102 protein-coding genes and 1 pseudogene (2 of these 103 running past the window's edge) are annotated in these 115,343 nt (G+C 52.5%); 50 read left to right on the top strand and 53 right to left on the bottom strand.

Features of this window, described 5'->3' with window-relative positions; all coding sequences use genetic code 11:
* Window positions 1-88, bottom strand: partial view of an ATP-dependent helicase HrpB gene (hrpB, locus tag OGX95_RS20555; protein WP_286630789.1) — the 5' portion only. It extends 2,342 nt beyond the left edge of the window; the window shows 88 of its 2,430 coding nt (coding positions 1-88); the start codon lies at window positions 86-88; the stop codon falls past the left edge of the window.
* A 73-nt stretch (window positions 89-161) separates the two neighbouring features.
* On the opposite strand from hrpB, the gene thpR reads away from it, so the two are divergent.
* From thpR to OGX95_RS20475, 16 genes are all read left to right on the top strand, one after another.
* On the top strand, window positions 162-692 hold the full coding sequence (gene thpR / locus OGX95_RS20550; RefSeq protein WP_286630788.1) for an RNA 2',3'-cyclic phosphodiesterase: 531 nt from the start codon (window positions 162-164) through the stop codon (window positions 690-692).
* A gap of 15 nt (window positions 693-707) precedes the next feature.
* Window positions 708-1,412 carry a DNA/RNA nuclease SfsA gene (gene sfsA / locus OGX95_RS20545; protein WP_286630787.1) on the top strand — a complete coding sequence of 235 codons (705 nt, stop codon included), beginning with the start codon at window positions 708-710 and terminating at the stop codon, window positions 1,410-1,412.
* 177 nt (window positions 1,413-1,589) lie between these two features.
* A complete protein-coding gene (dksA, locus tag OGX95_RS20540) occupies window positions 1,590-2,045 on the top strand; it encodes an RNA polymerase-binding protein DksA (protein WP_003829221.1) in 456 nt (151 codons plus the stop codon).
* 72 nt (window positions 2,046-2,117) lie between these two features.
* Window positions 2,118-3,014 (top strand): tRNA glutamyl-Q(34) synthetase GluQRS, encoded by an 897-nt coding sequence (gene gluQRS, locus OGX95_RS20535; protein WP_286630786.1) that lies wholly within the window; start codon window positions 2,118-2,120, stop codon window positions 3,012-3,014.
* 71 nt (window positions 3,015-3,085) lie between these two features.
* Window positions 3,086-4,480, top strand: a complete 1,395-nt coding sequence (gene pcnB, locus OGX95_RS20530) for a polynucleotide adenylyltransferase PcnB (protein WP_212734722.1) — start codon at window positions 3,086-3,088, stop codon at window positions 4,478-4,480.
* Between the two features lie 110 nt (window positions 4,481-4,590).
* Window positions 4,591-5,082 carry a 2-amino-4-hydroxy-6-hydroxymethyldihydropteridine diphosphokinase gene (folK, locus tag OGX95_RS20525; protein WP_286630837.1) on the top strand — a complete coding sequence of 164 codons (492 nt, stop codon included), beginning with the start codon at window positions 4,591-4,593 and terminating at the stop codon, window positions 5,080-5,082.
* A gap of 120 nt (window positions 5,083-5,202) precedes the next feature.
* Window positions 5,203-5,994, top strand: coding sequence for a 3-methyl-2-oxobutanoate hydroxymethyltransferase (panB, locus tag OGX95_RS20520; RefSeq protein ID WP_286630785.1), 792 nt, complete (start codon window positions 5,203-5,205; stop codon window positions 5,992-5,994).
* A 125-nt stretch (window positions 5,995-6,119) separates the two neighbouring features.
* Window positions 6,120-6,974, top strand: a complete 855-nt coding sequence (panC, locus tag OGX95_RS20515) for a pantoate--beta-alanine ligase (protein ID WP_286630784.1) — start codon at window positions 6,120-6,122, stop codon at window positions 6,972-6,974.
* Window positions 6,975-7,070: 96 nt separating this feature from the next.
* On the top strand, window positions 7,071-7,451 hold the full coding sequence (panD, locus tag OGX95_RS20510; RefSeq protein WP_286630783.1) for an aspartate 1-decarboxylase: 381 nt from the start codon (window positions 7,071-7,073) through the stop codon (window positions 7,449-7,451).
* 355 nt (window positions 7,452-7,806) lie between these two features.
* Window positions 7,807-8,391 carry a fimbrial protein gene (locus OGX95_RS20505; protein WP_502872788.1) on the top strand — a complete coding sequence of 195 codons (585 nt, stop codon included), beginning with the start codon at window positions 7,807-7,809 and terminating at the stop codon, window positions 8,389-8,391.
* Window positions 8,392-8,452: 61 nt separating this feature from the next.
* Window positions 8,453-9,187 carry a fimbrial chaperone gene (locus OGX95_RS20500; RefSeq protein WP_502872787.1) on the top strand — a complete coding sequence of 245 codons (735 nt, stop codon included), beginning with the start codon at window positions 8,453-8,455 and terminating at the stop codon, window positions 9,185-9,187.
* 57 nt (window positions 9,188-9,244) lie between these two features.
* The gene (locus tag OGX95_RS20495) at window positions 9,245-11,821 is read left to right on the top strand and encodes an outer membrane usher protein (RefSeq protein ID WP_502872789.1); all 2,577 of its coding nucleotides are present in this window, start codon (window positions 9,245-9,247) and stop codon (window positions 11,819-11,821) included.
* Between the two features lie 19 nt (window positions 11,822-11,840).
* Window positions 11,841-12,416, top strand: coding sequence for a fimbrial protein (locus OGX95_RS20490; protein WP_286630780.1), 576 nt, complete (start codon window positions 11,841-11,843; stop codon window positions 12,414-12,416).
* 17 nt (window positions 12,417-12,433) lie between these two features.
* Complete coding sequence (locus tag OGX95_RS20485; protein WP_286630779.1) at window positions 12,434-13,000, top strand: fimbrial protein; 567 nt, start codon at window positions 12,434-12,436, stop codon at window positions 12,998-13,000.
* Between the two features lie 18 nt (window positions 13,001-13,018).
* Window positions 13,019-13,615, top strand: coding sequence for a fimbrial-like protein (locus tag OGX95_RS20480; RefSeq protein ID WP_286630778.1), 597 nt, complete (start codon window positions 13,019-13,021; stop codon window positions 13,613-13,615).
* Between the two features lie 23 nt (window positions 13,616-13,638).
* Entirely contained in the window at window positions 13,639-14,748 is a 1,110-nt protein-coding gene (locus OGX95_RS20475) for a fimbrial protein (protein ID WP_286630777.1), read from the top strand.
* A 1-nt stretch (window position 14,749) separates the two neighbouring features.
* On the opposite strand, the gene OGX95_RS20470 is transcribed toward OGX95_RS20475, so the two are convergent.
* The 4 genes from OGX95_RS20470 to OGX95_RS20455 form a co-directional block, all read right to left on the bottom strand.
* Window positions 14,750-15,979 carry a polysaccharide deacetylase family protein gene (locus OGX95_RS20470; RefSeq protein ID WP_286630776.1) on the bottom strand — a complete coding sequence of 410 codons (1,230 nt, stop codon included), beginning with the start codon at window positions 15,977-15,979 and terminating at the stop codon, window positions 14,750-14,752.
* A gap of 61 nt (window positions 15,980-16,040) precedes the next feature.
* The gene (locus OGX95_RS20465; protein WP_286630775.1) at window positions 16,041-16,481 is read right to left on the bottom strand and encodes a PTS sugar transporter subunit IIA; all 441 of its coding nucleotides are present in this window, start codon (window positions 16,479-16,481) and stop codon (window positions 16,041-16,043) included.
* A 101-nt stretch (window positions 16,482-16,582) separates the two neighbouring features.
* Window positions 16,583-17,353: an ABC transporter permease gene (locus tag OGX95_RS20460; protein WP_003829467.1), complete on the bottom strand. Its 771-nt coding sequence runs from the start codon at window positions 17,351-17,353 to the stop codon at window positions 16,583-16,585.
* Entirely contained in the window at window positions 17,350-18,276 is a 927-nt protein-coding gene (locus OGX95_RS20455; protein ID WP_286630774.1) for an ABC transporter ATP-binding protein, read from the bottom strand. Before OGX95_RS20455 ends, OGX95_RS20460 begins: the two co-directional genes overlap by 4 nt.
* Before the next feature lie 108 nt (window positions 18,277-18,384).
* Between OGX95_RS20455 and can the strand changes: the two genes are divergently transcribed.
* Window positions 18,385-19,047, top strand: coding sequence for a carbonate dehydratase (can, locus tag OGX95_RS20450; RefSeq protein ID WP_003018654.1), 663 nt, complete (start codon window positions 18,385-18,387; stop codon window positions 19,045-19,047).
* A gap of 93 nt (window positions 19,048-19,140) precedes the next feature.
* On the opposite strand, the gene hpt is transcribed toward can, so the two are convergent.
* The 3 genes from hpt to cueO form a co-directional block, all read right to left on the bottom strand.
* Complete coding sequence (hpt, locus tag OGX95_RS20445) at window positions 19,141-19,677, bottom strand: hypoxanthine phosphoribosyltransferase (RefSeq protein ID WP_003018658.1); 537 nt, start codon at window positions 19,675-19,677, stop codon at window positions 19,141-19,143.
* A gap of 278 nt (window positions 19,678-19,955) precedes the next feature.
* Window positions 19,956-21,611: a methyl-accepting chemotaxis citrate transducer gene (gene tcp / locus OGX95_RS20440; protein ID WP_286630773.1), complete on the bottom strand. Its 1,656-nt coding sequence runs from the start codon at window positions 21,609-21,611 to the stop codon at window positions 19,956-19,958.
* A gap of 153 nt (window positions 21,612-21,764) precedes the next feature.
* Window positions 21,765-23,369, bottom strand: a complete 1,605-nt coding sequence (gene cueO, locus OGX95_RS20435; protein ID WP_286630772.1) for a multicopper oxidase CueO — start codon at window positions 23,367-23,369, stop codon at window positions 21,765-21,767.
* A 153-nt stretch (window positions 23,370-23,522) separates the two neighbouring features.
* On the opposite strand from cueO, the gene OGX95_RS20430 reads away from it, so the two are divergent.
* Window positions 23,523-23,870, top strand: coding sequence for a YacC family pilotin-like protein (locus OGX95_RS20430; protein WP_001295568.1), 348 nt, complete (start codon window positions 23,523-23,525; stop codon window positions 23,868-23,870).
* 59 nt (window positions 23,871-23,929) lie between these two features.
* On the opposite strand, the gene yacL is transcribed toward OGX95_RS20430, so the two are convergent.
* Both yacL and acnB read right to left on the bottom strand, forming a co-directional pair.
* Entirely contained in the window at window positions 23,930-24,292 is a 363-nt protein-coding gene (gene yacL, locus OGX95_RS20425; protein ID WP_286630771.1) for a protein YacL, read from the bottom strand.
* A gap of 174 nt (window positions 24,293-24,466) precedes the next feature.
* Entirely contained in the window at window positions 24,467-27,064 is a 2,598-nt protein-coding gene (acnB, locus tag OGX95_RS20420) for a bifunctional aconitate hydratase 2/2-methylisocitrate dehydratase (RefSeq protein WP_286630770.1), read from the bottom strand.
* A 405-nt stretch (window positions 27,065-27,469) separates the two neighbouring features.
* Between acnB and OGX95_RS20415 the strand changes: the two genes are divergently transcribed.
* Both OGX95_RS20415 and OGX95_RS20410 read left to right on the top strand, forming a co-directional pair.
* Window positions 27,470-29,107 (top strand): DUF3300 domain-containing protein, encoded by a 1,638-nt coding sequence (locus OGX95_RS20415; protein WP_286630769.1) that lies wholly within the window; start codon window positions 27,470-27,472, stop codon window positions 29,105-29,107.
* Window positions 29,108-29,116: 9 nt separating this feature from the next.
* Window positions 29,117-29,911, top strand: coding sequence for a DUF2950 family protein (locus tag OGX95_RS20410; protein ID WP_286630768.1), 795 nt, complete (start codon window positions 29,117-29,119; stop codon window positions 29,909-29,911).
* 111 nt (window positions 29,912-30,022) lie between these two features.
* On the opposite strand, the gene lpdA is transcribed toward OGX95_RS20410, so the two are convergent.
* The 4 genes from lpdA to pdhR all read right to left on the bottom strand — a co-directional run bounded on the left by lpdA (window position 30,023) and on the right by pdhR (window position 37,116).
* A complete protein-coding gene (gene lpdA, locus OGX95_RS20405; RefSeq protein ID WP_286630835.1) occupies window positions 30,023-31,447 on the bottom strand; it encodes a dihydrolipoyl dehydrogenase in 1,425 nt (474 codons plus the stop codon).
* 175 nt (window positions 31,448-31,622) lie between these two features.
* Window positions 31,623-33,509, bottom strand: a complete 1,887-nt coding sequence (aceF, locus tag OGX95_RS20400; protein ID WP_286630767.1) for a pyruvate dehydrogenase complex dihydrolipoyllysine-residue acetyltransferase — start codon at window positions 33,507-33,509, stop codon at window positions 31,623-31,625.
* Between the two features lie 14 nt (window positions 33,510-33,523).
* Window positions 33,524-36,187, bottom strand: coding sequence for a pyruvate dehydrogenase (acetyl-transferring), homodimeric type (gene aceE, locus OGX95_RS20395; protein ID WP_286630766.1), 2,664 nt, complete (start codon window positions 36,185-36,187; stop codon window positions 33,524-33,526).
* Window positions 36,188-36,351: 164 nt separating this feature from the next.
* Window positions 36,352-37,116: a pyruvate dehydrogenase complex transcriptional repressor PdhR gene (pdhR, locus tag OGX95_RS20390; RefSeq protein WP_137383704.1), complete on the bottom strand. Its 765-nt coding sequence runs from the start codon at window positions 37,114-37,116 to the stop codon at window positions 36,352-36,354.
* 564 nt (window positions 37,117-37,680) lie between these two features.
* On the opposite strand from pdhR, the gene aroP reads away from it, so the two are divergent.
* Complete coding sequence (aroP, locus tag OGX95_RS20385; protein ID WP_286630765.1) at window positions 37,681-39,054, top strand: aromatic amino acid transporter AroP; 1,374 nt, start codon at window positions 37,681-37,683, stop codon at window positions 39,052-39,054.
* Between the two features lie 138 nt (window positions 39,055-39,192).
* Window positions 39,193-39,276: pseudogene (locus OGX95_RS20380) on the top strand (glycosyl hydrolase); the annotation flags it as partial.
* Between the two features lie 75 nt (window positions 39,277-39,351).
* Here OGX95_RS20380 and ampE read toward each other — a convergent pair.
* Both ampE and ampD read right to left on the bottom strand, forming a co-directional pair.
* Entirely contained in the window at window positions 39,352-40,206 is an 855-nt protein-coding gene (gene ampE / locus OGX95_RS20375; protein ID WP_286630764.1) for a beta-lactamase regulator AmpE, read from the bottom strand.
* On the bottom strand, window positions 40,203-40,766 hold the full coding sequence (ampD, locus tag OGX95_RS20370; protein ID WP_286630763.1) for a 1,6-anhydro-N-acetylmuramyl-L-alanine amidase AmpD: 564 nt from the start codon (window positions 40,764-40,766) through the stop codon (window positions 40,203-40,205). Before ampD ends, ampE begins: the two co-directional genes overlap by 4 nt.
* An 87-nt stretch (window positions 40,767-40,853) precedes the next feature.
* Here ampD and nadC point away from each other — a divergent pair, with 87 nt between their 5' ends.
* The 4 genes from nadC to hofC all read left to right on the top strand — a co-directional run bounded on the left by nadC (window position 40,854) and on the right by hofC (window position 45,013).
* Window positions 40,854-41,747, top strand: a complete 894-nt coding sequence (gene nadC / locus OGX95_RS20365) for a carboxylating nicotinate-nucleotide diphosphorylase (protein ID WP_286630762.1) — start codon at window positions 40,854-40,856, stop codon at window positions 41,745-41,747.
* A gap of 241 nt (window positions 41,748-41,988) precedes the next feature.
* Window positions 41,989-42,426 (top strand): prepilin peptidase-dependent pilin, encoded by a 438-nt coding sequence (ppdD, locus tag OGX95_RS20360; protein ID WP_286630761.1) that lies wholly within the window; start codon window positions 41,989-41,991, stop codon window positions 42,424-42,426.
* 9 nt (window positions 42,427-42,435) lie between these two features.
* On the top strand, window positions 42,436-43,821 hold the full coding sequence (gene gspE / locus OGX95_RS20355; protein ID WP_286630760.1) for a type II secretion system protein GspE: 1,386 nt from the start codon (window positions 42,436-42,438) through the stop codon (window positions 43,819-43,821).
* Window positions 43,811-45,013, top strand: coding sequence for a protein transport protein HofC (gene hofC / locus OGX95_RS20350; protein ID WP_286630759.1), 1,203 nt, complete (start codon window positions 43,811-43,813; stop codon window positions 45,011-45,013). The genes gspE and hofC overlap by 11 nt, the downstream gene beginning before the upstream one ends.
* 107 nt (window positions 45,014-45,120) lie before the next feature.
* Here the strand turns inward: hofC and OGX95_RS20345 are convergent, their stop codons facing one another.
* On the bottom strand, window positions 45,121-46,164 hold the full coding sequence (locus OGX95_RS20345; RefSeq protein WP_286630758.1) for a GMP reductase: 1,044 nt from the start codon (window positions 46,162-46,164) through the stop codon (window positions 45,121-45,123).
* Between the two features lie 225 nt (window positions 46,165-46,389).
* On the opposite strand from OGX95_RS20345, the gene coaE reads away from it, so the two are divergent.
* Genes coaE through yacG form a run of 3 tightly spaced genes read left to right on the top strand, consistent with a single transcriptional unit; the run spans window position 46,390 to window position 47,957 of the window.
* On the top strand, window positions 46,390-47,010 hold the full coding sequence (gene coaE / locus OGX95_RS20340) for a dephospho-CoA kinase (RefSeq protein WP_286630757.1): 621 nt from the start codon (window positions 46,390-46,392) through the stop codon (window positions 47,008-47,010).
* Window positions 47,010-47,753 (top strand): cell division protein ZapD, encoded by a 744-nt coding sequence (gene zapD, locus OGX95_RS20335; protein WP_271454457.1) that lies wholly within the window; start codon window positions 47,010-47,012, stop codon window positions 47,751-47,753. The genes coaE and zapD overlap by 1 nt, the downstream gene beginning before the upstream one ends.
* A gap of 9 nt (window positions 47,754-47,762) precedes the next feature.
* On the top strand, window positions 47,763-47,957 hold the full coding sequence (gene yacG, locus OGX95_RS20330; protein WP_005124648.1) for a DNA gyrase inhibitor YacG: 195 nt from the start codon (window positions 47,763-47,765) through the stop codon (window positions 47,955-47,957).
* An 88-nt stretch (window positions 47,958-48,045) separates the two neighbouring features.
* Here the strand turns inward: yacG and mutT are convergent, their stop codons facing one another.
* From mutT to leuO, 23 genes are all read right to left on the bottom strand, one after another.
* Window positions 48,046-48,435 carry an 8-oxo-dGTP diphosphatase MutT gene (gene mutT / locus OGX95_RS20325; protein WP_286630756.1) on the bottom strand — a complete coding sequence of 130 codons (390 nt, stop codon included), beginning with the start codon at window positions 48,433-48,435 and terminating at the stop codon, window positions 48,046-48,048.
* 56 nt (window positions 48,436-48,491) lie between these two features.
* Entirely contained in the window at window positions 48,492-51,197 is a 2,706-nt protein-coding gene (secA, locus tag OGX95_RS20320) for a preprotein translocase subunit SecA (protein WP_286630755.1), read from the bottom strand.
* A 60-nt stretch (window positions 51,198-51,257) separates the two neighbouring features.
* A complete protein-coding gene (secM, locus tag OGX95_RS20315) occupies window positions 51,258-51,764 on the bottom strand; it encodes a secA translation cis-regulator SecM (protein ID WP_271440503.1) in 507 nt (168 codons plus the stop codon).
* A 283-nt stretch (window positions 51,765-52,047) separates the two neighbouring features.
* Window positions 52,048-52,965 carry a UDP-3-O-acyl-N-acetylglucosamine deacetylase gene (gene lpxC / locus OGX95_RS20310; protein WP_286630754.1) on the bottom strand — a complete coding sequence of 306 codons (918 nt, stop codon included), beginning with the start codon at window positions 52,963-52,965 and terminating at the stop codon, window positions 52,048-52,050.
* A gap of 100 nt (window positions 52,966-53,065) precedes the next feature.
* Window positions 53,066-54,217: a cell division protein FtsZ gene (gene ftsZ, locus OGX95_RS20305; RefSeq protein WP_003018753.1), complete on the bottom strand. Its 1,152-nt coding sequence runs from the start codon at window positions 54,215-54,217 to the stop codon at window positions 53,066-53,068.
* A 60-nt stretch (window positions 54,218-54,277) separates the two neighbouring features.
* Window positions 54,278-55,540 carry a cell division protein FtsA gene (gene ftsA, locus OGX95_RS20300; protein ID WP_003018755.1) on the bottom strand — a complete coding sequence of 421 codons (1,263 nt, stop codon included), beginning with the start codon at window positions 55,538-55,540 and terminating at the stop codon, window positions 54,278-54,280.
* Complete coding sequence (gene ftsQ / locus OGX95_RS20295) at window positions 55,537-56,370, bottom strand: cell division protein FtsQ (RefSeq protein ID WP_271440502.1); 834 nt, start codon at window positions 56,368-56,370, stop codon at window positions 55,537-55,539. The genes ftsA and ftsQ overlap by 4 nt, the downstream gene beginning before the upstream one ends.
* Window position 56,371: 1 nt before the next feature.
* A complete protein-coding gene (locus OGX95_RS20290) occupies window positions 56,372-57,292 on the bottom strand; it encodes a D-alanine--D-alanine ligase (RefSeq protein ID WP_286630753.1) in 921 nt (306 codons plus the stop codon).
* Window positions 57,285-58,760, bottom strand: a complete 1,476-nt coding sequence (gene murC, locus OGX95_RS20285; RefSeq protein WP_202039499.1) for a UDP-N-acetylmuramate--L-alanine ligase — start codon at window positions 58,758-58,760, stop codon at window positions 57,285-57,287. The genes OGX95_RS20290 and murC overlap by 8 nt, the downstream gene beginning before the upstream one ends.
* 51 nt (window positions 58,761-58,811) lie before the next feature.
* Window positions 58,812-59,879, bottom strand: coding sequence for an undecaprenyldiphospho-muramoylpentapeptide beta-N-acetylglucosaminyltransferase (gene murG / locus OGX95_RS20280; RefSeq protein ID WP_286630752.1), 1,068 nt, complete (start codon window positions 59,877-59,879; stop codon window positions 58,812-58,814).
* Complete coding sequence (gene ftsW / locus OGX95_RS20275; RefSeq protein WP_271440499.1) at window positions 59,876-61,120, bottom strand: cell division protein FtsW; 1,245 nt, start codon at window positions 61,118-61,120, stop codon at window positions 59,876-59,878. Before ftsW ends, murG begins: the two co-directional genes overlap by 4 nt.
* Complete coding sequence (gene murD / locus OGX95_RS20270) at window positions 61,120-62,436, bottom strand: UDP-N-acetylmuramoyl-L-alanine--D-glutamate ligase (RefSeq protein WP_286630751.1); 1,317 nt, start codon at window positions 62,434-62,436, stop codon at window positions 61,120-61,122. The genes ftsW and murD overlap by 1 nt, the downstream gene beginning before the upstream one ends.
* Window positions 62,437-62,438: 2 nt before the next feature.
* A complete protein-coding gene (mraY, locus tag OGX95_RS20265; RefSeq protein WP_286630750.1) occupies window positions 62,439-63,521 on the bottom strand; it encodes a phospho-N-acetylmuramoyl-pentapeptide-transferase in 1,083 nt (360 codons plus the stop codon).
* Window positions 63,515-64,873: a UDP-N-acetylmuramoyl-tripeptide--D-alanyl-D-alanine ligase gene (murF, locus tag OGX95_RS20260; RefSeq protein WP_286630749.1), complete on the bottom strand. Its 1,359-nt coding sequence runs from the start codon at window positions 64,871-64,873 to the stop codon at window positions 63,515-63,517. The genes mraY and murF overlap by 7 nt, the downstream gene beginning before the upstream one ends.
* Entirely contained in the window at window positions 64,870-66,357 is a 1,488-nt protein-coding gene (gene murE / locus OGX95_RS20255) for a UDP-N-acetylmuramoyl-L-alanyl-D-glutamate--2,6-diaminopimelate ligase (protein WP_286630748.1), read from the bottom strand. Before murE ends, murF begins: the two co-directional genes overlap by 4 nt.
* On the bottom strand, window positions 66,344-68,110 hold the full coding sequence (gene ftsI, locus OGX95_RS20250; RefSeq protein WP_286630747.1) for a peptidoglycan glycosyltransferase FtsI: 1,767 nt from the start codon (window positions 68,108-68,110) through the stop codon (window positions 66,344-66,346). Before ftsI ends, murE begins: the two co-directional genes overlap by 14 nt.
* Window positions 68,111-68,125: 15 nt before the next feature.
* Window positions 68,126-68,491, bottom strand: a complete 366-nt coding sequence (gene ftsL, locus OGX95_RS20245; protein ID WP_000625651.1) for a cell division protein FtsL — start codon at window positions 68,489-68,491, stop codon at window positions 68,126-68,128.
* Window positions 68,488-69,429, bottom strand: coding sequence for a 16S rRNA (cytosine(1402)-N(4))-methyltransferase RsmH (gene rsmH, locus OGX95_RS20240; RefSeq protein WP_286630746.1), 942 nt, complete (start codon window positions 69,427-69,429; stop codon window positions 68,488-68,490). Before rsmH ends, ftsL begins: the two co-directional genes overlap by 4 nt.
* A gap of 1 nt (window position 69,430) precedes the next feature.
* Entirely contained in the window at window positions 69,431-69,889 is a 459-nt protein-coding gene (gene mraZ / locus OGX95_RS20235) for a division/cell wall cluster transcriptional repressor MraZ (RefSeq protein ID WP_271440493.1), read from the bottom strand.
* Window positions 69,890-70,499: 610 nt separating this feature from the next.
* Complete coding sequence (cra, locus tag OGX95_RS20230; RefSeq protein ID WP_286630745.1) at window positions 70,500-71,504, bottom strand: catabolite repressor/activator; 1,005 nt, start codon at window positions 71,502-71,504, stop codon at window positions 70,500-70,502.
* 252 nt (window positions 71,505-71,756) lie between these two features.
* Window positions 71,757-72,248 carry an acetolactate synthase small subunit gene (gene ilvN / locus OGX95_RS20225; RefSeq protein ID WP_286630744.1) on the bottom strand — a complete coding sequence of 164 codons (492 nt, stop codon included), beginning with the start codon at window positions 72,246-72,248 and terminating at the stop codon, window positions 71,757-71,759.
* A 2-nt stretch (window positions 72,249-72,250) separates the two neighbouring features.
* Complete coding sequence (gene ilvI, locus OGX95_RS20220) at window positions 72,251-73,975, bottom strand: acetolactate synthase 3 large subunit (protein WP_286630743.1); 1,725 nt, start codon at window positions 73,973-73,975, stop codon at window positions 72,251-72,253.
* A gap of 319 nt (window positions 73,976-74,294) precedes the next feature.
* Complete coding sequence (leuO, locus tag OGX95_RS20215; RefSeq protein WP_286630742.1) at window positions 74,295-75,242, bottom strand: transcriptional regulator LeuO; 948 nt, start codon at window positions 75,240-75,242, stop codon at window positions 74,295-74,297.
* A gap of 652 nt (window positions 75,243-75,894) precedes the next feature.
* Here leuO and leuL point away from each other — a divergent pair.
* From leuL to leuD, 5 genes are all read left to right on the top strand, one after another.
* Window positions 75,895-75,981, top strand: coding sequence for a leu operon leader peptide (gene leuL, locus OGX95_RS22960; RefSeq protein ID WP_075551415.1), 87 nt, complete (start codon window positions 75,895-75,897; stop codon window positions 75,979-75,981).
* Window positions 75,982-76,070: 89 nt separating this feature from the next.
* Window positions 76,071-77,642 carry a 2-isopropylmalate synthase gene (gene leuA, locus OGX95_RS20210; RefSeq protein ID WP_271440490.1) on the top strand — a complete coding sequence of 524 codons (1,572 nt, stop codon included), beginning with the start codon at window positions 76,071-76,073 and terminating at the stop codon, window positions 77,640-77,642.
* The gene (gene leuB / locus OGX95_RS20205; RefSeq protein ID WP_271440489.1) at window positions 77,642-78,733 is read left to right on the top strand and encodes a 3-isopropylmalate dehydrogenase; all 1,092 of its coding nucleotides are present in this window, start codon (window positions 77,642-77,644) and stop codon (window positions 78,731-78,733) included. The genes leuA and leuB overlap by 1 nt, the downstream gene beginning before the upstream one ends.
* Window positions 78,734-78,735: 2 nt before the next feature.
* Window positions 78,736-80,136, top strand: coding sequence for a 3-isopropylmalate dehydratase large subunit (gene leuC, locus OGX95_RS20200; RefSeq protein WP_286630741.1), 1,401 nt, complete (start codon window positions 78,736-78,738; stop codon window positions 80,134-80,136).
* Between the two features lie 10 nt (window positions 80,137-80,146).
* Window positions 80,147-80,752, top strand: coding sequence for a 3-isopropylmalate dehydratase small subunit (gene leuD, locus OGX95_RS20195; protein ID WP_286630740.1), 606 nt, complete (start codon window positions 80,147-80,149; stop codon window positions 80,750-80,752).
* A 90-nt stretch (window positions 80,753-80,842) separates the two neighbouring features.
* Here the strand turns inward: leuD and OGX95_RS20190 are convergent, their stop codons facing one another.
* Together OGX95_RS20190 and sgrT are read right to left on the bottom strand one after the other, a co-directional pair.
* Window positions 80,843-82,021 carry a sugar efflux transporter gene (locus OGX95_RS20190; protein WP_286630739.1) on the bottom strand — a complete coding sequence of 393 codons (1,179 nt, stop codon included), beginning with the start codon at window positions 82,019-82,021 and terminating at the stop codon, window positions 80,843-80,845.
* Between the two features lie 175 nt (window positions 82,022-82,196).
* Window positions 82,197-82,319: a glucose uptake inhibitor SgrT gene (gene sgrT, locus OGX95_RS20185; RefSeq protein ID WP_005124538.1), complete on the bottom strand. Its 123-nt coding sequence runs from the start codon at window positions 82,317-82,319 to the stop codon at window positions 82,197-82,199.
* Window positions 82,320-82,418: 99 nt separating this feature from the next.
* Here sgrT and sgrR point away from each other — a divergent pair, with 99 nt between their 5' ends.
* The 4 genes from sgrR to thiQ all read left to right on the top strand — a co-directional run bounded on the left by sgrR (window position 82,419) and on the right by thiQ (window position 87,616).
* The gene (gene sgrR, locus OGX95_RS20180) at window positions 82,419-84,074 is read left to right on the top strand and encodes an HTH-type transcriptional regulator SgrR (RefSeq protein WP_286630738.1); all 1,656 of its coding nucleotides are present in this window, start codon (window positions 82,419-82,421) and stop codon (window positions 84,072-84,074) included.
* Between the two features lie 287 nt (window positions 84,075-84,361).
* Window positions 84,362-85,345 (top strand): thiamine ABC transporter substrate binding subunit, encoded by a 984-nt coding sequence (gene thiB / locus OGX95_RS20175; RefSeq protein ID WP_286630737.1) that lies wholly within the window; start codon window positions 84,362-84,364, stop codon window positions 85,343-85,345.
* Window positions 85,321-86,931, top strand: coding sequence for a thiamine/thiamine pyrophosphate ABC transporter permease ThiP (gene thiP / locus OGX95_RS20170; protein WP_286630736.1), 1,611 nt, complete (start codon window positions 85,321-85,323; stop codon window positions 86,929-86,931). Before thiB ends, thiP begins: the two co-directional genes overlap by 25 nt.
* A complete protein-coding gene (thiQ, locus tag OGX95_RS20165; RefSeq protein ID WP_286630735.1) occupies window positions 86,915-87,616 on the top strand; it encodes a thiamine ABC transporter ATP-binding protein ThiQ in 702 nt (233 codons plus the stop codon). Before thiP ends, thiQ begins: the two co-directional genes overlap by 17 nt.
* 56 nt (window positions 87,617-87,672) lie before the next feature.
* Here thiQ and OGX95_RS20160 read toward each other — a convergent pair whose 3' ends face one another.
* Together OGX95_RS20160 and araC are read right to left on the bottom strand one after the other, a co-directional pair.
* On the bottom strand, window positions 87,673-88,440 hold the full coding sequence (locus tag OGX95_RS20160) for a DedA family protein (RefSeq protein ID WP_286630734.1): 768 nt from the start codon (window positions 88,438-88,440) through the stop codon (window positions 87,673-87,675).
* Between the two features lie 119 nt (window positions 88,441-88,559).
* A complete protein-coding gene (gene araC / locus OGX95_RS20155; protein WP_286630733.1) occupies window positions 88,560-89,405 on the bottom strand; it encodes an arabinose operon transcriptional regulator AraC in 846 nt (281 codons plus the stop codon).
* A gap of 339 nt (window positions 89,406-89,744) precedes the next feature.
* Between araC and araB the strand changes: the two genes are divergently transcribed.
* The 6 genes from araB (at window position 89,745) to rluA (ending at window position 99,911) form a co-directional block, all read left to right on the top strand.
* Window positions 89,745-91,454, top strand: coding sequence for a ribulokinase (araB, locus tag OGX95_RS20150; protein ID WP_286630732.1), 1,710 nt, complete (start codon window positions 89,745-89,747; stop codon window positions 91,452-91,454).
* A gap of 10 nt (window positions 91,455-91,464) precedes the next feature.
* Window positions 91,465-92,967 carry an L-arabinose isomerase gene (araA, locus tag OGX95_RS20145; protein ID WP_286630731.1) on the top strand — a complete coding sequence of 501 codons (1,503 nt, stop codon included), beginning with the start codon at window positions 91,465-91,467 and terminating at the stop codon, window positions 92,965-92,967.
* Window positions 92,968-93,019: 52 nt separating this feature from the next.
* Window positions 93,020-93,715: an L-ribulose-5-phosphate 4-epimerase gene (araD, locus tag OGX95_RS20140; protein WP_286630730.1), complete on the top strand. Its 696-nt coding sequence runs from the start codon at window positions 93,020-93,022 to the stop codon at window positions 93,713-93,715.
* 89 nt (window positions 93,716-93,804) lie between these two features.
* Window positions 93,805-96,156, top strand: a complete 2,352-nt coding sequence (gene polB / locus OGX95_RS20135) for a DNA polymerase II (RefSeq protein WP_286630729.1) — start codon at window positions 93,805-93,807, stop codon at window positions 96,154-96,156.
* A 177-nt stretch (window positions 96,157-96,333) separates the two neighbouring features.
* Entirely contained in the window at window positions 96,334-99,240 is a 2,907-nt protein-coding gene (gene rapA, locus OGX95_RS20130) for an RNA polymerase-associated protein RapA (protein ID WP_286630728.1), read from the top strand.
* An 11-nt stretch (window positions 99,241-99,251) separates the two neighbouring features.
* The gene (rluA, locus tag OGX95_RS20125; protein ID WP_137383748.1) at window positions 99,252-99,911 is read left to right on the top strand and encodes a bifunctional tRNA pseudouridine(32) synthase/23S rRNA pseudouridine(746) synthase RluA; all 660 of its coding nucleotides are present in this window, start codon (window positions 99,252-99,254) and stop codon (window positions 99,909-99,911) included.
* Window positions 99,912-100,052: 141 nt separating this feature from the next.
* Here the strand turns inward: rluA and djlA are convergent, their stop codons facing one another.
* Window positions 100,053-100,868, bottom strand: coding sequence for a co-chaperone DjlA (gene djlA / locus OGX95_RS20120; RefSeq protein ID WP_286630727.1), 816 nt, complete (start codon window positions 100,866-100,868; stop codon window positions 100,053-100,055).
* Window positions 100,869-101,318: 450 nt separating this feature from the next.
* Here djlA and lptD point away from each other — a divergent pair, with 450 nt between their 5' ends.
* The 6 genes from lptD (at window position 101,319) to apaH (ending at window position 108,190) form a co-directional block, all read left to right on the top strand.
* A complete protein-coding gene (gene lptD / locus OGX95_RS20115; RefSeq protein WP_286630726.1) occupies window positions 101,319-103,679 on the top strand; it encodes an LPS assembly protein LptD in 2,361 nt (786 codons plus the stop codon).
* A 179-nt stretch (window positions 103,680-103,858) separates the two neighbouring features.
* Window positions 103,859-105,145, top strand: coding sequence for a peptidylprolyl isomerase SurA (gene surA / locus OGX95_RS20110; RefSeq protein WP_286630725.1), 1,287 nt, complete (start codon window positions 103,859-103,861; stop codon window positions 105,143-105,145).
* Window positions 105,145-106,137 carry a 4-hydroxythreonine-4-phosphate dehydrogenase PdxA gene (pdxA, locus tag OGX95_RS20105; protein WP_286630724.1) on the top strand — a complete coding sequence of 331 codons (993 nt, stop codon included), beginning with the start codon at window positions 105,145-105,147 and terminating at the stop codon, window positions 106,135-106,137. The genes surA and pdxA overlap by 1 nt, the downstream gene beginning before the upstream one ends.
* Window positions 106,130-106,951: a 16S rRNA (adenine(1518)-N(6)/adenine(1519)-N(6))-dimethyltransferase RsmA gene (gene rsmA / locus OGX95_RS20100; protein ID WP_048212723.1), complete on the top strand. Its 822-nt coding sequence runs from the start codon at window positions 106,130-106,132 to the stop codon at window positions 106,949-106,951. Before pdxA ends, rsmA begins: the two co-directional genes overlap by 8 nt.
* Before the next feature lie 2 nt (window positions 106,952-106,953).
* Entirely contained in the window at window positions 106,954-107,331 is a 378-nt protein-coding gene (apaG, locus tag OGX95_RS20095; RefSeq protein WP_003018867.1) for a Co2+/Mg2+ efflux facilitator ApaG/CorD, read from the top strand.
* A gap of 10 nt (window positions 107,332-107,341) precedes the next feature.
* The gene (gene apaH, locus OGX95_RS20090; RefSeq protein WP_286630723.1) at window positions 107,342-108,190 is read left to right on the top strand and encodes a bis(5'-nucleosyl)-tetraphosphatase (symmetrical) ApaH; all 849 of its coding nucleotides are present in this window, start codon (window positions 107,342-107,344) and stop codon (window positions 108,188-108,190) included.
* Window positions 108,191-108,256: 66 nt separating this feature from the next.
* Here the strand turns inward: apaH and folA are convergent, their stop codons facing one another.
* The 8 genes from folA to OGX95_RS20050 form a co-directional block, all read right to left on the bottom strand.
* A complete protein-coding gene (gene folA / locus OGX95_RS20085; protein ID WP_003018873.1) occupies window positions 108,257-108,736 on the bottom strand; it encodes a type 3 dihydrofolate reductase in 480 nt (159 codons plus the stop codon).
* Between the two features lie 196 nt (window positions 108,737-108,932).
* Entirely contained in the window at window positions 108,933-110,795 is a 1,863-nt protein-coding gene (kefC, locus tag OGX95_RS20080; RefSeq protein ID WP_286630722.1) for a glutathione-regulated potassium-efflux system protein KefC, read from the bottom strand.
* The gene (gene kefF, locus OGX95_RS20075) at window positions 110,788-111,318 is read right to left on the bottom strand and encodes a glutathione-regulated potassium-efflux system oxidoreductase KefF (RefSeq protein ID WP_048212726.1); all 531 of its coding nucleotides are present in this window, start codon (window positions 111,316-111,318) and stop codon (window positions 110,788-110,790) included. Before kefF ends, kefC begins: the two co-directional genes overlap by 8 nt.
* A 103-nt stretch (window positions 111,319-111,421) precedes the next feature.
* The gene (locus tag OGX95_RS20070; RefSeq protein WP_271440470.1) at window positions 111,422-111,655 is read right to left on the bottom strand and encodes a YgdI/YgdR family lipoprotein; all 234 of its coding nucleotides are present in this window, start codon (window positions 111,653-111,655) and stop codon (window positions 111,422-111,424) included.
* A gap of 90 nt (window positions 111,656-111,745) precedes the next feature.
* The gene (locus tag OGX95_RS20065) at window positions 111,746-113,089 is read right to left on the bottom strand and encodes an MFS transporter (protein WP_286630721.1); all 1,344 of its coding nucleotides are present in this window, start codon (window positions 113,087-113,089) and stop codon (window positions 111,746-111,748) included.
* Between the two features lie 107 nt (window positions 113,090-113,196).
* Complete coding sequence (fixX, locus tag OGX95_RS20060) at window positions 113,197-113,484, bottom strand: ferredoxin-like protein FixX (RefSeq protein ID WP_096758345.1); 288 nt, start codon at window positions 113,482-113,484, stop codon at window positions 113,197-113,199.
* Complete coding sequence (locus tag OGX95_RS20055; protein ID WP_271449976.1) at window positions 113,481-114,767, bottom strand: FAD-dependent oxidoreductase; 1,287 nt, start codon at window positions 114,765-114,767, stop codon at window positions 113,481-113,483. Before OGX95_RS20055 ends, fixX begins: the two co-directional genes overlap by 4 nt.
* A gap of 51 nt (window positions 114,768-114,818) precedes the next feature.
* Window positions 114,819-115,343, bottom strand: the 3' portion of a protein-coding gene (locus tag OGX95_RS20050) for an electron transfer flavoprotein subunit alpha/FixB family protein (protein ID WP_286630720.1). 417 nt of this gene lie beyond the right edge of the window; only the last 525 of its 942 coding nucleotides appear in the window; the start codon falls outside the window, past its right edge; the stop codon is at window positions 114,819-114,821.

Below are 115,343 nucleotides of genomic sequence, written 5' to 3'. Positions count from 1 at the left end.
CCGTCGGCGCGGTCAGCAGGACCTGCGGTGAGGCATCAAGGGCAGTAAGCAGTTCAGGCACTATGGCGGCAACGGGCAATGACGTCACAAATGACTCCAGAGGGTTAACATTCTTCGCGCTGCATTGTAGCATCGCGTTAATTCATAACCGAGTATCCATCATGTCTGAGCCAAAACGGCTGTTCTTTGCCATTGAATTGCCTGCTGAGGTTCGGGAGCAGCTCATCCACTGGCGAGCCGCACAATTTCCACCGGAAGCGGGCCGCCCGGTCGCCGCGGACAATCTGCACCTGACGCTGGCTTTTTTAGGGGATGTTAGTACAGAGAAACAGCAAGCGCTATCACAGCTGGCCGGACGCATTCGCCAGCCGGCATTTACGCTCAGGCTGGACGATGCAGGGCAATGGCTGCGTTCGCGGGTCGTATGGCTGGGAATCCGCCAGCCGCCACGCGGGCTATTGCAACTGGCCAATATGCTGCGAGCACAGGCCGCACGCAGCGGGTGCTACCAAAGCCCACAGCCCTTTCACCCGCATATCACGCTCTTGCGCGATGCCAGCCATGCAGTCGCCATTCCGCCCCCCGGTTTTTGCTGGTCATTTCCGGTTACGGAGTTTGCGCTTTATGCCTCGTCATTTGAGCGAGGACGCACGCGCTATTCAACCTTGCAACGCTGGGTGCTGAGCAAATAATCAAGGGTATTATTCATGCAATTTTCTCCCCCTTTACAACGCGCTACGCTAATTCAGCGCTATAAACGTTTTTTAGCGGATGTGATCACACCTGATGGTACAACCTTGACGCTACACTGCCCAAATACCGGAGCAATGACCGGATGCGCAACCCCTGGTGATACCGTCTGGTATTCAACATCAGAAAATACTAAGCGGAAATATCCACATACCTGGGAATTAACGCAAACCGGATCCGATGCATTTATTTGTGTTAACACGCTATGGGCCAATCGCTTAACGAAAGAGGCTATTCAGAATGAGTTCATTGCGGAGCTTTCTGGCTACAGCGTGTTGAAAAGTGAAGTAAAATACGGCGCAGAAGGCAGCCGTATTGATTTTTTGTTACAGGCAGATTCCCGGACTGACTGCTATATTGAAGTAAAATCAGTCACGTTGGCGGAAAAAGAGTATGGTTATTTTCCCGATGCCATCACTGAACGAGGTCAGAAACATCTTCGGGAATTGATGAGCGTAGCGGCTGAAGGTAAACGTGCCGTCATATTTTTCGCGGTACTGCATTCAGCCATTACACGGTTTTCACCCGCGCGCCATATCGATGCAAAATATGCGCAGTTATTAGTCGAAGCACAGCTAAAGGGGGTAGAAATTCTGGTTTATAAAGCGGAACTTTCTGCCCATGGTATGACTCTTAAAGAGCCGTTGCCCATTGCCTTGTAATGGTGTAAACAACGGGTTAATTAGTATTCTGGCCGCGTGCGCAAATACGCTTTTCCTCACAGGGTTGTCAAGTGTTACGTTTAGATAATTGCTATCCGGAAAAGCATCTGCTATTTATAGCGACCTGATTTTTCCCCCGAACATGGGGATCGATAGTGCGTGTTAAGGAGAAGCAACATGCAAGAAGGGCAAAACCGTAAAACATCGTCCCTGAGTATTCTCGCCATCGCTGGGGTGGAGCCGTACCAGGAGAAACCGGGCGAAGAGTATATGAACGAAGCCCAGCTGTCGCACTTCAGGCGTATTCTTGAAGCATGGCGTAATCAACTCAGGGATGAAGTCGATCGCACTGTGACTCATATGCAGGACGAAGCGGCTAACTTCCCTGATCCGGTTGACCGTGCCGCACAGGAAGAAGAATTCAGCCTTGAGCTGCGTAACCGTGACCGTGAGCGCAAACTGATCAAAAAGATCGAGAAGACGCTGAAGAAAGTAGAAGATGAAGATTTCGGCTACTGCGAATCATGCGGCGTAGAAATTGGTATTCGTCGTCTGGAAGCCCGTCCGACAGCCGATCTGTGTATCGACTGCAAAACGCTGGCTGAGATTCGCGAAAAACAGATGGCGGGTTAATCCCGTCATTTGTACCACGTTTACTACAGGCGGGAGATTCTCCCGCCTTCTTCTTTTATGTTATCCACAGACATGACAGACAAACCCTACATTGGCCGTTTTGCCCCTTCACCTTCCGGTGAACTGCATTTTGGTTCCCTGGTAGCCGCCCTCGGCAGTTATCTACAGGCCCGTGCACAGCGAGGAATCTGGCGGGTACGCATTGAAGATATCGATCCTCCTCGTGAAGTTCCCGGTGCTGCAGAGACGATTCTGCGTCAGCTGGAACATTACGGGCTGCACTGGGATGGCGAAATCATGTGGCAATCGCAACGCCATGATGCCTACCGTGAGGCACTGGCCTGGTTACAACAACAAGATTTAAGCTACTACTGTACCTGTACACGCGCCCGTATTCAGCGTGTTGGCGGGATTTACGACGGTCACTGCCGCGCGTTACGCCACGGGCCGGAAAATGCAGCGGTACGCATCAAGCAACAGCATCCCGTTTTACACTTTAACGACCTGCTGCGCGGCAATATTCACGCCGACCCAGAGCTTGCTCGGGAAGACTTTATTATCCACCGACGCGACGGATTGTTTGCTTATAACCTTGCGGTGGTGGTTGATGACCACTTCCAGGGGGTAACTGAGATTGTACGCGGTGCCGATCTCATCGAACCTACTGTACGCCAAATTTCGTTGTATCAGCAGTTCGGCTGGCAAGTACCGGATTATATTCATCTGCCGTTGGCGCTCAACGAGCAAGGCGCTAAACTTTCTAAGCAGAATCATGCGCCTGCCCTGCCGCAAGGCGATCCACGCCCGATTCTCATCAAGGCGTTGCGCTTCCTCGGTCAGAACACTGCAATACCGTGGCAAGCGCTGAGTGTGGAAGAATTACTGCAAACTGCGGTGCAAAATTGGACGCTTACGACTGTACCGGGTTCAGTGAATGTAAATCCGGCATTCTCAAATGACTCATGCTGAGCTATGATTAGCCGCGATTTTTACACAGCAACACTTGTTCTGACTGAAGTTTGACACTACCGAGGTGCACTATTTTTACCCGAGTCGCTAATTTTTGCCGCAAGGTGCTAAGCCGCGAGGAGCGCGAGGCCGAGCTTGCCGTCGCCCGTCCGCATATGACGGTAATCCCGCGTGAGCAGCACTCTATCTCCCGCAAAGATATCAGTGAAAATGCCCTGAAGGTAATGTACAGGCTTAATAAGGCTGGATACGAGGCATGGCTGGTTGGCGGTGGCGTGCGCGACCTTTTGCTGGGCAAAAAACCGAAAGACTTTGATGTCACCACTAACGCTACGCCGGATCAGGTGCGGAAGTTGTTTCGCAACTGCCGTCTGGTTGGACGCCGTTTCCGTCTGGCTCACGTCATGTTTGGCCCGGAAATTATCGAAGTCGCTACTTTTCGTGGTCATCATGAAGGCAGCGAAGCCGATCGTGCAACGTCACAGCGTGGGCAAAACGGAATGCTGTTGCGCGACAACATCTTCGGTTCCATCGAAGAAGATGCCCAGCGCCGCGATTTCACCATCAACAGCCTCTACTATAGCGTGGCTGATTTCACCGTTCGTGATTACGTGGGTGGAATGCAGGATCTGGAAGACGGTATAATCCGCCTGATTGGCAATCCTGAAACGCGCTATCGTGAAGATCCCGTGCGTATGCTGCGCGCGGTACGCTTTGCAGCCAAGCTTGATATGCGTATCAGCCCGGAAACCGCAGAGCCGATCCCACGTCTGGCAACACTGCTGAACGATATTCCTCCTGCACGCCTGTTTGAAGAAGCGCTCAAGCTGTTACAGGCGGGCTACGGTTATGAAACCTATAAAAAATTGCGTGAGTACAGCCTGTTCCAGCCGCTGTTCCCAACCATCACCCGCTATTTCACCGAGGACGGTGACAGCGCGATGGAACGCATCATTGCCCAGGTACTAAAGAATACCGACACCCGCATCCACAATGATATGCGCGTGAACCCGGCATTCTTGTTTGCAGCGATGTTCTGGTATCCGTTGCTGGAAACCGCGCAGAAAATTGCCCAGGAAAGCGGTCTGGCCTACTACGACGCCTTCGCGCTGGCAATGAATGACGTGTTGGATGAAGCCTGTCGTTCACTGGCTATCCCGAAACGCCTGACATCGCTCACCCGTGATATCTGGCAGCTTCAGCTACGCATGTCCCGCCGCCAGGGCAAACGTGCCTGGAAGCTGATGGAGCATCCAAAATTCCGCGCGGCCTACGATTTGCTGGCGCTGCGTGCAGAAGTGGAAAACAATGCCGAACTGCAGCGTCTGGCGCAGTGGTGGGGCGAATTCCAGGTGTCGGCTCCGCCTGAACAAAAAGGCATGCTGAACGAACTGGATGAAGAGCCGGAACGTCGTCGGCACCGTCGTCCGCGTAAACGCGCGCCACGCCGTGAGGGAAGTGCGTGACCCATCGCGTATCCCCAATGGATTTCGGGTTGCATCAAGGCGGCGACACAGCAAATGCCCAGGAGCGTACATCAGTACGTGACTGGGATGAGCGAGGAAAGCCAACACAGATGCAGCTTGAAAGACGACGGGTATATATCGCACTCGGCAGTAATTTAGCCTCCCCGCTGGAGCAGGTTAATGCTGCCGTGCAGGCGCTGGGAGAAATCCCTGACAGCCGGGTCGTTGCCGTCTCCTCCTTCTACCGCACTCCGCCATTGGGCCCACAGGATCAACCCGATTACCTCAACGCCGCCGTCGCGCTGGAAACCACCCTTGCAGCGGAAGAGTTACTCAATCACACCCAACGCATTGAGTTGCAACAGGGCCGTGTGCGTAAAGCCGAACGCTGGGGCCCGCGTACGCTGGACCTTGACATCATGCTGTTTGGTGATGAAGTGATTAACACCGAACGTCTGACCGTACCGCACTACGATATGAAAAACCGCGGCTTTATGCTGTGGCCACTTTTTGAAATCGCACCTGAACTGACCTTCCCGGACGGAACCAGCCTGCATCAACACCTCTCCCAACTCGGTGCAGCGAAACCTGCACACTGGTAAAGTAATCCTTCCCCTTTAGCGTTTACTGCTTTCGCGCCAAACGATTGCTTAAATCAATTGCCCCCCTGAATGTGACTGCTAGAATGCCGTTAAATATGACTTTCACCATCAGGAAATGTTATGAAACCGACAACAATCTCATTGCTGCAAAAATACAAGCAAGAGAAGAAACACTTCGCGACGATTACGGCCTACGACTACAGCTTCGCGAAACTATTTGCCGACGAAGGTATCAATGTGATGCTGGTGGGGGATTCACTGGGGATGACGATTCAGGGTCATGACTCTACCCTGCCAGTCACTGTTGACGATATTGCCTACCATACTCGCACTGTGCGTCGCGGGGCACCCAACTGTCTGCTGCTTTCCGATCTCCCGTTTATGGCCTACGCTACGCCAGAACAAACCTTTGCAAACGCAGCGGTTGTGATGCGCGCGGGTGCCAATATGGTCAAGATTGAAGGCGGCGCATGGCTGGTCGATACAGTGAAAATGCTGACCGAACGCGCGGTCCCGGTTTGCGGTCATCTGGGGCTGACCCCGCAGTCCGTCAACATTTTTGGCGGCTATAAGGTACAAGGCCGTGGTGATGCAGGACAAACGCTACTCGATGACGCACTGGCACTGGAAGCGGCTGGCGCTCAATTGCTGGTACTGGAATGCGTTCCAGTTGAACTGGCAAAACGCATCACCGAAGCGCTATCTATTCCGGTGATCGGTATTGGCGCAGGTAATGTGACTGATGGTCAGATTTTAGTGATGCACGATGCGTTTGGCATTACCGGCGGACATATCCCGAAATTTGCGAAGAATTTCCTTGCCGAAGCAGGCGACATGCGTGCTGCTGTGCGGCAGTATATTGCTGAGGTGGAATCCGGCGTATACCCGGGCGAAGAACATAGCTTCCACTAAATTTTCTGACGAGATGCAGGCCTGATAAGCGTAGCGCCATCAGGCGGTTCGGCGCACGTTGCCGGATGGCGGCGCAAACGGCTTATCTGGCCTACAAACCTTCAGGCAACTAAAGGAGTCAAGGTGTGCTAATTATTGAAACCCTGCCGCTGCTGCGCCAGCATATTCGCCGTCTGCGCCAGGAAGGTAAACGTGTGGCGCTGGTTCCCACCATGGGCAATCTACACGACGGTCACATGAAGCTGGTCGATGAAGCAAAAGCTCAGGCTGATGTGGTGATCGTCAGTATTTTCGTCAACCCGATGCAGTTTGACCGACCGGACGATCTGGTGCGCTACCCGCGAACACTGCAGGAAGATTGTGAGAAGCTGAACAAGCGCAAAGTGGATTATGTCTTTGCGCCGGCAGCGCTTGAGATCTATCCGCAAGGGACCGATTCACAAACCTATGTCGAGGTTCCGGGGCTGTCTACTATGCTGGAAGGCGCTAGCCGTCCAGGGCACTTCCGTGGTGTCGCAACCATCGTCAGCAAACTGTTCAATCTGATCCAGCCGGATGTTGCTTGCTTTGGCGAAAAAGATTTCCAGCAGTTAGCATTGATCCGCAAAATGGTTGCGGATATGGGTTATGACATTGAGATCGTCGGTGTGCCTATTATTCGCGCCAAAGACGGCTTAGCCCTTAGCTCACGTAACGGATATCTGACGGCAGAGCAGCGTAAAATCGCCCCAGGCTTGTACAACGTGATGAGCCGCATTGGCGAAAAATTACAGGCCGGCGAGCGCGATCTGGAAGAGATTATTGCTATTGCCGCGCAGGAGCTGAATGAAAAAGGTTTCCGTGCCGACGATATTCAGATCCGCGATGCCGACACACTGCTGGAACTGACTGAAAGCAGCCAACGCGCAGTGATTCTGGTCGCCGCATGGCTGGGCCAGGCACGGCTGATCGATAATCAAAGCGTTACATTAGCCCAGTAGACAGGGGTTAAAAATCGGGCAATACTGCCTGAGAAATTTCTCAAAGCGGGCCAGTTGCGCCTGCTTAGCCAAGGTAAACGACAGGGTATAGAAGTTATGATTCGCACCATGCTGCAAGGCAAGCTCCACCGCGTAAAAGTCACGCAGGCGGACCTGCACTACGAAGGCTCCTGCGCCATCGACCAGGATTTCCTCGATGCCTCAGGTATTCTGGAAAACGAAGCTATTGATATCTGGAACGTGACGAATGGGAAACGTTTCTCAACCTATGCGATTGCGGCTGAACGCGGCTCCAAAATCATTTCGGTGAACGGTGCGGCTGCACACTGTGCTGATGTCGGTGACATTGTGATTATCGCCAGCTTTGTCACTATGTCTGATGAAGAAGCCCGTACATGGCGCCCGAAAGTGGCTTACTTTGAAGGCGACAACGAAATGAAGCGTACCGCGAAAGCCATTCCGATACAGGTTGCGTGATGCGAATTGCGGAGACCGCATGAGTCTGGTTGTCTCCGCACATTTATCTCCTATGTAATACGGCATCATAATATATTTAATGCAGCCGTATAATATCTCATTCCCTTATCTATTGCGCACTGCCGCTATTCCGTCGAATTAATCCTTTCCTCAAACAAGCCACAACCTGCATAGCATGGCCCGGAGGGGGCTACTCACGTAATCTATTAAGGTATACCCACCAAACTTCAAATAAAACTTAATAATCTTTTTAGAAAATATAACTAAACAGGATTATATTTCACAAACATAATATTAAGGCACATAGAAAATTAAATGAATTAATTTTATCACCACTCATAAATGGATATTATATATGATTTATAAAACAACTATTGCCACCGCCTTCGCGGTAGCCACAATGGGTTCTCTTTCAGCCCAGGCTGCCGATATGGGTCTTATTACTTTTGATGGCGCAGTCACGGATACGACCTGTACCATCACAACCAATAACGGCGTTGATGCAAACAATGTCACCATATCACTCCCTGTTGTAAAGAAAAGCGATGTTGAAGGCACAACCATCGATAAAGGTGTGGGTGAAAAAGAATTCGAATTGAAGCTCACGAATTGCCCGGACGGACAAGCGACCGCCTCCGCCACCTTTACCTCACAGCAGTTTGCCGATCTCACTAACGGTACGCTAAAAAGCGACCCCACCGTGGCAGGCCACGCTAACAACGTCAACCTGGCGCTCTACAACAATGCTAGCGCAGATAAAACTCGTATTAACATCGGGCTCGCTGGCAACAATACCCAAGCCGCCGATACCAGTACTGGTGAAGGCACTCTCTCCTATCGCGTGGCCTATGTTCCCAGCGCTGACTGGGTCAAAGACACAAACGATATCACTGCTGGTAGCGTAAGCAGCAACGTGACCTTCACAATGACATATCAATAATTACTTTGATAAACAGGCGCTTATCTATCAGGAAAAGCGCCTTAGATATTTATGGATGAATATGATGAGTCTCACTAAAACCGCCCAATCTGCGCTATTGTTTGGTGCAACCTTTCTCGCATCTCATGCCGCTCTCGCCGATATAGTGATTTCCGGCACCCGTGTTATTTATCCGGAATCAGCCAAAGACGTGACGGTAAATATGGAAAACCGAGGTGGAAAACCGCTATTAGTGCAAACCTGGCTGGACGATGGCCGCGATACCACGAACCCGCAGGAACTGAAGCTTCCCTTCGTCATCACACCGCCAGTATCGCGTATTGATGCCGGAAAAGGCCAGACGGTGCGCATCACCTGGCTTGGGCAGCCGCTCGCTCAGGACAGAGAAACCATGTACTGGTTTAACGTACTTGAAGTGCCGCCAAAAGCCAAAAACGCTGAAACCCAGAATATGCTGCAGTTGGCGTTCCGTACACGTATCAAAATGTTCTTCCGTCCAAATGGATTGAAAGGCACTCCTTCAACCGCGGCGACGCAGTTAACATGGTCTCAACAGCGACAAAACAGCAAACCTGTTTTGGTTGCACACAACGATTCACCCTATTACGTCTCGCTGGCAAAAGTCACCGCTCAGTTAGGTGGCGCACCCGAAGAGGTTGAGCCGCACACTGTCGCGCCATTCAGCAGTCAGGCTATGGCATTAACTCATACCCGTTCGGCTAAAGTCGCAAAAATTACTTATGCATCTATTAATGATTTCGGTGGAGTAGAACAACACCAAGCGGTCATTAAATAACATAACAACCTGCTAGCAGTACCTCTGCTGTTAGTAACTAATGGATTAGTGAAGAGATTGTTACTGCGTAGCCCGATTTGCTTTATTTTTATCTATTTTGCTGCCCAGGATCCATCCTTTGCGGCCGATACCTCTACGCCTCAACCTTCTAATGAAGAGGTCGAATTTAACGATCAATTCTTGTTTAACACCGGTAATAATATTGATATTAGCCGCTTCTCAAAAGGCAATCCCATTATTCCTGGGACGTTCAAAACCCAACTATCGCTAAACAAAAGAAAAAAGCTGCTGACCAATTTTACCTTTAAGGACAATAATACCCCGCGAGCCACCCCCTGCTTCACCGCCAAAATACTGATGCAGATAGGGGTTAAAGCGGATGCAGTTAAAGAAAAACTAAAAGATAACGACGAAGATACCTGCATTGATATCACCAGCGCCTTTCCCGGCATGAGTTGGGATTTTGACGCCGGTACCCAAGAGCTCAACCTCAATTCGCCGCAGATTTATATCGACAGGCACCCGAATGGCTATATTGATCCTTCGCTCTGGGATGAAGGGATAGCCGCAGCCATGGTTTCGTACGATCTCAACGCCTGGCGTAACCATAGCGCAAACAGCACAACAGAAACCGCCTATGCTGGACTAAAATATGGTCTGAATTTTGGGCCGTGGCGCCTGCGTTCGCGAGGCACCCTCAACTGGGATCAGGACAGCGGCGCCGACTACGCCAGTCAGGACATTTATCTACAGCGCGACCTTACAAGGCTACATTCACAGTTGTTGCTTGGCGACTCCTATACACGTGGCGATGTATTTAACTCTTTCAACCTGCGCGGTATGCGTATTTATAACGATGACCGCATGCTGCCGGGCGGGATCTCCACGTATGCGCCCACGATTCATGGTGTCGCCAACAGCAATGCTAAAGTCACCGTGACGCAAAGCGGCAATAAAATTTATGAAAGCACCGTCCCGCCGGGCGAATTCGAAATTAGCGACCTGAGCACCGTGGGCTACGGCAGCGATCTGGTGGTTACCGTCGAAGAGTCGGACGGCAGTCAGCGTACCTTTTCCGTACCCTACTCCTCCGTCAGCCAGCTTATTCGCCCCGGCAATGCCCGCTGGGATATTGGCCTGGGTGAGCTGAATGATAGCAATTTGAAAACACGACCCAAAGTGGGCTACCTCTCAGGCTTTTACGGCTTAACGGATCTAGCCACGGGATACGCTGGCGCACAGTATGCAGATAACCATTATTTCTCCGGCCTGCTGGGGTTGGCAATCAATACACGGCTGGGAGCATTCTCATTCGATGCGACCTATTCCGATGCTGATATCAGCGGCCCGGGCCCGCTAAGCGGACAAAGCTATCGCCTCTCCTGGAGCAAGCTGATTGAGCCGACACGCACCTCTTTCAACGTCGCCGCCTACCGTTTTTCAACGGCAAACTATCTGACACTAAGCGATGCGGCCACACTCGCCGACGAAATTCAAAACAACACTGACAACGATAGTAACAGCACCTATGACAGCTATCAGCGGATGAAAAACCAGATACAAATTAACGTGAGCCAACCGCTGGCAGCAGAAAAAAAGGATTATGGTTCGCTTTATCTGACAGGAAGCTGGCAAAACTACTGGAATAGCAGCAGAACAACCGCCCAGTATTCAGTAGGTTACAACAACTCATTCAGTCTTGGCAGCTACAGTATCTCATTGCAGCGCAGCTATAACGAGTACGGCGAAAAAGACGATCGACTGTATCTCAACCCCAGTATTCCGCTGGGGACGCTGTTTAACCACGGAGAATCCACGGGCAGGTTCTCCAGCATCAACACCAGCCTGAGTTCCGACTTCAAAAAGAATTCAACGCTGAATACCAGCGCTAACGGCAATACCGAAGATTACCGCTTTAGCTACAGCATCAACGCCAGCACGACTCATGCTGATGGTAGCGACACCAAGCAAATCGGTGGATACGGTAGCTACAACAGCGCTTATGGCCCCTTAAGCCTTTCTGCCTCCGCAGCAGACGGGAGTAACCGCCAGGCCTCCTTGAGCTACAGTGGCGGCATGCTGCTGCACGCCGGCGGGCTCACGCTCGCGCCCGGCAGCATCGGTGACACCGATACGCTGGCACTGGTCAGCGCTCCCGGTGCAGAAGGTGCGCACTTAACGACCGGCGATGGCGTTATCGACGGCTCTGGCTACGCCATCATGCCGTATTTGTCTGCTTATCGGGAAAACACGGTTGGTCTTGATATCTCCAGCCTGGAATCGGATGTAGAGGTTAAAAACACCAGTACCATTGCCGTACCGCGCAGCGGTGCCGTCATTCGGGTCGATTTTGAAACCGATCAGGGCCGTTCGCTGCTGCTCGATCTGCATCGTTCAGACCACGGTTTTATTCCGCTTGGTGCAGATGTACTCAATGAACAAGGTCTTTCAATAGGCGTAGTCGGCCAGGCGGGGCAGGCTTATGTCCGCGGCGTGCAGGACAATGGCACGCTACGCGTCGTATGGGGAAATACTGCTAACAGCAGCTGTACAGTGACATATCGCATTATGGAGTCTGCACAGAAAGTGGGATTAAGCATCCTGCTGAATAACCAAACTTGCCAGATGGAATAGTTTTTACAAGGAGTGTTTTATGCAATCATCACGGTTCTTTTTCCGTATTATCATCCTGCTAACGCTGTGCGTAAGCTCGCCGTCCATGGCCAACGGTACGCTCAATCTCGACCTGACGTTCACCGCAACGCTTCGCGAGACCACCTGCGATATGACCCTTGAAGGCGGTAGCGGCGACGGCACAAACAATGTTATCCCCATCGGCAGCGGCGGGATTACCCAACTGGATAAAATCATCAACGCCGACACCTCCGCGACCACCGCGTTTAAGCTCAAAATTGTCGACTGCCCGTCAAGCTTAACCAAACTGAAAACCACCATCACCGGTAGCGCCTCCAGCATCCAAACGGCCATTAGCAATTCGGCGACCAATAACGCAGCAAGCAACGTTGGTGTCAGCATCGCCCGAGCCATTACTCCCGATCAGCCTTTTGAAATTAATGCCACCGACGAGGCCAAAACCCTACTTTGGACATCAAGCGAAATCAACGCCCAGGAAGTGCCATTAGTCGCCCGGCTCATAGAAACGGCAACAGGCAAAGGAACAACCGGTATTTTCAGCGCCACCGCAACGTTCAATTTTGAGTATGAATAACGGCAAGGAGCCCAAAAATGAAAATGTATACCCTGGCATCTTTGATCGTTGCCACCTTCCTCACCGTCGGTTACTCCTCAGTGACGCTCGCAGACATTACCGGCACTACCAGTGTTCAGGCAACGTTCACATCAACTATTGAAGCCGGTACCTGCACGGCGCAAATCCAGAGCGCCGGCGGACAAGCTATCAGCACACTCGCTTTTGGCGACGTGTTTAAATCCGATCTGGTTGCACAGACCCGCAGCGAAGCCTTCAAAATTGCATTCAGCGATTGCGTAGGCGTTAAATCTGCCAGGATCCAGGCCATTTCCGGTAGCGGCGGCGGTTGTTCCGGCCCGGATTCTGACGGCGATTCTTTCTCGGCGGGCAACGCCACTGGTTTTGAAATCTGGAAGGGGGAAGCTGGCGCAGGTACGCTCCTGAGCTGCAATAGCAAACCTGCACAGAACATCACCATTAGCAATAGCAATGTTGATGTCGAGATGAATGCCAGAATCGTGATTGCGAAGACACGAACCATCAGCGATGTCACTGCAGGCAACGTCAGCGCCCCGGTCACGTTCCTGGTGACATATCAATAGTAGATGAGGTAGGGAATCATGTTATTCACGCTGAGTAAAAAAATACGTGCGATCTTCAGCCTATCGGCGTGCCTGGCAGTCGCATGTACCTGCCGGGCCGGTGACGCAAACCTGGAGATGACCCTCAGCGCAAATATTGTTGAAAACACCTGCCAGATATCGGTTTCTGACGGCGGGCAGGTCCACCTTCCCACCGTCGGAAAAGGTTGGTTTTATAACGCTGACGGCAGTTCACGTCTATCTCCCACTGATGCCGCTGCTGGCTCAGCCTTCTCAATAAAAGTGGAAAACTGCCCGGGAGATAATATTACGGTGAATTCGCTGAAATTGAGTTTCCAGCCACAAAGCGGACAGTGGCCAACGAGCAGCAGGCAGGTATTTATCAATGAGACGCCCGTGACAGCAAACGGCGCGGATAACGTCGGTATCGTTATTTTTTCTACCGCGCACCACACCAACGTGCTCAACAGCGATGGCACCTCTGACGTGACCATTGATATACAAAACAATGCCTGGGCCGCCGAGTATGAGTTCTATGCCCGGACGCAAAATACCGGCCCGGTGAGTACAGGGAAAATAACCAGCAACGTACTGGTCAGCACCATTTATAACTAATTCAGGATGAAAGAAGGTTACCCATGTTTATTACACGGCGAACACCAGTAAGGCATAGTTATTTTCTGCTCGCCACCCTGTTAATTGCGGCGGGTCCAGCGCAAGCCGCTATTGAGTGTCGGTTTGCTAGCGGCAGCGGTGGTACGACAACACTGGTAAATGGCATATCCTCAAATAATATCCGCTGGAGCCAATCCAGTGGACCTGGGTATTCGAATGATGAGGTTTTGCTCGCGACAGTTGATTTAACGCTAAGCCCATCGCTGCAATCAACCTGTAGCCTGGGTAACGATGGCGAGGTATTAAAAGAAAAAGCTGATACAGCTTATGCCCGCGCCGCTAGCTCATATGACGATAGCGCCATTTTGTATTACACCAATATTCCAGGTGTCTATTTTACCGCCAAAATTTATTCCGATGCGGGCGGTGGCTTTTTTAAAAATACGGGGGTAGCCGCCGATAGCTGGGAGACCCTGGAAGCTGACCACAATGACGAACGCTGGAAAAACAAAACCTGGAAAGCGCTCATTCATATTTATCAGTACAACTCCGAGTTTGCCGGGAATACCCGCGGTATCACCACATTAACACCAAAAGCCAGCTTCTCACTGGGGCAAATGGCGATTGGCGACAGAACCGATAGCAATAACAAGCCCTGGACATTCAACGTTACCCCAACCAGCTTTCAGATCCCCATTATTACCACCACCTGTCAGGCCGCAGCACTCAGCGATGGCTCAACCAATATCGATCTCGGTGACTATATGCTTGCCGGTTTTAACCAATCAACACGTACTCAGGACGTTGCCGTACAGCTTAAGGGCTGCAATAACCTGTTTGGCGTTGATGTGAAAATCACCGCAAATAAAACCACGGGAAGCAGTAACGATCTACTGGGGAATACGCTTACCACCAACGCCGCCTCCGGCGTGGGCGTCAAGCTGATGTTCGGGTCAAACACGTCATTTCAGTTTATCCCCAACTCATTCGCCGAGACGCACTATAGCTTCGATACAGGCTCAAGTACCACGGCCAACGTGATCGACTTTACCGCTCAGTTGGTCAAAGACGGCAATACGATGAAGGCTGGAGAGTTCAGAGCAGCCGCCACCATATTGATGACCTACTACTGACCTAACCCTGCGGCTGGTTACTGATCAGCCGCGACATCATCTCCAGTGAATCCGTACGTAAAATATACAGCCGCTTCAGCAGCATCGGATTATCCCCCGGTTTCACCTTCCCTTTCACCGTCGTGACCGCCAGATGGAAACCGGCGTCGTTCGCCGCCTTCACCGCCGTCGCGTTATAACCGCCAAATGGATACGAAAGATAAATAACATGGGGATTAAACTGAGCAAGTGCCCGCCGCGAACGCGCAAAATCAAACAGAATATTGTGATAGCTACGACTCAGCAGAATCGGCCGATGGTTGTCATCTACCCGGTGTAAAAAATGGGTATGAGACTGGAAGTCAAAAACATCCCTGATACCGTTCAATTCAGAGATGCTCATAAACTGCAGCGATTTCGGGTCCCACTTCTGGGGGTGGCGCTTGATACGTGACGAAATGATAAATGCTGTCGCTTTCATCCCGTACTGCCTGAGGACAGGATAAGCATAACGGCTGACTGACTTCAGGCCATCGTCGAACGTCAGCACAACAGCCCGTGCAGGCAGATTCATTTTATTCTGCACGTAGCCTTCCAGTTGATACATCGTCAATGTGGTGTAACCACGATCCCGTAGCCAGGCCATTTGATTACTGAACGCACGCAAAGAAGTGGTCGTGGAGGTGTGGCGAAAGCGAGTATTCTCTTCATCACGCAGAATATGATGGTAGGTCAATACGGGAATACCGTGGTCTTCCTGTGCATCCAGCGCGCTGATATAAGCCAGCCTGCCACCAATGCGGACCTGAAACCAGGTCTGATTGAGTCGGTCTTTGAGCTTACTAATGATGGGATAGCGCAGGTTGTCCGCCAATACGCCAAACGGAGCACTCCCAACATCCGGGGCATTATAAACGGGCGTGTCTTTCCAGGTTATCAGGCTTTGATTGCTGAGCGGTTTGTTGAGGTCACCTAAACCATCGCCAACCTTTTGCCGGCCCTGAACAGGCTCCAGGTGTCCCTTATCGATAAACCCGGTACCAAAGCCAAAGGGGAATTCATAGTAGTCAGCGGCCATCGGTTCTACTGAGAGGATTTGACCGGCGCGAATATTCCCCACTGTCACCATTTTATTACCGATCTGCGCCCAAACGGCAGCCGCTTCGGTCGTTTGCATATAACGAGCAGGCAACGCCGCAGAAACGCTACCGGAGAACAGGAGCAACAGAACCAACAGAGCGCGCATCACCATATACGATAACCGAGGCGAGAAACTCCGATTATTGTAGCAAAATCGCTATAAATACCAATGATTAACACGCATACAAATCATGCAGCAATACGAAAGGTGGATTTTTCTGTTGTTGATGCCAGAGACTCGAAACGTCAGGCCCACCAAGCGCCACAATACGGTCACGAAAGGCAGAACTGCTCAAAGATTCCCGCGACAATAGCATTTGATCCAGCAATACGTAGCTGATACCGGAAATAACTTCACACTGGGGATGCTTATGACTCATCAGCGACGCGACGCGGTATGGCGCAGCGCCAGCAATGTCCGTCAGAAAGATGACGCCCTCACCAGAGTCTGTGGCATGCAAAGCATCGCACATCATCCGGCTTAACATATTCGCACTTAGCCCACGCCAAAAACTCACCGCCTGGCATTGCGCCTGCGGGCCGAACTTTTTTTCCAGACGATGCAGCATATCCTGTGCCGTATCGTCATGACAGGTAATCACCCAACCTAGCATTGCCTACCTCCTTAGCAGGCAAGTAGTTTATCAGGGTGATCAATATGTAAGGGTGATAAACATCAAAAGTTTCCTCTCCCGTTCGGGGAGAGGAAAAGGAGTTAGCTGCGCAGCCCGCGACCGCGCTGAATCAGATACCAGCACAGTAAATAAAACGCGGCGATAAACACCACCAGCACACCAAACGTCGTCACCAGCGGCACATCGTGAATGCCGAGAAAGCCGTAACGGAACCCGCTAATCATGTAGACAATCGGGTTCAGGTGCGACAGTCCCTGCCAGAATGGCGGCAGCAGCGTTAACGAATAAAAAACGCCCCCCAGATAGGTCAGCGGCGTCAACACGAAGGTCGGGATCAGACTGATATCGTCAAAGGTTTTGGCGAAAACCGCGTTCAGTAAGCCCGCCAGCGAAAACAGTACCGCCGTTAGCACCAGCGTCAGCGCCACGAAGACCCAGGAATGCACCTGGAACGGAACAAAGAACAGTGAAATGGCCGTGACCAGAATGCCAACACACAGACCGCGTGCCACACCACCGCCGACAAAACCGGCGATGATAACGTGCGTCGGTACCGGTGCAACCAGCAGTTCTTCGATATTACGCTGAAACTTGGCACTAAAAAATGACGACGCCACATTGGCGTACGAGTTGGTAATCACCGCCATCATGATAAGCCCCGGTACGATAAACTGCATGTAGCTAAAGCCGTGCATTTCACCGATCCGTGAGCCAATCAAATTACCAAAGATAATAAAATAGAGCGTCATGGTGATAACGGGCGGTACCAGGGTTTGCACCCAGATACGCATAAAGCGGTGGATCTCTTTCGCCCAGATGCTTTTCAGCGCGACCCAGTAAAGCTGCATCATGCGCGCTCTCCTTGTTTTTCATGCACCAGAGAAACAAACAGCTCTTCCAGCCGGTTCGCCTTGTTCCGCATACTCAATACCTGAATACCCTGAGCGCTCAGCTGCGAGAACACACTGTTCACCCCCTGCTCGCGCAGCACTTCAACTTCCAGCGTTGAGGTATCAACCAGACGGTATTGATAGCCTTCCAGCTTAGGTAGCGGACTTTTCGCCGCCAGATCGAGAATAAACGTCTCAGATTTAAGCTTGGAGAGCAGATTCTTCATCGAGGTATTTTCTACCAGCTCACCATGCTGAATAATACCGATATTACGGCACAGCATTTCCGCTTCTTCGAGATAGTGGGTTGTCAGAATAATCGTCGTACCTTTATCGTTTAAATCCTTCAAAAAGCCCCACATTGAGCGGCGCAACTCAATATCTACACCGGCAGTGGGTTCATCGAGGATAAGCAACTTTGGCTCATGCATCAGCGCACGGGCAATCATCAGGCGGCGCTTCATTCCGCCGGAAAGCATACGAGCCCGCTCGTTGCGTTTTTCCCACAGGTCGAGCTGTTTTAGATAAATTTCACTACGTTTAACCGCCTCTTTATGCTCAACACCGTAATAACCCGCCTGGTTCACTACGATCTGCTGCACGGTTTCAAACGGGTTAAAGTTGAACTCCTGCGGCACCAGCCCAAGCTGACGCTTGGCGTTAACCGTATCTTTATCAAGATCGAACCCGAAGACGCTTACTCGCCCGGAGGTTTTATTCACCAGCGAGCTGATAATACCGATGGTGGTGGACTTCCCCGCGCCATTGGGACCTAGCAGCGCATAGAAATCACCCGCTTCGACTTGCAAATCTATGCCACGCAACGCCTGAACGCCACCGGGATAGGTTTTTTTAAGTTGTTGAAGTTCCAGAGCAATGGTCATGGTTTTTTACTTACCTTACGTTCTGACATTTTATATATAGTTTAAATAATGCTGGAGTTACCCTATATTAGCCCATCGAATTTATCTGGCTTCGGGTTGTACAACTCCATGAAAGACATAGATACACTTATCAGCAACAATGCACTATGGTCAAAGATGCTGGTAGAAGAGGATCCCGGATTTTTTGAAACGCTGACACATGCACAAAATCCGCGTTTTCTATGGATTGGATGTTCCGATAGCCGCGTTCCCGCTGAACGTTTAACCGGTCTCGAGCCGGGTGAATTATTTGTTCACCGTAATGTGGCCAATCTGGTTATTCACACCGACCTGAACTGTCTCTCAGTGGTTCAGTATGCGGTGGATGTGCTGGAAGTGGAACACATTATTATTTGTGGCCACTATGGATGCGGCGGCGTCCAGGCAGCCATTGAAAATAAAGAACAGGGGCTGATTGATAACTGGTTGCTGCATATCCGCGATATCTGGTTTAAACACAGTTCTCTACTGGGCGAAATGCCGCAGGAACGTCGCATGGACACCCTGTGCGAACTGAATGTCATGGAGCAGGTCTATAACCTGGGCCATTCGACAATCATGCGTTCAGCCTGGAAACGCGGTCAGAAAGTGACGATTCACGGATGGGCTTACGGTATTCATGATGGTCTGCTGCGCGATCTGGACGTCACGGCAACCAGCCGCGAAACACTGGAACAACGCTACCGACAGGGGTTGTCGAACCTCAGCCAGAAGCACAGCAACCATAAGTAATATGATATTGCCGGGTGGCGGTTACACCTTACCCGGCCTACAAATCAGCGCCGTAGGCCTGATAAGCGAAGCGCCATCAGGCGCTTCAGCCCATTACTCGTCCAGCAGCACAACTTTGCCAACATACGGCAGATGGCGATAACGTTGTGCATAGTCAATGCCGTAGCCAACAACGAACTCATCTGGAATGGAGAAACCGATAAACTCGACCGGTACATTCACTTCACGGCGAGAAGGTTTATCCAGCAACGTACAAATCGCCAGAGATTTAGGTTCACGCAGGCTCAGGATTTCACGCACTTTTGACAGCGTGTTGCCGGAGTCGATGATATCTTCAACAATCAGCACGTCTTTGCCACGAATGTCTTCATCCAGGTCTTTGAGGATTTTAACATCACGTGTGGTGGACATTCCGCTGCCGTAGCTGGAGGCGGTCATGAAATCGACTTCGTGGGAGACATGCACTTCACGGCACAGGTCAGCCATAAACATAAATGAACCGCGTAACAGGCCTACCAGCACCATATCACTGCCGCTGTCCTTGTAACGCTCGTTAATCTGGCGTCCCAATTCGGCAATACGCGCTTTGATCTCCGCTTCCGGGATCATGACTTCTACAGTATGTTTCATAAAAGAAATAACTCACTGATTTTTATCAGTTAACACATCATGCAAATCGAAAGAAAGCGCTTACCTTGATACACCGACAGAGAGGCGGTGGCTCGCACTAATCACAAAACTTGCGACAGCATACAAACAATTCAGTGGGTGAAGTATACCAGCAAAGAGACCGCATTCCTCTGATAGTTAGTAAGAGAACCTGCACACGCATTCTAACGTGCACTGAATACACGAAAGCCGGGCAACGAACCCGGCTTTTAGCGTGAACAAAATCGGATTTTTTCAGGTCAGAACGTTTCCCAATGTTGATCCTGGGTAGTAGAGACAATACGCTCCTGACGTGGAGACACCTGCGGTGGTTTTCGTGCCCCGCTTACCGCCTTCTCGCGGGTAATACGAAATACCGCAACGGCCTGCCGCAACTGCTCGGCCTGTTGTTCCAGTGAGGCAGCAGCAGCAGCAGACTCCTCCACCAGCGCGGCGTTTTGCTGGGTAACGCTGTCCATTTGCGAAACCGCGAGGCTAACCTGTTCAATCCCCCGACTCTGCTCTTCAGAAGCAGACGCAATTTCACCCATGATATCGGTCACACGGGTCACCGCCGCGACAATTTCAGCCATGGTTTTACCTGCATCCGAAACCTGCTGCGATCCCATGCCTACACAGTGGGTTGAATTATCAATCAGCGCTTTGATCTCTTTTGCGGCCTGGGCACTACGGCTAGCCAGAGTCCGGACTTCACCGGCGACAACCGCAAAGCCGCGCCCCTGTTCTCCTGCTCTGGCCGCTTCTACCGCGGCGTTCAGCGCCAGAATGTTGGTCTGGAATGCAATACTGTCGATAACGTTCGTGATCTGCGCGATTTGCTGCGAGCTGTCTGCTATTTCACTCATCGTATGAACAACGGTATCAACAACACGACCACCGCGAGCGGCAGTATCAGAGGCGTTTTTCGCCAATTGGGTCGCCTGTTTCGCATTGTCCGTATTCTGCTTCACTGTCGCAGTCAACTGCTCCATGCTGGCGGCTGTTTCCTCAAGCGAGGCCGCCTGCTGCTCGGTGCGCGAAGAAAGGTCGTTGTTGCCCGAGGAAATTTCAGCGGCCCCGGTATGAATTGATTCCGAGCTATTACGTACGGCAGTGACGGTCGAAATCAGCGACTGTTGCATCTCTTCCAACCCCATCGCCAGTCTGCCCATTTCGTTGCGACCTTCAACATTAAGCTTATGGGTTAAGTCTCCACCGGTAATGACGCGAATATGCGCCATAATCTGCGCCAGCGGCTTAAGCAGGATGTGTTGCAGCCCGCTCCAGATCATACCCAGTACGATCAGCACAACCAGAACGATACCTCCCAGCGTCCACTGCATACGGGAAAAACTGAGCTGATTTTCCGCAGAAGCGTGCTGCAGCAGCGTATTATTCTCGTTTCGCCAGTGGTCATAGCTCGCTTCCATTTCATCCTGCGCTTTCTGAGCATCAAGATCGCCATAGGCCTGATAGTTATTCGCTCGCAGATACTCAATCGATAATTTCATCACTTCGTGCATCTGGCGATACTGCTTTTCCATTTCACTGGCGATCTGCGGATCTTGCCCTGTAACCTGTGGTAATCCCTGATACTGGGCGAAATAGCCTTCAGCCTTCTTCATTGAATCACTGGCGGTATTGAGCAGCGTGTTGATCGCGGCTAAAGAGGCGGGATCGCGCTGATTTTTTAAAAAGCGGATGGCGACGCGCGTCACCGTAACACGGGTTTTAATCAACGTATTGACGCTGTCACTCAGGTTTTCTTGCTGAGCGTTGAGGGTGCCTGAGTTCTGGAAATTATGCCTGTCATTGTTTACCGCAGAATAAAACAGGCTTCCCGTAACAACCTGCAGTAAACAGAAAATGGCGAGAACCAGCAGGATACCGGTAATAACACGAATATTTTTAATCACGTTTTTTCATCCATTGAACTCACATTGGGTACATGATGATTATCGGCCCCAAAGGCGATTACTTTATGTTCAATGGCAGAATATGCAGGGGGGCGCCTTCACCGGCCTACGAGAAATACCCCGTAGGCCGGGTAAGCGAAGAGACTTTGTTGTTTAAACCGTAAAACCGAGCATCATGCCGGTGTCTTCATGCTCCAGCAGATGGCAGTGCGCCATATAGGCATGTTTTTTCGGCGCGTCGTGGTCAAACTTCACCAGCACCTCGCTGACGCCACCTTCGACACGCACGGTGTCCTTCCAGCCTGCGCGATGCGTGGCCGGTGCTTTGCCATTCTCAGACAGGATGCGGAACTGCGTGCCGTGAATATGGAACGGATGCAGCATCATGTCACCCTGACCGGAAATTACCCAGCGTTCATGCTGGCCTTTCGTCGCGGCAAACATCGGTTTATTCATATCAAAGGGCAGGCCATTAATCCGATTGGCGTTGTGGAAATCAAACGACCCGCCATGTTTCATATTGCTCATATCCCCCTGCTTCATGCTGCCCATATTGCCGTGATTCATATTGCCGTGGCTCATGTTGCTGCTGTTCATATGGCCCATCATTTGCCCGTGATCCATTCCGGCCATTGCCTGATCGCCATACTTTTGCATCAGCATCTGCATGCCCATCATGTCGAGCATCGGGTCCATCGACAGTTGCAGTTTACGCACCGTCAGTCCATCCAGAGAAGGCAGGGCCGGCAGGGTGGTCAGTGTATCCGGCAGTGTCCCGGAGGCGGTAATAAGCAGCGGTTGAATACGCATCACCGGATGTGGCTTATCAAATGGCGCGATCGCCATTCCCATCTGGCTCACCGGCAGAGTGACCAAATCAAAGGCTTTTCCGTCGCTCACATCCACCAATACCTCAAAACGCTCACCCATCAGCATCGGCAGTTCAGTCACTTTTACCGGCTCAGCTAACAATCCACCATCACTGGCAATCACATACAGGGGACGGTTATCGCTGGTCGCGATATTAAGCGAGCGTGCGTTACAGCCATTCAGCAGACGCAGGCGCAACCAGCCACGTGGTGCGGCATGTTGTGGGTAAATCGCCCCATTGGTTAGCAGCGTATCGCCAAACCAACCGACGGCGGCGGTCATCATATCCAACTGGTAATTAATTTGCCCGTCAGCTGAAAACTGTTTGTCCTGAATAATCACCGGCACATCGTCGATACCCCACTGCTTTGGTAGCAGTAGTTTGCGGATCTCGTCATCTTCAATCAGTACCAACCCAGCCAGGCCCATCGCAACCTGATGTCCGGTTTTCCCATGTTGATGCGGATGGAACCAACAGGTTGCTGCCCGTTGCGCAGGAGTGAAGGTCACTGAACGCTTCCCACCTGCCGGAATAACGCCTTGCGGCCCGCCATCGACTTCTCCAGGGATTTCCAGCCCATGCCAGTGCAACGTCGTCTCTTCAGCCAGTTGATTATGGATATCCACACTCACCGCCTGACCTTTATTCAGTTTTACCGCGGGTCCGAGCATGTTACCGTTATATCCCCAGGTGGTGGCTGTTTTCCCCGCAAACGTCGACTGCCCAGCGTTCACAATCAGCTGTATGCGATTAGAAGCATCCGCAGTTAACAGGTCAGGAATGGGTAACGCAGGACGGTCAGCCGCAAAAACAGTGCGGCTCCACAAAGGTAAAGCTGACGCGACGCCCAGCGCCACGGAGTACTTTAAAAAGTCACGACGTTGCATATTCATTTCCTTATATTCAGCAGCTTAAGCAGGCTATCTTTTAAGCATAAGCCCTCCCCCTACGGGAAGGTCAAGTGAACGGCTGATAATAAAGGTCGTCGCTTCGCTCGCAGTGTGCTAACGTTTAATTTCCGTGATGCAGTGGTAGAAGCAATGAAGACGTTTTTCAGAACAGTTTTGTTCGGCAGCCTGATGGCAGTATGCGCAAATAGCTACGCGCTGAGTGAATCCGAAGCCGAAGATATGGCCGATTTAACGGCAGTTTTTGTTTTTCTGAAAAATGACTGTGGCTACCAGAATTTGCCCAACGGGCAGATACGTCGCGCACTGGTCTTTTTTGCTCAACAGAACCAGTGGGACCTCAGTAATTACGATACCTTCGATATGAAAGCACTCGGTGAAGACAGCTATCGCGATTTGAGCGGTATTGGTATTCCGGTCGCGAAAAAATGCAAAGCGCTGGCGCGCGATTCCCTGAGCCTGTTGGCTTACGTTAAATAATGTTATGCCGGATGGCACTGACGCTTATCCGGCTTATAAAGACGCATCCGGTGGTATAATTATCTCTGCTGGACGAATTCGCGGTATGCCGCCACCACCTGCAGGAAATCCTCGACGCCGCACAAAGATAAACTCTCTTCGTCGTAGTAATTCATTCCTTCTTCCATTTCATCGCCCGTGAACTCCAGTTGATTGGCGCGAACCATAACCTCTTCGCCATCCAGCCAGAGCGTATACTCATGCCCTGCCCGCTGCCAGGAACGTTCACTGCCTTTTACCGCACGCGCCGCCTGTTCCACTTCATCAAGCAAGGCCAGGTTCTCTTTCACTTCTTCATTAAACCAGTGCCCTACGACTTCATGGCCCATGGACATACGCACTAAAACCCGCCCGGTAACATCGCGCAGAAATTCGTAATCCATAATGTCTTCCTCTGCTCCCGGCAATGCGCCAATACCGCATTGCACCTTGCTGTAATTATCGCAGCAGCGCGGCAGAAAAAAAGTGTAGCGGGTATAAGGAATAGAAATAAAAATGCCCGGAGAAGTCAGCTTCTTCGGGCATTGATGCGTTTTTACGCTAAATGTGGTCGCGAATTAAACCGCAGTCTGGAAAATCACGCTATCTGCTTTCTCGGTATACTGAGAGAGCTGGTCGAAGTTCAGATACCGGTAAGTATCCACGGCCGTTTTATCTACCTGCGCCACATAGGTCTGATACTCTTCCGCTGTCGGCAGTTTACCGATCAGCGCAGCAACCGCCGCCAGCTCTGCAGAAGCCAGGTAGACGTTCGCCCCTGTACCTAAACGGTTCGGGAAGTTACGGGTTGAGGTAGAAACGACTGTCGCACCGTCTGCCACACGCGCCTGGTTACCCATGCACAGTGAACAGCCAGGAATCTCGATACGCGCCCCACTCTTACCAAAGACGCTGTAATAGCCTTCCTCGGTAAGCTGTGCCGCATCCATACGCGTTGGTGGAGCAACCCACAGACGCGTCGGCAACTGGCCTTTATGCGCATCCAGCAGTTTACCAGCGGCACGGAAGTGACCAATGTTTGTCATGCAGGAACCGATGAACACTTCGTCAATCTTCTCGCCCTGCACGTCAGACAGCAGACGCGCGTCGTCCGGATCGTTCGGTGCACACAGGATCGGCTCTTTGATATCCGCCAGATCGATGTCGATCACTGCCGCGTATTCGGCGTCAGCATCGGCTTCCAGCAGCTGCGGATCCGCCAACCATTTTTCCATACCCTGAATGCGACGCTCCAGCGTACGGCGATCGCCGTAACCTTCTGCAATCATCCATTTCAGCAGAACGATGTTAGAGCTGAGGTATTCAACGATCGGCTCTTTGTTCAGCTTGATGGTACAACCGGCAGCGGAACGCTCAGCGGACGCATCGGTCAGTTCGAATGCCTGCTCAACTTTCAGATCCGGCAGACCTTCAATTTCCAGAATGCGGCCAGAGAAGATGTTTTTCTTGCCTTTCTTCTCAACGGTCAGCAGACCTTGTTTGATCGCGTACAGCGGGATGGCATGAACCAGGTCACGCAGGGTGATACCCGGCTGCATTTTGCCTTTGAAACGCACCAGAACAGATTCCGGCATATCCAGCGGCATCACACCCGTCGCAGCCGCGAACGCCACCAGACCAGAACCCGCCGGGAAAGAGATACCGATTGGGAAACGGGTATGGGAGTCACCACCGGTACCTACGGTATCCGGCAGCAGCATACGGTTCAGCCAGGAGTGGATTACGCCATCACCCGGACGCAGCGACACGCCGCCACGGTTCATGATGAAGTCAGGCAAAGTATGGTGGGTGGTCACGTCAACGGGTTTCGGATACGCAGCGGTATGGCAGAACGACTGCATCACCAGGTCAGAAGAGAAGCCCAGGCACGCCAGGTCTTTCAGTTCATCACGGGTCATTGGGCCAGTGGTATCCTGAGAGCCCACAGAGGTCATTTTCGGTTCGCAGTACGCGCCCGGACGAATACCCTTCACGCCGCATGCGCGACCCACCATTTTCTGTGCCAGAGAGTAACCACGGTTGCTTTCCGCCACATCTTTTGCCTGACGGAATACATCACTGTGCGGCAGGCCCAGCGCTTCGCGCGCTTTGGTAGTCAAACCACGACCGATGATCAGCGGAATACGGCCACCAGCGCGCACTTCGTCAACCAGTACATCAGTTTTCAGTTCGAAGGAAGCCAGCAGTTCGTCGGTTTCATGGTTACGCACTTCGCCCTTGAACGGGTAAACGTCAATCACGTCGCCCATGTTCAGGTTGCTTACGTCCACTTCAATTGGCAGCGCGCCCGCATCTTCCATAGTGTTGAAGAAAATGGGGGCAATTTTGCCACCCAGACACAAACCACCGCCACGCTTGTTCGGTACATGAGGGATATCATCACCCATAAACCACAGCACGGAGTTGGTCGCAGATTTACGCGAAGAACCGGTACCGACAACGTCCCCCACATAGGCCAGCGGGTAACCTTTTTTCTGTAATGCTTCGATCTGTTTGATCGGGCCAACAACACCCGGCTGATCCGGCTCGATACCTTCACGGGCGTTTTTCAGCATCGCCAGGGCGTGCAGCGGAATATCAGGGCGAGACCACGCGTCCGGGGCCGGAGACAGGTCATCAGTGTTGGTTTCACCCGTCACTTTGAAGACGGTAACGGTGATTTTATCAGCCAGAGCAGGACGGTTCAGGAACCATTCGGCATCAGCCCAGGACTGCATCACCTGCTTAGCATATTCGTTGCCAGCTTTGGCTTTTTCTTCTACATCGTAGAAGTTATCAAACATCAGCAGGGTTGATGAGAGCGCTTTGGCGGCAATCGGCGCCAGTTTTGCATCGTCCAGCGCATCAATCAACGGATGAATGTTATAACCGCCCTGCATGGTACCCAGCAGTTCGATGGCTTTTTCTGGCGTGATCAGCGGAGAGGTAGTGTCACCTTTAGCGACAGCGGCGAGAAAACCGGCTTTAACGTAAGCGGCTTCATCTACACCAGGGGGAACGCGGTTAATCAACAGGTCTAACAGGAATTCTTCTTCGCCCACAGGCGGGGTCTTCAGCAGCTCGACAAGTGCAGCCATTTGGGTTGCGTCTAAGGGTTTCGGCACAATCCCCTGGGCGGCACGCTCAGCTACGTGCTTACGGTATTCTTCTAGCACGACGATATCTCCTCGCTCTCATTGTCATAATGCGGCGTTTTTGTATATGGGCGATTCTCTTCACGCTCCTGTGAGACAGCAGTTAGTAGGGTAAATGCCCGGTACCGCAAAAGGCACAATAACAGGATTTTCGTTGGGTGTTAATCTGTTTACAAAAAAGCAACATAAAAAATTGGCTGAATCGTTAAGGATGGTCTAATGCTCTTCGCAATGGCAGAAGGGGAATGATAATTTTCGCCAGCAATGTTTAGTCACATTATTTCGCTCCCTGACAATAAACTTGCGTTAACGATCCCAAGATTCGTCAAAAATTAAACTATTGTCTCTTTATACTCACGGAACACTGCACCCACTGGCGGCAGGCATAATGACGATGACGATTCTTAATGAGTCGGGAGAGATAAAATGACGTTGCCCTTTAAGCCCCATATCATTGCTCTGGCGTGCAGTGCAGGGTTATTTGTCGGTGCGGGCGTACTGTTTGTAAACAGCCGCACACCAGAAACCCCCTCGCAGCCTGCCCCGGCAGTAGCGCCTCCACCGCCCGTTGCGGCGGCTCCCGCAGTAGCCCCGGTTGCGGCAACAACGTATACCACAGCTCAACTCGATCAGTGGGTCGCCCCTGTTGCGCTCTACCCTGACCCGTTACTTTCTCAGGTGTTGATGGCCTCAACGTATCCATCGAACGTGGTGCAGGCGGTTCAGTGGTCTCGTGATAATCCGACACTGCAAGGTGACGCCGCCATTCAGGCAGTGTCCGGCCAGTCATGGGACCCCAGCGTGAAGTCGCTGGTGGCATTTCCGCAACTGATGGCTCTGATGGGCGAAAACCCTGACTGGGTACAAAACCTGGGGAATGCGTTTTTGGCACAACCACAGGACGTGATGGATGCCGTACAGCGTCTGCGTTTGCTGGCCCAGCAAACAGGCTCGCTAAAATCCACACCACAGCAAACGGTCACGAACACCCAGAAAACAACGGTGGTTCAGACGCCATCATCATCAACGACGAAAGTGACCAGCAGCGCCCCCACATCGACGGTTATCAAAATTGAGCCGACCGATCCACAGGTGGTATATGTGCCGAACTACAATCCAACCATTGTTTACGGCAGCTGGCCTAATACTGCCTACCCGCCCGTCTATCTGCCGCCCCCCCCGGGAGAGCAGTTTGCCGATAGCTTCGTCAAAGGTTTCGGCTATAGTCTGGGCGTTGCGACGACCTATGCATTGTTCAGTAACATCGACTGGGATGACGACGACCATCACCATGATGATGACTACCATGACCATGACGGCCCTCACGGCGGTAATGGCTACCAGCACAACGGAGATAACATCAATATTGATGTTAACAATTTCAACCATATCTCCGGACAAAACCTGAAAGGACAAAACATTGCCTGGCAGCACAACCCTGCGTACCGTAACGGCGTGCCTTACCAGAACGACGCGGTCGCACAACGTTTTCATCAGACCAACGTTAGTGGGGGATTAAGTGCCACTCAACATACACCGGCCACCACAGCCACACGAGACAGCCAGCGTCAGGCTGCAATGACGCAGTTCCAACAGCGTAGCCAGACCTCCCCGGCAAACCTGTCGGGTCAAACATCGCGGGATGCTCAACGCAAAGCCGCCTCTTCACAACTCAATCAAATTGCCCAGCGCAATAACTATCGTGGCTATGACGAAACACAAAACAACAGCCGTCGTGAAGCAGCACAGAAGACGCTGAATAAATCCACTACGCAACAACAGCACCGCTCTGAACTGAAGTCAAAAGCTCAGCAGCATCCGGTTTCACAGCAGCAAAGGGAAACCGCTCGCCAACGCGTTGAATCATCCAACTCTCAACAACGTCTGGCCTCACGTCAGAATACGCATTCAAACGTCTTCAGCGGGAATGACAGTCGCTCACCGTCGTGGCAGTCCCAGCAACTACGTGGGCAGGAAAGCCGTCGTGCGAGCAACCTCAACAGCGGGCAGCGTGCTGCGGCACGTGAGAATTTGTCTGAGCACCACGAATTTCGCCGTCGTTAACCGGAGCCGATGATGAAAAAAATGATGTTAAGCGCCCTGTTGCTCTCCTTGCCGCTGGTGAGCTATGCGCAACAGGCGTTCACCTCCCCCGAAGAAGCGGCCAGTGCATTTGCCGCTGCGGTGGCGCAGCAAAATGAAAAGCAGCTCACGGCGCTACTGGGCGAAAACTGGCGACATTTTTTGCCACCAGAAGGGGCCGATCCGGAAGCGGTGGCACGCTTTAATCGCGACTGGAAGGTGAGCCATCACATTGTGATGCAGGACAATATGGCGCATCTCAACGTGGGGCAAGATGACTGGCAATTACCCATACCGATGGTGAAAACCAGCAAAGGCTGGGCGTTCGATATGACCGAAGCCCAGGAGGAGATCCTCACCCGAACGATCGGTCGCAACGAGCTTTCAGCAATCGAAGCACTGCATGCCTACGTTGACGCGCAGCAAAGCTATTACGCGCTGAACAAGTCGTATGCGCAAAAAATTGTCAGCAGCGAAGGTAAAAAAGATGGGCTATACTGGCCAGTCGCACCAGGCGAAGCGCCAAGCCCTCTGGGACCCGCCTTCAGCCCACAAGAACCCGGCACGGGTTATCACGGTTATCGTTTCCGCATACTGCCGGACAAAGCCAGTGGTTTTGCCATGGTTGCATGGCCCATTAGCTACGGTCACACCGGGGTGATGAGCTTTATGATTAGCGGCGATGACAATGTATATCAGGCCAACCTTGGCGAAGCATCGCAACAGAAAGCGCTGGCGATGACTGAGTACAGCCCTGAAAAAATCTGGCATCCCGTAGCCCCCTGAACAATCAACGCGTTGGTTATCACGTCATAAAGCGTCTGCCGGGGAAATTACGGTGACGTTTTAGGCAAAAAAAAACGCCTCCGAAGAGGCGTTTTCACAAAAGCGGGAAGATTACTTTTTCTTCGCTTTCGGGTTTGGCAGGTCGGTGATGCTACCTTCGAACACTTCTGCCGCCAGGCCCACGGACTCATGCAGAGTCGGGTGAGCGTGGATGGTCAGTGCGATATCTTCAGCGTCGCAACCCATTTCGATCGCCAGACCAATTTCACCCAGCAGCTCGCCGCCGTTGGTACCGACAATTGCACCACCGATAACACGGTGAGATTCTTTGTCGAAAATCAGTTTGGTCATACCGTCTGCGCAGTCGGAAGCGATAGCACGACCAGAAGCAGCCCACGGGAAGGTGGCGGTCTCAAAGCTGATGCCTTTTTCTTTCGCTTCTTTCTCAGTCAGGCCAACCCATGCAACTTCTGGTTCAGTGTACGCGATGGATGGGATAACTTTCGGGTCGAAGTAGTGTTTCTTACCGGCGATAACTTCAGCGGCAACGTGACCTTCATGAACACCTTTGTGCGCCAGCATCGGCTGACCGACGATATCGCCGATAGCAAAGATATGCGGTACGTTGGTACGCAGTTGTTTGTCCACGCGGATGAAGCCACGGTCATCAACTTCAACGCCCGCTTTGCCTGCGTCGAGGTTTTTACCGTTCGGTACACGACCGATAGCCACCAGTACGGCGTCGTAACGCTGTGCTTCAGCAGGCGCTTTTTTGCCTTCCATGGAAACGTAAATACCGTCTTCTTTCGCTTCAACGGCAGTCACTTTGGTTTCCAGCATCAGGTTGAATTTCTTGCTGATGCGTTTGGTGAAGACTTTCACCACGTCTTTATCGGCAGCTGGGATAACCTGGTCGAACATTTCAACCACATCAATCTCTGAACCCAGCGCGTGATACACGGTACCCATTTCCAGACCGATAATACCGCCACCCATAACCAGCATACGCTTCGGTACGGATTTCAGTTCCAGCGCGTCAGTGGAGTCCCATACGCGCGGATCTTCGTGCGGAATGAACGGCAACTGGATCGGACGGGAACCCGCCGCGATGATTGCGTTGTCGAAGTTGATGACGGTTTTACCGTTTTCACCTTCAACTTCCAGGGTGTTCGCCCCGGTAAATTTACCCAGACCGTTAACCACTTTCACTTTACGGCCTTTGGCCATACCCGCCAGACCGCCGGTCAGTTGAGTGATAACTTTTTCTTTCCAGGTACGAATCTTGTCGATATCAGTTTTCGGCTCGCCAAAAACAATACCGTGTTCAGCCAGTGCTTTGGCTTCTTCAATAACTTTTGCTACGTGCAGCAGCGCTTTAGAAGGGATACAGCCGACGTTCAGACAAACACCACCAAGGGTGCTGTAACGTTCTACGATGACGGTCTCCAGACCTAAATCTGCGCAACGGAAGGCAGCAGAGTAACCTGCCGGGCCTGCCCCAAGTACCACGACCTGAGTTTTGATTTCAGTGCTCATCATGACCTCTTAATTTATACCCGTCGTCCACCGGGTCGTTCTATCCGCCCGTATTTTACAAAATTGTTAACAATTTTGAAACAACAAACGGCAACCGATTTGTCTTTCGCACAATAACCCCACTGACTTCATGAGATTACCAGAAAAAAGCCGGCCGTCGGGCCGGCTTTTTCGCTTACATCACCAGGCGGCGAATGTCAGACAGCATGTTGTTGATGATAGTGATAAAGCGCGCACCATCTGCACCGTCGATTACACGGTGGTCGAAGGAGAGCGAAATCGGCATCATCAGACGCGGCATAAACTCTTTACCGTTCCACACTGGCTCCATAGAGGACTTGGAGACACCGAGGATAGCCACTTCCGGCGCGTTCACAATCGGTGCAAAGTGGGTAGTACCCAGGCCACCGATGCTGGAGATGGTAAAGCAACCGCCCTGCATTTCACCAGCGGTCAGCTTGCCATCACGTGCTTTCTTGGAGATCACAGTCAGTTCACGAGACAGCTCGGTAATGCTCTTCTTGTTCACGTCTTTGAAGACCGGAACAACCAGACCATTCGGGGTATCTACCGCAACACCGATGTTGATATATTTCTTCAGGGTCAGACGCTGACCGTCTTCAGACAGAGAACTGTTGAAGCGAGGCATCTGTTCCAGAGCGGCAGCAACCGCTTTCATGATGAAGACCACTGGGGTGAATTTCACGTCCAGTTTACGTTTCTCAGCTTCGGCGTTCTGTTGTTTACGGAACGCTTCCAGATCGGTGATATCGGTCTTATCGAAGTGGGTAACGTGCGGGATCATCACCCAGTTACGGCTCAGGTTAGCACCAGAGATTTTCTGGATACGGCCCAGTTCCACTTCTTCAATTTCACCAAACTTGCTGAAGTCAACTTTCGGCCAAGGCAGCATGCCCGGGATTCCGCCGCCAGTAGCAGCAGTTGGTGCAGCTTCAGCGCGTTTAACCGCGTCTTTCACGTATGCCTGAACGTCTTCGCGCAGGATACGGCCTTTACGACCTGAACCTTTCACTTTCGCCAGATTCACGCCAAATTCGCGTGCCAGGCGACGGATCAGCGGAGTTGCGTGGACGTAAGCGTCGTTTTCTGCGAAGTCAGATTTGCTTTCCGCTTTTGCAGCCGGAGCAGGAGCAGCTTGTGCCGGTGCAGCGGCCGGAGCCGGTGCCGCAGCTTGTGCCGGTGCAGCAGCAGGTGCAGCGCCTTCAACTTCGAAGACCATAATCAGAGAGCCGGTTTTCACTTTATCACCGGTGCTGATTTTGATTTCTTTCACGGTACCTGCGAACGGTGCCGGAACTTCCATCGACGCTTTGTCGCCTTCTACGGTGATCAGTGACTGCTCAGCGGCAATTTTATCGCCCACTTTGACCATCACTTCGGTCACTTCAACTTCGTCACCGCCGATATCCGGTACATTAACTTCTTTAGAACCCGTTGCCGCCGGAGCTGCCGCTGCAGCAGGAGCAGCAGCCTGAGCCGGTGCAGCAGCAGGCGCTGCGCCTGCGACTTCGAAGACCATAATCAGGGAGCCGGTAGACACTTTGTCGCCAGTGTTGATTTTGATCTCTTTAACGGTTCCTGCGAACGGCGCCGGAACTTCCATAGACGCTTTGTCGCCTTCTACGGTGATCAGAGACTGTTCAGCCGCAACGGTGTCGCCCACTTTAACCATGATCTCGGTAACTTCAACTTCGTCACCGCCGATGTCTGGTACGTGTACGTCTTTTGCCGCTGCTGCAGCGGGTGCCGCGGCCGGAGCGGCTGCTTTCTTCTCTTCTGCCGGAGCAGGTGCAGCTGCTGCTGCACCGTCGGCGGAATCGAAAATCATGATCAGTTTGCCGGTCTCAGTTTTGTCGCCAACAGAGACTTTGATCTCTTTAACGATACCAGCCTGAGGAGACGGAACTTCCATAGAGGCTTTGTCGCCTTCTACGGTGATCAGCGACTGTTCAGCTTCAACTTTGTCGCCCACTTTGACCAGGATCTCGGTGATTTCAACTTCATCAGCCCCGATGTCCGGTACATTGATTTCGATAGCCATTATTCTTTTACCTCTTACGCCAGACGCGGGTTAACTTTATCTGCATCGATATTGAATTTGATGATTGCGTCAGCAACCACTTTCTTATCGATTTCACCACGTTTAGCCAGTTCGCCCAGAGCCGCTACAACCACGTAGGAAGCATCAACTTCGAAGTGGTGACGCAGGTTTTCACGGCTGTCAGAGCGACCGAAGCCGTCAGTACCCAGTACGCGATAATCATCAGCCGGTACATAAGTACGAACCTGTTCGGCAAACAGTTTCATATAGTCAGTCGATGCCACTGCCGGAGCGTCGTTCATCACCTGAGCGATGTACGGAACGCGCGGAGTTTCCATCGGGTGCAGCATGTTCCAACGCTCACAATCCTGGCCATCACGCGCCAGTTCAGTGAAGGACGTTACGCTGTATACGTCAGAACCTACACCGTAGTCGTTCGCCAGGATCTGTGCTGCTTCACGGACGTGACGCAGGATAGAACCGGAGCCCAGCAGCTGAACTTTACCTTTGCTACCTTCGAGGGTTTCGAGTTTGTAGATACCTTTACGGATACCTTCCTCGGCACCTGCTGGCATTGCCGGCATGTGGTAGTTTTCGTTCAGCGTGGTGATGTAGTAGTAAACGTTCTCTTGTTTCTCACCGTACATACGCTCCAGACCATCATGCATGATGACCGCAACTTCGTACGCGTAAGACGGATCGTAAGAGATACAGTTCGGGATAGTCAGAGACTGAATATGGCTGTGACCATCTTCGTGCTGCAGACCTTCGCCGTTCAGCGTCGTACGACCAGAAGTACCACCGATCAGGAAGCCACGAGCCTGCTGGTCACCTGCCTGCCAGCACAGGTCACCGATACGCTGGAACCCGAACATGGAGTAGTAGATGTAGAACGGGATCATCGGCAGATCGTTGGTGCTGTAAGATGTTGCAGCAGCCAGCCAGGACGCGCCAGCACCCAGTTCGTTGATACCTTCCTGCAGGATCTGACCTTTCTCGTCTTCTTTATAGTATGCAACCTGCTCACGGTCCTGCGGGGTGTACTGCTGGCCGTTCGGGCTGTAAATACCGATCTGACGGAACAGACCTTCCATACCGAAAGTACGCGCTTCGTCAGCGATGATCGGAACCAGACGATCTTTGATCGATTTGTTCTTCAGCATCACGTTCAGGGCACGAACGAAAGCGATGGTAGTGGAGATTTCTTTGTTCTGCTCTTCCAGCAGCGCACCGAAGTCTTCCAGCGCCGGCAGTTCCAGCTTCTCGGTGAAGTTCGGCTGACGAGCAGGCAGGTAACCGTGCAGTTTCTGACGCTGAGCGTGCAGATAGGTATGTTCTTCAGAACCTTCCGGGAAGGTAATGTAAGACAGGTTTTCAACCTGCTCATCGGTTACTGGCACATTGAAACGGTCGCGGATATAACGCACGCCGTCCATGTTCATTTTCTTAACCTGGTGAGCGATGTTTTTACCTTCGGCAGTGTCACCCATGCCGTAACCTTTGATGGTATGGGCGAGGATTACAGTTGCTTTGCCTTTGGTTTCCTGCGCTTTTTTCAGTGCAGCGTAGACTTTCTTCGGATCGTGACCACCACGGTTCAGAGCCCAAATCTGCTCGTCAGTCCAGTCAGCAACCAGTGCTGCGGTTTCCGGGTATTTACCGAAGAAGTGCTCACGAACGTAAGCGCCGTCTTTGGATTTGAAGGTCTGGTAGTCACCGTCAACGGTTTCGTTCATCAGTTGGATCAGTTTACCGCTGGTGTCTTTACGCAGCAGCTCATCCCAACGACCGCCCCACATGACTTTAATCACGTTCCAGCCAGCACCCGCGAAGATGCCTTCCAGTTCGTTGACAATCTTGCCGTTACCGGTGACCGGGCCGTCAAGACGCTGCAGGTTACAGTTGATAACAAAGACCAGGTTGTCCAGTTTTTCACGGGTCGCGATGGTGATCGCACCTTTAGATTCTGGCTCATCCATCTCGCCGTCGCCCAGGAAAGCGTAAACGGTTTGTTTAGAGGTATCTTTCAGGCCACGGTGTTCCAGATATTTCAGGAATTTAGCCTGGTAGATAGCACCGATTGGACCCAGACCCATAGATACGGTCGGGAACTGCCAGAATTCCGGCATCAGTTTCGGGTGCGGGTAGGAAGACAGGCCTTTACCATGGACTTCCTGACGGAAGTTGTTCATCTGCTCTTCAGTCAGACGACCTTCCAGGAATGCGCGTGCGTAGATGCCCGGGGAGATGTGACCCTGGAAGTACACCAGATCGCCACCGTCCTGCTCGTTGCGTGCACGGAAGAAGTGGTTGAAGCAAACATCATATACCGTTGCGGAGGACTGGAAGGATGCCATATGGCCACCCAGCTCAAGATCCTTTTTAGACGCACGCAGTACGGTCATGATGGCGTTCCAGCGGATAGCAGAACGAATACGACGTTCCAGCTCCAGATTGCCCGGGTATTCCGGTTCATCTTCAACGGCAATAGTGTTTACATAATTGCTGGCCCCTGCACCTGCCGCTACTTTCACGCCGCCTTTGCGGGCTTCTGAAAGCAGTTGGTCGATCAGATACTGAGCACGCTCAACACCTTCTTCACGGATGACCGATTCGATCGCCTGTAGCCAGTCGCGAGTTTCGATCGGATCCACGTCATTTGGGAAACGTTCTGACATGGGGGTATTCCTTATCTATCTAATACGTTGAGTTATCTGGAACCTGTCCCATTGTGTTCTCGCTCGCGAGACCACAATAAGACAGGTTCTGCGTTTAGTTGCCGCGCTTTACATTCGCGCTTGATTTACAACATCTTCTGGTTAACGTTCTGCCAGAAAAATCACTAATTCTTTCGTTGCTCCAGGCGGCGTAAGGCGCGTTCACGACGACTTTCCTCACGGCTTCTGTCCAGGAGAATCTCTTCGATAAATGCCAGGTGACGGTGCGACGCTTCACGCGCCTCTTCCGGCTTCCCGGCGATAATTGCTTCAAAAATGCGGGTACGGTGACTGCTTACCAGCGGCAGCATCTCGCGACGCGCATACAGCAATTCAAAGTTTTGACGGACATTCTGGGCCAGCATCGGCTCCATACACCTTAGCAAATGGAGCAGTACCACATTATGTGCCGCTTCGGTGACAGCAATTTGATACTGAAGTACTGCATCAGATTCACCGTCAAGATCGCCGGACTGTTGAGCAAGCTCGATCGCCTGATGGAGTTCACGGATACGCGTTTTGTCTTCATCCGTGCTGCGCAGTGCGGCGTAATATGCCGCAATACCTTCCAACGCATGGCGCGTTTCGAGCAGGTCAAACTGGGATTCAGGATGGTCGGAGAGCAGTTCTACCAGTGGGTCGCTAAAGCTCTGCCACAGGCTGCTCTGAACAAAAGTGCCACCGCCCTGACGACGAAGCAGTAAGCCCTTCGCTTCGAGGCGTTGGATCGCCTCACGTAAGGAGGGGCGGGAAACGTCGAACTGTTTTGCCAGCTCGCGTTCCGGTGGGAGTTTTTCTCCGGGGCGAAGTGTCCCCTCAAGAATTAAAAACTCCAGCTGCTGCTCAATCACATCGGAGAGTTTTGGTTGGCGGATTTTGCTGTAGGCCATGATTTCCTGTCTTAAGCCATTTGCCCGGAGTCAATTGGTCTTACCAATTTCATGTTCTTGACGCTAAAGTAACAAAGTATTCACCTTCTGTCCATACAGGTTTTGATTGAAATCAGTAAAGGAGGCATATTTTAACAACATTACAGAAATAACGTTTCAAACATGTAACTATGCACAAATGTTAAATTTACCCATCCCGAGGTAGTTTTAACCGAATTGAAACGAAAAAATATATTATCTGAACCGATTCACCTGCTTATTTATCGATTTATCAATCACTATTTTTGAATAAAAATTCAAATTGGAAATTTTGTGGTAGATAAACTCGCGCTTACAAATGGTTTCTTTTTATTCAACTCGTCACTCACGCCGCATAAAGCAGGTGCATTCGCGCTCGCATAACACTATTCTGATCAAGACAAAAGTCTTTAGGCAACATTTCATAATTCACTGCTGTAAATAAATTAATACAACAAACGGAATTGCAAACTTACACACGCGTCACTGCGTGGTTCAAAATATAAGTACTCGAAAGATGAAGAGTAAAACCACACACGAGGTTTCATGATGGAAAGTCAACAGCATGGCGATCAGCTAAAGCGCGGCCTTAAAAACCGTCATATACAGCTTATCGCGCTGGGTGGCGCGATTGGTACCGGGTTATTCCTCGGAAGCGCATCCGTTATTCAGTCTGCAGGGCCGGGGATTATTCTGGGTTACGCTATCGCCGGATTTATCGCTTTTCTGATTATGCGTCAGCTAGGTGAAATGGTGGTGGAAGAGCCGGTAGCAGGCTCCTTTAGCCACTTTGCTTATAAATACTGGGGCAGTTTCGCGGGTTTCGCCTCTGGCTGGAACTACTGGGTATTGTACGTATTAGTTGCCATGGCTGAGCTAACCGCTGTAGGTAAATACATTCAATTCTGGTATCCGGAGATCCCAACATGGGCTTCGGCAGCAGCCTTTTTTGTGATCATCAACGCCATTAACCTGACCAACGTGAAAGTGTTCGGTGAGATGGAGTTCTGGTTTGCCATTATTAAAGTCATTGCCGTAGTCGCGATGATCATCTTCGGCGGCTGGCTGCTGTTCAGCGGCAACGGCGGCCCGCAGGCCAGCGTCAGTAACCTGTGGAGCCAGGGTGGATTCCTGCCACACGGCTTCAGCGGGCTGGTAATGATGATGGCTATCATCATGTTCTCTTTCGGCGGTCTGGAATTGGTCGGGATCACCGCAGCAGAAGCAGATAACCCGGAGCAAAGCATCCCGAAAGCCACTAACCAGGTTATCTACCGTATCCTGATTTTCTATGTGGGTTCGCTGGCCGTCCTGCTCTCTCTGATGCCATGGACGCGTGTGACCGCTGACGTCAGCCCGTTTGTCCTGATCTTCCACGAACTGGGCGACACGTTTGTGGCTAACGCGCTTAACGTCGTGGTACTGACTGCCGCCCTTTCTGTCTATAACAGCTGCGTGTACTGCAACAGCCGTATGCTGTTCGGCCTGGCTCAGCAAGGTAACGCGCCGAAAGCGTTGATGAGTGTCGATAAACGCGGCGTACCGGTGAACACGATTCTGGTTTCCGCACTGGTTACCGCACTGTGCGTACTGATTAACTATCTGGCACCGGAATCTGCGTTTGGCCTGCTGATGGCACTGGTGGTTTCCGCATTGGTCATCAACTGGGCAATGATTAGCCTTGCGCATATTAAGTTCCGCAAAGCAAAACAGCAGCAGGGCGTCGCCACTCGCTTCCCGGCACTGCTCTACCCGCTGGGTAACTGGATCTGCCTGATTTTCATGGCAGCAGTACTGGTAATTATGATGATGACGCCGGGCATGGCTATCTCTGTGTACCTGATCCCGGTATGGATAGCCATTCTTGGCATTGGCTATCTGTGCAAACAGAAAACGGCCGGCGCCGTGAAAGCGCATTAATTTTCCCTCCCCCACCTGCACCTGGTGGGGGTTGTTATCTGCTTTACACTTTCCCACAGATGACTGTTTAGTTCATATCAGCGGCGCTATCCTGCAACGCAAAAACACCAGCACCAGACAATAATTCTCTCCATATCACATCGCCACACCCGCCTGAAGCTTGTACGCTGGGATGAGAACGGAATGCCGAATTTTGGCGTGCCACCAACGGATACGTATTAAGTCGTTACACCGTTATCCGGTCTACACATGCGCCAGGCCGGATAATGCGGTTACGCCGCCATCCGGCAACAATCGCTAGATCAGCGTGCCATAAATTGTCAGCAGCGCAATCACCACAACCACGACAAACGACGTTTTCTTCGCCATTGCAACGGCTGCTTTCGGCGTTTCGACCTTATCAGTATGTGGCTCACGCGCCAGCGAGAACTGCGCCAGACGCGTCAACACCTGATACTGCGAAGTATGCATATCCGCCAGCGAGGCAAACCAGGCGGGCAACGCCTTCTCACCGTGTCCTAACAGCGCATAGACCACACCCGCCAGACGTACCGGAACCCAGTCCAGGACATGCAGGATCGCGTCAATACCTGACTGCAGACGCTGATGCGGCGTCTGGTAGCGCGCCAGCCAGGACTGCCACGCACGTAAAAAAGCATAGCCGACCAGCGTCACCGGTCCCCATGGACCACCGACGATCAACCAGAATAGCGGAGCCAGATAAAAGCGAAAGTTGTTCCATAACAGCGCGTTTTGTAGCTCACGCAGAAACTCTCGTTCATCACAATCCGGTGGCACACCATGAATCAGCGTCAGCTCGCTGGCCATCGCCTCACGGGCGTGCGCATCATTACGTGAAGCCGCATTCAGGTAGGCATGATAATGAAGACGCACCTTGCCAGCACCGATGCACAGCACACCAATTAAGATCCACACCACCAACAGCGGAACATTAAACAACACCCCATGCAGCGCGCGCAGTAACAGGAATGTCAACACCATCGCAATAATGGTCATTCCTAACGTTCGCGCCATAGAGAAATGCTTAACCCGCCGGAAAAAAGCCTCAATCCGGTGATCAAGCTGCCAGTGCTCACCCAGCTTAAACAAGCGCTCAACAATCAGCACCAGTAATGTTGTAAACAGCGTCATGTCATCTCCTTGTGTGACGAGGGGGTGACCAGGGCGAGAAACCTTGCCCAGTCAAAAGATGGCCCAGGATCGGTCTTCCGTTCAGGCGCAATATTGCAATGCCCGGTCATGTTGCTGGCAATCGCCGGATAACGCTGAATCAGCGTCTGCGTCACGGCAGCCAGTTGCTGGTACTGCACATCGGTATAAGCCAGCGTATCCGTACCTTCAAGCTCAATACCAATTGAAAAATCATTACAGCGTTCACGCCCCTGATAGCAGGAGACGCCTGCATGCCAGGCACGTTTGTCAAAGGGAACATATTGCACGACCTCACCATCACGGCGGATCAGACAATGGGCAGAAACGCGCAAATGGGCAATTTGTGCAAAAAAAGGATGGGCGTTGGGATCAATTGTTCCAGTAAATAACGCGTCTATCCATGGGCCGCCAAATTCACCGGGTGGCAGGCTGATATTATGCACTACCAGCAAAGAAGGGCTTTCGTCATCCGGGCGGCAATCGTGATGAGGAGAGGGAACGCGTCGCGCCTCTGCCAGCCAGCCCTCGTCTAACAACATGCAGAATCTCCTTATTGGTGGTGCTCATATCAGGTTCAGGGTAGCATGTTTCTACCTTATGATTCGTTAGCAATTTGGAGTTTTATCATGCCGCCTCGCCGCTATAACCCTGACTACCGACGTGACGCGCTGTTGGAACGCATAAATCTCGATATCCCTGCCGCGGTTGCCCAGGCGCTGCGCGAAGATTTAGGCGGAGAAGTTGATGCCAATAACGATATCACCGCACAGCTTTTACCTGAAGATATGCGTTCCCATGCCATCGTCATTACACGCGAAGAGGGTGTTTTTTGTGGGAAACGCTGGGTGGAAGAGGTCTTTATTCAGCTTGCTGGCGATGATGTCAGCATCAACTGGCATGTTGAAGATGGCGACAGCATTAAGGCTAACCAACCGCTGTTTGAACTGGACGGCCCTTCCCGCGTGTTGCTTACCGGCGAACGTACCGCACTCAACTTTGTGCAGACACTGTCTGGCGTTGCAAGCGAAGTGCGTAAATACGTCGACCTGCTGACCGGGACAAAAACTCAACTGCTGGATACACGTAAAACGCTACCTGGGCTGCGTACGGCGCTGAAATACGCGGTGCTCTGTGGCGGCGGCGCGAATCATCGTTTAGGTCTTTCTGACGCCTTCCTGATTAAAGAGAACCACATTATTGCTTCCGGTTCAGTACGTCAGGCCGTGGAGAAAGCCTTCTGGCTACACCCGGATGTTCCGGTTGAAGTAGAAGTGGAAAGCCTTGATGAACTGGACGATGCGTTGAAAGCCGGAGCGGACATCATCATGCTGGACAACTTCGAACCCGACCAAATGCGCGAAGCGGTCAAACGTACCAACGGCCAGGCGCGTCTGGAAGTATCTGGTAACGTCACCGATGAAACGCTACGCGAATTCGCGGAAACCGGCGTGGATTTCATCTCTGTGGGCGCACTGACCAAACATGTCCGCGCACTCGACCTCTCGATGCGTTTTCGCTAATCGCTGACTGTTCTGCCCGATGGCGCTTCGCTTATCGGGCCAACTCCCTCATTTACACCAACCGCCGGACCCGGGATTGACACCACCGTCCGGCGGTTTCTTCGAGCACTTTCGCAAATATGCTTTCCGGTTCTGAAACCGACATAAAAACTGCGGAAGCCGCCTTCCCGATTTATTTTTTGCCGCTCGCCCGCTTCTCCGGGGTTTGCCAAAGTGCGCTTATTAACCCAAGGAGCGAACGATGGATAAACAACGCGGATTCACCCTTATCGAATTGATGGTGGTCATTGGCATTATCGCCATTCTCAGTGCCATCAGCATTCCGGCCTATCAGAACTACCTGCGCAAAGCGGCACTGACCGATATGTTGCAAACCTTTGTCCCCTACCGTACCGCGGTTGAACTCTGCGCGCTGGAACATGGCGGCACCAACACCTGCGACGCCGGAACCAATGGCATCCCGTCAGTCACCACCACGCGCTATGTGTCAGGTATGAGCGTCGAGAAAGGCGTGGTTTCCCTTACCGGCCAGGAAAGCCTGAACGGGCTTAGCGTCATCATGACGCCCGGTTGGGATAACGCCAACGGCATAACGGGCTGGACCCGTAACTGCAACGTCCAGAATGACGGTGCGCTGCAACAGGCTTGTGAAGACGTTTTTCGCTTTGATGCCAACTAAGGAAAAGAGATGAATACCACACAACTGACGGCACTTTGCCAACGTTATCAGGGAGTATTGCTGGATGCAGACAATGACGTGGTGCATATCGCCGTTGTGGATACCCCTTCTCACGAACTGCTGGATGCACTGCATTTTGCAACGACCAGGCGTATCGATATTGTGTGCTGGACACGTCAGCAAATGGAGGGCCACACACACACGCCGCGTAAAATGCTCCCGGCCATCATCACAGAAAGCAGCGCAACTGCTGCGGGGTTGCTGGACCATACTTTTCAATCCGCGTTGGCACAACGGGCTTCTGATATTCATATTGAACCTGCGGAGAATCACTACCGGATCAGGATGCGCGTGGATGGCGTACTACACACATTACCGGAAGTCACCACAGAGATGGGCATTGCTCTCACCGCAAGATTAAAGGTATTAGGTAGTCTGGATATTGCCGAGCACCGACTCCCGCAAGATGGGCAATTTACCGTGGACATTTCAGGTGACCCCATTTCGTTTCGCATCGCCACGCTGCCTTGCCGATGGGGCGAGAAAGTAGTGCTACGCCTGCTTCATCAGGTTAATCAAACGCTGGAGATCAACGCACTGGGCATGCATGGGGCGCAGTTGGCTGCGTTTTCACAAGCATTACAGCAACCACAGGGATTGATTCTGGTCACCGGGCCGACCGGGAGCGGCAAAACGGTTACCCTGTACAGTGCGCTACAAACCCGAAACACCCCTGACGTGAATCTTTGTAGCGTAGAAGATCCGGTCGAGATCCCCATTGAAGGGCTCAATCAGACACAAATTCATCCTCGCGCAGGGCTTAATTTTCAGAGTGTGTTACGTGCACTGCTACGCCAGGATCCCGACATTATTATGGTGGGTGAAATCCGCGACGGCGAAACCGCTGAGATTGCCCTAAAAGCCGCGCAAACCGGTCATCTGGTCCTTTCAACGCTGCATACCAACTCCACCAGTGAAACGCTGATACGCCTGCAGCAAATGGGCGTCGCCCGTTGGATGATCGCCTCTGCATTGACGCTGGTGATTGCCCAACGATTAGTCAGAAAACTGTGCCCTCATTGTCGGCGACGTCTTGATGACCCGGTCACACTGCCGGCATCGCTCTGGCCCACGCCGCTTCCACGCTGGCAGGCACCAGGCTGTGAACACTGTTATCAGGGATTTTATGGGCGCACTGCGCTGTTTGAAGTTCTGTCCGTCACACCCGCATTACGCCAGCTTATTGCCAGTGGCACCAGTGCTGACGTGGTGGAGTCCGATGCCAGGCAGGCGGGGATGCACTCACTTTTCGAGAACGGATGTCAGGCTGTTGAACAAGGGTTAACGACATTTGAAGAACTGATCCGCGTACTGGGCACGCCCCATGTCAGCTAAACAGCTATGGCGCTGGCAAGGAATAACGCGCGAAGGTCAGCCTGTAGCAGGGATGCTATGGGCTGATACCCGTCCATCGCTCCTGTTTGTGCTAGAACAACAGCAAATTACACCGATTCGCATTAACAAGATGCGCGTTAAAACCTCGCACTGGAGCAGAACAAACAGTGCCGAAGCCATACACCAGTTGGCAACATTGCTTAAAGCGGGATTGACGCTTTCCGCTGGGTTAACTCTGCTCGCTGAACAGCATCCCAGCAATCAGTGGCAGGCATTGCTGCGCACGCTGGCTTACGATATGGAACAAGGCATTGCTTTGTCAGCCTCACTTTCGCGGTGGCAACACGTATTTCCCCCGCTGTACCAGGCAATGATCCGCACCGGAGAGCTAACGGGAAAACTGGACGACTGCTGCTTTGAACTTGCCCGTCAGCAAAAAAACCAACAACAACTGGCGGATGAAGTTAAAAAGGCACTGCGTTATCCCATTATCATTCTTGCCATGGCGATAATGGTCGTGCTGGCAATGCTGCATTTTGTGTTACCTGAATTTGCCGCCATCTATCGCACGTTCAACACCCCGCTACCGGCGCTCACTCAGTGGATTATGGCCGCGGCACACTACAGCAGTCGATGGGGATGGCTGGCAGGGTTGTTCTGCCTGGGGCTGGGAACAGCATACGGGTTGTTAAAGCAAAAGCCTTATTGGCTTATTCTGCGCCAGAAAATACTGCTGCACTTCCCCATCATCGGGCCGATGGTCAGAGGGCAAAAACTCACACAGATCTTCACCGTACTGTCATTAACACAAAACGCGGGCATTCCCTTTCTGCAAGGTCTGGAAAGCGTCTCTGAAACCCTTAACTGCCCTTACTGGGCCCAACGTTTGGCGCAGGTGCATCACGATATCAGTGCCGGGAAGCCGGTCTGGCTGGCACTTAAAAATAGCGGTGAATTTAGTCCGCTGTGCATACAGTTGGTGAGAACAGGTGAAGCTTCCGGCTCTCTGGATGCAATGTTGCAAAATCTCGCCCGACATCACAGCGAATACACGCTGTCTCAGGCCGAAAATTTGGCAGCATTACTTGAGCCAGCCTTGCTTGTCATTACAGGGTTGATTATCGGTACGCTGGTTGTGGCAATGTATTTACCGATTTTTCATCTGGGAGATGCAATGAGTGGTGTGGGATGAATTCAACTGCCGGATGGCGGCGTAAAGGCCTTATCAGACCTACACAGAGCATGAGCGTAGGCCTGATAAGCGTTGCGTCATCAGTCAGTTAACAGTACGACCTGCTCTTACAGACTATTGAAAACGCGGTTTTCTTGTTCCTGTACGCGAATAAAGGTTGTCCGTTTGGTCAGCTCTTTCAGGCGGGATGCACCGACATAAGTACAGGCTGAACGCAGGCCGCCAAGGATATCACGAGCAGTGTTATCAACCGGGCCACGCAGCGGCAGCTTAACGGTTTTACCTTCAGCGGCACGATACTGAGCAACACCACCAACATGGCGCGTCATAGCAGACTCAGAGCTCATACCGTAGAACAGCATGAATTTCTCACCGTTCTCTTCAACGATTTTACCGCCGCTTTCTTCATGACCGGCCAGCATGCCGCCGAGCATCACGAAGTCCGCACCACCGCCAAACGCTTTTGCCACATCACCAGGCATTGTGCAGCCACCGTCGCTGACAATCATGCCGCCCAGGCCGTGCGCTGCATCAGCACATTCAATGACGGCAGAAAGCTGCGGATAGCCAACGCCGGTTTTTACGCGGGTGGTACATACGGAACCTGGGCCAATACCCACTTTGACGATATCAGCACCGGAAAGTACCAACTCTTCACACATCTCGCCAGTGACCACGTTACCCGCACAGATTGTTTTCGTCGGCCATGCTTCACGTGCTTTCGACACAAACTGAACAAAGTGCTCTGAGTAGCCATTTGCCACATCAATGCAGATAAAGTTCAGTGCGGGATTCAGTGCCAGAATCTGTTTCGTTTTTTCGAAATCAGTGTCCGAAGTCCCGGTTGAAACCATCACGTGTTTCAGTACATCGGCAGAGGAATCCGCAATGAAAGCGGCCCAGTCTTCAACAGAATAGTGTTTATGCACAGCGGTCAGGATGTCGAAGGAGGCAAGCGCCGTTGCCATGGCAAACGTCCCGACGGTGTCCATGTTCGCGGCAATAATCGGCACGCCGGACCAGGTCTGACCTGAATGTTTAAAGGTGAATTGACGTTCCAGTTCAACATCGGAACGACTTTTGAGAGTAGAACGCTTAGGGCGGATAAGAACGTCTTTGAAACCTAACTTCAGATCTTCTTCGATACGCATGTGCGGATTCCTGGGGTTAATGGCGAAAAATCGAAACTCACAACTCCAGTGACGCTATCATACGCACTAATCAATGCCGCGCAAGACTGCGAAATTCTCTTTTTTTACGCTACAATCCCATAAATTTACCTGGCGATTAGTAGGTTAATCCTGCATCAGCTTCGCCTTCGCATGCTTAATTTTTAACTGTTTGATAATCAAACCAAAACTCCAGGGTCTGGATCTATGAGGTATACGGTAGCCTTAACCGGCGGCATTGGCAGTGGTAAAAGTACCGTTGCAAATGCATTCGCTGACCTCGGAATAAACGTGATTGATGCGGATATCATTGCGCGCCAGGTGGTCGAACGCGGTACGCCTGCCCTACAGGCAATTGCAAACCATTTTGGTTCCGACGTTATTGCTGCGGATGGCTCGTTACAACGGCGAATTTTACGCGAACGCATTTTTTCCGATCCTGATGAGAAAAAATGGCTAAATGCCTTGCTCCACCCACTTATTCAGCAGGAAACACAGCGTCAGTTTCAGCAAGCGACCTCTCCTTATCTGTTATGGGTCGTCCCCTTGTTGGTAGAAAACGCGCTGTATAAAAAAGCCGATCGCATACTCGTCGTAGATGTCACCCCTGAAACTCAACTCAGGCGAACCATGCAGCGTGATGATGTTACACGCGAGCATGTTGAACAAATTTTGGCTGCCCAGGCAACACGTGAAGCGCGCCTTGCCGTGGCAGATGATGTTATTGATAATAATGGCGCACCGGATGCCATCGTCTCGGATGTCGCCCACCTGCACGCGCGCTATTTGCAATTCGCGTCGCAGTTTGTCTCACAGGAAAAACCGTAATGCACACCCAGGTCCTTTTTGAACACCCTCTCAATGAGAAGATGCGTACATGGCTGCGCATTGAGTTTCTGATCCAGCAACTCTCCATTAATTTGCCCATTGTGGATCACGCAGGTGCACTGCATTTTTTCCGCAATGTGGGGGATTTACTGGATGTATTTGAACGTGGCGAAGTCCGAACTGAACTCCTCAAAGAGCTGGAAAGACAGCAGCGAAAACTTCAGGCCTGGGTTGAAGTTCCCGGCGTCGATCAAAGCAGAATCGACTCTTTACGTCAGCAGTTAAAAAGTACGGGCAGCATTCTGATTTCAGCCCCACGCATCGGTCAAACTCTGCGTGAAGACCGTCTGATTGGCCTTGTTCGTCAGCGTTTAAGTATTCCCGGCGGATGCTGCAGCTTTGATTTGCCGACTTTACATATCTGGCTGCATCTGCCACAGACTCAGCGTGACGCTCAGGTTGAAACCTGGCTTGCCAGCCTGAATCCTCTTAACCAGGCATTGTCTCTGGTGCTGGATTTAATCCGCAACTCGGCGCCGTTTCGTAAGCAAACCAGCCTGAATGGTTTTTACCAGGACAACGGCGATGATGCAGATCTACTACGTTTACAGTTGCCGCTCGCTTCACAGCTTTATCCGCAAATATCAGGTCATAAGAGCCGCTTTGCCATTCGCTTTATGCCGCTGGATAGCGAGAACGGTCAGGTGCCGGAGCGCCTCGATTTCGATCTGGCGTGCTGTTAAGGAGTTAACATGTCTGAACAAACTATCGTAAACTGCCCAACCTGCGGTAAAGCTGTCGTGTGGGCAGAAGTCAGTCCGTTTCGTCCATTCTGCAGCAAACGTTGTCAGTTAATCGACCTGGGTGAATGGGCCGCGGAAGAGAAGCGAATCCCAAGCTCCGGCGATCTGTCAGAAAGCGATGACTGGAGCGAAGAGCAGAAGTAATTCAGCGCAAACGTAGGGCGGGTAAGCGCAGCGCGCCCGCCATCATGTGCCGGATAGCGGCGTTGCCTTATCCGGCCTACGAAAAACGTTATCCTGCAACCAGCTTTTCAATCACTGGTGCATTCGCTGGCGGGAAATCGTCCGCATTTAGCGCATCTTGCACAATCCACTGCGCGGGTTGCCCCTCTTTCCCCCACGGTTCACCTTCCCAGCTTTCAACCAGCCAGAACCATAAAGTGATATGTCTGTCGGGGAACTGGTACTCCAGTTTTTCGAACAGTGAGCAATTAACGGGTGTAATCCCCACCTCCTCCTGTAACTCACGACTTAACGCCTGTTCTGGCGTTTCGCCCGGTTCAATTTTGCCACCGGGAAATTCCAGTTTGTTTGCCATATGAGCATCGGCGGCACGCTGAGTGATAAAAATCTCATTGTGCTTATTACGAATAATTCCAACAGCGATTTGCAGTACTTTCATATTTATCGTCCATAAAAAAGGCGCAGAATTCTGCGCCTTTTCAGTAAGTTATTTTTTTAGCTCAGACGGCCATGACACTGCTTGTATTTTTTACCGGAACCACAAGGGCACGGATCATTACGTCCCACTTTACGATCGCCGGTTTGTGCGGCCAGCTCTTCTGCAACAGCGGAGTCGTCATCTTTATGGCTCAGTTGCTGCATCTGCGCTAAGCGCTCAGCTTCTTCACGACGCTGCGACTCCATTGCTTCCACTTCCTCAGGCATACGCACCTGAACTTTGCTCAGGGTACTGATCACTTCATATTTCAGTGATTCCAGCATCGAAGCAAACATAGAGAAGGACTCGCGTTTGTATTCCTGCTTCGGATCTTTCTGCGCATAACCACGCAGGTGAATACCCTGACGCAGGTAATCCATCGCCGCCAGATGCTCTTTCCACAGGGAGTCGAGAGTTTGCAGCATCACGCCTTTTTCGAAGTGGCGCATCATTTCTGCACCCACAACCTCTTCTTTACGCTGATACACTTCGATGGCATTAGCCAGAATACGCTCACGCAGCGTCTCTTCATGCAGCTCAGGCTCTTTGTCCAGCCACTCTGAAATCGGCATATCGAGATCAAAGTCGTTTTTCAAACGTTCCTGCAGGCCAGGAATATCCCACATTTCTTCCAGCGACTGAGGCGGAATGTACGCATCAATGGTCGCTTTAAAGACATCTTCGCGAATACTGTTGATGGTTTCGCTAACGTCAGTCACGTCCAGCAGTTCGTTACGCTGGGTATAGATAGCGCGGCGCTGGTCATTCGCAACGTCATCGTATTCCAGCAGTTGCTTACGAATATCGAAGTTACGGCTTTCTACTTTACGCTGGGCGTTAGCAATTGCTTTCGTTACCCATGGGTGTTCGATTGCTTCACCTGGCTTCATGCCCAGTTTACGCATCATGCCCGACACACGGTCGGAGGCAAAAATACGCATCAACGCATCTTCCATAGACAGGTAGAAACGAGAGGAACCCGCATCACCCTGACGGCCGGAACGGCCGCGTAACTGGTTATCGATACGACGAGATTCATGACGCTCAGTACCGATGATATGTAAACCGCCGGCAGCCAGCACCGCGTCATGGCGAACCTGCCACTCGGCTTTGATCTGTGCAACCTGCTCTGGCGTCGGATCGTCCAGCTCGGCAACTTCGGCCTGCCAGCTACCACCCAACACGATATCAGTACCACGACCGGCCATGTTAGTGGCGATAGTCACAGCTGACGGGTAACCCGCCTGAGCGACGATTGCCGCTTCGTTAGCGTGGAACTTGGCGTTCAGCACGTTGTGCTTGATACCCGCTTTGTTCAGCTCATTGGAAACCACTTCCGATTTTTCAATGGAGATCGTACCAACCAGCACCGGCTGACCCTTTGCTGTACGCTCTTTAATATCTTCGATAATGGCCTGAATTTTTTCCGCTTCAGTCATGTACACCAGATCCGGCAAATCCTTACGAATCATCGGACGGTTAGTTGGCACCACTACGGTATCCAGTTTGTAGATAGAACTGAATTCGAACGCTTCAGTATCTGCCGTACCGGTCATACCGGCCAGTTTTTCGTACAAACGGAAGTAGTTCTGGAAGGTAATGGAAGCCAGCGTCTGGTTTTCGTTCTGAATTTCTACACCTTCTTTGGCTTCAACTGCCTGGTGCAGGCCGTCGGACCAGCGACGCCCCTGCATGGTACGACCCGTGTGTTCGTCGACGATGATAACTTCGCCGTCTTTCACAATGTAGTCTACATCTCGGGTGAACAGCACATGTGCACGCAGTGCGGCAGTCACGTGATGCATCAGCATGATGTTGCCCGGAGAGTACAACGACTCGCCTTCATCCATAATGCCTTCTTTCACCAGCAGTTCTTCAATCAGAACCAGACCACGTTCGGTAAGGTTAACCTGGCGCGCTTTCTCATCGACAGAGAAGTGGCCTTCACCCTGGAACGTGTCAGAATCTTCCTTCTCCTGGCGGATCAGGTTTGGAATGATTTTGTTCACTTTCTTGTACATTTCCGAGCTATCTTCAGCCGGGCCGGAAATGATCAGTGGAGTACGTGCTTCATCGATCAGGATGGAGTCGACCTCATCCACCAACGCATAGTGCAGTTTACGCTGAACGCGCTCTTCCGGGCTAAACGCCATGTTGTCGCGAAGGTAGTCAAAGCCGTATTCGTTGTTGGTACCGTAAGTGATGTCAGCGTTGTAAGCTTCACGTTTGGCTGGTGCCGGCAGACCTGACATGTTGATACCTACGGTCATACCGAGGAACTCAAACAGTGGGCGGTTATTTTCGGCGTCACGCTGCGCCAGATAGTCGTTCACGGTAACGACGTGTACACCTTTGCCGCTTAGTGCGTTCAGGTAGGCCGGCAACGTTGCGGTCAGTGTTTTACCTTCACCGGTACGCATTTCTGCGATACAGCGATCGTTGAGGACCATACCGCCCAGCAACTGCACGTCAAAGTGACGCATACCGAATACACGCTTACTGGCTTCACGGACGACCGCAAATGCTTCCGGGATCAGGCTTTCAACGCTGGCGCCTTTTTCCAGACGCGCGCGGAATTCCGCCGTCTTCGCTTTCAGCTCGTCATCGGAGAGTTTTTCCATCTCCGGTTCCATCGCGTTAATGACGTTGACCACTTTGCGCATACGACGCAGCGTACGCTCGTTACGGCTACCGAATACTTTCGTTAATAATTTGATTAGCATAATAAAATCTCAAACGCCCCGCGGTGCGGAGTCAAAAATTATAAGTTGGAAGGTTCTTTTTTAGCTGAGGCGTTGAGGGCCAGCGCGGATCCCCTGCTGCTGGCTTATCCAGACAGGAACACTAAACGCGGCCTGAGAAGTGAAATGGGCATATGTCACGCGACTTACAGTCGCCGGCGGTCTGCCTTCCTGCGTCAGCAGCGCGCTGAGCGTATTCAGTAAAGCCAGATGGTGCGCCTGGATTGGCAAAGGCTCTTCGGCAACGGGCAGTGCCTGAGGAGCCATTGCAAAGGAAAGATGACGTATAACCGTACGAATGGCATGCTGATGCCAATAATCGACAGTAAAATTCGGGCGACGGTTAGTGGCTTCCAGCAAAGCAAGCTGGCTAAAGTTAACCTTAGCGGATTGATCGTGGTTGCTGGCGGTCGCTTTCGCGGGCGTATTCGGTTCAGCGGCATTACCGATCGCGGGCAGGCCAAAACTCGCCGCGACCATCCCTAATAAGAGATGCGGCCAGAAGTACCGTCTGCCTAACTGTCGCCAGCGCGTCAGTATTCCACTCACGTTAGTGCCACCTGATCTACCCTGCATTTGGGTTTTTAAATTCAAAACGATTTTTGCGCACAAATCTTATCATTAAAGCGTGCACTCCACAGCAGTAATGACAGCAAGTCGCGGTTAAATATGCTTAAGAAAACAGCGATCGCTCTGTATTTTAATCTGACAGCGGGGAAAAAGTCGCATCGGAAAAGACGGTGAGCTATCGGAGAATAAAAAAAACGACTGGCTCACCTGGCCGGAGAGAGTGCCAGATTTACCAGTCGAATTTATACGACAGTTTGTGTCGTTATGCCAGTACAGTCGAAGGCGCTTTGAACGCCAGCGGCAGTTCTGCGTCGTCCTGGAAGGTCACATATTCCCAGGCTTCCTGTTTTGCCAGGACCGCCTGCAACAGTTTGTTATTCAATGCATGACCGGATTTATACGCGGTAAATGCACCAATAATGTTGTGACCACACATGAACAAGTCACCGATCGCGTCGAGCATTTTGTGACGAACGAATTCATCTTCAAAACGCAGGCCGTCTTCGTTCAGTACGCGATAATCGTCAACAACGATGGCACAATCGAAGCTGCCGCCCAGGCACAGACCGCGGGACTGCAGATATTCGATATCACGCATGAAGCCGAAAGTACGCGCACGGCTGATCTGGCGCATGAACGTATCAGCAGAGAAGTTCATCGCATAGCGCTGCGTGCTGGAGTCGATCGCCGGGTGGTTAAAGTCGATGGTGAAATCCAACGTAAAACCATTATACGGCTTAAACTCAGCCCACTTGTCGCCATCTTCGACGCGAACAGTCTCTTTGATGCGGACAAATTTCTTCGCACTGTTCAGTTCTTCAATACCTGCGTCAAGCAGCAGGTAGACGAACGGAGCAGCACTACCATCCATGATCGGGATTTCCGGGGCATTAACCTCAATAACGATGTTATCGATACCTAAGCCCGCCAGAGCAGCATTCAGGTGCTCAACGGTTGAAATCCGTACATCATGCTCATTGACCAGACACGTACAGAGCATGGTATCACGCACAGATTTGGCATCGGCCGGGAAATCTACCGGAGGATTCAAGTCGGTGCGACGATAGATGACCCCGGTGTTGGCCGGCGCAGGGCGTAATGTCAGGGTGACTTTTTTGCCGGTATGCAAACCGACGCCAGTCGCCTGAACGATACGTTTAAGAGTCCTTTGTTTGATCATCGTATAATCTCGCCAAATTACCTATCCAACCGAAGTGTACTATACATTCGGTGGGCCAGTTTAGCACAAAGAGCCACAATTCCCAAATTCCAGCTAATTCTTAATCAGCTTGCTTACGCAGGAATGCAGGGATATCCAGGTAATCCGGCTCTTTGGTGGTCTGCGGCGTATTGTCGTTAACCACTTTTGCTACCGGTTTCTGCTCTTGCGTCAATGGCGCCATACCGTGCTGCTGGTAACGATCCATTACCGGCTGCTGTACCTGCTTGTTGGTCACCAGCGTGATTTCAGGACGCTTGTCCATACCAATTCCAGTGGCAACAACGGTAACGCGCAGTTCGTCGTTCATATCCGGGTCCAGAGAAGTACCGATAACCACAGTCGCGTTATCCGATGCAAATGCACGAATCGTGTTACCTACGGTTTCGAACTCATCCAGACGCAGGTCGAAGCCCGCAGTGATGTTGACCAGCACGCCGCGTGCGCCAGACAGATCGATGTCTTCCAGCAGTGGGGAAGAGATAGCCATTTCAGCCGCTTCTTCAGCGCGATCTTCACCACTTGCCACGCCAGACCCCATCATCGCATAGCCCATTTCGGACATTACGGTGCGCACGTCTGCAAAGTCGACGTTCATCAGGCCCGGACGGGTGATCAGTTCAGCGATACCCTGGACTGCACCTTTCAGTACATCGTTCGCTGCGCCAAACGCATCCAGCAGGGAAATACCGCGCCCCAGCACTTTCAGCAGTTTGTCATTCGGAATAGTGATCAGAGAGTCCACATGTTTGGACAACTCGGTGATACCCTGCTCCGCAAATGCCATACGCTTTTTGCCTTCAAAGTTGAAAGGCTTGGTCACGACAGCAACGGTCAGAATACCTAAATCTTTTGCCACTTCAGCAACCACTGGTGCTGCACCGGTCCCGGTACCGCCGCCCATGCCTGCTGCGATAAACACCATGTCTGCGCCGTCAAGCGCTGCACGCAGAGCTTCACGGTCTTCGTCTGCCGCATTGCGACCGACTTCCGGGTTTGCACCCGCGCCCAGACCCTTGGTGATGCCGCTACCAATCTGAATGGTCTGTCCAACCGCCGTTTTACGCAACGCCTGAGCGTCGGTATTCACCGCGAAGAATTCAACACCTTCGATGCGCTCACGCACCATGTGTTCAACGGCATTACCGCCGCCGCCGCCGACGCCGATGACTTTAATCACCGCGTCATTGGTCAGTTCCATAGGTTCAAACATAGTTTCTCTCTCCGTTGTGCCTGTCGCCTGAGACCGTAATCGATGCCGGCCTCATAAAAATTAAAACTCTTTTCTCAGCCAGCTATTGAGTCGTTTAATCCACGAGCCAACTGATGCCGTTACACGTTTTTCAACTTCAGCTTCACCACTTAAATGGGATTCTTTCCCGTAATGAAGCAACCCCACTGCCGTTGAATAATACGGCTCCTGGGCATAATCTGTCAGACCGGTAATATTGAGTGGCGCACCGATACGCACCTGCGTATGGAACACGCGCTGAGCGCAGGCCGCAAGACCTTCAATTTGCGCAGCACCACCGGTTAACACAATCCCCGCCGCCAGATGATGTTTCACACCCTGCTGGCGAAGTTGTTCCTGTAATTGCAAAATTTCTTCGTTGACCAGGTTAAGCAGCTCGGTATAACGCGGCTCAATGACCTCAGCCAAAGTCTGACGTTGCAGACTGCGTGGCGGACGACCACCGACGCTTGGCACTTCAACGCTCTCATCTTTGCCAACGATAGAACCCAGCGCACAACCATGACGAACTTTAATGGCTTCAGCATCGCTCGGCGGCGTACCAAAGGCATACGCGATATCGCTGGTGACCACGTTCCCTGCATAAGGGATGACTTTGGTATGGCGCAACGCCCCGCCAGTATAAACGGCGATGTCCATTGTACCACCACCAATATCGACCACGCAGACACCCAGCTCACGTTCGTCTTCCGTTAACACGGAATAACTGGCTGCCAACCCGGCAAATATCAGTTGGTCAACTTTCAGTCCACAGCGTTCAACGGCTTTGACGATATTCTTCGCCATGTCGTTGTGGCAGGTAATAAGATGGACTTTTGCCTGCATACGCACGCCAGAAAGACCGACCGGATTTTTAATGCCTTCCTGGTAGTCAATCGCGTATTCCTGTGGAATAACGTGTAGTACACGATGCTCATCGCGCACACGTACGGACTTTGCCGTATGCACAACATTTTCCACATCTTCCTGGGTCACTTCCTCTTCGGAAATGGGTACCATACCAATTTCATTCTGACAGCTAATATGTTTACCTGAAAGTGCCAGATACACCGAGGAAATCTGGCAGTCTGCCATCAGTTCAGCCTGGTCAATGGCGCGTTGTACGCATTTCACCACTGACTCAAGGTCATTCACCCCACCTTTATCCATACCTCGCGATGGGCAACTGCCCACGCCAATGATATTGACCATACCGTCGGGCAGAACTTCCCCTACTAAAGCGGCTACCTTCGCGGTGCCAATCTCCAGTCCAACTACCAGTTTTCTGTCCGTCGCCTTGATCATTGTTGTTCTGCCTGTGCCTGATTCTGTTGCTGATTAGATTCCTCAGGAGGCAAGGGAACCCAGCCTACTGCTGCTCCTGAGTCATAACGCAAATCAACGTAGCTAATCCGTTTGCCATCGGTTTGCGCCTGCTGCTGTAAAACCGGGTAGAGTTCCACAAAGCGAGCCAAACGTTTTATCGTATCGCCCCTGCCCAGGTTGAGCTTAATATCGTTGTTAAGCGTTAACTGCCAGGAACGACGAGCGGTCATCGCCGCTTCCTTCAGGGTGAATCTATCCTTAGCCAGCACCTGCCCCATATCGCGGAACCCTTGCAACACTTCACTTGCGCTGCCTTCCGGGCCATACAACATAGGTAATACCTGCTTGTTAGCCCGACCGGTTGGTATGCTGAACGTATTTCCATCGGCATCCACCATATGTTGGTCATTCCAACGCGCTATCGGCACATATTCAACCAGATGAATCTTCAATTCATCAGGCCACTGCTTTCTTACACTCGCCTGCTTAATCCAGGGGAGACGTTCAATCTGACTTTGGATGATGTTCACATCCTGGGTCATAAAGGTTCCCGGTGCGCCAAGCGCCAGGATGGACTGACGAATATCGTCATTGCGCGTGTAGTGTCGCTCACCGGTCAATACCAGCTTCGACAATGGCAAACGCTGCGCATCTTCCATCCATCCCAACACGACCCAGCCGCTCACAAACACGGTGCACAGCACTGTCAGCAGGAACAGAATTCCTGCAAGACGCGTTCCATTGTTGCGGCGTGAGGAGGCTACCTCGTCTTCATCACCGTTTCGCGTGTTCAGCGCAGCCTGCGACATATCAGTCCGCCAACTCCAGAATTCGTACCACCAACTGCGAGAAGCTCAGGCCCGCCTGACGCGCCGCCATCGGCACCAGGCTGTGGCTGGTCATACCCGGAGAGGTATTCGCTTCCAGCAGATAAAACTGGCCATCGCTGTCCAGCATGGCGTCAATACGGCCCCAACCTTTACAGCCCAATGCGTTCCATGCTTTCAGGACTAATGCCTGTAATTCGGTCTCTTGTTCAACTTCCAGGCCCGCAGGACAGAAATATTGTGTCTCATCAGACAGATACTTCGCCTCATAATCATAGAAGGTTCCTGCGGGTTGGATACGTATTGACGGTAAAATTTCTTCGCCAAGTATCGCAACTGTGAATTCCGGTCCACTGAGCCATTTTTCAATCAGTACTTCTTCATCATGCTGAAAAGCCAATGCTAATGCAGCTTGCAAAGCATTTTCTTCTTCAACTTTTGACATCCCGACGCTGGAACCTTCACGGCTTGGCTTCACAATCAACGGCAAACCTAACGCAGAAATTCTCGTAACCACCTCATCGCTAAGTCCTTTTTCGAACTCTGTACGGGTCAATGCCACCCATGGCGCAACCGGTAACCCTGCCCCCTGCCACAGCAGTTTGCTGCGCAGTTTGTCCATTGAGATAGCAGATGCCATGACACCGCTACCGGTATAAGGCAAACCAATCTGCTCCAGCATGCCCTGCAACGTGCCATCTTCACCGCCACGACCGTGCAACGCAATAAACACCTTCTGAAAACCCATTGATTTCAGAAGCGTGACGTCGACCTCTCTTGGGTCAACCGGATGGGCATCCATCCCCCCTTCGCGCAACCCTGCCAGTACGGCTGCGCCAGAATTCAACGACACTTCTCGCTCTGCGGAGGTTCCCCCTAACAGGACCGCGATTTTATCAGCCATGTTGTTCTTCCTCCGGGTTTTGCGGCTTCAGTTTGATTTCAGCTAAGGAACGCGCGATTTTGCCGATATTTCCAGCGCCCTGCACCAAAATCAGATCGTTACCGGTTAATACCGGTGCCAGCATTTCCGCTACCTGGGCCGGATCGGACACCAGAATAGGATCGATCTTACCGCGACCACGAATCGTGCGGCATAGCGAACGGCTGTCAGCACCCGGAATCGCGGCTTCGCCCGCGGCATATACATCCAGCATCAACAGCGTATCAACCTGGGTCAGCACGTTGGCAAAGTCGTCGTACAGATCGCGTGTACGCGTAAACCGGTGCGGCTGGAACAGCATCACCAGATTTTTGTCCGGCCAGCCTGCGCGTGCGGCTTTGATCGTGGCATCGACTTCCGTTGGGTGATGACCATAGTCATCGACCAGCATCGCAGTTCCTGCTTTACCGTTTACTGGCTCAAGCGGGAATTCACCCAGGAAGTCAAAGCGGCGTCCGGTCCCCTGGAAACTTTCCAGCGCGCGCAGAATCGCGTCGTCTTCAATACCCTCTTCCGTTGCCACTGCCACGGCTGCCGCCGCGTTCAAGGCATTGTGACGGCCAGGCGCGTTTAACGTTACACGCAAATCGGCCATCCCCTGACGCAGCAGCGTGAAGTGACCTTGGGGGCCAATCTGCTGGTAATCTTCTACGCGAACGTCAGCATCATCGCTGAAACCATAGGTGGTGGTCTGACGCCCGACGCGCGGTAACAGTTCGCGGATTACCGGATCGTCAACACACATCACCGCACGACCATAAAACGGCAAGTTGTGCAGGAAATTAATAAACGTCTGCTTTAAATTTTCGAAGTCGCCATGGTAGGTATCCATATGGTCAGCTTCGATATTGGTGACAATCGCCACCATTGGCTGCAAATGCAGGAACGACGCATCGCTCTCATCAGCTTCCGCAATCAAATAACGGCTGTGACCCAGACGTGCATGCACGCCCGCTGCCTTCACCAGACCGCCGTTCACAAAAGTCGGATCGAGGCCCGCTTCTGCATAAATACTGGAGACCATTGCAGTGGTCGTGGTTTTACCGTGGGTCCCGGCAATGGCGATGCCGTGACGAAAACGCATCAACTCTGCCAGCATCTCCGCACGGCGGATCACCGGGATACGCGCTTCATGGGCCGCAACAATTTCCGGGTTATCCGCAGAAATAGCGCTGGATACCACCACCACGCTCGCATCACGTACGTTTTCCGGGCGATGGTTGAAAAAAATCGTCGCACCCAGATTCGTCAGTTGCTGCGTAACCGGATTCGGCGCTAAGTCAGAACCGCTGATCTGATAACCTTCATTGGCCAAAACTTCGGCAATACCGCCCATACCCGCACCACCGATGCCGACAAAGTGGATGTGCCGAACGCGACGCATTTCGGGCACGATGGAACGCAGTTTTGCCAGTTGTTGTGTATTCATTCTTTAGCCATTAACTTCTCAGTTCATGCGATGCAAAAGGCATCACCACAATTACACCCGGGCAGCCCGGCTCACTTCAGTTGCAACCCGCTCAGTGGCATCCGGTATGGATGCGGCGCGAGCACGTTCTGCCATGGTTAATAAAGTTTCTCGTGACCACCCGGACAGGGTGCTGACGACGGCATCCACAGTAAACTGTGGCTGCTCAAGAATTTTGGCTGCACCCGCTTTCTCCAGCGGCAGAGCATTCCAGTACTGTTGTCTGTCTTTATGTTGAAACGGCACGAACAGCGCGGGTAAACCTGCGGCAGCAATCTCACTCACCGTCAGTGCGCCTGAACGACAGACCACAACATCCGCCCACGCGTAAGCTGCTGCCATATCATCAATAAATTCAGTGACCTTATGCTGCGGTTGCCCCGCGTCTACATAAGCCTGTTCCACGGTTTGCTGCGCACCTTTACCACTCTGATGCCAGATAGTCACTGCATCGCCAAGTTTTGCGGCGACCTGCGGCAACGTCTGGTTCAGCACACGTGCGCCCTGCGAACCACCGACAACCAGCACCCGCACCGGACCTTCACGCCCAGCCAGACGTTCTTCGGGTAACGGCAGTGCAAGGACATCAGTACGCACTGGATTCCCCACCACTTCCGCATTCGGGAAAGCGCCAGGGAAGGCCTGCATCACCTTCGTCGCGATCTTCGCCAGCCATTTGTTAGTTAACCCGGCGATACCGTTCTGCTCATGCAGTACGACCGGAATACCTAACGACCAGGCCGCCAGGCCGCCAGGGCCAGACACATAACCGCCCATGCCCAGCACCACATCGGGCTTAAACTGCTTCATGATGGCGCGAGCCTGACGCCAGGCATTAAAAATACGCACAGGTGCAGCCAGCAGCGCGTTGAGACCTTTTCCACGCAAACCGGAGATGCGAATAAAGTCAATGTCAATGCCATGCTTCGGCACTAAGTCCGCTTCCATACGATCGGCGGTACCCAGCCAACGAACCTGCCAGCCCTGGGCCATTAAATGGTGCGCAACCGCCAGCCCCGGGAAAACATGTCCACCGGTACCGCCTGCCATCACCATTAACCGCTTCGGTTGACCACTCATCGTGCACCTCGTGTAAACGCCTGGGCTTTTTCCAGACGCGTTTCATAATCAATACGTAACAAAAACATGATGGCTGTCGACATGATCAACAAACTCGACCCACCATAACTGATCAACGGCAGCGTCAGACCTTTCGTTGGCAGCATACCCGCCGCCGCGCCGACGTTTACCAGAGCCTGGAAGCTAAACCAAATCCCGATAGAGCAGGCTAAGAAACCTGAAAAACGGTGGTCAATTTCCAGCGCCTTACGGCCGATCGACATCGCGCGAAAAGCGACGAAGAATACCATTAAAAGAGCAAGTACCACACCGATATAACCCAGCTCCTCCCCAATAATGGCGAAGATAAAGTCGGTGTGCGCCTCCGGCAAATACTCCAGTTTTTGGACTGAATTACCCAATCCCTGGCCCCACACTTCACCGCGACCAAAAGCCATCAGAGACTGTGTCAGCTGATAGCCGCTGCCAAATGGATCTTCCCAGGGATTCCAGAACGAGGTCACACGGCGAATACGATACGGTTCGGCGAGGATCAACAGCACGACAGCGGAAATCCCCATCCCGATGATGGCGATGAACTGCCACAATTTGGCGCCAGCCAAAAACAGCATCGCCAGCGTCGTGACGAACAGCACGACCACTGTACCCAGGTCAGGCTGCGCCAGCAGCAGCACGGCCAGGACCAGAATCACACCCATCGGCTTTAAGAAGCCGCGCAGGTTGTTACGCACCTCATCAACCTTACGTACCAGATAGTTGGCGAGATAGCAGAACAACGACAGCTTGGTAAACTCCGCAGGCTGAATACGCAGTGGCCCCAACGCAATCCAGCGTGATGCCCCGTTAACGGAGCTCCCCACCACCAGCACGATCAGGAGCATAATGATCGACGCGATCAGCATCGTGGTGCTGTACTTTTGCCAGAACTCCATCGGCAGGCGCAGGGTAATCATCGCCAGACAGAACGCCAGAAAAATATACAGCGCGTCACGCTTAGCAAACAGGAATGGATCGCCGGCCAGACGTTGTCCAACGGGCATTGACGCCGATGTCACCATGATAAAACCGATCGCTGCCAGACCAAACGTCAACCACAACAGCATGCGGTCGTACATGATCAGGCTGTCCGCGTCTTTCTCACGCGAAGCCATCACCCAGCCTTTAAGTGCCGCAAAGACCCACGCCAGGATTCCGAGTCCCGGTACGCGCGGCAGTTTCAGACGAGGGAGAGATAATCGCATCAACCCAACTCCTTCGCCAGGTGGGTAAAGACGTCGCCACGTTGCTCAAAATTCTTGAACTGATCGAGACTGGCACAGGCGGGAGACAGCAGCACCATGTCGCCCGGTTTAACACGCGGGGCGAGCAGACGCATCGCCTGTTCCATGGTTTCTGTTTGTTCCGCCACTTCCGGTCGCAGCGCGGCAAGCTGCGCACCATCACGACCAAAGCAGTACAGTCGAATGTGATCGCCATTCAGGTAACGGCTTAGCGGAGAAAAATCGGCTGATTTCCCATCGCCGCCCAACAGCAGGTGCAAAGTGCCCTCAACGTGCAGCCCATTCAGCGCGGCTTCGGTGCTGCCGACGTTGGTCGCTTTCGAGTCATTGATCCAACGAACGCCGTTATGTTCCAGCACCATCTGGAAGCGATGAGCCAGGCCGGTAAAGGTCGTCAATGCTTTCAGGCTGGACGCCCGCGGCAGACCCGCAGCATCCGCCAGCGCTAACGCTGCCAGCGCATTGGTATAGTTATGTTGACCGGAAAGGGTCATCTCTTTCACGTTCAATACTTTTTCACCCTTCACCCGCAGCCAGGTTTCACCCTGCTGGCGGTTAAGGTGATAGTCACCCATATTGATGCCAAAGCTCACACAGCGCTCATCGGCACCGCGAACCGGCATAGTTAACGCATCATCCGCATTGACTACACACACTTTCGCATTCTCGTAGACGCGCAGTTTGGCTGCACGGTACTGTTGCAGTCCAAACGGATAACGGTCCATGTGATCTTCAGTGACATTCAAAATGGTTGCCGCGACAGCCCGTAAACTGGAGGTCGTCTCCAGTTGGAAGCTGGACAGTTCCAGAACATACAACTCGCGCTCAGCGTCCAGCAACATCAGAGCAGGCAGGCCAATATTACCGCCTACACCGACGTTGACTCCGGCCGCTTTCGCCATTTCGCCAACCAGCGTCGTGACGGTACTTTTACCGTTTGAACCGGTGATCGCGACAATAGGGGCCTGTGCTTCGCGGCAGAACAGCTCGATGTCGCCGACAATCTCAATTCCCGCATCTGCGGCAGCGCTCAGCGAAGGGTGCGCCAGGGCAATACCAGGGCTGGCGACGATTAAATCAGCGGCCAACAGCCAGTCATCATTCAGGCTGCCAACATGATGCTCAACCGCTTCCGGTAATTTATCCAGGCCTGGCGGCGTCGCGCGGGTATCCATAACGCGCGGCGTGACGCCACGTGCCAGAAAGAAATCCACGCAGGACAACCCGGTCAAACCCAGACCGATAATGACGACTTTTTTACCCTGGTAATCAGCCATGATTAACGTACCTTCAGCGTTGCCAGGCCAATCAGGACCAGCATCAGCGAAATAATCCAGAAACGCACAATCACACGCGGTTCCGGCCAACCTTTCAGTTCATAGTGGTGATGAATAGGCGCCATACGGAAAATACGCTGTCCGCGCAGCTTAAAGGAACCCACCTGCAGAATGACCGACAGGGTTTCCACCACAAATACACCGCCCATGATCACCAGCAGGAATTCCTGACGCAGCAGTACGGCAATAATGCCCAGCGCGCCCCCCAGAGCCAGTGAACCGACGTCGCCCATAAAGACCTGTGCCGGATAGGTGTTAAACCACAGGAAGCCTAAACCGGCGCCGACAATTGCTGTACAGACAATCACCAGTTCGCCAGCATGGCGTAAATAAGGAATGTGCAGGTAGTTAGCAAAGTTCATGTTACCGGTCGCCCATGCCACCAGTGCAAAACCGGCGGCCACAAACACGGTTGGCATAATCGCCAGGCCATCCAGGCCGTCGGTAAGGTTTACCGCATTCCCGGTACCGACAATAACGAAGTACGCCAGCACGATGTAGAACAGCCCCAGTTGCGGCATGACATCTTTAAAGAAGGGCACCACCAGTTCAGTTGCCGGGGTGTCTTTTCCTGCCAGATACAGCGCAAACGCGACCCCTAATGCAATGACCGACATCCAGAAATATTTCCAGCGCGCGATCAGGCCCTTGGTGTCTTTACGCACCACTTTGCGGTAGTCATCGACAAAACCGATAATACCGTAGCCAACCAGCACCACCAGCACGCACCAGACGTACGGGTTAGACGGGTAGGCCCACAACAGAACGGAAATCACAATCGCGGTGAGGATCATGATGCCGCCCATGGTCGGCGTACCGCGTTTACTAAAGTGTGATTCCGGGCCGTCGTTACGCACGACCTGGCCAAATGACATTTTTTGCAAGCGGGCGATCATACGCGGGCCCATCCACAACGAGATGAACAGCGCGGTCAGCAGGCTGACGATGGCGCGAAACGTCAGATAGGAAAAGACGTTAAAGCCGGAATAATATTTGACCAAATGTTCGGCCAGCCAAACTAACATGTTCCATTCTCCTGTAATGCGCGTACTACCTCTTCCATGGCGGCACTACGTGAACCCTTCACTAAAATCGTCATAATCTGATGTTCTGCAATCAGTGTCTTAAGATGCGCGGCCAACGCGGTTTTATCCGCAAAATGCTCGCCAACACCGCTGGTGTCGCTGATCGCCTGACTCAGTTTCCCTGTACTCAGCACACGGTCGATGCCCGCAGCTTTCGCAGCCATCCCCACCTGTACGTGGCATGCTTCGCTTTCCGCGCCCAGCTCTGCCATATCGCCCACAACCAATACTCGGTAGCCCGGCATCTCAGACAGCACCTGTACCGCAGCCGTCATCGAACCGACGTTGGCGTTATAGGAGTCATCCAGCAACAGTTGATTTTCTGCGAGTTGAATTGGGAACAGTCGGCCTGGGACCGCTTGCAGATCCTTCAGACCCGCTTTCACGGCTTCGTGTGTTGCACCAACCGCCATCGAGAGCGCAGTCGCAGCCAAAGCATTGGCAATATTGTGACGCCCCGGTAATGGCAACAGGACATCAATGCTGCCCGTCGGTGTTTGCAGAGTAAACTCAGTACCGTGCGTGGTCACATGGATGTTGGTCGCCGAAAAGTCGCTATTGGCAGCATTCATAGAGAAGCGCCAGACTTTGCGATCGCCGATGATGTTCTGCCAGTTCAGCCAGTCGTTGTTATCGGCATTCATAATGGCAATACCATTCGCCGATAGACCGGTAAATATTTCACCTTTTGCCTTCGCCACACCCGCCAGAGAGCCAAAACCTTCCAGGTGCGCGGCCGCCAGGTTGTTCACCAGCGCCGCTTCCGGGCGCGTCAGCCCAACGGTCCAGGCGATTTCACCCTGGTGATTCGCGCCAAGTTCAATAACGGCATAGTCGTAATCGTTGTTTAACCGCAGCAGCGTCATCGGCACGCCGATATCATTATTCAGATTGCCTGCGGTATATAACGTGTTGCCACACTGACTCAGAATGGCGGCAGCCATCTCTTTAACAGAGGTTTTACCGGATGAGCCGGTCAGCGCCACCACACGAGCCGGAACCTGAGCGCGAACCCACGCCGCCAGCTCGCCAAATGCCAGACGCGTATCTTTTACAATCAGCTGCGGAAGGTCGGTATCCAGTGCACGGTTTACCAGCAGCGCGCCCGCGCCATTCTCTTTTGCCGTGTCAGTAAAGTCATGGGCATCGAAGCGTTCACCTTTCAGTGCGACAAACAAACAGCCTGGCGTGACTTTACGCGTATCGGTCGTGACCGCATCGAGGGTCAGATCGCCCCCTTTCAGATCGCCACCGAGGATTTCCGCCAGTTGGCTGAGCGTTACGTTAATCATGCGATAACCCCCAGCAGACGCGCTGCCGTCACGCGGTCGGAGTAGTCGAGACGGTGGGCACCGACAATCTGATAATCTTCATGGCCTTTGCCAGCGACCAGCACCACGTCATTTTCTTTTGCCTGCATGATGGCGCTAGTGACCGCTTCAGCACGACCTTCCATCACTTTTGCCTGCCCGGCATCCAGCATACCCGCCAGAATGTCATTGATAATGGCGCGAGGCTCTTCGGTGCGTGGGTTGTCATCCGTAACCACAACAACATCGGCAAACTGCTCAGCAATGGCGCCCATCAACGGACGTTTGCCTTTGTCACGATCGCCGCCGCAGCCAAAGATGCACCACAGCTTGCCGGTGCAATGCAGACGGGCCGCCTGCAGCGCTTTTTCCAGCGCATCCGGCGTATGAGCATAATCAACCACAACGGTGGTTTTGCCCGGCGCGCTAAACACTTCCATGCGCCCGCAGACCGGCTGCAGCTGTGCCGCCGTTTTCAGTAATTCCGCTAACGGATACCCCAACGCCAGCAGTGTGGCCAGTGCCAGCAGCAAATTGCTGACGTTAAACGCCCCCATCAGGCGGCTTTCAATTTCGCCTTCTCCCCAGGTAGAGGCAAAGCGAATCGTTGCGCCACTATCGTGATAGTTCACCTCAACGGCTTTCAGCCAACGACCGTGACAGTTGGGATTAATATGGTCTTCCATCGAGACAGCTACCGCATCCGGCAGCTTCGCCAGCCAGCGGCGACCCACTTCGTCATCCGCATTGACGATAGCCTGCCCACAGTGGTGCGTGGAATACAGCAACCACTTCGCGGCTTCGTAGTGTTCCATATCGCCGTGATAATCGAGATGGTCACGGCTTAAGTTGGTAAATACTGAGGCCGCAAATTTCAGCGCAGCCACACGGTGCTGAACCAGGCCATGCGATGAAACTTCCATCGCGCCAAAGGTCGCGCCCTGTTCAACCAGCCCCGCCAGCACATGCTGAACGTCAACGGCTGACCCAGTAGTATTTTCCGTCGGGATCACTTTACCCAGCAGGCCATTACCTACCGTTCCCATTACCGCACTGGTTTCGCCAAGCAGTTGGCTCCACTGTGCAAGCAACTGGGTGGTGGTGGTTTTACCGTTCGTTCCGGTCACACCAACCAGACGCATATTTTCAGATGGCTCGTGGTAAAAGCGGCCTGCCAGTGCAGATAAGCGCTCGTTAAGCTGGCTGAGATAGATGACCGGAACGCCGTGCATTTCACGGATTTCGCCGTCTGCGGCCTCATCTTTTGCCTCTGCAATAATGGCAGCCACACCTTGCGCTATCGCCTGCGGGATATATCGACGCCCGTCCGCCTGATGACCCACTACTGCTACAAAGAGATCGCCCGATGCAGCCACACGGCTGTCGAGTGTCATCTCTCGCAGTGCTCGCTCCGGTGCACCCGGCACCCATGGAGCAAGAAGGTCGCGCAAATTACGATCTGCCACCTGTTGCCTCGCCTTGATTATTCACAAATTCATTTTTATCGCCCGTTGCCAGCGCATCCGGTTCGATGTTCATGGTGCGCAGTACGCCGCCCATGATGGCACCGAAGACCGGCGCGGAAACGGCGCCACCGTAGTATTTACCCGCCTGCGGATCGTTGATAACAACCACCAGCGCGAAGCGCGGCTGACTCGCAGGCGCAACACCTGCGGTATAAGCAATGTATTTATTGATATAGCGGCCATCTGGCCCGACTTTCTTCGCCGTACCGGTTTTAATCGCGATGCGATAGCCTTTAATCGCCGCTTTCACGCCGCCGCCGCCAGGCAGCGCCACGCTTTCCATCATGTGCACCACGGTGCGTACGGTAGATTCCGGGAAGATACGCTCGCCCGGAACAGGAGGATCAACTTTGGTAATCGACAGCGGGCGATAAACGCCATAGCTGCCGATAGTTGCATAGACTCGCGCTAACTGTAACGGGGTTACCATTAGCCCATAGCCGAAAGAGAAGGTGGCCCTCTCTATGTCAGACCACCGTTGTTTTTGAGGATATAAGCCACTGCGTTCTCCGACCAACCCCAAATTGGTCGCTTTTCCCAGCCCAAAACGTGAGTAAGTATCTACTAACGCTGAGGACGGCATCGCTAACGCCAGCTTGGAAACACCGACGTTACTCGACTTCTGTAGTACCCCGGTCAGGGTCAATTCGCTATAACGCGCCACGTCTTTAATTTCGTGACCATTAATTCGGTAAGGGATGGTGTTCAGCACGGTATTTTCGCGTACCACACCACGTTGCAGTGCCGTCATCACCACCATGGGCTTAACGGTAGAACCCGGCTCGAAAACGTCGGTAATGGTACGGTTACGCATTGCGTCTTTCGGCGTACCGGTAAGATTATTAGGGTTGTAAGACGGGCTGTTGGCCATCGCCAGCACTTCACCGGTATTAACATCCACCAGAACCGCACTACCTGACTCTGCCTTGTTAAACGCTACGGCGTTATTCAGTTCACGGTAGACCAGCGCCTGTAAACGCTCATCAATACTCAGCGCAAGGTTATGCGCCGCCTGGCTATCGGTAGAGGAAATATCCTCAATGACTCGACCATAACGGTCTTTACGTACGATACGTTCACCCGGCTGCCCGGTGAGCCACTTGTCGAAGCTCTTTTCAACACCTTCAATCCCCTGGCTGTCAACGTTGGTAAAACCAATGAGGTGAGCGGTCACTTCCCCGGAAGGATAGTAACGACGGGATTCTTCGCGCAGATGGATACCGGGCAGCTTCAGTTTCTTGATGTAGTCGGCCATGTCAGGGTTTACCTGACGCGCAAGATAAATAAAGCGCCCTTTCGGGTTGGCATTAATTCTGCTGGCCAGCTGGTCAAGTGGCAGGTTCAACGCGGTTGAAAGTGCTCTCCAGCGCTCGCCGACGCTCACACCGCCCGCGTCATGAACTTCTTTTGGGTCAGCCCAAATAGCCTTAACGGGAACACTCACCGCCAGCGGACGACCTAAACGATCGGTTATCATACCGCGCGATGTGGCAACTTCCTGTACGCGCAGGGAACGCATGTCGCCCTGGCGCACCAGCATGTCTGGCGCGATGATTTGCAGCCAGGCAACACGCCCCAGCAGGAAACCCAGCGCCAGCAAAATACAGCCGCACAGTAACGCAAAACGCCAACTGACAAAGTTGGCTTGTTCTTCCTGACGTTTTGGTTTGTGCGTTTTTGCCGCTGCTTTCATGCGTCGCGTTTATCCTTATTTTTGTACTACGATATTTTCTTGTGAGGGATCAACATGCTGCATTTGCAGCTTTTCCGTTGCGATCCGTTCAACACGGCTATGATCACCGAGCGCGTTCTCCTCAAGGATCAAGTTACGCCATTCGATATCCAGCGCATCTCGCTCCAGAACCAACTGCTCACGCTGCGCGGTCAATAACCGTGTATGGTGTGCGGTTGTTACGACAGTAACCGCCGTCAAAATAATGCAAATGAACAGGCAGAGTGGCAGCTTCCCAAACCGCAAAAGATCGTCACCGATCACGCCAGGCAAGGCATGGCGCTCGTTGCTTCCTATCGATCCTTTAACTTTGCTGAGGGCTTCTGTCACTCTGCTGATCATGCGTTCGTCCTCTCTGCAATACGCAGAACTGAACTACGGGCACGAGGATTCTCAGCTACCTCTTCTTCACCCGGCATCAACTTGCCTAGTGCTCTCAACTCACGACCGCCCAGTTTTTTGATCTGCGCTTCTGTCATCGGTATTCCAGCCGGAACCTGAGGACCGCGGCTTTGTTCACGCATAAAGCGCTTCACAATGCGATCTTCGAGTGAATGGAAACTAATGATCGAAAGGCGACCACCTGGTGCCAGCACGCTGAGCGAGCTTTTTAGCGCCTGCTCTATCTCCTCCAGTTCACTGTTTACCCAAATGCGCACCGCCTGGAAGGTACGGGTCGCGGGATGTTTGAATTTGTCTTTTACCGGCATTGCCGCTGCAATGACTTCCGCCAGTTCTTTGGTTCGGGTCATCGGTTCTATGCGGTTGCGCTCCACGATGGCACGGGCAATACGTTTGCCAAAGCGCTCCTCGCCAAAGGTTTTAATCACCCAGGCGATATCAGCTTCATCGGCGGTTTGCAGCCATTCAGCGGCAGACTGACCGCGCGTAGGGTCCATACGCATATCTAACGGACCGTCACGCATGAATGAAAAGCCGCGTTCGGCATCATCAAGCTGCGGAGAAGACACGCCAAGATCAAGGAGGATTCCATCGATCTTGCCGGTAAGTCCACGCTCGCTCACATACTCAGCCAGCGCAGAAAAAGGTCCATGAATGATGGAGAAACGGGGATCGGTAATCGTCTGGGCAACGGCAATAGCCTGCGGATCGCGATCGATTGCCAGTAAACGTCCCTCTTCACCAAGCTGTGAGAGGATCAGACGTGAATGACCACCGCGACCAAATGTCCCGTCAATGTAGATGCCGTCTGGACGAATATTCAGGCCATTTACCGCTTCATCCAGCAACACTGTGGTGTGTTTATAATTTTCCATCATCTTATAGAGACAAGTCCTGCAATCGTTCCGACAGCGCGCCGGTCACAGACTGCTCAGCGTCGATATCTTCCTTGACCTGTTGATACCAGGTCGTTTCATCCCACAGCTCAAACTTATTGAACTGCCCAACCAGCATCACTTCTTTTGTCAGTCCCGCGTGTTGTCGCAGAATGGGCGCAATCAATAAGCGACCGGCGTTATCCATCTGACATTCGCTGGCATGTCCCAACAATAAGCGTTGTACGCGACGCTCAGCCGGATTCATGCTCGACAGGCGAGATAGCTTCTGCTCGATAACTTCCCATTCAGGCAGGGGGTACAGCAGCAGGCACGGGTGATGGATGTCAATGGTGCAAACCATTTGACCGGTAGCGCTCTCAAGCAGTTGATCCCGATAACGGGTAGGCACCGATAAGCGCCCTTTACTGTCGAGATTAACTAACGTTGCTCCCCGGAACATGCCAGCCTCACCCCCAATTACCACTTTATCCCACAAAATCCCACTTAAAGGAGTTTACGGAGCGGAGGAAAACCTTGTCAAGCAAGTCACGGCGCTCAGCGGAGCAAAAAACCCAATGTTTACGGCTAATATCAGTGTTGAGCAAATTCCATACAGCAAACGAAGCAAATTAACGTCATGAATATTTGTAAGAAAAAAATCCAACAACTCATCATTGTTTAAAACAACTCAATATCAACCGAGGAAAATATAAAGTGTCAGTTTGCGACGCGAGCGGCATTTTAGGACAATATGCGGCGAGATAACAGTACCAGTTCATCGGTCTGTACGGCCCGTATGGCCAAGGAAGGCGAGAGATTACCGCAATTCGGCGGCAAAGTGTTTGTTAATTCGGCAAATCCACACAAGCATGTAACAAAATAATACAAACGTAACGCGTCGTTACGTATCAATAACCCAAAAAAGGATAGTTGCGTTTTTAAATTAGGATAATTAAAGAATGAATTTCAGATAATTCTAAAGAATATTCTTAAATATAATAAGGTTATTTCTGAGAATAAAATATTGATGGCATCAGAGCATTCTCCCCAATGCCATCAATAGCAAGCACTTAGTTACGGCTAAGGATGCCGCGGCGGTACAGATTACGCCGGATGCGCGTTAATCCCGGTTTTGGTTTACGCGGTTCATCAAGGCTTGCAAGGACGATCTCCAACACGCGCTCAGCCACATCACGGTGGCGCTGTGCGACTGCCAACACCGGGCATTGCAGGAAGTCGAGCAGTTCATGATCGCCGAAGGTCGCAATGGCTAAATCGGACGGCAGTTGCCCATCGCGACGCAATGTCACATCCATCACCCCCTGCAATAGCGCAAATGAGGTGGTGAACAACGCCTGAGGCATCGGATGCGTTTCCAGCCATTTATCAAACAGGTGCGCTGCTGCCTCCCGCTCATAGCTGTTGGCATACAGGAAATGCACTTCACGCGGATCGTCTTTCCACGCGGTACGGAAACCCTGTTCACGCAGGAAACTGACCGATAATTCAGGGAGCGCCCCCAGGTAGAGCACCGTTTCAGCCGGGAATTTACGTAATTCCTCCGCCAGCATTTCCGCATCATCCTGATCTGCGCCGACAACACTGGTGAAGTGTTCACGATCCAGCGCACGATCCAGCGCCACAATCGGGAATGAACTATTCGCCCAGCGCTGATAGAACGGATGTTCTGGCGGTAATGAGGTAGACACAATAATGGCGTCAACCTGACGCTGTAAAAGATGCTCAATACAGCGCATTTCGTTATCTGGCTGATCTTCAGAGCAGGCAATCAGCAGTTGATACCCACGCTGACGCGCCTGACGTTCCAGGTAGTTTGCAATGCGGGTATAACTCGTATTCTCCAGGTCCGGGATCACCAACCCGATAGAACGTGTGCGTCCAGCACGGAGCCCGGCCGCCACAGCATTAGGGTGGTAATTATGTTCGCGCACCACCGCCATGACTTTTTCGACCGTTTTGTCGCTTACGCGGTATTGCTTTGCTTTGCCATTAATAACGTAGCTTGCAGTCGTTCGCGAAACGCCGGCCAACCGAGCGATTTCATCCAGTTTCACAATTGCCCCTTGCGTAAAATGTACAAACCATAACCTTTAAGATGGCATGGGTTAAATTTATTAACATCTAAGCGCAGAATAATGACTGCGGCAACCGCTTTTGTCTCTGGTTACTGCTGATTTCGCAAAAAAAAGCAACCGATAGCCAATGCATCTCGCGTAGGCCGGATAAGCGTAAGCGCCATCCGGCAAGGTATAATTGCCTGATGGCGACGCTAGCGCGCCTTATCAGGTCTACGTTCTCCCTGCACGTTAACGCATGATTTTATCGCCTCGGGAGAGTCCCACCACACCGGAACGGGCCACTTCTACAATCCTGGCGACTTCACGCAGTGTTGCCAGGAAGGCGTCCAGTTTGTCACTGGTTCCCACCAACTGCACCGTGTAAATAGACGGCGTGACATCGATAATCTGTCCACGGAAAATTTCCGTGTTTCGTTTCACCTCTTCCCGGCCATAACCACTGGCCTGAATCTTCACCAGCATGATCTCTCGTTCAACGTGAGCGCCCTGCCCTAACTCACTCACCCGCAGGACATCCACCAGCTTGTGCAGTTGCTTTTCAATTTGCTCGAGGACCTTTTCATCACCCACGGTCTGAATCGTCATCCGCGATAATGTCGGATCGTCAGTCGGCGCGACGGTCAGGCTTTCAATGTTGTAACCGCGCTGGGCGAAGAGGCCTATCACGCGCGATAATGCCCCAGACTCGTTTTCCAGTAATACTGATAATATCCGGCGCATAATCAGGTCCTCTCCGTTTTGCTTAACCACATCTCATCCATACCACCACCTCGAATTTGCATCGGGTAGACATGCTCACTGCCATCGACGGTGACATCAACAAATACCAGCCGGTGGTTGCGCACATGTTCCAGTGCTTCACCCAGTTTGCTTTCCAGCTCATCCGGATGATTTATCTGGATACCAATATGCCCATATGCCTCAGCAAGACGGACAAAATCGGGTAGCGACTGCATATAAGACTGCGAATGACGCCCGGAATAGATCATGTCCTGCCACTGTTTCACCATACCGAGATAGCGGTTGTTAAGGTTGAGTACCAGCACCGGCAGCTCATATTGCAGCGCCGTCGACAGTTCCTGGATATTCATCTGAATACTGCCATCACCGGTAACGCAGACTACCGTTTCATTCGGCAGTGCCATCTTCACCCCTAACGCGGCAGGTAAACCGAATCCCATGGTGCCAAGGCCGCCTGAGTTAATCCAACGACGAGGTTTATCAAACGGATAGTAAAGTGCAGCAAACATCTGATGCTGGCCCACATCCGAAGTGACATACGCATCGCCTTTCGTCAGGCGCCAGATGGTTTCAATGACAGCCTGCGGTTTAATACTCTCACTCTGGGTGTCATATTTCAGGCACTGCCGGGCGCGCCAGTGCTCAATCTGTTGCCACCAGTCACGGTTATCATCCAGCGGTTGCTGTGATTTTTCCTGCGGCAGTAGCTCCAACATTTGCTCAAGCACCAGCCGAGCATCGCCTACGATTGGAATATCCGCAGTAACGGTTTTCGAAATAGAGGTGGGGTCGATATCGATATGTAACACGGTCGCATTCGGGCAATACTTCGCCAGATTATTGGTTGTACGATCGTCAAAGCGAACGCCGACCGCAAATATCACATCCGAATGATGCATCGTCATATTCGCTTCATAAGTACCGTGCATGCCCAACATGCCCAGCGCCTGACGATGCGTTGCCGGAAATACGCCTAATCCCATCAACGAGGAAACGACAGGCAGGTTCAGGGCTTGTACAATCTGGCCCAGTTGCTCGTGGCAGGCCGCATTCACTGCACCGCCACCAACATAAACCACCGGTTTTTTAGCCGCCACCAGCGTTTGCAGCGCCCGTTTTATCTGTCCCTTGTGCCCTGTCGTCGTCGGATTATACGAACGCATACTTACTGATTCAGGCCAGCTATAAGGCAATTTCTTCGCAGGATTCAGGATATCTTTCGGCAAATCCACAACCACAGGGCCGGGGCGACCGCTTGCGGCCAGCCAAAAGGCTTTCTTCAGCACCTGAGGTATATCTTCCGTTTGCTTGACCAGAAAGCTGTGCTTCACCACCGGACGGGATATCCCCACCATATCGCACTCCTGAAAGGCATCGTAGCCAATCAGAGAGGTAGCCACCTGCCCGGAGAGGATCACCAGCGGGATGGAGTCCATGTACGCCGTTGCGATACCAGTGATCGCATTGGTTGCTCCCGGCCCTGAGGTGACCAACACAACGCCCACTTCCCCCGTGGCACGTGCCAGGCCATCGGCCATATGGACCGCGGCTTGCTCATGGCGGACCAGCACATGATCAATACCACCGACCGTATGCAAAGCATCATAAATATCGAGGACTGCGCCCCCGGGATACCCGAATACCTGCTTCACACCCTGATCGATGAGCGATCGGACGACCATCTCGGCTCCAGACAACATCTCCATGGCTTGCCTCCACTCTTATAATGAATAACGGTTTAACAACACATTAACCGCTGACGATAAGGCATGGCAATTGACACCGAAGTGGTGGTGTAACAGCGGATAAGAATAAAACGGAAGAAAGAACCGAATAAACGGAGAATTAAACCAGTATAAGCAAATGAAATGACAAATAATCGCTTAAAAATGAGCACTTGCAGCGATTACTCTATTTTTTCACCCTCACAGGCAAAAACTAAAAGCAGATTTCAGCATAAAATTTCAAATAAAAACAAAAAAGCAGAATAAATCAGATACATTATCGGATTTACTCTGCCATAGGTCACTGCTTACAGATGGAGACTAACAGCTCTTCCATCCATTGATGTCCTTTATCCCGACCAGCGGCTTCATGCCAGGAAAGATAACAAGTCCGGCTATTCAATTTTAAAGGTAGAGGTAATATTTGCAGTTCTAAAGCCTCGGAGAACTCTTCAGCTAACCAGCGTGGCGCAATAGAAACCAAATGAGTTTGAGATACAATATTCAGTACGCTGATTAATGCCATTCCCTGATAAGCAACGCAGGCTTGTTTATCCTGAGTGTCATACCAGGGTTGACTGAATGACGCAAAGCGATCGAGAGAAACTACCGCATGCTGTTCATTATAGACATCACTCTCCAGTAATGGACCGCTAATGCGCGGGTGTTTGTTACTTACGACTAACACCATCTCATCGTTGAATAACGGAGTGCTGGTGAATTCAGGACGACGGAATTCTTCATAACTAATAACGAATTCTGTTTCCTGATACCGTAATTGATGTTCTGTATTTTGGTTGAGCGATGATTTAAATACGACATGAATATTAGGCGCAACTTGCTCAACGCGATTGTAAATCAAAGACGTGAGGATATTATCCAATGGGCTACAGACGCAGAGATTAAATACACGTGAGCTGCTGGCGGGTTCAAAACCGGACCCTGGCAGTTCATTTTGCACCAATTGCAGCGCCTGACGAACAGAGCCAAATAGCTGAAAAGCCCGTGCTGTTGGCTGGATGCCTCGGCCATAGCGCACAAAGAGCTCATCATTAAACATAACCTTCAGACGCGCGACTGCGTTGCTGACTGCAGGCTGCGACATCCCCAGAGAATGCGCTGCGCGAGTAATATTCTGTTCTTGCATCACCGCGTCAAAAACGGTTAATAAATTAAGGTCAACCATGCGTAGCTGCGGCTTCCCCATCTCTAAAAGATTAGGTTTATCTATTATTTTTATTTCTGGCATATTTAACTCCACTGTCACTCTAAAATCCCTTTTCCCAGACGGAGCTCAGAAATAACCTCCGTTAATATGATTTACCATGCATATAAAATAAGAAAAAGGGAAAACATTAAAATTAGGAAAACATAAAGGCACTAGCCTGAATGAACAAAAACCAATGCGAGCGCAGTGTGGCAGAGGTCACTGCACGATGACTCATACGTTTAAATGTCGAAAACAATATAACCATAACCATGACGAATACACAATCATGCGTATGGTGAATATATATTTAAGATTTAATTAAATGTTTATATTATTAACACCGCAATGCTTAACATTTATTTATCAATCATGTTTCCCACCTCACTTCACATTCATTCAAAGTTAGTATAAAAACCGATAAATCATAAAGATAAAAAATCCATCCACAAATTGACTCTTCAACATACCGTGACAATAGCTGAAAACAAATATGCTCAAATATGTCAAACCGTGAAAAGTATGTAATCCACACGCTGATTTATTTTATACAACCATAAAAATTCAGCACAATTCGCTCAAAGTTCAGGAGATATTTTTCACCGAATGGGGGCGTTTTTAGGGGATGGGGTTGACATCGTTCTTCATATCCAGTACCACTAAAAGCATATCGCATTCGCCTGGAGCTTGATTGATGACTTACATTGCTCGTTTTAACGGTCTACTACTACTAAACGCATTCTCATTGCGCGGTAGACTGGTGGACGACATTCAGCATTAAGTCAGCTCCAGTTAAGACAAAAACCCGCGCCATTGCGCGGGTTTTTTTATGCTCGAAGCAAGGCGCCCTAAACACCAAGGACCCAAACCATGAGCCAGCAAGTCATTATTTTCGATACCACCTTACGCGATGGTGAACAGGCGTTACAGGCAAGCCTGAGTGTGAAAGAAAAACTGCAGATAGCTCTGGCCCTCGAGCGTATGGGCGTTGACGTGATGGAGGTGGGTTTCCCTGTTTCTTCACCGGGTGACTTTGAATCAGTACAGACCATTGCCCGTCAGGTTAAAAACAGCCGTGTTTGCGCATTAGCTCGCTGTGTGGAAAAAGATATCGATGTGGCAGCAGAATCCCTGAAAGTGGCTGAAGCGTTCCGCATTCACACATTCATTGCCACGTCACCGATGCACATCGCGACAAAATTGCGCAGTACGCTGGATGAGGTGATTGAACGCGCCGTCTACATGGTTAAGCGAGCACGTAACTATACGGATGACGTGGAGTTCTCCTGTGAAGACGCAGGCCGTACCCCGATCGCCGATCTGGCTCGCGTGGTAGAAGCGGCCATTAACGCCGGTGCCAGAACCATCAACATTCCCGATACCGTCGGTTACACCATGCCTTTCGAATTTGGCGCAATCATTTCAGGTCTGTATGAGCGGGTGCCAAACATCGATAAAGCCATTATTTCTGTACACACCCATGACGATTTAGGCCTGGGCGTCGGTAACGCACTGGCGGCTGTTCATGCGGGTGCTCGTCAGGTTGAAGGTGCGATGAACGGTATCGGCGAACGCGCGGGCAACTGTTCACTGGAAGAAGTGATCATGGCGATCAAGGTCCGTAAAGATATCCTGAACGTGCAAACCCGTATTAATCATCAGGAAATCTGGCGTACCAGCCAGTTAGTCAGCCAAATCTGCAACATGCCGATTCCTGCCAACAAAGCGATTGTGGGTAGTGGTGCCTTTGCTCACTCCTCCGGTATCCATCAGGACGGCGTACTGAAAAACCGTGAAAACTACGAAATCATGACGCCTGAATCCATCGGTTTGAACCAGGTACAGTTGAACCTGACCTCCCGTTCAGGACGCGCTGCGGTGAAACATCGTATGGATGAGATGGGCTACAAAGAAAGCGAATACAGCCTGGACAATCTGTATGACGCGTTCCTGAAGCTGGCAGATAAAAAAGGTCAAGTGTTCGACTACGACCTGGAAGCGCTGGCCTTTATTAACAAACAGCAGGAAGAACCAGAACACTTCCGTCTGGACTATTTCAGTGTGCAGTCTGGTTCTAATGATATTGCCACCGCCTCCGTCAAGTTAGCCTGTGGCGAAGAAGTCAAAGCCGAAGCGGCTAACGGTAACGGCCCGGTCGATGCCATTTATCAGGCCATTAACCGCGTGACGGAATATAACGTCGAACTCGTCAAATATAGCCTGACCGCTAAAGGCCACGGTAAAGATGCGCTGGGTCAGGTGGATATCGTCGCCAACTATAACGGTCGCCGCTTCCACGGCGTCGGTCTGGCAACAGATATCGTCGAGTCTTCCGCCAAAGCGATGGTACATGTGCTGAACAACATCTGGCGCGCTGAAGAAGTCGAAAAAGAATTGCAACGCAAAGCTCAGAACAACGAAAACAACAAGGAAACCGTGTGATGTCGAAGAATTATCATATTGCTGTTTTGCCGGGTGACGGTATTGGTCCGGAAGTGATGGCGCAAGCATTGAAAGTACTGGACGCAATTCGCAACCGTTTTGGCATGCGCATTACCACCAGCCACTATGACGTAGGCGGAGCCGCTATCGATAACCACGGTCAGCCGCTGCCACCGGCAACGGTTGAAGGCTGTGAGCAAGCCGATGCCATTCTGTTTGGCTCAGTTGGCGGCCCGAAATGGGAACATCTGCCGCCTAACCAGCAACCCGAGCGTGGTGCACTGCTGCCGTTGCGTAAGCACTTTAAATTATTCAGTAACCTGCGTCCGGCTAAGTTGTACCAGGGGCTGGAAGCCTTTTGCCCGCTGCGCGCCGACATTGCAGCTAACGGTTTCGACATCCTGTGCGTACGTGAACTGACGGGTGGGATCTATTTCGGTCAACCTAAAGGCCGCGAAGGCAGCGGGCAACATGAAAAAGCCTTTGATACTGAGGTTTATCACCGTTTCGAGATCGAGCGTATTGCCCGTATCGCGTTTGAGTCTGCGCGCCAGCGTCGTCGTAAAGTCACGTCGATTGATAAAGCCAACGTGCTGCAAACATCCATTTTGTGGCGTGAAATCGTCAATGAAATCGCCAACGAATACCCGGATGTTGAACTGGCGCATATGTATATCGACAACGCGACAATGCAATTAATCAAAGACCCGTCTCAGTTCGACGTACTGCTGTGTTCAAACCTGTTTGGTGACATTCTGTCTGATGAGTGCGCCATGATCACTGGCTCAATGGGTATGTTACCGTCTGCCAGCCTGAATGAGCAGGGCTTTGGCCTGTACGAACCGGCTGGCGGTTCTGCACCCGATATCGCAGGGAAGAATATTGCAAACCCGATCGCCCAAATTCTGTCGCTGGCCCTGCTGTTGCGTTACAGCCTGGATGCCAATGATGCGGCAACCGCAATTGAGAGCGCCATCAACCGCGCATTAGAAGAAGGTATTCGCACCGGTGACTTAGCCCGTGGCGCTGCCGCAGTCAGTACCGATGAGATGGGCGATATCATCGCTCGCTACGTCGCTGAAGGGGTGTAATCATGGCTAAGACGTTATACGAAAAATTGTTTAATGCGCACGTCGTCTTTGAGGCGCAAAATGAAACCCCACTGTTATATATCGACAGACATCTGGTGCATGAGGTGACCTCTCCGCAGGCATTTGATGGTTTGCGTGCGCATGGCCGCCAGGTTCGCCAGCCGGGTAAAACCTTTGCCACGATGGACCACAACGTTTCGACGCAAACTAAAGACATTAACGCCTCAGGCGAAATGGCGCGTATTCAGATGCAGGAGCTGATCAAAAACTGCAATGAATTTGGCGTGGAACTGTACGATCTGAACCACCCATATCAAGGCATCGTCCACGTGATGGGGCCAGAACAAGGCGTAACGTTACCGGGCATGACCATCGTCTGCGGTGACTCGCATACCGCCACCCACGGCGCGTTCGGTGCACTGGCGTTTGGAATCGGGACCTCCGAGGTAGAGCACGTCCTGGCCACTCAGACCCTGAAACAGGGGCGCGCGAAGACCATGAAGATCGAAGTTAATGGTAAAGCCGCTCCGGGCATCACCGCCAAAGATATCGTGCTGGCCATTATCGGTAAAACCGGTAGCGCAGGCGGCACCGGACATGTCGTTGAGTTTTGCGGCGAAGCCATTCGCGCACTGAGCATGGAAGGCCGTATGACGCTGTGCAACATGGCCATTGAAATGGGTGCCAAAGCGGGCCTGGTCGCACCGGATGAAACCACGTTCAACTATGTGCAGGGCCGTTTGCACGCCCCGAAAGGTGACGACTTTGCCAATGCGGTTGCGTACTGGAAAACGCTGAAAACCGACGATGGCGCAACGTTTGATACCATTGTCACCTTGCAGGCAGAAGAGATCGCGCCGCAGGTGACATGGGGAACGAACCCTGGTCAGGTCATCTCAGTGAACGATAATATCCCCGACCCGGCATCATTTACCGATCCCGTGGAACGCGCTTCAGCAGAAAAAGCGCTGGCTTATATGGGGCTGGAACCCGGTATTCCATTAACCGAAGTCGCTATCGATAAAGTCTTCATCGGCTCCTGCACCAACTCACGTATTGAAGATTTACGCGCCGCGGCAGAAATTGCCAAAGGCCGTAAAGTCGCCCCGGGCGTTCAGGCACTGGTTGTTCCAGGTTCTGGTCCGGTAAAAGCGCAAGCGGAAGCAGAAGGTCTGGATAAGATTTTCATTGAAGCCGGTTTTGAATGGCGCTTACCAGGCTGTTCCATGTGTCTGGCCATGAACAACGATCGTCTGAATCCGGGTGAGCGCTGTGCTTCGACCAGCAATCGTAATTTTGAGGGCCGTCAGGGCCGCGGTGGACGCACACACTTAGTCAGCCCGGCAATGGCCGCCGCTGCCGCCGTTACCGGCCATTTTGCCGACATTCGCAGCATCAAATAAGGAAACTACCATGGCAGAGAAATTTACCCAGCATACCGGCCTGGTTGTCCCATTGGATGCCGCCAACGTCGATACCGATGCCATTATTCCCAAACAGTTTTTGCAGAAAGTAACACGCACCGGGTTTGGCGCTCATCTGTTTAACGACTGGCGTTTCCTGGACGAAAAGGGGCAACAGCCTAATCCGGCGTTCGTGCTGAACTTCCCGGAATATAAAGGTGCGTCAATTCTGCTGGCGCGGGAAAACTTTGGCTGCGGCTCTTCACGTGAGCATGCGCCCTGGGCGCTGACCGATTATGGTTTCAAAGTGGTCATTGCGCCGAGCTTCGCCGACATCTTCTACGGCAACAGCTTCAACAACCAGCTGCTGCCGGTGAAATTAAGCGATGAAGAAGTCGATGAGCTGTTCAAACTGGTACAGGCAAATCCGGGCATCCGTTTTGAGGTTGATCTGGAAGCGCAGGAGGTGAAAGCCGGAGACAAAGCGTATCCATTCGAAATTGACGCTTTCCGTCGCCACTGCATGCTGAATGGTCTCGACAGCATCGGACTGACGCTGCAACACGAAGCGGCGATTACCGAGTACGAACACAAGCAACCTGCATTTATGCGCTAGCGCTTGTTGTACCGGATGCGCTGCGCTTTTTCGTCCTACAGGTATGGATTATGTGTAGGCCGGATAAGCGCAGCGCATTCGGCAACATCATTAAACGTCTTTCACCCGCCCGGTCATCACCAGCGTAACCACAGAAATCGCCGCGATTACCCAGTAAACGGCAAAATGTCCGTAGCTTTGCGCCACTGCTCCCTGAATCACCCCCGCCAGAATGACCCCCGTTGAAATACTGTTGGTAAATAATGTGGTGGCAGAACCCGCGCGTCCCGGCATCAGATCCTGAAACCACAGCATCCCTATCCCAGCGATAATACCGATGAATACGGCGTTAAATAGCTGCAAAATAAGCAACGCCATATGGCTGTGAAAGAAAATAAGACCAAGGTAAAACAGCACCCCCGCTGCCACGGCGGTAATCATCATTCGCCGTTTACCAAAACGCTTCACAGAGTAACCGGCCAGAATCATCGCCGGTATTTCCAGCCCGGCAGCCGTCCCCATCAGGATCCCTGCAAGCTTGTCGGGTAAACCCAGTTCAAGGCTTATCCACAGCGGCATATCGATGATGTACATCGTGTTGCAGGTCCACATCAACGTGGAGGCAATAAACAGCATGCGTACATTTTTATCCTGCCAGCCCCCCGCTTGTTCAGGCGGTAGATCAACAGGTTGATCCACCCGGGGAACAGAGGGCAGGATCAGCGCAATCAGCACGAGGCTAATCGCGAAAATACCAGCCGCAATAGAGAACATCACCGTGAAACCGTAATTCAGTGCCAGCATGAATGCCAGCGGTGGCCCAATAACCCAGGCCAACGAAAGCTGTGCGCGCATCACTGAGCTAAACATCACCACTTCGCGCGCGGAGTTATCCGCATATTCCCGCGCCAGCGCAAACAACTGCGGCATCGCAGTATTGGCCAGCGAGGCCAGCAGCACACCACAGGTAATCAACGTGAGATAATGACGATTAAAGGCAAAAAGCAGCGCGTTACCAACAGCCATCAGACAGCAGAACATGATCAGCTTTCGTCGATCGCCCTGGCTATCGGAACGTTTTGCAAGCCCGAGGCTGACCACGATCCCGGCAATCGCATTGACGGTATAAAACAACCCTACCCAGAATGGCTGCGCCCCGACCTCACGGCTCAGAAACAGACTCAGCGTGGGTGCCTGTAACGCGCCCGCCACGCCCATCATAAAAGCAACCAACATAAATGCCGCGTAAACGCCATTGAGGCGCCGTCCCATGGTCATAATCCAGAGCATTTTTATCCCTATTGGCTGGGCTGATACGAAAAAAGCCAGCAGAAAAAATCTGCTGGCGGGTGAATAGAGGCTGTATCCTGCCATTATACCTGGCATCGACGCTGGGTAGAATGGCAGGACACAGCCTGCACCAATACTCAGTCACACATGATGTCTGCAATTCTCAATTCAGAGGTCAGGCTGTCACCTCCCACTGCATCAGTTCTTCGAGCATCTTTAAGCGCTGCGGTGCGCTCAGGCAAGCCAACCAGGACGATTTCTCTGTCGCGGTAAAGTACTTCATATAGAACTGACGCATAGATGACCCCTTCGTTGTCTCATCGCTTCATCGGAATCTATTATTGGCTTAATATAGGGATAATAAAATTGCTGAGTTTTGTGCAGGAGTTCCCCTTTTATGTCTTCTGGTCGTTTGCAACAACAGTTTATCCGTCTGTGGCAATGCTGTGACGGCAAAACGCAAGACACTACGCTGAACGAGCTGGCGGAGTTGCTTAGCTGCTCTCGCCGTCATATGCGAACCCTGCTCAATACCATGCAGGAACGTGGCTGGTTAACATGGGAAGCGGAGGTCGGCCGGGGTAAACGCTCACGCCTGACATTCCTCTATACCGGGTTGGCGCTCCAGCAACAGCGAGCGGAGGACCTGCTGGAACAGGATCGCATCGATCAGTTGGTACAACTGGTCGGTGACAAAACCGCCGTGCGACAGATGCTGGTTTCCCACCTCGGCCGTAGCTTTCGCCAGGGGCGGCACATCATGCGCGTCCTGTATTATCGACCGATGCGCAACCTGCTACCTGGAACAGCATTACGCCGTTCCGAAACCCATATCGCCCGGCAAATCTTTAGCGCCTTAATTCGTGTAAATGAGGAAAATGGGGAACTGGAAGCTGACATCGCGCATCACTGGCAGCAGATTTCACCTTTGCACTGGCGATTCTTTCTACGCCCGGGGATCCATTTTCACCACGGCCGCGAGCTGGAAATGGACGATGTGATCGCCTCACTAACCCGCATTAATACGTTGCCGCTGTACTCGCACATTACGCATATCGTCTCCCCCACGGCCTGGACGCTGGATATTCATCTTGCGCAAGCGGATCGCTGGCTTCCCTGGTTACTGGGGCAAGTGCCCGCCATGATCCTGCCGCGAGAATGGGAAACGCTGAGTAATTTTTCCAGCCATCCCATCGGTACTGGCCCGTATGCGGTAATGCGCAACACCAGTAACCAGCTGAAAATTCACGCGTTCGATGACTATTTTGGCTACCGGGCGCTGATCGACGAAGTGAATGTTTGGGTATTACCTGACATTGGTGAAGAACCCGGAGGCGGGTTAACGCTCCAGGGCCCAACAGAAGATGAAAAGGCAATCGAGAGCCGGCTGGAAGAAGGATGCTACTACCTGCTGTTTGATGCACGTACTGCGCGTGGCGCCAGGCAGGATGTCCGAGAGTGGGTAAGCCGCGTGCTCTCTCCGACAAATTTGATCTACCACGCTGACGAGCAGTATCAACGACACTGGTTCCCTGCTTACGGATTGCTGCCCCGCTGGCATCACGCCAGGCCTGGTCATGGTGAAAAGCCCGCCGGGCTGGAAACCCTGACGCTCACCTACTATCGCGATCATATTGAGCATCGGGTCATCGCGCAGATTATGCAGACGTTACTGGCAGCGCATGAGGTACAGTTAACCATTCAGGAGATCGACTACGATCAATGGCATGCGGGTGATGTCAGCAGTGATATCTGGCTGAACAGTGCTAACTTCACCTTGCCGTTGGACTTCTCACTGTTCGCCCATTTATGTGAAGTCCCGCTGCTGCAAAACTGTATCTCGCGAGACTGGGAAAACGATGCCACCCGCTGGCGAACCGGTGAAATGAGTCTGGCTGCGTGGTGCCAACAGCTACTCGCTACTAAAGCCATTGTGCCATTGATCCACCACTGGCTGATCATTCAGGGACAGCGCAGTATGCGCGGGTTGCGCATGAATACCCTCGGCTGGTTTGATTTTAAATCGGCCTGGTTTGCGCCGCCGGATCCTTAATTGCTGCCGGGCAACAAAATCATTACACTAACGCCGTTCTCAACGGGGTGCCAGAAAACAAATATACGCTAAATCATTCATGATGCATCAAGGCGGCAAGTGAGTGAGTTTCCAGGAGCATAGATAACTATGTGACTGGGGCGAGCAAGCGCAGCCAACACAGAGGCAGCGTGAATGATGAAGTGTATGGGCTGAGAGATACCCGTCGAACCTGATCCGGATAATGCCGGCGAAGGGATTTGAGGCTGCAACTCAAGTCCTTTGCCACCCAACTCTTGAGGTGCAAAGTGTTAAAAAAATGTCTTCCCCTGCTGTTATTGTGCGCAGCGCCTGCCTTCGCTAAACCCGTTCTGACTGTCTATACCTATGATTCATTCGCCGCCGACTGGGGCCCTGGCCCAACCATCAAAAAAGCCTTTGAAGCCGACTGCAACTGCGAACTGAAACTGGTCGCGCTGGAGGATGGCGTATCGCTGCTGAACCGCCTGCGTATGGAAGGAAAAAACAGCAAAGCTGACGTCGTACTGGGGCTGGACAACAACCTTCTGGCAGCCGCTACGCAAACCGGGCTGTTCGCTAAAAGCAACGTGCCGGAGAGTGCAGTCAGTGTGCCAGGTGGCTGGAAAAACGACACCTTTGTCCCGTTTGATTACGGTTATTTCGCCTTCGTTTATGATAAAAACAAGCTGAAAAATCCGCCGAAAAGCCTGAAGGAACTGGTGGAGAGCGACCAGAAATGGCGCGTAATCTACCAGGATCCGCGTACCAGCACGCCGGGTCTGGGGCTGTTGCTGTGGATGCAAAAAGTTTATGGCGATAAAGCGCCGGAGGCGTGGCAGAAACTGGCAGCCAAAACCGTCACCGTCACTAAAGGCTGGAGTGAAGCCTACGGCCTGTTCCTGAAGGGTGAAAGCGACCTGGTGTTGAGCTACACCACCTCTCCGGCCTATCACATCATCGAAGAGAAAAAGGGTAACTACGCCGCCGCTAACTTTAGCGAAGGTCACTATCTGCAGGTGGAAGTTGCCGCACGTACCGCAGCCAGCAAGCAACCGGAGCTGGCGGAAAAATTCCTGAAATTTATGGTATCTCCGGCATTCCAGAATGCGATCCCAACGGGCAACTGGATGTATCCGGTGACGCAGGTCACCCTGCCGCCAGGATTTGAGCAACTGGAAAAACCGGTCAACGCACTGGAATTTACCCCGCAGCAAGTTGCTGCCCAGCGTCAGGCATGGATTAGCGAATGGCAACGCGCCGTCAGCCGTTAATTCCCGGCTGGCTGATCCCAGGGCTTTCAGCTGCCACATTGATGGTGGCTGTCGCGCTGGCCGCATTTCTGGCACTGTGGTTTAACGCACCGCAGGGAGAATGGTTATCGCTCTGGCAGGACAGCTACCTGTGGCACGTGGTGCGCTTTTCTTTCTGGCAGGCATTTTTATCCGCAGCGTTGTCCGTTATCCCGGCGATTTTCCTCGCCAGAGCGCTCTATCGCCGGCGCTTTCCCGGACGTCTGGCCCTGTTGCGCCTGTGTGCGATGACGCTGATCTTGCCGGTGCTGGTCGCCGTATTCGGCATCCTTAGCGTATATGGTCGTCAGGGCTGGCTGGCCTCGCTCTGGCACACATTCGGGCTGGAGTGGACGTTTTCGCCATACGGCTTACAGGGTATTCTGCTGGCGCATGTCTTTTTCAACCTGCCGATGGCCAGTCGTTTACTGCTGCAATCGCTGGAGAACATCCCCGGCGAGCAACGCCAGCTCGCGGCGCAGTTAGGGATGCGCAGCTGGCATTTCTTCCGTTTTGTTGAATGGCCGTGGCTGCGTCGTCAGATCCTTCCCGTAGCAGCACTTATCTTTATGCTGTGTTTCGCCAGCTTCGCCACCGTGCTGTCGCTCGGCGGCGGACCGCAGGCAACCACTATCGAGCTGGCTATCTATCAGGCACTGAGCTTTGATTACGATCCCGCGCGGGCGGCTATGCTGGCCCTGATCCAAATGATTTGTTGTTTAGTGCTGGTACTAATCAGCCAACGGTTGAGTCGCGCAATCGCACCCGGTACTACTCTGGTACAAGGCTGGCGCGATCCCGACGATCGTCTACACAGCCGACTGGCTGACTTAATGTTGATTGCTCTCGCTCTGTTGCTGTTGCTTCCACCGTTGCTGGCGGTGATTGTCGATGGTTTAAACCGCAATGTACTGGATGTGCTTACGCAGCCAGTGCTGTGGCAAGCACTGGGGACGTCACTGCGCATCGCGCTGGCGGCAGGCATATTGTGCGTTATTCTGACTATGATGCTGCTGTGGAGTAGCCGCGAACTGCGTGCCCGGCAGCAGGTATTGGCAGGTCAGGCACTGGAACTGAGCGGCATGATGATACTCGCCATGCCGGGTATCGTACTGGCCACCGGGTTCTTTTTACTGCTCAATAACAGCATTGGATTGCCGGAATCGGCTGACGCCATCGTGATTTTCACCAATGCGCTGATGGCGATCCCTTACGCACTGAAGGTGCTGGAAAACCCGATGCGCGATGTGACCGCACGCTACAGTATGTTGTGTCAGTCTTTGGGTATTGAAGGATGGTCACGGCTGAAAGTGGTTGAACTACGGGCCCTGAAGCGCCCGCTGGCGCAGGCGATGGCCTTTGCCTGTGTCCTGTCGATTGGTGATTTTGGCGTAGTCGCCCTATTCGGCAATGAAGATTTCCGCACCCTGCCGTTTTATCTGTATCAGCAGATTGGATCTTACCGCAGCCAGGATGGCGCTGTTACTGCGTTATTGCTGCTGATCCTGTGCTTTACGCTGTTTACCGTTATTGAAAAATTGCCGGGACGAAATGTTAAAACTGATTGATATTACATGGCTTTATCACCACTTACCCATGCGTTTCACATTATCGGTAGCGCGCGGTGAGCAAGTCGCGGTGCTCGGGCCAAGCGGTGCCGGGAAAAGCACGCTATTGAATCTGATTGCCGGATTTCTGACGCCTGCCAGCGGCACAATGATGATTGAAGGCGAAGATCACACCGTCACACCGCCCTCTCGTCGTCCTGTTTCCATGCTGTTTCAGGAAAACAACCTGTTCAACCATCTGAACGTGCAGCAAAACATCGGCCTGGGTTTGAATCCGGGATTAAGACTGAACGCGTCTCAGCATGAAAAACTACAGCACATCGCCCAACAAATGGGTCTTGATAACCTGCTGGGCAGACTCCCCGGCGAGCTTTCCGGCGGCCAAAGGCAACGTGTAGCGCTGGCACGTTGTCTGGTTCGCGAACAACCCGTTTTACTGCTTGATGAGCCGTTTTCTGCACTCGACCCGGCATTGCGCCAGGAGATGCTATCGCTGGTTGCCGAGGTCTGTCGTGACAAACAACTGACGATGCTGATGGTCTCCCATAGCGTTGAAGATGCGGCACGCATTGCGCCACGCTCAATTGTGGTCGCCGATGGGCGCATTGCATGGCAAGGAAATACGGAGGCGTTATTGAGTGGGCAAGCCAGCGCTTCGGCACTATTGGGCATCAAAACCGGATAATCGATTTGATATTGTGTAAGCCGGATAAGCGTCAGCGCCATCCGGCAGTCCACCTCTTAGTAACCCACCACTTTGCGCAAAATATCGAGATACACCGGCATCAGTGGATGACGTAATAACGCTACCAGCGCGACTACGCCAACCCCAAGCGTCAGCGGCGCCAGATACAGCAGGCGGCCACGCGGTAAATATGCGGTTAAACGATCGACAGCGGCTTTGCCACTGCGCCACAGTCGCCAACACAGCCAGCCACCAACCCACAGCAGCAATGCAGTCGCCAGCAACAGCCATTTGAAATCTCCGCTCTGCATATCGGAAGGAATATCGATTGCCGCGCCCGCCAAAATACCCGGCAGGAAATAGAACGGTGGCCACAGCACACAGCCAATGATATTGGGGAGGATGAATTTGGCGACGGGCAGATCCAGCATTCCCGCAACCATCGGTACCAGTGGACGCGTCGGGCCAACAAAACGCCCCACCAAAATAGTAAACATGCTGTGCTGGTGTAGCGCGTGTTCGGTCTTGTCCAGCAACGCCTTGTTCTTTTTCATGAAGGACCAACGGTGCAACGGCTTTTTAAAACGCCAGCCCAGCCAGAAAGAGATCCAGTCCCCCAACAAGCAACCGACGATGCCCGCAAGCCAGGCATGCCAGAAATTCAGTTCACCACTGCCAATTAAGGCACCCAACCCCGCCATCATCACGGTGCCAGGTAGAATCAGGCCAACCAGCGCCAGAGACTCTAAAAAAGCCACCAGAAGCACAGCTATCAAAGAGTACATGGCGGACTGGAGAATAAAGTGTTCCAGCAATGCTTGCATAATGTGTCCGTCAGATTTACGAAGCAGGGATTCTGCTAACCCTTCTCAACTTCGTCAAGCCATCAATTGTCTGAATAGATTGCGAGTTATGACAACTTTCAGGACACATCATTCACTTTTTATTCACATCCAGCGCGAAACTCGCTCGGACTGGCACCGGTGCATTTTTTGAATACGCGGGAGAAATAGAGTTGGTCGTCAAAGCCAACATTACGACCCACCGTAGCAATAGGCATACGTGTGGTACTCAGCAGTAACTTGGCCTGGCTGATACGCTGATCCTCGCGCCAGCTTAATACGCTGATACCCAACTGCTGACGGAACAGATGCGACAGCCGGGACGGTGACAGGCAGACATGCTGCGCAACGCTGGCAATGTCAAAATTACTGTCCGCCAGATGATCGCTGATGTACTGGCAGGCATCGCGCACGCGGTTATCCATCGGGGGATGCAGCGATTCGTTAATCGCTTCCATACGCCTGAGCAATAATTGCTCCAGCAGGTTAATCGCCAGCAGTTCGGAATAGCGCCCTTCCCCCTGTCCGGCATGAATGATCTGTCCAAACAGTTCATTAAAATGCGGCTGGTGCGTTTCATCCGGGCGGAAAAAACCGGTCTGGGCAAAGATTGCCGGCCAGGCCAGCCACTCCTGCCAGTAGGCTCGCGGTCGGAAGTAAACCCACTGGTGATACCATTCACTGGCATCGGGATGGCGTCCGTAGTGGTGAATTTCGCCGGGTGGAAACAACAAAATATCGCCAGGTCGACAGACAAACTGCTTACCCTGATTATTGATGATCCCTTCACCCCGGATGGTGAGGTTCAGGATATAACCTTTCATGCCCAACGGCCTGTCGATAAAAAAATCCAGATACCCGTTCGCCTCAATGGGGGTTAAACCCGCCACCAAATGCGCATTAAACGAATACCCAGGTAGCAGGGGATCGTTTTGCGGTTCAGCCATAATTTCAATACTCCCTCTGTTCTGATAAGAAACAATTTGTCCATATTGTGTGAGACTTCATCGCCGCCGTCCCTGCACGTCGCTATGACGTCAGCAATAGACCATCAACCCCGCTTGTGAAAAGCACTTTGTTAAAAACCTGTACGATGCCAGCGACAAAAACGGCTAACAAAAGTGTCTATAACTACGGCAGAAATGTCCACATTGAATATTTGCACGGCGTCACACTTTCTGATGTCACAGCATTTTAGTCCATAAGATTAGCGGATCCTGCCTGACGGTTTTTATCCCCACTATCTACTGTTTATCCATACCCGTATTTTTGGATGGAGTAAGACGATGGCGATTGCAATTGGCCTCGATTTTGGTAGTGATTCAGTACGTGCTTTAGCGGTGGAATGTGCCACCGGCGCAGAAATCGCCACCAGCGTAGAGTGGTACCCGCGTTGGCAGGAAGGGCAATATTGCGACGGCCCAAACAATCAGTTTCGCCATCACCCACGTGACTACATCGAATCCATGGAAGCGGCACTGAAAACCGTGCTGGCCGAACTGAGCACAGAACAACGTGCGGAAGTGGTCGGGATTGGCGTCGACAGCACCGGTTCGACTCCGGCACCTATTGATGCCGACGGCAACGTGCTGGCGTTGCGTCCAGAGTTCGCTGACAACCCGAACGCAATGTTTGTTCTGTGGAAAGATCACACCGCAGTCGAAGAAGCTGAAGAAATTACCCGCTTGTGCCACACACCGGGCAAAGTCGATTACTCCCGCTATATCGGGGGTATTTATTCCAGCGAATGGTTTTGGGCAAAAATCCTGCACATTACCCGGCAGGACAGCGCTGTCGCACAGGAAGCGGTCTCGTGGATTGAGCTGTGCGACTGGATTCCAGCCCTGCTATCAAATACCGTACGCCCGCAGGATATTTACCGTGGACGCTGCAGCGCCGGACACAAATCCCTGTGGCATGAAAGCTGGGGGGGCCTGCCGCCAGCCAGTTTCTTTGATGAGCTCGATCCCGTCATCAACCGCCATTTGCCATACCCGATGTTTACCGACACCGTCACCGCCGATCTGCCGGTTGGCACGTTATGCGCTGAGTGGGCACAGCGTCTGGGTCTGCCAGAAAGTGTCGTCATTTCAGGTGGTGCATTTGACTGCCATATGGGGGCCGTAGGCGCTGGCGCGCAGCCCAATACGCTGGTAAAAGTCATCGGCACCTCTACCTGCGACATTCTGATTGCCGACAAACAAAGCGTGGGCGAACGCGCGGTGAAAGGGATTTGCGGTCAGGTTGATGGCAGCGTCGTCCCACACTTTATCGGCCTGGAAGCGGGCCAGTCTGCTTTCGGCGATATCTATGCCTGGTTTAGCCGTGTCCTGAGCTGGCCGCTGGATCAGCTTGCGGCACAACATCCTGAACTGAAAACCCAGATTAAAGCCAGCCAAAAACAACTGCTGCCTGCGCTGACTGAAGCGTGGGCAAAAAACCCGTCGCTGGATCATTTGCCCGTAGTGCTTGACTGGTTCAACGGCCGCCGTACGCCAAACGCGAACCAGCGTCTGAAAGGGGTTATCACCGACCTGAACCTTGCGACCGATGCTCCGGCCCTGTTTGGTGGTCTGATTGCCGCCACGGCGTTTGGCGCACGCGCCATCATGGAATGCTTTACCGAACAAGGCATTGCGGTCAACAACGTCATGGCATTAGGCGGTATCGCACGCAAAAACCCGGTCATCATGCAGACCTGCTGTGACGTGCTGAACCGTCCGCTACAAATCGTTGCTTCAGACCAGTGCTGCGCACTCGGTGCCGCGATCTTCGCCGCCGTTGCCGCGAAGGTCCACGCAGATATTCCAGCCGCCCAACAAAAAATGGCGAGCGCCGTAGAAAAGACGATGCAACCTCGTCCAGAACAGGCTCAACGTTTTGAACAGCTTTACCGTCGCTACCAGCAGTGGGCAGTAAGCGCTGAACAACAATACCTTCCGACTGCCATGCCGGCGCAAAAAACACCGGCAAACCAGGCAACCCTGACACATTAAGGACACGACAATGACGATTTTTGATAACTATGAAGTGTGGTTTGTGATTGGTAGCCAGCATCTGTATGGCCCTGAAACACTGCGTCAGGTAACCCAACATGCCGAGCACGTCGTTAACGCACTGAATACTGAAGCAAAACTGCCCTGCAAACTGGTTCTAAAACCGCTGGGTACCTCGCCTGACGAAATCACCGCTATTTGTCGTGACGCCAACTATGACGATCGCTGCGCAGGGATGGTCGTCTGGCTGCATACCTTCTCTCCGGCAAAAATGTGGATCAATGGCCTGACGATCCTCAATAAACCACTGATGCAGTTCCACACCCAGTTTAACGCCGCCCTGCCGTGGGACAGCATTGATATGGACTTTATGAACCTGAACCAGACTGCGCACGGCGGCCGCGAGTTCGGTTTCATCGGCGCGCGTATGCGTCAACAGCATGCCGTGGTCACCGGTCACTGGCAGGATAAACAGGCACACGAACGTATCGGTTCCTGGATGCGCCAGGCCGTCTCCAAACAGGACACCCGTCACCTGAAAGTCTGCCGTTTTGGCGACAATATGCGTGAAGTTGCGGTTACTGACGGCGATAAAGTGGCGGCACAAATCAAATTCGGCTTTTCAGTAAATACCTGGGCCGTGGGTGATCTGGTACAGGTGGTGAACGCAATCAGCGACGGCGAAATCAACGCGCTGATCGACGAGTACGAAAGCACCTACACCATGACAGCGGCCACGCAAATCCACGGTGACAAACGTCAAAACGTACTGGAAGCTGCCCGTATTGAACTCGGCATGAAGCGTTTCCTGGAACAGGGCGGATTCCACGCCTTTACGACAACATTCGAAGATTTGCACGGCCTGAAACAACTACCTGGTCTGGCCGTACAGCGTCTGATGCAGCAGGGCTACGGCTTTGCGGGCGAAGGCGACTGGAAAACAGCCGCTCTGCTTCGCATCATGAAGGTGATGTCAACCGGTCTGCAGGGCGGCACCTCATTTATGGAGGATTACACCTATCACTTCGAGAAGGGCAACGATCTGGTGCTCGGTTCGCACATGCTGGAAGTGTGCCCGTCTATCGCAGTGGAAGAGAAACCGATCCTCGACGTACAACACCTCGGCATTGGTGGTAAAGACGATCCGGCCCGCCTGATCTTTAATACCAAAACAGGCCCTGCTGTTGTTGCCAGCCTGATCGATCTCGGCGATCGCTATCGTCTGCTGGTTAACTGCATCGACACCGTACCAACCCCACATGATCTACCGAAACTGCCGGTGGCAAACGCACTGTGGAAAGCCCAGCCGGATCTGCCAACCGCATCTGAAGCCTGGATCCTCGCCGGCGGCGCACATCACACCGTCTTTAGCCACGCGCTGGATCTGAACGATATGCGTCAGTTTGCTGAAATGCACGATATCGAGATCGCAGTGATCGATAACGACACCCGCCTGCCGGCCTTTAAGGACGCGCTGCGCTGGAACGACGTGTATTACGGTTTTAAACGCTAAGCGCTTTTGTCTGGTGACGGTGTTCACGCCGCCACCAGACAGGGAGAAAAATATGCTAGAAGATCTTAAACGTCAGGTACTGGAAGCCAATCTGGCGTTGCCTAAGCACAATCTGGTCACCCTGACCTGGGGCAACGTTAGCGCTGTCGATCGCGAGCATGGCGTATTTGTCATTAAACCATCCGGTGTCGATTACAGCCTAATGACTGCCGACGATATGGTCGTTGTCAGTATCGCAACAGGCGAAGTGGTGGAAGGCCAGAAAAAACCCTCTTCTGATACACCAACGCACCGTCTGCTGTACCAGGCATTCCCGACTATCGGCGGCATTGTTCATACCCATTCCCGTCACGCAACTATCTGGGCGCAGGCGGGCCAGTCAATCCCGGCCACGGGCACAACGCATGCGGACTATTTCTATGGCACCATCCCCTGCACGCGTAAAATGACCGACGTCGAGATTAACGGCGAATATGAATGGGAAACCGGGAATGTGATCGTCGAAACCTTTGAGAAAAAAGGGATTGATGCCGCACAGATGCCTGGCGTATTAGTGCATTCTCACGGTCCATTTGCGTGGGGAAAAAATGCCGAGGATGCAGTACATAACGCGATTGTGCTGGAGGAAGTGGCCTATATGGGCATCTTCTGCCGCCAGCTTGCGCCACAATTGCCGGATATGCAGCAAACTCTGCTGGATAAACATTACCTGCGTAAGCACGGCGCTAAAGCCTATTACGGGCAGTAGCTGTACCAGTCATAACAACTGTATAAAACCACAGCGAACTCATCAGAACCAGGCTATAATAAGGCCTGGTTTTTTGACGGATACGCAGCGTGGCGCAGGCTGGTTTTATTTTAACCCGACACTGGCGGGATACCCCGCAGGGGACAGAGGTTTCATTCTGGCTGGCAACGGACAATGGGCCACTGCTGGTTACGCTCGCGCCACAGGAATCCGTCGCGTTTATCCCCACACACCAGACGCCTCGCGTAACGTCATTATTACGCACAGAAAACGGCTATCGACTGACACCGCTTACACTCCAGGATTTTCACCGTCAGCCGGTTTCGGGCCTGTATTGCCGCTCGCACCGCCAGCTTATGCGGCTGGAAAAACTGCTGCGTGAAAATGGTGTGACGGTTTACGAAGCCGATGTACGCCCACCAGAACGTTATCTGATGGAACGCTTTATTACCTCCCCGGTTTGGGTCGAAGGTACTCTTCAAAACAACACGCTAATTAATGCCCGACTGAAGCCGAACCCGGACTACCGACCACCGTTGAAATGGGTATCGCTGGATATTGAAACAACGCGTCACGGCGAGCTGTACTGCATCGGCCTTGAAGGTTGCGGGCAGCGCCTTGTCTATATGCTCGGCCCGCCGAATGGCGATTCCTCCCGGCTGGATTTTGAACTTGAGTACGTCGCCAGCCGCCCGCTGTTGCTGGAAAAACTTAACGACTGGATTGCCCGTCACGATCCTGATGTGATCATCGGCTGGAACGTGGTGCAGTTCGATTTACGCGTCCTGCAAAATCATGCTGAACGTTATCGTATCCCACTGCGTTTTGGTCGCGATAACAGCGAACTGGAGTGGCGTGAACATGGTTTTAAAAACGGTGTTTTTTTCGCCCAGGCCAAAGGTCGTCTGATTATTGACGGTATTGAGGCGCTGAAATCCGCATTCTGGAATTTCTCGTCATTCTCGCTGGAAACGGTAGCGCAGGAACTCCTTGGCGAAGGGAAATCGATTGATAATCCCTGGGACAGAATGGACGAAATTGACCGTCGTTTTGCCCACGATAAGCCCGCTCTTGCCACTTACAACCTCAAAGACTGTGAGCTGGTCACGCGTATTTTTCATAAAACCGAGATCATGCCGTTTCTGCTGGAACGTTCGACGGTAAACGGTCTGCCTGTCGACAGGCACGGCGGTTCGGTTGCCGCTTTCGGGCATCTCTACTTACCGCGGATGCACCGCGCCGGTTACGTCGCGCCCAATCTGGGGGAAGTTCCCCCTCATGCCAGCCCCGGCGGCTATGTGATGGACTCGCGCCCGGGTTTGTACGACTCTGTATTAGTACTGGATTACAAAAGCCTGTATCCCTCAATTATCCGTACTTTCTTGATAGACCCCGTGGGGCTTATCGAAGGGATGGCACATCCGGACCCGTTGTACAGCACCGAAGGATTCCTCGACGCGTGGTTCTCCCGCGAAAAGCACTGTCTGCCGGAGATTGTTACCCAAATCTGGCACGGGCGTGACGAAGCGAAACGTCACGGTAATAAACCGCTCTCTCAGGCGCTAAAAATCATCATGAATGCGTTTTATGGCGTACTTGGCACCACCGCTTGTCGCTTCTTTGATCCGCGACTGGCCTCGTCGATCACCATGCGCGGCCATGCGATCATGCGCCAGACAAAAGCGCTGATAGAAGCACAGGGCTACGATGTCATCTATGGCGATACTGACTCGACCTTTGTCTGGCTCAAAGGTGCGCACACGGAAGAGAATGCCGCCAGAATTGGTCGTGAGTTAGTCAGTCATGTCAATAACTGGTGGGCGCAATCACTACAACAGCAAAACCTGACCAGCGCGCTGGAGCTGGAGTTTGAAACCCATTTCTGTCGCTTTCTTATGCCCACCATCCGCGGTGCCGATACCGGCAGCAAAAAGCGTTACGCCGGGATGATCCAGGAAGGTAGTGCACAACGCATGGTGTTTAAAGGCCTGGAAACGGTACGGACAGACTGGACACCGCTGGCACAGCAGTTTCAGCAGGCGCTGTACCTGCGAATTTTTCGCAACGAGCCTTACCAGGCATTTGTCCGCGAGACCATCGACAAGTTAATGGCGGGTGAACTGGATGAACAACTGATTTATCGCAAACGCCTGCGCCGCCCGTTAAGCGAATACCAGCGTAATGTCCCACCGCACGTTCGCGCGGCGCGACTCGCCGATGAACAGAATGCAAAACTCGGCCGCCCACCGCAGTATCAAAATCGCGGGACGATCAAATATGTCTGGACGGTAAATGGCCCAGAACCCGTGGATTATCAACAATCCCCCCTAGATTACGAGCACTATCTGACCCGGCAAATACAGCCCGTAGCCGAGGGAATTCTTCCCTTTATTGATGATAACTTTGCTACACTACTCACAGGGCAACTGGGGTTATTTTGACGCGTGACGAAACCGCCGCCATCCAGTACCATAGCGCCCTTTCCATTCCTGGACCCATTTAACACCACTACCACTGATTTATTAGCCTGGTAGCGGGGTCGTATGCTCTCAAAACCTCGGGCTAGCCCGAAAAATGACGAGTATTGCCTGCAATTAAAGATATAGAGCCGAACACATATGCCTTTTACACTTGGTCAACGCTGGATCAGCGATACAGAAAGCGAATTGGGACTTGGTACCGTTGTCGCCATGGATGCGCGAACCGTCACTTTACTTTTCTCATCGACGGGCGAAAACCGTCTGTATGCGCGCAGTGATTCCCCCGTGACCCGCGTGATGTTCAATCCTGGCGATACGATAACAAGCCATGAAGGCTGGCAACTGCATGTCGATGAAGTAAAAGAAGAAAACGGCCTGCTTGCTTATATCGGAACCCGTCTCGATACCGAAGAAACTGGCGTCATGCTGCGTGAAGTGCTGCTCGACAGCAAGCTGGTGTTCAGTAAACCCCAGGATCGCCTGTTTGCTGGCCAGATTGACCGTATGGACCGCTTCGCGCTGCGTTATCGCGCGCGTAAATTTCAAAGCGAGCAGTACCGCATGCCGTGGAGTGGTCTGCGCGGTCAGCGCACCAGCCTGATCCCACACCAGCTTAACATCGCCCACGATGTCGGCCGCCGCCACGCTCCCCGCGTGTTACTGGCTGACGAAGTAGGCTTAGGCAAAACCATTGAAGCCGGGATGATCCTGCATCAGCAACTGCTGTCTGGTGCTGCCGAGCGCATACTGATCATCGTTCCTGAAACTTTACAGCACCAGTGGCTGGTCGAAATGCTGCGTCGTTTCAACCTGCGCTTTGCGCTGTTTGATGATGAGCGCTATGCCGAAGCGCAGCATGATGCCTATAACCCGTTTGAAACCGAACAGCTGATCATCTGCTCGCTGGACTTTGCCCGTCGTAGCAAACAGCGTCTTGAACATTTGTGTGACGCGGAATGGGATCTGTTGGTGGTCGATGAAGCCCATCATCTGGTGTGGAGCGAAGATGCGCCCAGCCGTGAGTATATGGCGATAGAGCAACTGGCAGAGCGTGTGCCGGGTATCCTGCTGCTGACCGCAACGCCGGAACAACTCGGCATGGAAAGTCACTTTGCGCGTTTGCGCCTGCTGGACCCAAGCCGCTTCCACGATTTTGCCCAGTTCGTTGAAGAACAAAAGAATTATCGCCCGGTTGCCGATGCGGTTGCCATGCTGCTGGCAGGTAACAAGCTGAGTAACGATGAGCTAAACATGCTCGGCGACATGATTGGCGAACAGGATATTGAGCCGCTATTGCAGGCTGCGAACAGCGACAGTGACGACGCCCAAAGTGCGCGTCAGGAGCTGGTTTCGATGCTGATGGACAGACACGGCACCAGCCGCGTGCTGTTCCGTAACACCCGTAACGGTGTGAAAGGCTTCCCGAAACGCGAACTGCATACCATCAAGCTGCCGCTGCCAACCCAATACCAGACAGCAATCAAAGTCTCGGGCATTATGGGCGCGCGTAAGAGTGCGGAAGACCGGGCTCGCGACATGCTCTACCCCGAACAAATTTATCAGGAATTTGAAGGCGATACCGGCACCTGGTGGAACTTTGACCCGCGCGTTGAATGGCTGATGGGTTACCTGACCAGCCACCGCTCGCAGAAAGTGCTGGTGATCTGCGCGAAAGCCACCACCGCGTTGCAACTTGAGCAAGTGCTACGCGAGCGCGAAGGTATCCGCGCCGCCGTGTTCCATGAAGGGATGTCGATCATTGAACGTGACCGTGCCGCGGCCTGGTTTAGTGAAGAAGACAGTGGCGCCCAGGTGATGCTGTGTTCTGAAATCGGCTCAGAAGGGCGTAACTTCCAGTTCGCCAGCAACCTGGTCATGTTCGACCTGCCATTCAACCCGGATCTGCTGGAACAGCGTATCGGCCGTCTGGATCGTATTGGCCAGGCGCATGATATTCAGATCCACGTTCCTTATCTGGAAAAAACCGCGCAGTCCGTGCTGGTACGCTGGTACCACGAAGGTCTGGATGCATTCGAACACACCTGCCCGACCGGTCGCACCATCTATGATACGGTTTATAACAATCTGATCGGCTTCCTGGCTGAACCGGAAAACACCGATGGCTTTGATGACCTGATCAAAACCTGCCGCGAACAGCACGATGCCCTGAAAGCACAGCTGGAGCAAGGACGTGACCGCCTGCTGGAAATTCACTCCAATGGCGGTGAAAAAGCGTTAGCGCTGGCCGAGAGCATTGAAGAGCAGGATGACGACACCAGCCTGATCGCCTTTGCCATGAACCTGTTTGATATCGTCGGTATTAATCAGGATGACCGTGGCGACAATTTAATCGTGCTGACGCCGTCCGATCATATGCTGGTACCGGATTTCCCTGGTCTGCCGGAAGATGGCTGCACCATCACGTTTGAACGTGATGTGGCCCTGTCGCGTGAAGACGCGCAGTTTATTACCTGGGAGCACCCGCTGATCCGCAACGGCCTGGATTTAATCCTCTCCGGCGACACGGGTAGCAGCACAATATCTCTGCTGAAAAACAAAGCATTGCCGGTCGGCACACTGTTGGTTGAGCTGGTCTATGTAGTGGAAGCGCAGGCGCCGAAGCAACTGCAGTTGAACCGCTTTCTGCCCCCTACGCCGGTACGCATGCTGCTGGATAAAAATGGGAATAACCTCGCCGCCCAGGTTGAATTCGAAACCTTCAACCGCCAACTCAGCGCGGTTAACCGTCACACCGGTAGCAAACTGGTCAACGCCGTGCAGCAGGATGTTCACGCCATTCTGCAACTGGGCGAAGCGCAGGTTGAGAAGTCGGCCCGGGCGCTTATCGATGCAGCACGTAAAGAAGCAGATGAGAAGCTGACTGCGGAACTGTCGCGTCTCGAAGCGCTACGAGCCGTAAACCCGAACATCCGTGATGACGAGCTTGCAGCCATAGAAAGCAACCGTCAGCAGGTGATGGAAAGCCTCGATCAGGCTGGCTGGCGACTGGATGCGCTACGTCTGATCGTCGTGACGCATCAGTAACGGAGCTGAAAATGGGGATGGAGAACTACAATCCGCCGCAGGAGCCCTGGTTGGTTATCCTGTACCAGGACGAGCACATTATGGTGGTCAACAAGCCGAGCGGCTTGTTGTCCGTACCGGGTCGCCTTGATGAGCATAAAGACAGCGTGATGACACGTATTCAGCGCGACTATCCACAAGCCGAATCCGTACATCGTCTGGATATGGCCACCAGCGGCGTGATTGTAGTGGCGCTGACCAAAGCAGCAGAGCGCGAACTCAAACGTCAGTTTCGCGAGCGTGAGCCGAAGAAGCAGTACGTGGCGCGGGTGTGGGGACATCCTGCACCTGCCGAGGGCCTGGTTGATTTACCACTGATTTGTGACTGGCCCAACCGGCCAAAGCAGAAAGTGTGTTATGAGACCGGGAAATCCGCGCAGACCGAGTATGAAGTGGTAGAGTTCGCGGCGGACAACACCGCCCGGGTGGTGCTCAAACCCATAACCGGACGCTCCCACCAGCTGCGTGTGCATATGCTGGCGTTAGGGCATCCGATCCTCGGCGACCGCTTCTATGCGCCACCGGAGGCGCTGGCAATGGCACCGAGACTGCTGCTGCACGCAGAGATGTTAACCATCACCCATCCCGAATACGGCAACAGTATGACATTTAAGGTCCCGGCAGATTTTTGAGGTGCAGCGCTTCCCGAACCGGGCGTTATTGGCGCAGCCAGTTTGGACACGGACAGCGCGCAACCGCAGGAGCGTACACGTAGTACGTGACTGTGGTGAGCACTGCCCAGGTTCAAAATGGCAAGTAAAATAGCCCGGAACCTACTTGAAGCCTTTCTGTTCTTTAATTAACTCGTAAGCCTTTTGAATCTCCTGCGCTTTCTGCTTCGCCATTTCCATCATTTCTGGCGGCAGGCCTTTCGCAACCAGTTTGTCCGGATGGTGCTCGCTCATCAACTTACGATATGCGCGCTTAATGGTGGTTGCATCATCTGTTGCTTTTACCCCCAACACGTTACAGGCGTCTTCCAGCGTGGGGCCGCGTTGCGCCTGCTGCCAGCCACCGCCCGCAGATTGCTGTTGATACCCGCCGCCAAACTGCGCACCCCCCTGCATCATGCGCAGGAACTGATCAAACTGGGTACGCGAAATCCCCAGTTCTTCAGCGATGACGTACAGCACTTCACGCTCATTAGGGTGCAGAGAACCATCGGCAAACGCGGCCTGAATTTGAATCTCCAGAAACATGCGGATCAGATCGAATCGACCAAAACAGACGCTACGAAACTGACGCATCTTTTCACGTAATGGGTAATTGTCTGATTTTCCAACGCGGAAAGCATGCTGCGCCGCAGTACGCGAATCACCGTGCAAATTCATGCGGTCCATCAACTGGCTGGCGATATGAATATCCGCCTCAGTAACACGTCCCTTGGATTTAGTCAGATGCCCCATCACCTCAAAAGTGGTGGAAAAAAACAGCGTCTGACGCTCTCGTTGGTTGGCGAACCACGCCATTTTGCGCATGCGAGCTTTGTCGAACATATGGCCAACTAACAGGCCTAACACCACACCCCAGAAGCCGCCGCCCATCATTAAGGCCACGGCCACACCAATAATCTTTCCCCAATACTGCATACATTCCCCAAATCTTTATGCTCCTGGCCAGGCTATGTCCCACAATATAAGGTGCTTTTACCGTTTTACGGCTGCGGTCAATTGTGGGACATAGCCTATAATTTGCATTATCATACCTGTCATTCAATGCCGTGCCTAACACCACAAACGCTATACCCGTTGGATTTCGAGTTACGACAAGGCAGCAACGCAGTGACAAACTCGTCTGGAACGAATTTGAACTACCGCAGGCTGCCTCCGATGAGGGATAAAGAAGTCCCTCACGACATCCCCTGGCGCTTTACAGTGCAGGTAACTGGGGAAAACGATAAAGACAACGAATATGCAGCTTGAAAGGTGACGGGTATAAAATGGGCAGGATTAATACTAGCGAAGTGAAGATGAGATAAGTTAGGCTGTGACCGTTTGTCACGCGCGACGCTACTGATGATGGAACAATAAATACAACGTATGAAAAAACGTATTCCCACTCTTCTGGCCACCATGATTGCCAGCGCCCTCTATAGTCAACAGGGCCTGGCAGCCGATCTCGCCTCACAGTGCATGTTGGGCGTGCCAAGCTACAACCGTCCTCTGGTGCAGGGCGATACCAATGAGTTACCTGTCACCATCAATGCCGATCACGCGAAAGGGAACTACCCTGATGACGCCGTGTTTACCGGCAACGTGGATATTGCGCAGGGTAACAGCCGCCTACAAGCCGATGAAGTGCAGCTTCATCAAAAGCAGGCCGAAGGTCAACCCGCTCCGGTTCGTACCGTCGATGCGCTGGGTAACGTCCATTATGATGACAACCAGGTCATTCTGAAGGGACCAAAGGGTTGGGCAAACCTGAATACGAAGGACACCAACGTCTGGGAAGGTGACTACCAGATGGTGGGACGTCAGGGGCGTGGGAAAGCGGACCTGATGAAACAACGCGGTGAGAATCGCTACACCATTCTGGAAAACGGCAGTTTTACCTCCTGTCTTCCGGGTTCCAATACCTGGAGCGTCGTCGGTAGCGAAGTGATCCATGACCGTGAAGAACAGGTCGCTGAAATCTGGAACGCCCGTTTTAAGCTGGGCCCGGTTCCTGTGTTTTACAGCCCCTATTTACAACTCCCTGTCGGCGATAAGCGCCGTTCCGGTTTCTTGATCCCGAACGCAAAATACTCCACCAAGAACTATTTTGAGTTCTACCTGCCGTATTACTGGAATATCGCGCCCAACATGGACGCCACCATTACACCGCATTATATGCATCGCCGTGGCGGTATTATGTGGGAGAACGAATTCCGTTACCTGACCCAGGCGGGTATGGGTCTGATGGAGTTCGACTATCTGAATTCCGACCGGGTCTACGACGACGAACATCCGAATGATGATAATTCACGCCGCTGGCTGTTTTACTGGCAACATGCTGGTGTGATGGACCAGGTGTGGCGTTTCAACGTCGACTACACCAAAGTCAGCGACTCCAGCTACTTTAATGATTTTGACAATAAGTACGGTTCCAGTACCGACGGTTATGCGACACAGAAATTCAGCGTTGGCTATGCGGTGCAAAACTTTGATGCGACGGTCTCAACTAAACAGTTTCAGGTTTTTGACGATCAGAACAGCAGTAGTTATTCCGCAGAACCGCAGTTAGACGTCAACTTCTATCAGAATGACGTCGGTCCATTTGATACCCGTATTTATGGACAGGCGGTGCATTTCGTCAATACCAATGACGACATGCCGGAAGCAACGCGTGTTCATCTTGAGCCGACCATCAATCTGCCGCTATCCAATCAGTGGGGAAGTATCAACACTGAAGCGAAGCTGATGGCGACGCACTACCAGCAGACGAATCTGGACTGGTACAACAACAATCCGGGTAACGTAAATAAGCTCGACGACTCCGCTAACCGCGTCATGCCGCAGTTCAAAGTCGACGGTAAGTTGGTATTCGAACGTGACATGGAAATGCTGGCACCGGGCTATACCCAGACGCTGGAGCCGCGTGCGCAGTATTTGTATGTGCCATATCGCAACCAAAGTCATATCTATAACTATGACTCTTCCCTGCTGCAAGCTGACTATAGCGGCCTGTTCCGTGACCGCACCTATGGCGGTCTGGACCGTATTGCTTCTGCTAACCAGGTCACGACCGGTGTCACATCTCGCGTTTATGATGACGCGGCCGTTGAACGTTTTAATATTTCTGTGGGTCAAATCTACTATTTCACCGAGTCTCGCACTGGCGATGACAACATTAAATGGGAGAATGACGACAAAACCGGTTCACTGGTATGGGCTGGCGATACCTACTGGCGCATCTCCGATCGTTGGGGTTTACGCAGTGGGATCCAGTACGACACACGCCTGGACAGTATCGCCACCAGCAGCAGCAGCATCGAATACCGTCGCGACGAAAACCGTATGCTGCAGTTGAACTATCGCTATGCCAGCCCGGAATATATTCAGGCGACCCTGCCCTCGTATTACTCTACGGCAGATCAGTATAAAAACGGGATTTCTCAGGTGGGTGCAGTGGCGAGCGTGCCGATCGCCGATCGTTGGTCAATCGTCGGGGCTTACTACTTCGATACCAATGTGAACAAAGTGGCGGATTCCATGCTGGGCTTGCAGTACAACTCCTGCTGTTATGCCATTCGCGTCGGCTACGAACGTAAGCTGAATGGTTGGGATGACACCCAGAAACACGCGGTATATGACAACTCGATCGGCTTTAATATCGAACTGCGCGGCCTGAGCTCTAACTATGGCCTTGGCACCAACCAGATGCTGCGTTCGAACATTTTGCCGTATCAAAGCTCTTTATGATCTGATTTATTGATACCCAATGGATTTCGAGCTGCATTGAGGCGGCAACTGAGAGAATCCCCAGGAGCTTACATAAGTAAGTGACTGGGGTGAGTAAAGGCAGCCAACAAAAATGCGGCTGGAAAGACGAAGGGTATACTACGTAATCCGCATTGCGGTTAATTGATAATGGAAAAAGTATGAAGAACTGGAAAACGCTGCTTCTCGGTATCGCCATGGTCGCGAATACCAGTTTCGCTGCCCCACAGGTAGTCGATAAAGTCGCAGCCGTCGTCAATAACGGCGTCGTTCTGGAAAGCGACGTCGATGGCTTAATGCAGTCAGTAAAACTTAATGCGGGTCAGGCAGGTCAGCAGTTACCGGACGATGCCACGCTGCGTCATCAGATCCTGGAACGTTTGATCATGGATCAAATCGTTCTGCAGATGGGTCAGAAGATGGGCGTAAAAATCTCTGATGAGCAGTTAGACCAGGCCATTGCCAACATTGCCAAGCAGAACAATATGACGCTGGATCAAATGCGCAGCCGTCTGGCTCAGGATGGTCTGAGTTATTCGACCTATCGCAACCAGATCCGTAAAGAGATGACCATCTCTGAAGTGCGTAACAATGAAGTCCGCCGTCGCGTCACGATCCTGCCACAGGAAGTTGATGCCCTGGCGCAACAAGTTGGCAACCAAAATGATGCCAGCACCGAGCTGAACCTGAGCCACATTTTGATTCCATTACCGGAAAACCCAACGTCAGATCAGGTTAACCAGGCGGAAAGCCAGGCACGTTCTGTGGTTGACGAAGCGCGTAGCGGTAGCGATTTTGGCAAGCTGGCCATCACCTATTCTGCTGACCAGCAGGCGCTGAAAGGCGGTCAGATGGGCTGGGGACGTATTCAGGAACTGCCCGGTATCTTTGCTCAGGCGTTAAGCACCGCAAAAAAAGGCGATATTATTGGCCCGATTCGTTCAGGTGTCGGCTTCCATATTCTGAAAGTCAACGATATGCGTGGCCAGAGCCAGAACGTCTCCGTGACTGAAGTTCATGCCCGCCATATTCTGCTGAAACCGTCGCCGATCATGACCGATCAACAGGCTCGCCTGAAACTGGAACAAATTGCGGCTGATATTAAGAGCGGTAAAACGACCTTTGCAGCAGCGGCAAAAGAGTTCTCTCAGGATCCGGGATCAGCAAACCAGGGCGGTGACCTGGGTTGGGCGGCAGCCGATATTTTCGATCCTGCTTTCCGCGATGCACTGACCCGCCTGAACAAAGGTCAGATGAGCGCTCCGGTGCACTCTTCCTTCGGCTGGCATCTGATCGAGCTGCTGGATACGCGTAATGTTGATAAAACTGACGCGGCACAGAAAGACAAGGCTTATCGCATGCTGATGAACCGTAAATTCTCGGAAGAAGCAGCGACCTGGATGCAGGAACAGCGCGCCAGTGCGTACGTTAAAATTCTGAGCAACTAATGACTCGAACTCAACGTGTTGTGATCACTCCCGGCGAACCTGCCGGGATTGGTCCGGACCTTGTGGTCCAGCTTGCACAGCGCGAGTGGCCGGTAGAACTCGTTGTTTGTGCTGATGCCACGCTACTCCGTGACCGGGCAGCCATGCTCGGTTTACCGCTCTCGCTCCTACCCTACTCTCCGGATACTCCAGTCAAACCACAATCAGCCGGTACGCTGACGCTATTGCCGGTTGCGCTACGTGCACCTGTCGTCGCGGGTCAACTGGCGGTAGAGAATGGGCAATATGTGGTCGACACGCTGGCCCGTGCCTGCGATGGTTGTCTACAGGGCGAGTTTGCAGCGCTGATAACCGGCCCCGTTCACAAAGGCGTGATCAATGACGCTGGCGTGCCGTTTACCGGTCATACTGAGTTTTTTGAAGACCGCTCACAAGCGAAGAAAGTCGTGATGATGCTGGCGACGGAAGAACTGCGTGTTGCTCTGGCGACCACACATCTGCCGCTTAAAGCCGTTGCTGACGCCATTACCCCGGCATTATTGCGAGAAGTGATCGGCATTCTGCATCATGATTTACGTACTAAATTTGGCCTGAACGATCCGCATATTCTGGTTTGCGGATTGAACCCGCATGCGGGAGAAGGTGGTCATATGGGGACGGAAGAAATAGACACCATCATCCCGGTACTGGATGAAATGCGTGCGCAGGGGATGACATTAAACGGTCCACTGCCTGCAGATACCCTGTTTCAGCCCAAATATCTCGACAGCGCGGATGCCGTGCTGGCAATGTACCACGATCAGGGCCTCCCCGTGCTAAAATACCAGGGATTTGGTCGCGGAGTGAATATCACGCTGGGCCTGCCCTTTATTCGCACATCCGTTGATCACGGCACCGCACTTGAACTGGCGGGTCGTGGGCAAGCAGATGTCGGCAGTTTTATTACGGCGCTTAACCTCGCCATCAAAATGATTGTTAATACCAATGAATAATCGAGTCCATCAGGGCCATTTAGCCCGTAAACGTTTCGGGCAAAACTTCCTCAACGATCAGTTTGTGATCGAAAGTATTGTCTCTGCTATCAACCCGCAAAAGGGTCAGGCAATGGTCGAAATCGGCCCGGGCCTTGCTGCATTGACCGAGCCAGTAGGCGAACGTCTGGACAAGCTCACGGTCATCGAACTGGACCGCGATCTGGCTGCGCGTCTGCAAACACACCCGTTTTTAGGGCCAAAGCTGACTATTTATCAACAAGATGCCATGACCATGAACTTCGGTGAGCTATCACAAACGATGGGTCAGCCGCTGCGCGTATTTGGCAACCTGCCGTACAACATCTCCACACCGCTGATGTTCCATCTTTTTACCTATACTGATGCCATTGCCGACATGCATTTCATGCTGCAAAAAGAGGTGGTCAATCGTCTGGTTGCAGGGCCAAACAGTAAAGCGTATGGTCGATTAAGCGTCATGGCGCAATATTACTGCAATGTGATCCCGGTGCTCGAAGTTCCACCGTCGGCTTTCACACCAGCACCGAAAGTAGATTCCGCCGTTGTACGCCTGGTCCCTCACGCGACGATGCCGTACCCGGTTAAAGATGTTCGCGTCCTGAGCCGCATTACTACCGAAGCGTTTAATCAGCGCCGTAAAACGGTACGTAATAGCCTCGGAAATCTGTTCAGCGTTGAAGTCCTGACAGAGTTGGGCATTGACCCGGCAATGCGAGCGGAAAATATCTCTGTCGCGCAATACTGCCGGATGGCTAACTATCTGTCAGAAAACGCGCCTTCGAAGGAGAGTTAAGCATGATCAATTCGCCCCGAGTGTGTATTCAGGTACAAAGCGTCTACATTGAGGCGCAATCCTCACCTGATGATGAACGTTACGTTTTTGCTTATACCGTGACTATCCGCAATTTGGGGCGAGCGCCAGTGCAGCTGTTGGGGCGTTATTGGTTGATAACCAATGGTCATGGGCGCGAAACCGAAGTTCAGGGTGAAGGTGTAGTTGGCGTTCAGCCTCACATCGAACCTGGCGAAGAGTACCAATACACCAGCGGTGCCGTTATTGAAACACCGCTGGGCACCATGCAGGGTCATTACGAAATGATCGATGAGCAGGGCATCGCCTTTACTATCGATATTCCCGTATTCCGACTTGCCGTTCCAACACTCATTCATTAAAACAATATCTATGGCAACATACCTGATTGGCGACGTTCATGGTTGCTACGATGAACTGACAGCATTGCTGCATCAAGTAGATTTTACCCCTGGAAAAGACACCTTATGGCTCACCGGCGATTTGGTCGCACGTGGGCCAGGATCGCTGGACGTCCTGCGCTATGTGAAATCGCTGGGCGACAGCGTGCGCCTGGTATTGGGTAATCACGATTTACACCTGCTGGCCGTGTTTGCCGGAATCAGTCGTAATAAACCAAAAGACAGAGTCACATCGCTGCTCGAAGCACCGGATGCTGACGAATTAATTAACTGGCTTCGCCGTCAGCCGCTGCTGCAGGTAGACGAAGAGAAAAAACTGGTCATGGCGCATGCTGGCATTACCCCTCAATGGGATTTGCAGACCGCGAAAGACTGTGCACGGGACGTGGAAGCCGTGCTGTCGAGTGACTCTTATCCGTTTTTCCTTGATGCGATGTACGGCGACATGCCGAACAACTGGACGCCGGAGCTGACGGGACTGGCCCGTTTGCGCTTTATTACTAACGCCTTTACCCGCATGCGTTACTGCTTCCCCAACGGCCAGTTGGATATGTACAGCAAAGAGTCACCAGAAGATGCCCCAGCCCCGCTAAAGCCGTGGTTTGCTATACCCGGTCCCGTCAGTGAAGCCTATAGCATTGCATTCGGACACTGGGCATCGCTGGAGGGAAAAGGCACACCGGAAGGTATTTACGCGCTGGATACGGGCTGCTGTTGGGGGGGAGATCTCACCTGTCTGCGCTGGGAAGACAAACAGTACTTCGTGCAGGCATCAAATCGCCATTTGAATCTGGATCCCGGCGAGGCGGTAAACGCCTGATAGTCGTCTGCCGGATGCGGTGCTCGCACCTTATCCGGCCTACGAATGTGCCATCAGGCATCCAAATTAACGACGCTCCAGAATCTCGAAGCAGTAGCTGTGGGAGTTTTGTGCGTCGGCATCGTGGAATTCGCTGAACACGGATTCCCAGTCATCAGGCTCGTAGTCCGGGAAATGCGTATCCCCTTCCACTTCCGCATCAATATGCGTCAGATACAGTTTCTGCGCTTTCGGCAGGAACTGCTCATACACGCGCCCACCGCCGATCACCATAATTTCAGGTTCATCGCCACAGGCTGCAATCGCCTCATCAACAGACTTCACCCACTGCACGCGATCGTCGGTGCCGGGTTTGCTGCTGATGACGATATTTTTACGCCCAGGCAGCGGTCGCCCGATGGATTCCCAGGTATGGCGTCCCATGACAACCGGTTTGTTTAAGGTATTACGTTTAAACCAGGCGAGATCGGCAGGTAGGTTCCACGGCATGGCGTTCTCCATACCGATGACGCGATCTACCGCTAACGCCGCAATCAGACTGATCATTGATTATTTCCCGGATACAAAAAAATTGTCGCCACTATACGGAAAGCGCAATCTTTCGTCGACTAGCCAAAGGAAGATGTGCAGGAAAATTTTCTGTTCTGCTGGCGAGTCCGTGAATTCTGAGTGGACTCCCAGCATTACAGTAGTTCAAAAACAGCCAATTAGCAGTAAAGTTTGCAGAACATCACATTTTTCCCTACGCTAACGGTTTCACTTCCGGCTCATCGGCGGTGTCGCCCGTATGTTTACCTTCATCCGTGCCTTGCCAGCCATGGCGTTGAATTAACGATAAATGTTGACGATCTTCGGCAATAATTTCACTCAGCATTGCGCTGGTACGCTTATAAACAGCCGCGCGGGAAATCGCGTCATCTTCGCCTTTCACCATCTCCTCAACCATCAATATATTGAAGCGCCGGAAGACGTCAGCTCGCTCACGTGCTTCATAGCGCCCAAGCCCGAGACTTTCCAACGCCAGTCGTCCGGTCTTTAATGCTCCTTCGAAGGTTTCACGTTCCGGCATTTCCACCCCGGCCTGGCGCAGGCGGATGTAGTGATCCACATCGCGCGCACGAGCAATAATGTGCAGATGCGGGAAGTGATCTTTCACCATCTCGGTCAGTTGCAGGCTGGTTTGGGGATCGTCGATTGCATTAATGATCACTTCCGCTTTGGCTGCTCCCGCAGACTCCAGCAGATCCATACGAGTCGCATCGCCATAGAAAACCTTCATACCAAATTTGCGCAACGTCTCAACATGATCCGGATCGTGATCAAGGACCACCATCTTGACGCCACTCGACAACAGCAGACGACCAGTTATCTGACCGAAACGTCCAAACCCAGCGATGATTACCCGCGGTTGTTCTTCATCAATTTCATCCGCTTCACGTTCTTCACCGGTAGCCGATTTTTCCAGACGCGTCAGGACAACCAGTAAAATCGGTGTAGCCGCCATCGACAATGCCACCGCCAGCGTCAGTGCTTTCGCCCATTCGGGATCGAGCACATTTGCCATTTGCGCCGCGCCAAATACCACGAAAGCAAATTCACTGCCCTGCCCTAATAATACGGCAAACCAGCGACGCTGCTTACCCGGCACCTGTAATGGCCGGGCAATAAGCCACAGCATCACCGTTTTAATGACCAGGAAACCGACCAACAGAACGATAATCCGCAATGGGTTATCAATCAGCGTACCGAAATCGATAGACATACCCACGCCGATGAAAAACAGCCCTAACAGCAGGCCTTTAAAAGGCTCAATATCGCTTTCCAACGCATGACGATACTCAGAGCTCGCCAACAGAACGCCCGCCAGAAACGCGCCCATTGCCATTGACAACCCGACCTCTTCCAGCAGCAAACCAAAGCCGAAAACGAGGAACAGCGCGACGGCGCTAAACACTTCTCGCAGGCCCGAGCGGGCGACAAAACGCAATGCCGGACGCGTGACATAACGCCCTAACAGCACCACCAACGTCAGCGCCCCCGCCACTTTAAGCGCCGACAGCGCAAATGCCCCCAGTGTTGTCGATGCTCCGCTCGCTGCCAGCAATGGGATCATCGCCACCAGCGGAATGGCCGCGATATCCTGGAACAGCAGCACGGCAAACGCGCTACGCCCCATTTGCGACACCATCAGGTTACGTTCATTCATTGCCTGCATAGCAATCGCGGTGGATGAAAGCGCCAGCGTCATACCGATCAGCTCCGCCACCTGCCAGCGCAGTCCGAGGAACATACAGAACAGGCCAATCAGCCCACCACAGACCACCATCTGCAATGCACCGCCGCCAAACACTGAGGCCCGTAGCTTCCACAGACGCTGTGGATCCAGCTCCAGACCAATAACAAACAGCATCAGCACCACACCGATTTCCGCAAAATGCAGGATAGATTCGGCGTCCGTCACCAACCTCAAGCCCCACGGACCGATAATGCACCCGGCGATGAGATAGCCTAGCACCGACCCTAAGCCCAGCCGCACGGCGATGGGTACAATCAGCGCTGCCGAACCGAGATAAATCAGCGCCTGTATCAGCGTATGACTATCCATGGTGCTCCTCCTGCCATTCCATCAGACGTTGTTTATAGTGGCGCGCCTGCGCCTGTAGCGTTTCATCATCACAGATGAACGTACAGTGCATGGCAAACGGTGGCAGCCATTTGAGTCCGCAATATAACGCCGTGGCCTGTAAAGGCTGGGAAAGCACGTCAAACCCGGGGTGGGAACCGATATCAAAGTGGTTTTCACCGCCGCCAGTGGTTACGGCCCACATCAGGTGTTTGCCATGCAGCGCGGTACCGCCGTGACCATACGCCCAGCCGTGGGAGAGGACCTTATCCATCCACAGTTTGAGTAACGGAGGTGTGCTGTACCATTGCATGGGATGTTGCCAGATAATCAGGCTCGCACGTGACAGCGCGTCCTGTTCTGCAGCGATATCGATATTGAAATCGGGATAGAGTTCGTAGAGCGAACGAACCTCTACCCCCTCCAGTGTCCTTACCTGCTCAAGCATCCGCTTATTCGCATGCGAATGCTGCGGATAGGGATGTGCATAAATGATGAGAATCATGATTAGCCTGCTTCACTGCATTATTGTAATAACAGTGAGTTTAGTCAGTTAATCCGCAGGCTAAAAGTCAATATTATTGAGTAGATGAATGTAGAAAACTGAACTAGTTGTCCAGCTCGCTCATATTCTTAACCTGATCGCGGTTAATTTGTTCCGTCTTACCCGTTTCCGCGTTTTTATACGAGACCAGGCCCGTATCTTCATCCACCTGCGGTTTGCCATCGGTGACGATCGTTTTGCCATCGGTCGTTTTCACCGCCTGATTAGAGGAACAACCGGCAACAGTAAACAGTGCTGCGGCGGTAAAAATAGAAGTGATCAGAATATGTTTTTGCATGGTGTTCTCCCTGCTTTTCAGTCATTTTCAGTGATATACCCGTTAACTGTAGGCTAACTGACTGAGTCACAGGGAAAATACAGAACACTCTTAAACACTCGCTTTGGGTATCGGTTTTCTACGAATCGTCATTTGACTGGTTTGTGTCAGCGTCAATCCTCGCGTTTCTGGCGCGAAAGCAATAGAAACCAGCAGGCCAATCAACGAAATCCCTGCCCCCATTAACATCACGGAGTTAATCCCATATTTAGTGATGAAGATCGGCAGTGCCCATGTTGAAACAATGGTTCCGATGCGGCTCAACGACATAATCACACCAACGGCAGACGCACGAATATCGGTAGGGAACAGTTCATTAGGATACAACCATTGCAGGTTCCCTGGACCTCCAGAGAAAAACGCATACACAGCGAAGGCCAGCACCACCAGCCAGACCCCCATATCAGGGATCAGCCCCAAAGCGGCCAACGCCAGCGTCATCATAATAAAGCTACCAATCAACAACGGCCGACGACCTGCGCTATTGAGCCAGAACATCGGTGGAATACAGCCCAGCATGAAACACAGACTGATCACCACATTACCCAACGCGGCGCTTTTCCCAACACCAAGGCCCAGCAAGCCAACAATCTGCGGACCAAACGTGTAAATAGCAAACATCGGGATCACCTGGCAGGTCCAGATGGCCGCGACAAACAAAACAAATGGAAAGTGACGACGATTAAACAACTGAAGAAAACGGGTTTCCTGTGGCGCTTCTTCGTCGAACACCACCGGTTCACCGAACAGTTTGATCATCATCGCTTCACACTCTTTCACCCGGCCTTTTCGCAACAGCCAGCGCGGCGATTCAGGAAGATCAAAACGGCCAATCAGGATCAAAATGCAGGGGATCACGGCGCTGCCGAGCATCCAACGCCATCCGCCCTCAACATCATACAGCCAGTAGCCGACCAGATCGGCGCAGGTGGCACCGACGTACCACATCGCGGCAATAAAACCGATGGAAAACGCGCGTTGACGGGTATTGGAAAACTCGGTGATCATCGAAGTCGCAATCGGGTAATCGGCGCCAATGACCACCCCAATTAATACGCGCATCACTAACAACTCAACGGGCGAGGTCACAAACATCGTCGCCGCCGATATCACGCCAATGGCGATAATATCGATGATGAACATTTTGCGCCGCCCGACCTTATCGGAAATGTAACCAAACAGCGACGTACCAACAAATAGCCCAGCCAGCGTTCCGGCACCCAGCAGACCAATCCACTCGGCATCCAGTTTTAACGCTGGCGTGAGCTGCTCTAGCGCAACACCAATCATCACCAGCACATACCCATCCAGGAATGGTCCACCGCTGCCCCACAGCATTATCCGGCGGTGAATAGAGGTAAATTTGATGTCATCAAAGTTCCTGGGCTGCTGCATGGTGATGTCCTGCTTTATTTAACTTAATGCCTAATGGTGCGTAGCTTTAAGGCCTACGTACTGTGCCTGTAGGCCGGATAAGGCGAAGCCGCCATCCGGCACCAGGTTTAGCCGTAGCGGAACTCCACACCAAACGTCCCGCGCGGGTATTCCCATTTTTCCAGCGCCGTATCGAGTCCGAGAATTCGACACGTCCCGCACTCAAGGCACCCGGCGTAATCAAAACGCACGCTGCCATCATCCTGCTTTTTATACAGCCCCGCCGGACAGGCCTTAATCAGCACCTCCAGTACCTGTTTATCCGGCTGTGTTTTCAGAATGATATGTGGGCTCTCTTCATCCACATTGAATTTATTGACGCCCAGTTTGACGTCCACATTGACGGGAGATGTCATAATACGGTCACTCCTTTCAGGCCATCTTTCATCAGGTTGATGAACCCCACTTTCTTCGCATGGCGTAGAATTTTTTTACGCATGGGTACCGGGGCTGAACCATCGACGGTGAATAGATCGCGGGCAATACTGACCGCCATTTCGGGATAGGCGGTAAACATGCGTGGATTATCAAGAAATGCAGGCAGTTTTTGATACATGCGCATGTCGCGCATCGGGCCATCATCCAGGTGCTGATGGTATTCACCGAGCGACTGTTTGCTAAAGTCGTCACGCGTCATGGCAGAAAGCACCGTCTTCGCCGCCGCCTCACCTGCCGATATCGCTAAATCCATACCTCGAATGGTGAAACCGAGATTCATACACATCCCGGCAGCATCACCGGCAATCAGTACACCATCGCCTACCAGCTCAGGCTGCATATTCATTCCGGCTTCCGGTACGACGTGCGCGGCGTATTCCACCAGCTTGCCACCGGCAATCAGCGGCGCTACAGCCGGATGCTGTTTGAAATCTTCCAGCATTTGCGGGACCGATTTTTTCGCGTCTTTCAAATGGTGAAGACCACAGACCAGCCCCAGAGAGAGCGTTGTTTCATTGGTATACAGGAAGCCGCCTCCCATCAGACCATCGGTTGGCGACCCGGCAAACAGACAGGCGGCGCCTTCGTTACCCTGCAACTGAAAGCGATCCTCAATCACCGACTTTGGCAACTCGATCAGCTCTTTCACGCCAACAGCGACATGCGCAGCCTGAACGCGCTTTGCCATTCCCAACTTTTCTGCCAACAGAGAATTCACCCCATCGGCAAGGATCACCACTTTCGCTTCCAGAATATCGCCATCAGCTTCCACGCCCACGACTTTGCCATCGCGCTGCACGACGTTATCCACACGAATACCGGTGATCAGTTGAGCGCCGGCTTCTTCGGCCTGCTCCATCAGCCAGGCGTCAAACTTACTGCGTAATACGGAATAAGAAACCTGCGACGATGCAGCATCCTCACCGTTGCAATAATCGATAGTCATCGCCCCTTTGTCGGTCATAAAGGCGAGTTTTTCGTGGGTAATCACACGTTCAATCGGGGCTTGTTCTGCAAAGCCTGGGATAATGCGCTCCAGACTATGCGCATACATGCGCCCGCCGGTGACATTCTTCGCGCCAGCAGAATTTCCGCGCTCGATAACCAACACCTGTGCGCCTTCACGGGCGAGCACCAGCGCCGCAACCGAACCGGCCAGGCCTGCACCCACGATGATGGCATCAAAGATATCTTCGGACATAACAAACTCCTCTCTCGCAACAGGGTACTCTCGTACCCTGCCCGATATGGTTTAGCGCGCTAATGCAGCTGTCAGCGCAGGCAGGATCTTCAGTGCATCACCAACGATACCGAAATCCGCATACTGGAAGATCGGTGCATTTTTGTCTTTATTGATAGCGAAGATCGTCTGCGCGCCGTTGGCGCCAACCATATGTTGGATCTGTCCGGAGATCCCCACGGCCAGATACAGTTCAGGTTTCAACATCAGGTTAGAAATACCAACGTAACGCTCGTGCTCCATCCACTTCTCGTTCTCCGCTACCGGGCGGGAACAGGCCAGCTCAGCGCCAATCGTCTGACACAGCGCTTCAGCCAGAGAGATATTCTCTTTGCTGCCAATACCGCGTCCCACGCTGACCACCAGACGCGCCTTATCGAGATCAACGCTATTACTTTTACGCGCCTGAGTAGCGGTGCGGGTAACGGCGGTGGCCGGAGCCTGCCACTGCACAGTGTGCATCTCGCCGTTACGGGAGGTGTCTGGCTGTTGGGCGTCAAATGTCCCGCTACTCAGCGTCAGTACGGCAAACGGTGA

The sequence above is a fragment of the Citrobacter sp. Cu233 genome (genome assembly GCF_030332225.1).
Taxonomy (GTDB): Bacteria; Pseudomonadota; Gammaproteobacteria; order Enterobacterales; family Enterobacteriaceae; genus Citrobacter.
This window is presented reverse-complemented; position numbering and strand designations above follow the sequence as displayed.

Excerpts from the sequence above, each read along its gene's own strand:
- thpR (WP_286630788.1), top strand. The coding sequence starts at position 162 with ATGTCTGAGCCAAAACGGCTGTTCTTTGCCATTGAATTGCCTGCTGAG.
- sfsA (WP_286630787.1), top strand. The coding sequence starts at position 708 with ATGCAATTTTCTCCCCCTTTACAACGCGCTACGCTAATTCAGCGCTAT.
- dksA (WP_003829221.1), top strand. The coding sequence starts at position 1,590 with ATGCAAGAAGGGCAAAACCGTAAAACATCGTCCCTGAGTATTCTCGCC.
- gluQRS (WP_286630786.1), top strand. The coding sequence starts at position 2,118 with ATGACAGACAAACCCTACATTGGCCGTTTTGCCCCTTCACCTTCCGGT.
- folK (WP_286630837.1), top strand. The coding sequence starts at position 4,591 with ATGCAGCTTGAAAGACGACGGGTATATATCGCACTCGGCAGTAATTTA.
- panB (WP_286630785.1), top strand. The coding sequence starts at position 5,203 with ATGAAACCGACAACAATCTCATTGCTGCAAAAATACAAGCAAGAGAAG.
- panD (WP_286630783.1), top strand. The coding sequence starts at position 7,071 with ATGATTCGCACCATGCTGCAAGGCAAGCTCCACCGCGTAAAAGTCACG.
- OGX95_RS20505 (WP_502872788.1), top strand. The coding sequence starts at position 7,807 with ATGATTTATAAAACAACTATTGCCACCGCCTTCGCGGTAGCCACAATG.
- OGX95_RS20500 (WP_502872787.1), top strand. The coding sequence starts at position 8,453 with ATGATGAGTCTCACTAAAACCGCCCAATCTGCGCTATTGTTTGGTGCA.
- OGX95_RS20490 (WP_286630780.1), top strand. The coding sequence starts at position 11,841 with ATGCAATCATCACGGTTCTTTTTCCGTATTATCATCCTGCTAACGCTG.
- OGX95_RS20485 (WP_286630779.1), top strand. The coding sequence starts at position 12,434 with ATGAAAATGTATACCCTGGCATCTTTGATCGTTGCCACCTTCCTCACC.
- OGX95_RS20480 (WP_286630778.1), top strand. The coding sequence starts at position 13,019 with ATGTTATTCACGCTGAGTAAAAAAATACGTGCGATCTTCAGCCTATCG.
- OGX95_RS20475 (WP_286630777.1), top strand. The coding sequence starts at position 13,639 with ATGTTTATTACACGGCGAACACCAGTAAGGCATAGTTATTTTCTGCTC.
- OGX95_RS20470 (WP_286630776.1), bottom strand. The coding sequence starts at position 15,979 with ATGGTGATGCGCGCTCTGTTGGTTCTGTTGCTCCTGTTCTCCGGTAGC.
- OGX95_RS20465 (WP_286630775.1), bottom strand. The coding sequence starts at position 16,481 with ATGCTAGGTTGGGTGATTACCTGTCATGACGATACGGCACAGGATATG.
- OGX95_RS20460 (WP_003829467.1), bottom strand. The coding sequence starts at position 17,353 with ATGATGCAGCTTTACTGGGTCGCGCTGAAAAGCATCTGGGCGAAAGAG.
- OGX95_RS20455 (WP_286630774.1), bottom strand. The coding sequence starts at position 18,276 with ATGACCATTGCTCTGGAACTTCAACAACTTAAAAAAACCTATCCCGGT.
- can (WP_003018654.1), top strand. The coding sequence starts at position 18,385 with ATGAAAGACATAGATACACTTATCAGCAACAATGCACTATGGTCAAAG.
- hpt (WP_003018658.1), bottom strand. The coding sequence starts at position 19,677 with ATGAAACATACTGTAGAAGTCATGATCCCGGAAGCGGAGATCAAAGCG.
- cueO (WP_286630772.1), bottom strand. The coding sequence starts at position 23,369 with ATGCAACGTCGTGACTTTTTAAAGTACTCCGTGGCGCTGGGCGTCGCG.
- OGX95_RS20430 (WP_001295568.1), top strand. The coding sequence starts at position 23,523 with ATGAAGACGTTTTTCAGAACAGTTTTGTTCGGCAGCCTGATGGCAGTA.
- yacL (WP_286630771.1), bottom strand. The coding sequence starts at position 24,292 with ATGGATTACGAATTTCTGCGCGATGTTACCGGGCGGGTTTTAGTGCGT.
- OGX95_RS20415 (WP_286630769.1), top strand. The coding sequence starts at position 27,470 with ATGACGTTGCCCTTTAAGCCCCATATCATTGCTCTGGCGTGCAGTGCA.
- OGX95_RS20410 (WP_286630768.1), top strand. The coding sequence starts at position 29,117 with ATGATGAAAAAAATGATGTTAAGCGCCCTGTTGCTCTCCTTGCCGCTG.
- lpdA (WP_286630835.1), bottom strand. The coding sequence starts at position 31,447 with ATGAGCACTGAAATCAAAACTCAGGTCGTGGTACTTGGGGCAGGCCCG.
- aceF (WP_286630767.1), bottom strand. The coding sequence starts at position 33,509 with ATGGCTATCGAAATCAATGTACCGGACATCGGGGCTGATGAAGTTGAA.
- aceE (WP_286630766.1), bottom strand. The coding sequence starts at position 36,187 with ATGTCAGAACGTTTCCCAAATGACGTGGATCCGATCGAAACTCGCGAC.
- pdhR (WP_137383704.1), bottom strand. The coding sequence starts at position 37,116 with ATGGCCTACAGCAAAATCCGCCAACCAAAACTCTCCGATGTGATTGAG.
- aroP (WP_286630765.1), top strand. The coding sequence starts at position 37,681 with ATGATGGAAAGTCAACAGCATGGCGATCAGCTAAAGCGCGGCCTTAAA.
- ampE (WP_286630764.1), bottom strand. The coding sequence starts at position 40,206 with ATGACGCTGTTTACAACATTACTGGTGCTGATTGTTGAGCGCTTGTTT.
- ampD (WP_286630763.1), bottom strand. The coding sequence starts at position 40,766 with ATGTTGTTAGACGAGGGCTGGCTGGCAGAGGCGCGACGCGTTCCCTCT.
- nadC (WP_286630762.1), top strand. The coding sequence starts at position 40,854 with ATGCCGCCTCGCCGCTATAACCCTGACTACCGACGTGACGCGCTGTTG.
- ppdD (WP_286630761.1), top strand. The coding sequence starts at position 41,989 with ATGGATAAACAACGCGGATTCACCCTTATCGAATTGATGGTGGTCATT.
- gspE (WP_286630760.1), top strand. The coding sequence starts at position 42,436 with ATGAATACCACACAACTGACGGCACTTTGCCAACGTTATCAGGGAGTA.
- hofC (WP_286630759.1), top strand. The coding sequence starts at position 43,811 with ATGTCAGCTAAACAGCTATGGCGCTGGCAAGGAATAACGCGCGAAGGT.
- OGX95_RS20345 (WP_286630758.1), bottom strand. The coding sequence starts at position 46,164 with ATGCGTATCGAAGAAGATCTGAAGTTAGGTTTCAAAGACGTTCTTATC.
- coaE (WP_286630757.1), top strand. The coding sequence starts at position 46,390 with ATGAGGTATACGGTAGCCTTAACCGGCGGCATTGGCAGTGGTAAAAGT.
- zapD (WP_271454457.1), top strand. The coding sequence starts at position 47,010 with ATGCACACCCAGGTCCTTTTTGAACACCCTCTCAATGAGAAGATGCGT.
- yacG (WP_005124648.1), top strand. The coding sequence starts at position 47,763 with ATGTCTGAACAAACTATCGTAAACTGCCCAACCTGCGGTAAAGCTGTC.
- mutT (WP_286630756.1), bottom strand. The coding sequence starts at position 48,435 with ATGAAAGTACTGCAAATCGCTGTTGGAATTATTCGTAATAAGCACAAT.
- secA (WP_286630755.1), bottom strand. The coding sequence starts at position 51,197 with ATGCTAATCAAATTATTAACGAAAGTATTCGGTAGCCGTAACGAGCGT.
- lpxC (WP_286630754.1), bottom strand. The coding sequence starts at position 52,965 with ATGATCAAACAAAGGACTCTTAAACGTATCGTTCAGGCGACTGGCGTC.
- ftsZ (WP_003018753.1), bottom strand. The coding sequence starts at position 54,217 with ATGTTTGAACCTATGGAACTGACCAATGACGCGGTGATTAAAGTCATC.
- ftsA (WP_003018755.1), bottom strand. The coding sequence starts at position 55,540 with ATGATCAAGGCGACGGACAGAAAACTGGTAGTTGGACTGGAGATTGGC.
- ftsQ (WP_271440502.1), bottom strand. The coding sequence starts at position 56,370 with ATGTCGCAGGCTGCGCTGAACACGCGAAACGGTGATGAAGACGAGGTA.
- OGX95_RS20290 (WP_286630753.1), bottom strand. The coding sequence starts at position 57,292 with ATGGCTGATAAAATCGCGGTCCTGTTAGGGGGAACCTCCGCAGAGCGA.
- murC (WP_202039499.1), bottom strand. The coding sequence starts at position 58,760 with ATGAATACACAACAACTGGCAAAACTGCGTTCCATCGTGCCCGAAATG.
- murG (WP_286630752.1), bottom strand. The coding sequence starts at position 59,879 with ATGAGTGGTCAACCGAAGCGGTTAATGGTGATGGCAGGCGGTACCGGT.
- ftsW (WP_271440499.1), bottom strand. The coding sequence starts at position 61,120 with ATGCGATTATCTCTCCCTCGTCTGAAACTGCCGCGCGTACCGGGACTC.
- murD (WP_286630751.1), bottom strand. The coding sequence starts at position 62,436 with ATGGCTGATTACCAGGGTAAAAAAGTCGTCATTATCGGTCTGGGTTTG.
- mraY (WP_286630750.1), bottom strand. The coding sequence starts at position 63,521 with ATGTTAGTTTGGCTGGCCGAACATTTGGTCAAATATTATTCCGGCTTT.
- murF (WP_286630749.1), bottom strand. The coding sequence starts at position 64,873 with ATGATTAACGTAACGCTCAGCCAACTGGCGGAAATCCTCGGTGGCGAT.
- ftsI (WP_286630747.1), bottom strand. The coding sequence starts at position 68,110 with ATGAAAGCAGCGGCAAAAACGCACAAACCAAAACGTCAGGAAGAACAA.
- ftsL (WP_000625651.1), bottom strand. The coding sequence starts at position 68,491 with ATGATCAGCAGAGTGACAGAAGCCCTCAGCAAAGTTAAAGGATCGATA.
- rsmH (WP_286630746.1), bottom strand. The coding sequence starts at position 69,429 with ATGATGGAAAATTATAAACACACCACAGTGTTGCTGGATGAAGCGGTA.
- mraZ (WP_271440493.1), bottom strand. The coding sequence starts at position 69,889 with ATGTTCCGGGGAGCAACGTTAGTTAATCTCGACAGTAAAGGGCGCTTA.
- ilvN (WP_286630744.1), bottom strand. The coding sequence starts at position 72,248 with ATGCGCCGGATATTATCAGTATTACTGGAAAACGAGTCTGGGGCATTA.
- ilvI (WP_286630743.1), bottom strand. The coding sequence starts at position 73,975 with ATGGAGATGTTGTCTGGAGCCGAGATGGTCGTCCGATCGCTCATCGAT.
- leuO (WP_286630742.1), bottom strand. The coding sequence starts at position 75,242 with ATGCCAGAAATAAAAATAATAGATAAACCTAATCTTTTAGAGATGGGG.
- leuL (WP_075551415.1), top strand. The coding sequence starts at position 75,895 with ATGACTTACATTGCTCGTTTTAACGGTCTACTACTACTAAACGCATTC.
- leuA (WP_271440490.1), top strand. The coding sequence starts at position 76,071 with ATGAGCCAGCAAGTCATTATTTTCGATACCACCTTACGCGATGGTGAA.
- leuB (WP_271440489.1), top strand. The coding sequence starts at position 77,642 with ATGTCGAAGAATTATCATATTGCTGTTTTGCCGGGTGACGGTATTGGT.
- leuC (WP_286630741.1), top strand. The coding sequence starts at position 78,736 with ATGGCTAAGACGTTATACGAAAAATTGTTTAATGCGCACGTCGTCTTT.
- leuD (WP_286630740.1), top strand. The coding sequence starts at position 80,147 with ATGGCAGAGAAATTTACCCAGCATACCGGCCTGGTTGTCCCATTGGAT.
- OGX95_RS20190 (WP_286630739.1), bottom strand. The coding sequence starts at position 82,021 with ATGCTCTGGATTATGACCATGGGACGGCGCCTCAATGGCGTTTACGCG.
- sgrT (WP_005124538.1), bottom strand. The coding sequence starts at position 82,319 with ATGCGTCAGTTCTATATGAAGTACTTTACCGCGACAGAGAAATCGTCC.
- sgrR (WP_286630738.1), top strand. The coding sequence starts at position 82,419 with ATGTCTTCTGGTCGTTTGCAACAACAGTTTATCCGTCTGTGGCAATGC.
- thiP (WP_286630736.1), top strand. The coding sequence starts at position 85,321 with ATGGCAACGCGCCGTCAGCCGTTAATTCCCGGCTGGCTGATCCCAGGG.
- thiQ (WP_286630735.1), top strand. The coding sequence starts at position 86,915 with ATGTTAAAACTGATTGATATTACATGGCTTTATCACCACTTACCCATG.
- OGX95_RS20160 (WP_286630734.1), bottom strand. The coding sequence starts at position 88,440 with ATGCAAGCATTGCTGGAACACTTTATTCTCCAGTCCGCCATGTACTCT.
- araC (WP_286630733.1), bottom strand. The coding sequence starts at position 89,405 with ATGGCTGAACCGCAAAACGATCCCCTGCTACCTGGGTATTCGTTTAAT.
- araB (WP_286630732.1), top strand. The coding sequence starts at position 89,745 with ATGGCGATTGCAATTGGCCTCGATTTTGGTAGTGATTCAGTACGTGCT.
- araA (WP_286630731.1), top strand. The coding sequence starts at position 91,465 with ATGACGATTTTTGATAACTATGAAGTGTGGTTTGTGATTGGTAGCCAG.
- araD (WP_286630730.1), top strand. The coding sequence starts at position 93,020 with ATGCTAGAAGATCTTAAACGTCAGGTACTGGAAGCCAATCTGGCGTTG.
- rapA (WP_286630728.1), top strand. The coding sequence starts at position 96,334 with ATGCCTTTTACACTTGGTCAACGCTGGATCAGCGATACAGAAAGCGAA.
- rluA (WP_137383748.1), top strand. The coding sequence starts at position 99,252 with ATGGGGATGGAGAACTACAATCCGCCGCAGGAGCCCTGGTTGGTTATC.
- djlA (WP_286630727.1), bottom strand. The coding sequence starts at position 100,868 with ATGCAGTATTGGGGAAAGATTATTGGTGTGGCCGTGGCCTTAATGATG.
- lptD (WP_286630726.1), top strand. The coding sequence starts at position 101,319 with ATGAAAAAACGTATTCCCACTCTTCTGGCCACCATGATTGCCAGCGCC.
- surA (WP_286630725.1), top strand. The coding sequence starts at position 103,859 with ATGAAGAACTGGAAAACGCTGCTTCTCGGTATCGCCATGGTCGCGAAT.
- pdxA (WP_286630724.1), top strand. The coding sequence starts at position 105,145 with ATGACTCGAACTCAACGTGTTGTGATCACTCCCGGCGAACCTGCCGGG.
- rsmA (WP_048212723.1), top strand. The coding sequence starts at position 106,130 with ATGAATAATCGAGTCCATCAGGGCCATTTAGCCCGTAAACGTTTCGGG.
- apaG (WP_003018867.1), top strand. The coding sequence starts at position 106,954 with ATGATCAATTCGCCCCGAGTGTGTATTCAGGTACAAAGCGTCTACATT.
- apaH (WP_286630723.1), top strand. The coding sequence starts at position 107,342 with ATGGCAACATACCTGATTGGCGACGTTCATGGTTGCTACGATGAACTG.
- folA (WP_003018873.1), bottom strand. The coding sequence starts at position 108,736 with ATGATCAGTCTGATTGCGGCGTTAGCGGTAGATCGCGTCATCGGTATG.
- kefC (WP_286630722.1), bottom strand. The coding sequence starts at position 110,795 with ATGGATAGTCATACGCTGATACAGGCGCTGATTTATCTCGGTTCGGCA.
- kefF (WP_048212726.1), bottom strand. The coding sequence starts at position 111,318 with ATGATTCTCATCATTTATGCACATCCCTATCCGCAGCATTCGCATGCG.
- OGX95_RS20070 (WP_271440470.1), bottom strand. The coding sequence starts at position 111,655 with ATGCAAAAACATATTCTGATCACTTCTATTTTTACCGCCGCAGCACTG.
- OGX95_RS20065 (WP_286630721.1), bottom strand. The coding sequence starts at position 113,089 with ATGCAGCAGCCCAGGAACTTTGATGACATCAAATTTACCTCTATTCAC.
- fixX (WP_096758345.1), bottom strand. The coding sequence starts at position 113,484 with ATGACATCTCCCGTCAATGTGGACGTCAAACTGGGCGTCAATAAATTC.
- OGX95_RS20055 (WP_271449976.1), bottom strand. The coding sequence starts at position 114,767 with ATGTCCGAAGATATCTTTGATGCCATCATCGTGGGTGCAGGCCTGGCC.